Below are 96,073 nucleotides of genomic sequence, written 5' to 3'. Positions count from 1 at the left end.
GTCAAGGGTTCGGTTCCCGCCCGCACCGACGTTCCCGACACCGACTTCGACGCCTGCGGCAAGAAGGGCATCGCCGATCTGAAGGCGGCCAATGAAGGCGGCACGCTGTTCGGTTCGCTCGCCCAGGGTTATGGCGCGCCTCCGGCCATCGCCAATGCCTATAAGGACGTCGTCTCGAAGTTCGTCCACGGCCAGATCAAGAGCTCCGACGAAGCCGTCACCCAGCTCGTCCAGGCGATCGACGACGCCCGCTGAGACCACGGTCGATGACACTGCTTCCCCGCGTCGTCGCGGGGAAGCATCAGACCCGCGACCATGCGGGCCTGACGATGCAGGGGAGGAGATGAGGTACCATGAGCACAGTTGCGACCACCGATCCGGTTCTGACGCCGCGGCAATCGACGCGCGTCTCGCTGAGGGGCCGGCTGCAGGATGCGCTGCCGAAGATCGTGTTGGCGCCGAGCTTCGTCATCACCCTCATCTTCGTCTACGGCTTCATCGTCTGGACGGCCTATCTCTCCTTCACCAATTCCAAGACCTTTCCCTCCTATGAACTGACCGGCGCACGCGCCTATCAGCGGCTGTGGCGCTGGACCTTCGAGAGCGATCCGCCGTCCTCCTGGTATACGTCGATCACCAACATGGCGATCTTCGGCTTCCTCTATGTCGGCATCTGTTTGGCACTCGGCCTGCTGCTCGCCATCCTGCTCGACCAGAAGATCCGCGGCGAGGGGTTGCTGCGGCCGATCTTCCTCTATCCGATGGCGCTCTCCTTCATCGTCACCGGCGTTGCCTGGAAGTGGTTCCTCGATCCCGGCCTCGGGCTCGAGCAGACCCTGCACCACTTCGGCTGGACGAGCTTCCACTTCGACTGGATCAAGAACAAGGACTTCGTCATCTACACCGTCGTCATCGCCGGTGTCTGGCAGGCCTCGGGCTTCGTCATGGCGATGTTCCTGGCCGGTCTTCGCGGCATCGACGGCGAGATCATGAAGGCCGCCCAGATCGACGGCGCTTCGCCCTTCCAGCTCTACCGGCGCATCGTCATTCCGCTGCTGCGGCCGATCTTCCTGTCGGTCTTCATCGTGCTCGCCCATATGGCGATCAAATCCTACGACCTCGTGGTGGCGCTGACCTCGGGCGGGCCGGGCGGTTCGGCCTGGCTGCCGTCGAACTTCATGTATGAATATACCTTCAAGCGCAACGAGATGGCCGTCGGCTCGGCCAGCGCCATCATCATGCTGATGACGATCTCGGCGATCATCGTGCCCTATCTCTATTCCGAACTGAAGGAGAAGGCCCGATGAGCAGCCTCACCTCTTCCATCGGCACGTCCTCATCGACATCGGCAGCGGCTGCGGCAGCCGAAGGTGTCGCGCGTGGCAACAGCGCCCGCTTGATCGGCCGCATCGTCATCTACGGCCTGCTTGTCATCTTCGCCATCCTCTACCTGATGCCGCTCTTCGTCATGCTGACGACCTCGTTCAAGACCATGGACGAGATCCAGGGCGGCAACATGCTGGCGCTGCCGCAGGCGCCGACCTTCGATCCCTGGGTCAAGGCCTGGGGCGAGGCCTGCGTCGGGCTGACCTGCGCCGGCATCAAGGGTTACTTCTGGAACTCGATCAAGATGGTGGTGCCGGCCGTGGCGATCTCCACCATCATGGGCGCGCTCAACGGTTATATCCTGACCAAATGGCGCTTTCCCGGCCATACGCTGGTGTTCGGCCTGATGCTGTTTGCCTGCTTCATCCCGTTCCAGTCGGTGCTCTTGCCGATGGCGACGATCCTCGGCTCGCTCGGCCGCTTCGGCATGACGCTGCAGAACGCCACCGGCTGGAACTTCGGCTTCGGCAATTCGACGGTCAATCTGGTCTTCGTTCATGTCGTCTACGGGCTCGGCTTCACCACGCTGTTCTTCCGCAATTTCTACGAGGCCTTCCCGACCGAGCTGGTGCGCGCCGCCCAGGTCGACGGCGCCAGCTTCTTCCAGATCTTCCGCCGCATCATGCTGCCGAACTCGCTGCCGATCATCGTCGTCACCGTCATCTACCAGTTCACCAATATCTGGAACGACTTCCTGTTTGCCTCTGCTTACGCCGGCACCGGTGACTCCATGCCGATGACGGTGGCGCTGAACAATGTCGTCAACACCTCGACCGGGGTGGTCGAATACAATGTCAACATGGCGGCGGCGATGATCGCGGCCGTTCCGACGCTCATCGTCTATATCCTCGCCGGCCGCTACTTCGTGCGCGGTCTGATGGCGGGCGCAGTCAAAGGGTAAGTCATGGCCTTCCTGGAAATCTCCGGTCTCAGAAAGCGCTTCGGCGCCGTCGACATCCTCAAGGGCATCGATCTCGAACTCGAAAAGGGTGGCTTCCTCGTGCTGGTCGGTCCGTCCGGCTGCGGCAAGTCGACCCTGCTCAACACCATTGCCGGGCTTGAGACGATCACATCAGGCGATATCAGGATCGACGGCCGCGACATCAGCGGCCTGCATCCCTCCAAGCGCGACATCGCCATGGTGTTCCAGTCCTATGCGCTCTATCCGAACATGACGGTGGCCGGCAACATCGCCTTCGGCATGGAGATCCGCGGCGTTCCGAAGGAGGAGCGGGCCAAGGCGATCAGCCAAGTCTCCGACATGCTGCAGATCGGCCATCTGCTCGACCGCAAGCCTTCGCAGCTCTCCGGCGGCCAGCGCCAGCGCGTCGCCATGGGCCGGGCCCTGGTGCGCAATCCGCAGGTCTTCCTGTTCGACGAGCCGCTCTCCAATCTCGATGCCAAGCTGCGTGTCGACATGCGCACCGAGATCAAGCGGCTGCATCAGCGCATGGGCACCACCTTCGTCTATGTCACCCACGACCAGATCGAGGCGATGACGCTGGCGACCAAGATCGCCGTGCTGAAGGACGGGGTGCTGCAGCAGTTCGGCACGCCGGCCGAGATTTATAACAGCCCGGCCAATCTCTTCGTCGCCGACTTCATGGGATCGCCGGCGATGAACCTGCTCAACGCCACCGTCGAGAACGGCGCGGGCGGGCTGGAGGTCTCGCTCGAGCGGGCCAATAGCGCTCCCCTCAGATTGCCCGTCATGGCAGGCAATGACGGCCTGACCCGCTATACCGGCAAGCCGGTGATCTTCGGCATTCGCCCCGAGGCCTTGACCGATCCCGACGGCGCCGACCGCAAGGCGCGTTCGCTCACCGAAGGCGACTGCCTGATCGAGGTCGTCGAACCGGCCGGCTCCGACACCTTCGCCGTCACCAAGCTCGGCGGCAAGTCCGTCGTCGCCCGACTGCGCGCCGATGCCGGCATCGCGCCCGGACAAAGCACACGCCTTGCCTTCAATCTCGACAAGGCCGTGTTCTTCGATCCCGAAAGCCAGGTGCGGATCGTGTGACGGCCAGGTGCTGATATGAGCAGTTCCCCAGACATCGTCATCATCGGTTCCGGCATCGGCGGCTCCACGGTCGCCGCCGGCCTGGCTGCATCGAGCGCTGAGATATTGATCCTCGAAGCCGGCGATCATATCGCCGATCTTCCCGTCAATCGTGACCAGCGCGCCATCTTCCAGCGCGGGCATTTTCGCCCGAGGGAAACCTGGTACGAGGCAGACGGCAAGGGCTTCAATCCCGGCAACTACTACAATGTCGGCGGCAATTCGAAATTCTATGGCGCCGTCTTGTCGCGCTATCGCAGGGAGGATTTCGACGTCATCCGACATCGCGAGGGCGTGTCGCCGGCCTGGCCGTTTCCCTATGAGGAGCTGGAGCCGTGGTATTCGAAGGCGGAGCTGATGTATCAGGTTCGCGGCAGCCTCGGCGACGATCCCACCGAACCGTACCACTCGGCTGATTACGCCTACCCGCCCGTTCCTGACGAGGCGCCGATCGCCGATATCAGGGCGCGCCTCAAGCAGAAAGGCCTGCATCCGTCTTCGTTGCCACTTGGCCTCGACCTTGACGCCTGGCTCTCCAAGGCGCGCACACCCTGGGATGCGCATCCGAACGCCCGCGACGGCAAGATGGATGCCGAGACAGCAGCGCTTGCGCTGGCGCTGAAACATCAAAACGTCAGGCTCGAAACCAATGCGCGTGTGACAAGGCTCGACACGGGGGCGGGGAGCAGGATCGACCGCGTCACCTATGTCAAGAATGGGCAGACGCTGACGGTTTCGCCTGAGATTGTCATCCTTTCGGCGGGCGCCGTCCAGTCGTCGGTGCTTCTGCTGCGTTCGAAAAACGACCGCTTCCCCAGAGGCCTGGCGAATTCCTCCGATCAGGTGGGCCGCAACTTCATGAACCACAATGCCTCCGCCGTCATCGGCGTTTCGCCAGGGTTCCGGAACACCGCCATCTACCAGAAGACGTTTGCCTTCAACGACTTCTATCTCTCCGACGGGGAGGGAGGGCCGCCGCTCGGCAACGTGCAGCTCCTCGGCCGCATCTCCGAAAAAGTCCTCAAGGGCTCTCTGCCGCAGGCGCCGGAATGGCTGTTACGCTTCATCACGAGCCATGCCATCGACTTCTATGCGATGAGCGAGGATGTTCCCAATCCCGAAAGCCGCGTCATGGTCGATGGAGACCGGATCGTTCTCCAATGGCAACGAACTAACTGGGATGCGCATCTGGCACTGGTCGCCAGGCTGAAGGCGATCCTGAAGTCGATCGGATTTCCGATCGTGCTGTCGAGGCCCTTCGACAAGCGCACGCCCTCCCATCAATGCGGAACGGTCCGCATCGGAAACGACCCCGCGACGGCGCCGCTCGATCTCTACTGCCGTTCCTATGATCACGAGAATCTCTTCGTCGTCGACGCCGGTTTCCTGCCGACGTCGGCTGCGGTCAATCCCGCACTCACCGTCGCCAGCCAGGCGCTGAGGGTCGCGGACCACATCGCATCGAAAGACTTGCAGGCGTCAACGGATCCATTGGCGTGCGCCGGACCCAAATAGGACAGTAAGATGGCATTCGACTATATCATCACCGGTGCAGGTCCCGCGGGCTGCGTCTTGGCAAGCCGGCTGAGCGAGGATCCCGATATCAGCGTCCTCCTGCTCGAGGCGGGCGGCGGTGACTGGAATCCTCTTTTTCACATGCCCGCCGGCTTTGCCAAGATGACCAAGGGCGTGGCGAGTTGGGGATGGCAAACCGTTCCCCAGAAGCACATGAACGGCCGGGTGCTTCGTTATACCCAGGCAAAGGTCATCGGTGGCGGCTCGTCGATCAACGCTCAGCTCTATACGCGCGGAAATGCTGCCGATTATGACCTCTGGGCCAGTGAAGACGGCTGTGAAGGCTGGGATTACCGTTCGATCCTGCCGTATTTTAAGCGCGCCGAGGACAACCAGCGCTTCGCCGACGACTATCACGCCTATGGCGGTCCGCTGGGGGTCTCGATGCCGGCGGCAGCGCTGCCGATCTGCGATGCCGATATCCGCGCAGGGCAGGAGCTCGGCATTCCCTATAATCATGATTTCAACGGTCGCCAGCAGGCGGGCGTCGGATTTTATCAGCTGACGCAGCGCAATCGCCGCCGCTCCTCGGCATCGCTCGCCTATCTCTCGCCGATCAGGGACCGGAGGAACCTGACGGTCCGGACGGGCGCGCGTGTCGCGCGGATCGTCGTCGAGGGAGGCCGCGCGACAGGCGTCGAGATCGCCACCGCGCGCGGCTTGGAGATCGTGCGCGCCGAACGCGAAGTCCTGATCTCATCGGGTGCGATCGGATCGCCGAAGCTCCTTCTGCAGTCCGGCATCGGGCCGGCCGACCATCTCAAATCGGTGGGCGTCAAGGTGCTCCACGATTTGCCTGGTGTCGGCGGCAACCTGCAGGATCACCTGGATCTGTTCGTTATCGCCGAATGCACCGGCGATCACACCTATGACGGCGTCGCCAAGCTGCACCGCACGCTTTGGGCGGGGCTTCAATATGTCCTGTTCCGCACCGGTCCTGTGGCGTCGTCGCTCTTCGAGACCGGTGGCTTCTGGTACGCCGATCCCGGTGCACGGTCTCCCGATATTCAGTTCCATCTCGGCCTGGGATCGGGCATCGAGGCCGGCGTCGAGCGACTGAAAAACGCGGGCGTGACGCTCAATTCCGCCTATCTGCATCCGCGCTCCCGCGGGACGGTCCGCCTGGGATCGTCAGACCCGGTTGCCGCACCCTTGATTGATCCCAACTACTGGTCCGATCCGCACGACCGGAGGATGTCCCTGGAGGGGCTCAAGATCGCCCGCGAAATCATGCAGCAGGCGGCGCTGAAACCCTATGTCATGGCCGAAAGGCTTCCCGGGCCGAAGGTCATGACCGATGAGCAGTTGTTCGACTATGGCTGCGCCAATGCCAAAACCGACCATCATCCTGTGGGCACCTGCAAGATGGGAACGGGGCCAGACGCGGTTGTCGGACTGGATCTCAAGGTCCATGGCCTCGAAGGCCTCCGGGTCTGCGATTCCTCGGTCATGCCTCGCGTACCCTCCTGCAATACCAACGCGCCGACGATCATGGTCGGCGAAAAGGGATCGGATCTCATTCGGGGGCTGCCCGCACTGCCGGCGGCGATCTTCGCCTATGAACGCAATGATGCGAGGCCCCGGGCCCGTGCCGACATCCGCTAAGGAGCAAGACAATGTCTGAAGTGAGAGTTGCAGTGCTTGGCGCCTCGGGCTGGATGGGAAAGGTCCACACCATGGCCTATCAGACCTTTCCGCATTTCTTCGGCGTGTCGGACGGAACGGCGCGGATCGTGGCGCTTGTCGACGGCAACCCTGACGCAGCCGCGGATATCGGCAACAGGGCGCCGGGCGCCAGGATCTATCAGGATTGGAAACTGGCGGTCGCCGATCCCGAGGTCGATCTGATCGATATCTGCCTGCCTGACCATCTTCACTATCCTGTAGCCAAGGCGGCATTGCTGGCAGGCAAACATGTCTATTGCGAGAAGCCGCTGGCCAACACTGCAGGGGAAGCACGGGAACTGGCCGAGATCGCCAGAGAGAAGGGTGTGATTACCCGTGTCGGACATGCCTTTCCCCGCAATCCGGTCCATGATCTGGCCAAAGACATCATAGAATCCGGCGAAATCGGCGAGATCAAGCTGTTTCGCGGCTGCCAGCACGTCGACATGTATGGCGATCCCACAGCTCCTTTCATGTGGCGCGCCGACGGCAAGCTGGCGCCGACGGGGATCGTCGGCGATACTGGTTCGCACATCTTCAGCTTCATGGATTTCCTGGTCGGCCGCGTCAGTTCGCTGATCGCCGACAATCTGATCGTCACGCCGCGCCGGCCCGTCGTCGAAGGCCTTGCCTATGGCGAAGAGGTGAAACTGACGGGCAACGAGGCCTGGGCTGATATCACCAACCCCGACGCCACGAACCTCTTATGCCGGTTCGAGAATGGCGCCGGCGGGATCGTCGATTTCAGCCGTGTCGCGACCGGCCGAAAGTTCATGCAGACCTACGAGGTCTATGGAACCAAAGGCAGCATCGCCTATAGCTATGACGAGATAAACCGGCTGCGCTTCTACTCCAACGACGACCGCACGGGGCGGCGCGGCTTCCGGGAGATCGATGTGGGGCCGGAAAACGCCACCTTCCGGGCATTCCTTCCTCTGCCGAATTTCGGCATAGGCTACAACGAAAGCAAGATCATCGAGGCGGCGGAGGTGATCCGCTCGATCGTTGCAAACAGGCCGATGTGGCCGACATTCGATACGGGCCATCACATCTGCCAGATCGTCGACGCATGTATGGAGTCCTCCCGGCTGAAGCGCTGGGTCGACATCCCGCTGGGCTGAACGTCGATGACCACAGCTGTCCCGCAGGAAATTCTCGACGCGCTGACCGATGTCGACATGCCCAGGCTTCCGCCCGAAGCTGGCCCTTCGGAAGCGGTTCGGCTTGCCGGCATCGAGGTGCCGGTCTATCGCGCCGGTTGCGTCGTCGTCGGATCGGGTGCCGCGGGTCTGCGTGCGGCGGTGGAAATGAAGCGGCGCGGCGACGACGTCGTCATCATGAGCCAAAGCGCCTGGGGCGGAACCTCGGCCTGCTCGGGATCCGACAAGCAGACCCTGCACACGGCCAACACCGCCGATCAGGGCGACAATTACAAGGCGATGGCCCGCGCTATCCGTAGCGGCGGCGCGATGGATGAGGACACCGCCTATGTCGAGGCGGTCGGCTCGTCCCGGATGATGGCGTCGCTGCAGTTCCTCGGTCTGCCGCTGCCTCAGGATCCGCTCGGGGGAACGCTGAGATACCAGACCGACCATGACGAGGTCGGCCGCGCCACCAGCTGCGGTCCGCGCACCTCACGCCTGATGGTCAAGGTGCTGGCCGAAGAGGCGATCCGGCTCGCCGTGCCGTTCTACAACCAGACGACCGCGGTGAAGATCCTCACCGAAGGCGAGGGGGCAGACCGCCATGTGGTCGGCATACTCGCCATGCGCGCCGGCGGCCGCACCGAAGAGAACCCGCTGGGCATCGCGCTGTACGCGAGCGATGTGATCGTGCTCGCGGCCGGCGGGCCGGGCGAGCTGTACCGCGACAGCGTGTATCCCAACGGCTGCTTCGGCTCTCTCGGACTGGCGCTCGAGGCCGGCGTCGAACTGGTGAACCTGACGGAAAGCCAGTTCGGCATCGGAACGCGCAGGGAAGGCTTCCCGTGGAATCTGTCGGGCACTTACGTCCAGGCGATTCCGCATATCTATTCGGTCGACGCCGATGGCGTCGAACACCACTTCCTGGCGCAATATTACCGCAGCACGCAGGAACTGGCCTCGAACGTCTTTCGCAAAGGCTATCAATGGCCGTTTCATGCGACCCGCATGCTCGATTTCGGTTCAAGCCTGGTGGATCTCGCTATATCAAGCGAAACCGCCGCCGGGCGGCGGGTCTTCATGGACTTCAATCGCAATCCGCTGCCGGTGCCGGGCGACCTGCCGTTCAGCCTGGAAAGACTGGATGAAGACGTCCGCCTCTATCTCGGCAAGGCCGGTGCCGATGAGGAGATGCCGATCGACCGGTTGAAGCACATGAACCCGCTCGCGATCGAGCTTTACCGCCGCTACAAGATCGACATTGCCGCTGAACCGCTGGCATTTGCCGTCAACAATCAGCACATGAACGGCGGCATCATGGTCGATACCTGGGGCCGCAGCAATCTCGCAGGCTGTTACGCCGTCGGAGAAGCGGCCGGCACGCATGGCGTGACGAGGCCGGGTGGTGCTGCGCTCAATGCCGGGCAGGTGTTCGGCACCCGCGCGGCCGAGCATATCAGCGCGAGCGGCAGGGCGAAGCGGGCCTCTACGGACGATATGTCAGGCATCGCAGAGGCAGGTATCGCCGATCTTCTTTCTGCCCTTCGAGCCGAGAGCCCGCTCACCGTCAAATCAATCCGCGCGGAGGTGCAGGCGCGGATGAGCGACAAGGCCGGCATTATCTGCAATCGGCAGAGCGTTGCTCAGGCCTTGATCGAAGCGCGCAAACTGAATGCCGATATTCGCGCCGAGGGCGTCGCCTATGACCGCACAGCCGAGGCGATCCGGGGCATGCAATGGCGGCAGATGGCGCTCGCCTCGGAAGCCGTGCTCAGCGCGCTCGACTACTTCATTCGCAAGGGCGGCGGCAGCCGCGGCGCGCGCGCAATATGTGATGCAGAGGGCGAATCCCTGCCGCTGGCGAGCGCAGGTCCGTTGGAGGAATATCGTTTCCGCAGAGAACGCGAAGCCGATCGGGACGAGCAGATCGTCGTTCGGCTCGAGGGCGACAAGATCAGGCTGTCGAGGCGTGCAAACCGCACCTTCGATGAAAGCGCCAGATCCTTCTTCGAGCGGGATTGGCCGGCTTGGCTGACCGGCCGCATCTATGATCTCACCGCCGATGACTGAGGCCGCCGCCCGCGGATAGCAACTCTGCCGATCAATCGGGATTGGCAACCGGAGGCGGAACCCGGACGCGCTCGGTATCGTCGGAGCCTTCGGCGATGGCTTCCTCGCTTTTCCGCACCCGCCTTGGCGGATCCTTTCCTTCGAGAGGCTTCGGCGACAACTGGTCGTCGGCCTCGATTTCGTCGGTGTTCAGGTAGTTCTTGCTCTCGTCCATTGGCGCGCTTCCCTTTGACAGGAAACTCCCGGCGATATGGCGAGGTTCCCTCGCTCCTGTTCCCCGGCTCATAGCTCGGCTCCAGCTTCGGAAACGTCGAGTTCGATCATGACGGGCGCATGGTCGCTCGTATGTTCCCAGGCTCGCGGCTTTCTCCGGACAGTTGCCGATCGAAGCCATGGTGAGACGGCCGGACTGAGCAGGAAGTGGTCGATCCGCAGTCCTGCGTCACGCTCGAAGCTGTTTCGCCAATATTTCCAGAAGGTGTAGACGCGTTCTCCCGGATGCAGATGTCTGACGGCGTCGGTCCAGCCCTGGGCGACGAGATCGGCATAGGCCTTGCGGACCTCAGGCCGGAAAAGGGCGTCGTCCAGCCAGCGCTCCGGCTTGTAGACATCGATCTCCGTCGGCATGACGTTGAAGTCACCGGCGAGGATCGCCGGCACCTCGAGTTCGAGGAGTTCGGCGGCGTAGTCGTGCAGGCGGCGGAACCAGCGGAGCTTGTAGTCGAACTTGGCACTCGGGAACGGATTGCCGTTCGGCAGATACAGACATCCGATCACGAAGCCGTCGATGACGGCTTCGATATACCGGCTGTGGGTATCGCCAGGATCGCCGGGAAGACCGCGCCGCGTCAGGATCGGTGTCTTGCCCTTCGCCAGGATGGCAACCCCGTTCCAGGATTTCTGTCCGTGCCAGACGGCGCCGTAACCGGCCCGCTCGATCTCCTTTCGCGGAAACCCGGTATCGTCGGTCTTCAGTTCCTGGAGGCAGGCCATATCGGGGGCGTCCTCCTTCAGCCAGCGCAACAGAATGGCCAATCGTCCATTGATCCCGTTGACGTTGTAGGTCGCGATTTTCACGGGACTGCCGCAAGTCGAGGCCGGCTCCTCAACGTGTCGCACCGAAGACGAAGGCGATGGCGGCGACGATTGCGACTGAGGTCAGCGGCTGCCGGCGTATTCTGTCCTCGACCTCCTGGGCGAAGCTGCGCGCTTCCGCTTTTGCCAGCCGGGCTGTTCCGGAGGCCAGCTCCGAAGCCGACTCCGCGATCCGGCCGGTGTCTTTCCGAAGTGCGCGCATGTCCTTGCGATCACCATCCGATCCTTCGGAGGAGCCGATGGTTTCGCCGGTCGAGCGCAGGGCTCGATCGACGAGCGGAAATTCCTCGTCCAGCCTGGTCGGGTCGGGTTCCCGCTGTACACGCTCAGCCGCCTCGACGTCGCTGCGGCCGGCAGGAATTGAGGTGTGGGTGGCCGACACCGGGTCGGAGGCCGGAAACGTATCCTCGATTGCTTGAGTGAGATCGCCTCTTCGCCCCCGCTTCCGCTGCTCGGCCTGCTCTTTTCGCAGGGACTGGACGGCGGGGGATTCGTTCGGGTTTGCCATTGCCGTTTCCTCTCGTTGTTCTTGGACAATCAAATCGGCGACAAGGAAAGAAGTTCCAGAAAAATGCGTCATCGCTCTATGCGGCAGGCTCGCGACGAGGAGAGGCGAAGCTTCCGAATGGCGCGCCGCGCTGGCGCTGGCCCCGGCAATCGGCAGACCGGACCAAAGTCCTGCCTGAGCTAGTACCTAGGTCCCGTTGCATTCTGCCTTCGGAACAGCGAAAATTGTCTGGCGTCTATATTGCAGAGATAACGGCGCAGTAAGGGTGAACGAGGTTATGGCATGAGTTTTTCGAAACGCGATTTTCTGAGGTTGGGCGGCGGCGCGGCCGTTGCTCTCTTCGCTGTCGCATCACCGCTGACCTTGAACCTCGACGGCCCCCTTCCTGTTCTGGCGGCAGGATGCGCGCAGGCAAAAGACGGCAATAACGGCAATGGAAATGGTAGCGGTAACGGCAATGGGGGAGGGAACGGCAACGGCGGCGGCAACGGAAACGGCGGCGGCGGCAACGGAAACGGCGGCGGCAATGGTGGCGGCAATGGCAACGGTGGCGGCAGCGGCAGTAGCAGCTCGGGAAATGGGAATTCCAGCAGCAGATCCTCTTCCTCTTCTACGGGATCGTCAGGAGGGTCGGTGGCAAGCGCGACGGAAGCTTCCGACGGCTCGATCGACGTCCGGCACACGAACGGCATTACCGAAACCTTGCGAAGTGGCCGCTACGTCATGAAGGACGGGAAGGGCCGTACGATCATAAGCAGGCAGGCGACGGCAAGCGATGCCCGCCGCCTAAGCCGCTACCTTCGCTGAAACATCAGCCATACAGCCGACGATATCCTATTCCAAATGCCTGTCGCCGGGACATGTGAGCGGTTTTAAAGCATGTCGCGCAAAAGTGTGCAGCGGTTTTGCGCGAACGACATGCGTAAAACAAAGACCTAAAGCGCGACGAGCGAATCTGAAAGATCGCGACGCGCTTTAGTGCCGTTCGCGCCATTGGAGAGCCGCTTCCGTCCTGTTCGAGACGCCGAGCTTGCTCAGAATCTGCGTCATATGGTGCTTCACGGTTTTTTCCTGCAGGTTGAGACGCAAGCCGATATGCTTGTTCGACAGACCTTGCGAGACGAGATCCATCACCTCGCGCTCCCGTGGCGTCAGACTGTTTTTGTCAGGCGCGCCGCCATTCAGCGAACTCTCCATGACTTTCGTCGACATTGTCGGAGAGATATAGCGTGATCCGCTCAACACCGTCTGGATGGCTTCGGCGAGGCCGCGCGAGCCGACACCTTTGAGAACATAGCCCATCGCGCCCCGCTGCAAGGCCCCGAGCAGCGTGTCCAATTCCTCGGATACCGTCAACATCAGCACCTTTGTCGTCGGGCTGCGCATCAGCACTTCACCGATCGCCGACAGTCCGCCGCCGGGCATCGAGACATCGAGCAGCATGATGTCGGGGCGGCTGGTCGCAGCGATCATCGCCGCATCATCGCTGCTTGCGCCTTCGCCGACGACGGAAAAGCCAGTGATTTCCGACAGGCTGCGCGTGACGCCTTCGCGAAAAAGCGGGTGGTCGTCAATGACCCCGATGGTGATGGATGTCATCTCTAGTCTCCCACGTCCATAGGCTCGAATGTCATGGTCACCGTCGTCCCTCCTTCGCCTGTCTTGACGTCGAACGAGCCTCCCAGACTGTCGACGCGTTCGCGAAGTCCCACCAGGCCGAGGCTCGTCGGCCTCACCTCGCTCGGGTCGAAGCCATCGCCGCGGTCGCTGACCTCGACATGAACGTGACCATTGTGCGAGACGGCTCTGACCGCCTGTTGAACGCCGCCGCCGTGACGATAGGCGTTGTTCAAGGCTTCCTGAACGAAGCGGTAAATGCAGATCTTTACGGCAGGAGCAAGTTCAGGTCCATCATCGTCGATGATCGTCTCGACACGGGTTTCGGTCTTGTGCTGATGCGCTTCGACCACCCGCGTGACGATCTCGGTGATCGAGGACTTCTCGATCTGCGGGAGCACCAGCCCGCTGCAGATATTGCGGATCTCGGTCATCGCCTCGGCAAGGCTCGAGCGTATCCAGGCGAGCTCCTTTTCGCGCGCCTCGGGATGGGTCGAGGCGTTGATCAACATATCGCTGTCCAGCCGCAGTGAGGCATAGGCAATGTGCTGGGCCGGACCATCGTGCAGATCGGCGCCGATGCTGCGCAGATATGTTTCGTTCAGCGCCGCCGCGCGCTGCGAGGCGCGCTGCAGCCGCCGCTGCAGCCCGCGGTTTTCCGCCAGCAGCGCAGAGAGATCCTCGACCCGTTCTTTGAGATCCCTGCGTTGCGCTTCTATCGTGCGGCTAACCCGGAACACCAGGACGGAGAGAACGAGGAAAAAGATTGCCGTCAGAGCGGCGACGGCGGCCCAGCTGCGGAGCCTGGCATGGGCCAGACTGTCGCTCAGTCCTTCCGCCGTTTCGTAGAATTCGATGACGGCGACCGCCTGTCCGGACCATGGCTGGAGCACCGGATTGTATATTTCCATCAGCGGCTTGCCGAGCGCCCGCTCCTTGTCGCTTTCAGGATCGTCGGCGATTTCGTAGCGGGCGACGAGGGACCCTGCGAAGGCTTTCTCAAGCTTGTCGTTGACCGGAAACGTCCTGCCTACCAGCTCCTTCTCGTTCGAATAGAGGATGGTGCCGTCGCTTCGCCACAGCTTGAACGAAACAAGGCGCCTGCCGAGCGCCCCCTGACCCAGCGTCTCGTCCAGAGCCTGAGCGCTGCCTTCGTCCAGCAATGACGCCTTCTGCATGTCGGGAAGCAGCGGCGCGACGACGCTGTCCACATAGAGCGCCGTCGCAGCGCCGGAATTGTGGATGACCGCTTCCTCTATGAGGTGGGTCACGAGAATGCCGACCAGGAACATGGCGGCGATCGATATGAGCCCGCCCGCGATGAAGAATTGGGAGGCGAGTGAGCGGGCATTCCAGCGGCGAAGCCAATTCATTTTGATACCGGTCAGAGTCTTGCCGACTAACCTATCGCTTCCTCGAAATTTTTCCAGACAGCATCAGGGCAGATCCCGGGTATCGAAGATTTCCGCGCCTCTTATGCTTTTGGTCAACTGCAGCGTATCGCCCGACATGGCTGCGCCGAAGACGTAGAGAAGGGCGGCAAGAACGACGACAAGGGCGATGACGCACACGTTGCAGGCGCCATTCACTCGTGATCTGTTGCTCTGGGTCATGTCAGGATCTCCTTCGTTCCCCTGAAACGGCACGGCCCGGTGCGCGTTCCACCCTCGGGACTTCGGTCCGAGGAGAGCCTGGGACCTAGGTCCGACGCCGTAGACGTCGGCGGTTTCCGTCATATTTGAGGGGTGAGTGGTTCGGAGCTTTGGAGATTTGCCAGTGACGATTTCTGCCGAGATCAAGGATAATGCCAACGCCGCCTTCACCGGTCCATCCTTTGATGAAGGTGTCGCCGACCTTTACCAGGCCCTTCTCGTGCCGATCCTTTTCGAGCCCTATGCGGCGGAGATGGCGATCCTCGCCGACCGATCGAAACCCGACAGCGTTCTCGAGGTTGCTGCCGGGACGGGCGCCTTGACGCGTGCTCTGCGCGCGACGCTCGATCCGCCGACGGAGATCGTTGCCACCGACCTCAGCCAGGCGATGATCGACGTCGGCGCGCCATCGGTGACGCTGTCGCGGACTCACTGGATGCACGCCGATGCACAAAATCTGCCGTTTGCGCCCGAAATGTTCGATCTCGTCATCTGCCAGTTCGGCGCAATGTTCTTTCCCGACAAGGTGAGGGCCTATGCAGAGGCTGAAAGAGTGCTGCGCAGCAAAGGCCGTTTTCTGTTCTCGACCTGGGATTCAATCCTGGTCAACGATTTCGCACGATGTGTGGACGAATGTCTGGCCAGCCTCTTCCCGTCGGATCCTCCGGATTTTCTAAGGCGCTTGCCATATTCCTACTTCGATCCCGGTCCGATCAAGGCGCAGATGGCTTCGGCGGGATTTCAGGCGGTGACCTGCGATCGGCTCGAGTTGACATCGGTTGCTGCCAGCGCACACAGTGTTGCAGCCGCCTTTTGCCGGGGTACGCTGCTCCGGGGAGAGATTGAGTGGCGGGCGCCGGAGCGCATGTCCGAGATTGTCGAGGCGGTGGCCGAGCGCGTGGAAGCGCGGCACGGAGCTTCTCCCAGCGGCAGGATGAGCGCGCTGGTGGTTGCCGGTCGCGCTGCGTAATCGCCTTCGGCGAAAGCCGATGCGCCAATCGCGCAATTCCTACAATCATCATACTATTTTATAATCATTCTTAAGGTGAATGTGCTTCACTCGTGCCAAGGCCGAGGGAATAGCATTCATGTCGACAATATTTAGAATTCTGATCGCAGCACTGATCCTGCTGCCGACAGCCGCCTATGCGACTGCCGACGACTGGCGGGTCGTCAAAGCGACGGATCAAGTCAAGTATACCGTCGACAGGACGAACTGGGTGGATCTGCGCGCCGGCGAGGTGGTCCCCAACCGGGCATGGGTCTCGACCGGCCCGCGCGGGCGCGTCCAGCTTGCCAGAGGGGTGGAGAGCATCACCTTCCAGCCAAATACGCTTGCCGCCATCGCCACCAACGAATCCGCTGCCATGAAGACGCAGATCTACCAGCAGGTCGGCTCGCTGGACCTTGAAATCGAGAAGCGAAGCCAGCCTCATACGGCTGTCCAGACGCCCTATCTCGCGGCCGTCGTCAAAGGAACGATCTTTCACGTGACGGTCGGCAGGGCGAAAGCATCCGTCTCGGTGGATCGCGGCCTGGTCGAGGTCACCTCCTTCGCCAGCGGCCAGCGCTCGAACGTGGCGCCGGGTCAGAGCGCTGCTGTCGACAAGAAGGCCGGCATGACGGTGGCAGGCCGGCTGTCCAAGCCCGAGATCACCTCCGTTGCGCCGTCGGTCGCCCCGATCCCTGCTGTCGGCACCACGACACTCGCCGGCGCTACCGAAGCGGCGGAGACCAAGAACACCTCTGCGGCGACAAGCAAGAGCACCAGTTCCAGCGCGAGCAGCGATGATGATGACAGCGCAAACACCAGGAGCAACGGCAATTCCGGCAACGGCAATAACGGCAATGGCAACGGCAATTCCGGTGGCAACAGTGGCGGAAACGGCAATTCCGGTGGCAACGGCAACAGCGGCGGAAACGGCAATGGCAACGGTCATTCCGATGACAGCGGTAACAATGGGAACGGCAACGGCAACGGTCATTCCAATGACAGCGGTAACAACGGGAATGGCAACGGCGGCGGCAATGGAAGCGGAAACAGCGGCAAGGGCGACAACAACGGCGGTGGCAACGGTAACGGCAATTCCGGCGATCACGGCAAGGGCAAGGATAAGTGAGAGATAGCAAGGCGGCTGGAGATTATCTCTCCAACGGCATCAGCACGATCACGGTTCGGTTTTTGCTGATCGCCGTGATGCTGGCGCTGCCGATATTCGGCTCCAGCCTCGGCCTCCTGCAGGCAATCGACAACAGCCTTTTCGCCAAGCGCTTCCAATGGGCGCCTCGCACCGCCACCGGCAATATCGTCTTCGTTGCGATCGACAAACATTCCCTCGACGCCGTTGGAACCTGGCCCTGGCCACGGAGCATCTACGCGACATTGCTCGACAAGCTGGTCGCCTCCGGTGTCAAGGACGTCTTTCTCGACGTCGATTTCAGCGCGTTCTCCAGCACTGAGGAGGACGAGCGTCTTGCCGCGGCGCTTGCCAGATCCGGAGGAGGGGTCCTTTTGCCGGTGTTCCGGCAGCAGGAGAAGGCGGCGTCCTCCGAGACGGCGGTGACGAGGCCGATCCCGCAGTTCCTTCAGAATGCATGGCCCGCATTCGCCAATGTCGCGATGGATGCGGACGGGATCGTCCGCCGTTTCGATCTGGGAAGCCAGCTCGACGGAAGCCCCACCCAGTCCGCCGCATCGGCCCTCGGCGGGATCGGCAGCAGTTCCGGTTCCTTGCCGATCGATTTCTCGATAAGGCCCGATACCGTCCCGACATTCTCGTTATCAGACGTGCTGAATGGGGCTGTGCCGGCCGAGGCGATCAGAGACCGTTCGGTCGTGGTCGGAGCGTCTGCGGCCGAGCTCAAGGATATTTTCGCCGTTCCCGTCTACGGCGCTATTTCAGGCCCGCTCATTCACGTGCTTGCGGCAGAGACGCTGCTGCAGAACCGCTTCCTCAGAATGGTCGATCAGGCTCCGCTGGAGCTCGTGTTTGCGATCTTGCTGATCGTCGGCGTGATCTGCAGCCGTTCGGCCGGCATGATCACGATCATGGCAGTCGGACTGCTCATCGTTCTCATCGGCGAGATAGGCGCATTTCTGCTGCAGTCGCGGGACGGAATCCTTGTCGGAACGGCCGGGCCGTGGTTGACGCTGCTCTTCGCATGGATGCTCGCGTTCAACGAACGCGTCGACCTCGGCCGAATGCTTGTCGCCATCGCCAATACCGAGGCCCGAAACACCCGGCGCCTGATGAGACGGATCATCGCCGACAGTTCGGACGGTGTCGTTGCATTCGATAGCAATTTGAGGATCGTCGAGGCGAGCGAATCCGCAAAGACCGTATTGCGAGCCGGGATCGGCGCCTCGCTTCTCGGCAGCACCGATGCCGCCATCATCGACACCGTGCGCAGGCTGGTTTCTGAGCACGATGCCGAACCGGGCAAGGTGCACACCGCTCTCGTCGACTTCGCCGGCACCGGAGCTTCGCAGGCTACCCATTACGAAGCGTCCGTCACGATTTCGCCGATCGAACAGCCGGATGCGCGCCCGGCCGTGGCGCGGTCGCGGTTTGCGGGTTGCCTGATCATACGAGACATTACCGCACGTTATGATTACGAAGAGCGGCTCAAGAAGCTGTCCGAACTGGACGAACTCACCGGGCTGCTCAATCGCCGGGAATTCGCGTCCCGACTGGCAGCCCTCCAGGGCGGGGCCTTCGTCTCGGTGCTGGATATCGAGCGTTTCTCATCGCTTTGCGCCACGCTGGGGCGCGACGTCGGCGACGAACTGCTGCAAGCCGTGGCGGCGAGGCTGGGCAATGCATTCGCCGGTGATCTGCTGGCAAAACTGGACGGCGACCATTTTGGCATCGCCATTGCCGCGACGGATGCAATGCCGATCGAAGATTTCGCCGATGGTCTTCTGGCCCTGTTCGAAGAGCCTGTTCACCTCGGCGGTGCCGCCGTGCCGATCTCGGTCCACCTCGGAATAGCCCGCTCAAGTGATGCCGCACCCGGCGCGATCTTGAATGCCGCTGAATCGGCGCTCGATGCAGCGAAGGCCGGGCAAGGCCGGCGATGGTGCTCCTTCGATCCGTCTACCGCCGTTCGCCAGGCGCGGTCGCGCCGGCTGGAGCGGGACATGCGCGCCGCTCTTCAAAACCGGCAGTTCTTCCTGCTGTTCCAGCCGCAGGTCGATTTTACCAGCGGGCGCCTTGTCGGCGCGGAAGCCTTGATCCGATGGAACCATCCCGAATTCGGCCTGATATCTCCGGCCGAGTTCATCCCGATCGCCGAATCCTCTGGTCTGATCTGTGATATCGGCCGCTGGACGCTGTTCGAGGCTTGCACCGAAGCTGCTGCCTGGCCTGGTGAATTCGGTGTCGCCGTCAACGTCTCGGCACTTCAATTCGAGCAGTCCGACATCGAGGCCGATGTGAGGGAGGCCTTGTCCAGCAGCGGGCTTCCTTCCTCCAGGCTGTGCCTCGAATTGACGGAATCCGCCTTCCTCGACCAGGGCGGCGACGTGATCGCAAAGATGCGTGCGCTTCGCCAAACGGGAATCGTCATTGCCTTGGACGACTTCGGCACCGGCTACTCGTCGATGAACTACCTTGTCGATCTTCCTCTCGACAAGCTCAAGATCGACCAGTCCTTCGTCCGGCGAATGTACGGAAATCCGGCGGTGTTGGAAATCGTGCGGGCGATCATTTCACTTGCGCACGGCTTGAATCTGCAGGTGGTCGCCGAAGGTGTCGAGACCGAACTGGAAGCCGAAGCGCTGCATCGGCTCGGATGCGAGACGGGGCAAGGCTATCTCTTCGGGAGGCCGCAAGAGGCTCCTCGCATGCTTTCCAGTTGGAATGTTGAAAAACGTCTATCCGCCGAGGTCTGACGGCTCGCTGGATTTGCGCTGAAGCGGCGCAGCTCCGACGGAAAGTTCGCCCATCGCCCGGATGACGTGCTGCTCGATTTCGCAACAGGTCTCGTCATATTCCCGCACCATATACGAATTGGGCCGCCGCCTTCGAATGGCGTCGCGCGCTTCGACTGCCATCTGGTAGGCCTCGAAGAGCTCGAGCTGCCACGGGTCGCGCGCTTCCATGATCAGCGTCCGCATCTGCGGCAGACGCATGGCCAGGCGCCTGCGTCCAGCTTCCCGGCGATTGGATCGTGCCATCCCATTCATTCTCCTGCCTGCGCCTGCTTGTGCAGGGTCTTTCGATGCTGAAATAGCGCCGGCAACGGTGATTGAAATGCGTTTAGGACCAAAGGCCGGGGTCCGTCGGACTGAGGTCTGGGGCGTGGAACGACCTTGCCTGTAACCAGTTGGTTTGACAGCGGTCACCAAGGCCGCGCCTCAAACACAAGGAGGAGAAAATGCTCTCTAGGCTAATTGTAAGCGCAGCAGCCGTGACGCTGATATCAGGCGTCGCATTCGCCCAGTCCTCGACCGTCAATGGTGCGGCAGGCGGGGCGGTCACCGGGGCGATCGTCGGCGGGCCTGTTGGCGCTGCTGTCGGCGGCGTCGCCGGCGCAGTCGTCGGCACGGCAATCGATCCGCCGCCGCAAAAGGTCGTCACCTACGTCCGCGAGGCTCCGGCGCCGTCCGCCCGCGTGGTCGTGAAGGAAAAGATCGTTGTCGGCCAACCGCTGCCGGAAACGGTTGTCGTAACGCCTATTCCGGATGATCCGACCTATGCCTACGCAGTGGTCAATGACCAACGCGTCATCGTCGAACCGTCGTCACGCAAGGTAATCCAGGTCATCAAGTGACCTGATCCTCCACGCGGCTCCTGCCGCGTTTTCCTTCCTGAGATCACTGCTCAGAGTTTGATACCAGCTGCACGAGGGCCGGCAACGTCGTCGTGCGGCTAAAGCAGAAATCATCATGAAAACCAAGACAGGCGCCGAGGAGAGGAACATGATCTATTCCGAAGAGAAATCCGGTGGTCTTGCCGTGCCCGTGATCGCCATCCTGCTGGCCATCGCCGGCATTCTCGCCGCGCTCGTCGCCACCGCCGGCCAGCATAGCAGCGCCGGTCGCGTCTGGCTCCCCCCGGCTCAACAGCAGGGGTCGGGAAAATGAACGCCCTTGCATCCACAGCCTTCGGCATTGTCAGCTCGGTCGGCGTCTGCATCGCCGCCGCATTCGTCGCCTCCCACGTCGTGGCGAATTCCGAGCCTCACGGCCTCCGGGACCTTGCAGGCCCCGATCTCTGGACGACGGAGCCGGTGAAAGTCGATCCGCGGCAGCAGGAGTATGAACGGATTGCGCCTCTCTATTCCAGCTATGTCACCGAGGCGCCGGTCATCGTAACGGCAAAGACGAAGCCCGCCGGCCTATCGACCGCACTTCAGACACCACAGCCGAAATTTTCGGCCGAGCACCTTGCCTGGTGCACGCAGCACTATCGCTCCTTCGATCCGTCGACCAACAGTTATCGATCCTATAGCGGCGAAATCCGTACCTGCTCTTCGCCATACGAGTCGGATCTCGCCGTGAATGCTCAGGCGGCAGCCTGGTGCGCCGCTCGCTACAGGTCGTATCGACCGGAAGACAACACCTATCAACCATGGGACGGGCCGCGGCGCAGCTGCGAAACACCGCTCGTCATCGCTGGGAATAATTGACTTAGCCGATGTCTGACACTGCGCTGAGTTGCAGTCAGACCAAAGTCCGTATTACAAACGCTGCGGTTGTGGTATCTGGTTGCGTTGGGTCGGAGAGCAGGGGATGGCGACGGCGCTGATAACCGAAATTCAACGGGCGCAGACAAGGCTGCGGTTCTTGAGCAGGACCGAGCGGGGAGTGCTGATCGTTCGCATTCTCCGCGAGTTGAAGACGCATCGGCAGGAGGTTCTCGGCAATGTGCCGGCCGACCGCTGCGTCTGGATCGACAGGCTCATCGCATCCGTTTCCTCGACGATATCGGAAATCGTCAACATGCAGGATGTCGAGTTCAATCGTGTCCTGAGCGAATTCGAAAAGCTAATGGCGACGCTCCAGAACATTTCGCATCCGGAGAAGTTGCCGAGAACCATTCACTAAGACGCGTTTGCTCCTGCGATCTCGTCGTGGCCGTGCCTCAGTGATCGTGCCGACTGCCGCAGCGGAAACCGTTTCCGTTGCGAGAGCGTTCTCCTTCGATGATCGAAACGAAATCCCCGGCTGATCACGGTGAGCCGCCGCCCGGTGAAGATGACCCGAAGCCCGGCGCCGACATTGCCTTCCCTTACGACAGGATGACCGTCGAACAGTTCCGAAGGCGCTTTCCCCGTGCCCGCTGGAACGACGACCGCAAGGCCTGGTTCGTTCCCGGCCGGACCGCGTCCCGCCGCATCGGACGATGGCTTGCCGAGCTGGAGGCCGAGGCCGACGCCCATGCGGATGCGAAGGGACGCGACGCCTTCGTCTTCGATCCGATCGACAGTCCCTATCTTCAACTCGGCAAGGCAGGCTTTCGAATCCGTACCCCCTATTCGAAGACGGTCGTCGACGAGCTGCGCGAGGTGCCATTCTCCCGCTGGGACGGCGATCTCCGGATATGGCACGTCCCCTTCCGATCCTATGAAGATCTGAGGCGCCGCTGGCCCGATATCGAAGCGGCCGCCCGCAGAAACGAGCCGGAGGAGAGGCGGCGGCGGGCCGAGGAGCGCAAGGGGAGTGAAGAGGACATCCGCAGCAGGCTCCGCTCCGCGGAACGAAAGCGCCGTCGTTACCCGCTTCTCAGCCACGATTTGCCGCCGATCGGGCGGCCGGTCGCCATCACCTACGGGATCGTCGTCTTTACCGAGATATCAGGCGAACTGGTCGCCCCGGACGTCGTTGCCGACGTCTATCCTGATGTGACCGAGGATCACTTCTGGGGATATTGGCGGCGGCCGACACTCGAAGAACTCGTCCGCACCTGGCCTGCGAAGATGTCTCCAGATGGCGACAAAGCGTGGTGGCTGCCGACGATCGCGGAACTGAGGCCAGCTCGCCGAACGGCACGATCGCGCGAAGCCAGGAAGCGCGCAAAGACGCCGTGACCGAGGCACTCCTGCCCAGTGGAACAAGTTGCGTCGCCAGCCATTTGTCGTCCATGAAAAAAGCTCTGCCGATGTCGTTGCTCGTTTTCACCATTTCTGTTGGCGGTGCCGCCGCGCAGGGGCTTAAACCTGATATCATCAACGCGGCTTCGATCGCCTCCATCGGGACAGAAAAACCTGCGCCCGCAGATCCGGATCCGGCGGTCGTCCGCCTTCAGGTCCTGCTCGACCGTGCCGGCGCATCTCCGGGCGTGATCGATGGCCTCTCCGGCGACAACGTCAATAAGGCCGTGGCCGGTTTCGAGGCGATGAACAAGCTTCCCGTCGATGGCAGGGTGGATCCGGACGTTGCCTCCCGCCTGGAAGATAATGCCCCTGTTGTCGAGAGCTACGTCGTCTCGGCAGAGGACGCCAAGGATCTCGTCGACAGGATCCCCGAGGACTATGGCGAGAAGGCAAAGATGCAGAGTCTCGGCTATACCAGCGTTGCGGAGAAGCTGTCCGAGCGCTTCCACATGGGCATCGATCTCGTCAACGCGCTCAACCCGGCTTCGCAATTTGCGCCCGGCGATACGGTGTGGGTGGTGAACCCCGATCTTCCGAGGCAAGGAAAGGTCAAGAGGATCGAGGCTGACCGAAAGGCGGGGCAGGTGCTGGCCTATGCCGAGGACGGAACGCTGCTTGCCGTCTATCCCGCGACGATCGGAAGCCAGGACAATCCGGCGCCGTCGGGAAAACACAAGGTCAAGGGCGTCGCGAAAATGCCGGTCTACCGATATGACCCGAAGCTGAACTTCAAGCAGGGCAAGAACGATCACGTCCTGACCATTCCGAAAGGACCGAACGGCCCGGTCGGCACCGTCTGGATCGACTTGACCGAGCCGACCTACGGAATCCACGGGACACCCGAGCCGAAGCTCATCGACAAGGTCGGCTCGCATGGATGCGTGCGGCTGACCAACTGGGACGCCGAAGAGTTGGCCGGCATGGTCAGGCCGGGTGTGCTGGTGGATTTCGTCAATCGAAGTGCCGCCGCTCCGAAATGAGGGTTGCGGCGGACATCTCCGCTTCTCGTCAGGGGATCACGACGCTTTGGCTTCGAAAGCAGGCGCGAAATCACCGAGCGATTTGGCCTTGAGGATCGTGCCCTCGATATCCTGCTCCACGATCGCCTCCAGATCGGCGAAGCTGTCGATGACGTAGTAGATCGGCTGGAGGATATCGATCCGGTAGGGGGTTCGGAGCACGCTCAGGAGATCGAACGCGCGAAATTCGCAGGCCGTGCCTTCCATGGCCGCCTTGGCTTCGCTGGGCGAGGAGACGATGCCGGCGCCGAAGCAGCGGCGGCCGTCAGGCGTGTTGATCAACCCGAATTCGACGGTGAACCAGAAAATCCGGAACAGGTGCCAGGAATAACCCTTGCCGAGCCGCACGGCGGTTTCGCCGAAATGGCGGACGAAATTGGCGTAGCTCTGGTTGGTCAACAGCGGGCAGTGGCCGAAGACCTCGTGGAACAGATCCGGCTCCTCGATATAGTCGATATGCTCGCGGCGGCGCAGGAAGGTCGCCAGCGGGAATTTGCCTTGCGACAGAAGTTCATAAAAGCGTGAGGGTGGAATGAGCGCCGGCACGCCTTCGACGCCGAAGCCGGTGGTTTCGTTCAGGCGCCTGTTCACATCGAGAAGCTGAGGCACCTTGTCCGGCCTGAGGCCCAGCAGTTTGACACCGTCGAGATATTCGCGGCAGGCCGTATCGGCCAGGATCTTCATCTGCCGCCGATAGAGTTCACCCCAGATCGCATCTTCATCAGGGCTATAATCATAGAGGCCGTCCGGGCCGGGCAGTTTGGCGGTGTAGCTGCTTTCTTTGACCATCTGCTGATCCTCCCAGTGATGGATTGGTTTTTCCGATTATCCGCCATATCAAGAGGATTTTCTTTTCTTTCGTGCCGGCTATTGCCATAGTGATGGCAAATATTCCCGAATGTGATGCCGAAAATGAAAGAACCTGGGAATTTCCAGCGCACCCTTCTGAAGCTCGTCCAGGCCGATGGCAGCCTGTCGCTGGCGGACCTCGCGGAAAAGGCGGGCATGTCGCAGAGTTCGGCCTGGCGGAAGATCCAGGAACTGGAAGCCGACGGCGTCATCCGCAAGCGGGTGACGCTGCTCGATCCCGGCAAACTCGATCTCAAACTCTGCGTGATTGCCCACGTGACGCTGGAGGATCACCACGAAGAGGCAGTCGCCTCTTTCGCTTCCGTTGTGCTGGCCCAGCCGGAGATCATGGAGTGCTACGCCTTATCAGGCGCCTTCGACTATATGCTGAAGATCCGGGCGAGGGACGTCGAAAGCTACGAGGCCTTCATGACCCGCCACCTCATGCGCAACCCGCATGTGCGCACTGTTGTCTCGAGCTTCGTGCTGCGTGAGTTGAAATTCTCGACCGAGTTGCCGCTCTGATCCAGATACTCGCAATATCACCTTGTGCTGTCGCCATGCCCATGACCCGGCATGAGCACCGGAAAGCCTTCGAATGTCTTCAGCGTGTCGAGCACGATCGACGTCTTCACGTGCTGCACCGACTCGTGCGGCAAGAGAACGTCGTTGACGAATTTCGAAAGGTCGGCGAGCCCGCGGGTCGCCACCGTCAGGTGATAATCCATTTCGCCGGTAAGAGCATAGGCCTCGAGAACTTCCGGTAGCCCGTTGATCAGTTGCGAAAATCGGCGGGCATTGTCTCTGTTGTGGGTGGCAAGCGTCACGGAAATCACCACCAGCATATCAAGCCCGAGCTTTTCCCGGTCGAGGTGAGCGCGGTAGCTGCGGATATAGCCTTCGGCTTCCAGTCGCGTCCGCCGGCGCGAGCATTGCGACGGCGAAAGTGCGATCCGCTCGCCCAATTCGTTGTTCGTCAGCCGGCCGTCCTTCTGAAGTTCCTGGAGCAGGCGCAAATCCAATTTATCAAGCGGTTCATCCATTGCGCAAAATCTCCAAAACACTCACGGATCGTGCGTAATCTCTTCCTGATAGATGAAGAATGCAAGAACTTTGCATGGGTTTTGGGCCATAGTTTGCATAGAAAATGCAATCTCCTCTGGAGGAAAGACAATGGGCCCGTTTCCGCATGATGCGCCGCCGTCGGAAATCACCGCCGACAATCCGGCCGGCACCGATGGCTTCGAATTCGTCGAATTCGCGCATCCCGAACCCGAGAAACTCAGCGAACTTTTCACACGCATGGGCTACGTCGCCGTCGCCAGGCACAAGACGAAGGACATCACCGTCTGGCGCCAGGGCGATATCAACTATGTCGTCAACGCCGAACCGGGCAGTCATGCCGCCCGTTTCGTCGAAAAACACGGTCCCTGCGCCGCATCGATGGCCTGGCGCGTCGTCGATGCCAGACACGCTTTCGACCACGCCGTGTCGAAAGGCGCTGTTGCCTATGAAGGCGACGACAAGATGCTCGATGTTCCGGCCATCGCAGGCATCGGCGGCTCGCTGCTTTATTTCGTCGAGACCTATGGCGCCAAGGGATCGGCTTACGATGCCGAGTTCGATTGGCTGGGCGAGCGCAATCCGCGTCCCGAGGGGATCGGCTTTTATTATCTCGACCATCTCACCCACAATGTCTTCCGCGGCAATATGGACAAGTGGTGGGATTTCTACCGCAACCTGTTCAATTTCAAGCAGATCCACTTCTTCGATATTGACGGGCGCATCACCGGTCTGGTGAGCCGCGCCATCACCTCGCCCTGCGGCAAGATCCGCATTCCGCTGAATGAATCGAAGGACGACACCAGCCAGATCGAGGAATATCTGAAGAAGTACCGGGGCGAGGGCATTCAGCACATCGCCGTCGGAACGGAAGAAATCTACGAAGCGACCGACCGGCTTGCCGCTAACGGCTTGCGCTTCATGCCGGGGCCTCCCGCGACCTATTACGACATGTCCTATGAACGTGTGAACGGCCATAGCGAACCGATCGAGCGCATGAAGAAGCACGGCATCCTCATCGATGGGGAAGGCGTGGTGAATGGCGGCATGACGAAAATCCTGCTGCAGATCTTCTCCAAGACCGTCATCGGCCCGATCTTCTTCGAATTCATCCAGCGCAAGGGCGACGAGGGCTTCGGCGAAGGCAATTTCCGGGCTCTGTTCGAGTCGATCGAGGCCGATCAGATCAAGCGTGGTGTCATCGGCACGGCAGCGGAGTAAACTCTGCGCGTTGCAGAGTTCTCGGGGAGGAGTTGAGCATGGACCAGACATCGATCCAGGCTGCCGACGCGGAAGCGGCGACGGCAGGCAGGCTGAAATATATGCCGGGCTTCGGCAACGACTTCGAGACGGAGTCGCTGCCGGGCGCCTTGCCGCAGGGCCAGAACAGCCCGCAGAAATGCAATTACGGGCTTTATGCCGAGCAGCTATCCGGCTCGCCCTTCACCGCGCCGCGCGGCACGAATGAACGGTCCTGGCTCTATCGCATTCGCCCGAGCGTACGTCACACGCGCCGCTTTTTGAACGCATCCTATCCGCTCTGGAAAACGGCGCCCTGCCTGGACGAACATTCGCTGCCGCTCGGCCAGCTCCGCTGGGATCCGCTGCCTGCTCCCACTGAGAAGCTGAATTTTCTGCAAGGGGTGAGGACGATCACCACGGCAGGCGATGCCAAGACCCAGGTCGGCATGTCGGCGCATGCCTACGTCTTCAACGAAGACATGGTCGACGATTACTTCTTCAATGCCGACGGTGAGCTGCTGATCGTGCCGCAGCTCGGCGCCATCAGAGTGTTTACCGAAATGGGCATCATGGATGTCGAGCCGCTGGAAATCTGCCTCATCCCCCGCGGCATGATGTTCAAGATTCAGAAGAGCGGCGAGCAGACGGTCTGGCGTGGCTATATCTGCGAGAATTATGGCGCCAAATTCACCCTGCCGGATCGCGGGCCGATCGGCGCTAATTGCCTGGCGAACCCGCGCGACTTCAAGACACCGGTCGCCGCTTTCGAGGACAAGGAAACACCCTGCCGCGTGCATGTGAAATGGTGCGGTAAATTCTATGTCACGGAAATCGGCCATTCGCCGCTGGATGTGGTTGCCTGGCATGGCAACTACGCGCCCTACAAATATGATTTGCGGACATTTTCACCGGTGGGCGCCATCAGCTTCGATCATCCCGACCCGTCGATCTTTTCGGTGCTGACCGCCCCCACTGAAGATGCCGGCACGGCAAATGTCGATTTCGTGATCTTTCCGCCGCGCTGGCTGGTCGCCGACCACACCTTCCGTCCGCCCTGGTATCACCGCAACATCATGAGCGAGTTCATGGGGCTGATCCATGGCCAGTACGACGCCAAGGAGGAGGGCTTCGTGCCCGGTGGCATGAGCCTGCACAACATGATGCTGCCCCACGGGCCGGATGCGCTCGCCTTCGAAAAGGCATCCAATGCCGAACTGAAGCCGGTGAAGCTCGATCATACCATGGCCTTCATGTTCGAGACCCGCTACCCGCAGCAACTGACGAAATACGCAGCCGAGCTCGAAACGCTGCAGGAGGATTACCTGGAATGCTGGGATGGCCTGGAGCGCAAATTCGACGGCACCCCCGGCATCAAATGAAGATCGGCTCCTCCGGCACGGGAATTCGGACATGAAACTTGCGACCTTGAAGGACTCTACCCGGGACGGCCGGCTCGTCGTCGTTTCCCGCGATCTGACCCGCTGTTCGGAGGTCGGCCACATCGCCCGCACCCTGCAGGCCGCGCTCGACGACTGGGAGCATGTGGCGCCGAGACTGGCATTGATTGCCGAAGGCATCGAGACTGGGGCTCAGCCGACGATCCGCTTTCACGAACATGACGCCGCATCGCCTTTGCCGCGAGCCTATCAATGGGCTGATGGTTCTGCCTACGTCAACCACGTCGAACTGGTGCGCAGGGCGCGCGGAGCCGAGATGCCGGCAAGCTTCTGGACCGATCCGCTGATGTATCAAGGCGGCTCGGACGGGTTCCTTGCGCCGCGAGAGCCGATCGTCGTGGCGGATGAGGCCTATGGGATCGACATGGAGGGCGAGGTCGCCGTCATCACCGGCGACGTCGCCATGGGGGCAAGCCCGGAAGCTGCCCGCGGCGCCATCCGGCTGCTGATGCTCGTCAACGACGTGTCGCTGCGCGGCCTGATCCCGGAGGAACTGGCGAAAGGCTTTGGTTTCTTCCAGTCCAAGCCGGCCTCGGCATTCTCGCCGGTCGCGGTGACGCCGGATGAACTCGAAGACGCCTGGGATGGCGGCAAGCTGCATCTGCCGCTGCTGGTGAGCTTGAACGGCAGACCGTTCGGCAAGCCGAATGCCGGCATCGACATGACCTTCGATTTCGGCCAGCTGATCGCCCATGCCGCCAAAACGCGGCATCTGGCGGCCGGAACGATCATCGGCTCCGGCACTGTTTCCAACAAGCTCGATGGCGGCCCCGGCAAGCCGGTGGGAGAGGGAGGAGACGGTTATTCCTGCATTGCCGAATTGAGGATGATCGAGGCGATCGAGAGCGGAGCGCCGAAGACCCCTTTCATGAGGTTTGGCGATCAGGTCCGCATCGAGATGAAGAATCATGCCGGCCATTCGATCTTCGGGGCGATCGAGCAGACGGTCGGAAAATACGAGGGAGCCGAGCCGCGATGAACGAGGTGGTTCTCTACGATTACTGGCGATCATCGGCGAGCTACCGCGTCCGCATCGCGCTCAATCTCCTGGGCCTCGACTATCGGACCGTGCCGATCAACCTGTTGGACGGCGCGCACAGAATGCCGGACTATCTCGCGCTCAACCCGCAGGGGCTCGTGCCGACCCTGGTGATCGATGGGAAAACACTGACGCAGTCGCTTGCCATCATCGAATACCTGGCCGAGCTTCGCCCGGAATGCGGATTGCTGCCGTCCGATAGCGCCGATCGCCAGAAAGTCCGCGCCCTGGCCTATGCGGTCGCCATGGACATCCATCCGATCTGCAATCTGCATGTCGTCTCGCATCTCATGACACTGACGGAAAAGGTCGATGCCCGCGAGGAATGGATGCAGCATTTCATCGGTGACGGGCTTCGCCGAGTGGAGGCCATGATCGGCGAGGCCGACGGAAAGTTCAGCTTTGGCGACAGGCCTGCGATGGCCGACCTCTGCCTTGTTCCCCAGCTCTACAATGCGCGCCGCTGGGGCGTGGATATGACCGCTTTCAGCCGCATCACCGACATCGACGCCAGATGCGCCGAACTCCCCGCCTTTCAGGCGGCGCATCCCGACCGCGTGAAGCCGTAGAAACTACGCGTCCCGCCACGAAGAGAATATCGCAGCCTGGCCCAACAGCTTGCCCGCTTCATCGATGAGCTGCCAGACGGTGAAGTTGTCGACCCAGAAACGGCGGCGCGATTTCGCGACCCTGACACCGCGGCCATTATCGACAAAACCATCACGCGTGACGGCATCGAGCAGCCGCTGGCGCTCGGCGCGATCGGGCTGCTCGGCCGAAAGCCGCGACGGCAGCGTGATGAATTCATCCCAGCTATATTCGAAGCAGTTCTGCGCTGTGCGGTTGGCGTAGATGAAGCGCGGATCCGGCTCGGTATTGTGAGCAAGCACGACGAAAGGCGCATCGTTATAGAGCCAGTCCAGTCCTTGCCCGTCCTGGACAAGATGACGGCCGGTGATGCGCAGGTAGCTTCCGGTGAGGAGGAAGAAGAAATCGGCATCGCTCCTCAGATCGAGGGCGTGATTGTCATAGGCAAAAGTCACGAACTGCCTCACGGGTCAAATACTTCGATGCAGGCGACATAATCGATAATCATTGCATCGGTCTACAGCGCCCGCCGCGTCAGAATTGATAGGACCGATTTCGAGCATATCTGTCGGCATTTCGCCGGCGCATTCCGACTGTGCGGACAGGAACGTCGCGGCTCCCGAGAGGAACCGGCATTTACCGTGTCTCATCACTTCTGATTGTGCCGCTTGCCAGAAGATCGCCCCTTGTGCATTGATCGGATGCTGTTGGGGTAGGGTGAAATATTCTCGTCAAAGCTGTTGATCTTCCACTTGTGATCGCCATCGGCCTGGGTCGCATTGAAGCGGGCTAACGCCAAGAACTCGGTGATCGGCCTGGCAACAAGTGAGCAAGATATGCTGCGAGTGACGACAGGAGAAATATGTGCTCGAAGGCTGGAGAAGAATGCGCAAATCCGTCTCGTTGATATCGATGCTATTAGCGTTCATCGCCTTGGCAGGAGAGGCGCATGCGGCCATTTCCTACCAGCGCCTGGATGGCGCGCCGGGAGAGCGCGGCCTGGTGATAAAGGGCGTGTTTGAATTCTCCGACGATCCGGCGCAGCTTGTCGACGAATACAAGCAGTCCCAAGCGGACTACATCAGCTTTGACTCGCCCGGCGGGAACGTCGTCACCGCGATCAGCTTCGGCCGTGCCATCCGTGCGCTGAATGCAAGAACGCTCCAGATCAGAGCCATGGAATGTGCATCGGCTTGCGCCTTCGCCTTCGTCGGTGGCGTCGAAAGGTTCGCCGAGCCGGGCTCCATCGGTGTGCATCGGGTTTCCCTCGATATGCCCATGGACAACACATTGGCAGTCTCGACTGTTCAATTGCTGACCGGCGAGATCATCGGCTATCTCACCGACATGGGGGTAAGCCCCAATCTGCTGCAGCTCAGCCTGTCGATCGACAGCACCGATATACGCTATCTCACCGCTGCGGAAATGCGGGACTGGAACATCAACACGCCCGAGGATATGCCCTCGGCACAGGAAAGCGCGTCGCCCCCGGCAGGCGCCGCACCGCAGGAGAGCGCAGCACCCGCCGACATTCCGTCAGACCCCGACGATTCCGAGGAGGCGGGCGCACCTGAACCCGGCGACCTGACCACGGAGGCGGTGGATTTCGCAAACCGATACAATGACGAATGGTCGAAAGACAGTGCCTCGGCGTTGGCCTTTATGACGGGCGTCTATGCCGACGAGGTCTCCTTCTTCGGAAACGCGGTCGATAAAGACGCCGTCCTGAAGGAAAAGGCAGCCTTCGCCCAACGCTGGCCGGAGCGCATCTACAGCGTCAAACCCGGCTCCGTGACTGCGAACTGTGCCGGAAAATGCGAAATGTCGGGAATTGTCGAGTGGTTTGCCCGAAACAAGGACACGGGTAAGACGTCCGTCGGGATGGCGGAATTCTCCTACGTGTGGAACACGGCCTCCCTGCAGATCGAGTCCGAGACCGGAAAGGTGCTCGCCACGGACAAGGAAGCCAAGGCGCCGGATCGGTTGACCGATCAGTGGGTAGGGCTGGACGACATCTGCCGCGGTAGCACCGATCGCGATGGCATCGCGACACAGCGGGCCTGCAAAAGGCGCGACGAACTCGGTCCGCTGCTCAATCGCCTCGACTGGTGTTATGGCCATGAGGGCGAAGCGGGAATGGACTGGGAATGGCACAAATGCGATGCCAACTCCCGGAGGTATGCAGAGTAAATATTGCCGGTCCCGCAGGCAGTGACCGCAGGTGCTGCAGTCTGCCCGAGGGAAAGAGCGGGCGGTCAGTGACTGCTTCAAAGCAAAGGAATCTGGCTAGCAGCCGTCAAGCACCTTGATCATCGAGACCAGGGTCTTGCCATACACATAGGTGGTCTGGACATCGGCGCGGCCCTTGCAGCGACGGCCGTCATTGGTGGCGTATTCGTAGGAAACCCGGACGTTGTCATTACCGCGCAGCGCCGTGCCGGTGAGCTTGAGCGGCTGCGCCATCGCGCCGTAGAAGGCGTGGATCGACGCCTCGTTGAAAGGGCCTTTGCCGCGCTTTTCCGGAATGACCAGAGCCGAGGCGGTTTCACCATCGGCTGCGGCGAGCGCGGAGTAAAAGGCCGTCACCGCGCCCATCGGATCGTGCGGAAACGTCTTGCCCGCCTCCGACGCCGGATCAGGTCCGTCCTCGTCAATCGCGTCGTAGGTGATGCCCACGGCCTGCGCCTTGGCGGCCGTCAGCCACGCGATGCCTTCCGGCGGTGCCGACGTCACATAGGCGATGGCGGTGTCGGACAATCCCAGCTGGTTGAGGTAGGCTCCGACCAGTGCATTGGCGACGCCGCTCTCGCTGGCCTTGCCGTCTACCACGCGATAGGCGGCATGGAAGCCGATATTGGATTCGGGCTGAAGAAACCGCTGCGACCCGGCAAGCCAGGTGAGGGCGCAAGCCGACGCGCACAAGGTCCCCGGCGGGGTGGCCGTGGCAAAGCCTCGAAGGCGGATGGCGCGCCCGATCTCGATCCCGGCTTTAAGATCCCCGCCCTCGCTGTTCAGAAAAACAAGGGCCTTGCTGGAGGCCGCGGCCAGGTTTCTGAAGACGATTTCGTCACCGTCGTTCAGGATGCCCGTGACCGAGATCAGGTCGGTGTCGCCCTCCAACGGCTCTCGCGTAATCTCCGCCGCAGACAGAGGAAATGCGCATAGAAACAACAATCCTGCCGCGATGTAACGCATCGATTCGCCTCGCCTTTGCGACGGTTATTGAACATTGCGAGGAATGTTTTGCAAGTCGGATCGGGGCGGGCGGCCAAGGTGCACTTTGCCAACTCCTGGAGTGGCGGATCGAAGGGCCGGATAGAGCGGGAGCGCCAAACTCGACGCAAAACTGCTCTCACGTTCCTTCGCGCCGATCCTGATCTGCTATACATCGGATGTCGGCCTTCTTTTCAACGTGACGCGATAAAGCATGTCAGAGGACGAGCATTTCCAGGACGGTGTCGTCTTGTCGGGATCCGTTAATCCCGAGAAGCCCGCTGAGCGCTATAAACTCGGCCTCTGCCTTTCGGGCGGTGGCTATCGGGCCATGCTTTTCCACGCGGGATCGCTTGCCAGGCTCAACGAGGCCGGTCTTCTGGCGAAGCTCGATATGATCTCGTCGGTATCGGGCGGATCTATAGCGTCCGGCCTGCTCGCGCATATTTGGCCACGGCTGGTCTTCGAGAACGAGGTCGCCGTCAACTTCACGACCGAATATGTCGATCGCATTCTGGCCTTCAGCCAGATATTCGCCGATGGGCCGAGCTTTCTGAAGGGCGTGTTCAATCCATTTTCGAGCGCGGCGCAGGAGGCCGCGAAGCTCTATGAGCGGCATCTGTTCGATGGGAGATCGCCAAGCCTGAGCGATCTTCCGAGCTCGCCCTGGTTCGTATTTTGCGCCAGCAATCTCAGCACCGGTTCGCTCTTCCGCATGTCCAACCGCTATATCGCGGATTACAGGATCGGCTTGTCGTTTCATCCGGCACTTTCGCTCGCGACCGCGGTTGCCGCTTCGGCGGCATTTCCGCCCGTGCTGTCGCCGCTGCGATTGGACCTGTCACAGTTTTCCTGGAAAAGGGAAAAGCTCGACAATACCGTTGGCGAACCGGTCGCTCCAGGCCGGGCTATATTGAGCGATGGCGGCGTCTACGACAATCACGGCATCGAGCCGGCGCTGAAACGCTGCGACTGCCTGCTTGTCAGCGATGCCGGCGCGCCCTGGTGCTCCTCGACTGGCGGATACTGGAACTATCTCTCCCAGCTCAAGCGCGTTCTCGATACGACCGATAACCAGGTGCGGTCTTTGCGGCGCCGAGACCTGATCGGCGGCTTCAAGGCAGCAAAACAGGCCGACATGCTCGGCCTCGACGATCTCGCGAAAGCGGCGCTGCGTGCAAGAACCCATGGCGTCTACTGGTCGATCGACAGCAAGGACGCCGACCTCAAGCCATACGCCTCTTACACGCTCCCGCCGTCATCGGTCGTTCCCTCTAAGGTCGGCACCTATCTCCATTTCCTCGGCGTGAAGGAGACCGAGCATCTGACGAACTGGGGTCACTACGCCTGTGACGCGATGCTCAACCGGTTCTATCAATCGCCCTTGGCACCATCATCCGGCCCGCCGCTGGCCGCAGGCGCCGTGAAGCCGTCCTGGACGGCGGGGGCGAGCAAGCGCATATTCGACATTCTGCCCTTTTGACAATGGCCGGAGGTACCGGCCAAGGAGTGATCGAAGGCGGAACTCTGACGGGGTGAGGGAAGCGGCTGCCGGGCGTGTAGCATCCACCATATAGGGAAGAGATGCCCGCAATGGGTTACCTGTAGAACCGATCCCAATTCGTTGACGAAAACGGGTTCTCCGCCCACGTCGGCGCTGTCGAACCATTCTGCCGTGGACGGCCCGTTCGGACCGGCGCGGGAATCGGGACCGTGCACTAGGTCCACCCAATTCAAACCGGGAAGTGCCGTTGTTATCCCAATGATCGTGGGGTTATGAACCGCTCGAGATAACCGGTGCCCACCGCAAACTCGTCCCATCCGTTGAGATCGAGGTCGATGACGGCGAGTCCCGCCGTCGGGAACTTTTCCCGAATGCGTGTCACGGCATCGGCATCGCCGTCCGCCACGATAAGCGAGGCCGCATTCTCCATGCCGGGATTGTGGCCGACGATGAGCAGCGTGTGGATGCCAGGTTCGACGGCCCGGATCACATCGAGAATGCGCTCGGCCGGCACCTCGTAGATATCCGCCGCCTCGCGCTCGGAGAGCTTTTTCGAAAAGGCCCTGCGGACGAGCTTCCAGGTTTCCTGCGCCCGGTGGGCCGGCGAGACGAGGGCGAGATCGGGGATCAGTTTTTCGCGCACCATATACGTGCCGATGGCGGATGCCGCCTTGCGCCCGCGATCCGCCAATGGCCGTTCACGGTCGGCCACACCGTCGGGCCAGGCGGATTTGGCGTGGCGCAGAAGGATAAGGCGGTGTTTCGGCAGCATGGGGTTCAGCTTCATTTTATCGCGAGGCCGATGTCGTCGGTTAGAGCTTCGTTGCGTGTTGACTCATGGAGCATTAAGGGCCTCCGATACAGCTGCAAACTAGCCGGATGTCACTTGGAGGTCAGTCGTCTCGTCCTATCTTTGCGAAACTTGAGCATCCCGCGGATTTCGGCGTGACGGTTTTCAATCGAGCCTGGAACGTGTCTTGTCCGAAATCGAATTAAGCTCGACCTCGCAGACGAAACTCTGGACGCCGTCCTGAGTTCCGATCTGGCAGGAGAACCGCAGCAGGTCTTCGAGCAGGCATCAACCCGTTTCGATACCCCAGATTGCAGGCTGATGCAGCTATTCGCTGCGAATTCGGAAAACGGGCACCGTCCGGGCACTTTTAGTGCCCGGACGGTTGGCCATTTCTTCTGACGGAAATGGCCAATTTCAGAGGCTTTTGGCCAGAACTAGCTTCGATTTCTCAACAGACACTGAAGAACCGCAAGCCCGCTCAGCTGCACCCGCTCGTAGCACCACACGTGTCGCACTTCTCGCAAGTGCCGTTCCGCACCATCGTGAAGTTCTGGCATTCCGAGCACATGTTGCCCGTGTACCCCTGCATGATCGAGCGCTGGCGGCGTTCGGCTTCGACCTTCTTGGCTTCGGTCTTGGCCGTTGCCGCGTCGGCTGCCGCCTTGTCGGAGAAGAGGGCAGTGGCGTCGCTGGTGATTTCCTCGCTGACCTCTTCGGCGATCTCTTCGGCCAATTCCTTGGCGCGCTCCTCGTAATCGCGCTTGAAGGCGACGATCTCGGAGGTGGAGACGGCAACCGTCGGCTCCAGCTTGCGGGCCGCGGCACCTGCAAAGGCGGTCACGGTGCCGGTCGAAGCGGCGCGGGCAGGCGCTGCGGTGGCAGTACCCTTGGGTTCGCCCGCCTGGCGTTCGCCGCCGGTGCCGGAGACCAGCGTCGGCTTGTAGCCGCGGGTCCAGCCGGTGGAGAGCAGGTTGGTCTTGCCCTCCTGGATGCCCTTGCCGAGTGCCGTGTTCGAGAAGTCCGATGTGTCGACATGCGCGAGGTCATGGCGGCCGAGATAGGAGACGGCAAGCTCGCGGAAGACATAGTCGAGGATCGACGTGGCGTTCTTGATGGCATCATTGCCGATGACCATGCCGGCCGGCTCGAACTTGGTGAAAGTGAAGGCCTCGACATATTCCTCGAGCGGCACGCCATATTGCAGGCCGAGCGAGATGGCGATGGCGAAGTTGTTCATCATCGCACGGAAGGCAGCGCCTTCCTTGTGCATGTCGATGAAGATCTCGCCGAGGCGGCCATCGCCGAATTCGCCGGTCCTGAGATAGACCTTGTGTCCGCCGACGGCAGCCTTCTGGGTGTATCCCTGGCGGCGGTTCGGCAGCTTCTCCCGTTCGCGCGAAACCCGTTCGATCACCCGCTCGATGATCTTCTCGGTGATGGTGACGGCCTGGGCGGCGACCGGCGCCTGCAGCAGTTCTTCCAGCGCTTCCTCGTCGTTCTCATCCTCGATCAGCGAGGCGTTGAGCGGCTGCGACAGCTTGGAGCCGTCGCGATAGAGCGCATTGGCCTTGAGGCCGAGCTTCCAGGAGAGCAGGTAGGCGTTCTTGCAATCCTCGACGGTTGCCTCGTTCGGCATGTTGATCGTCTTGGAAATCGCACCCGAGATGAAGGGCTGGGCAGCCGCCATCATGCGGATATGGCTTTCGACGGAGAGGTAGCGCTTGCCGATCTTGCCGCAAGGATTGGCGCAATCGAAGACCGGCAGATGCTCGGCCTTGAGGAAGGGCGCGCCTTCCAGCGTCATCGCACCGCAGACATGGATGTTGGCGGCTTCGATGTCCTTCTTCGAGAAGCCCATATGGTCGAGCAGGCTGAAGCTCATGTCGGCAAGCTGTTCGTCGGAAACCTTCAGCGTGTCCTTGAGGAAATCGGCGCCGAGCGTCCACTGGTTGAAGACGAACTTGATGTCGAAGGCGCTCTTCAGCGCGGCGTTGACAGCTTCCACCTTCTCGTCGGTCAGGCCCTTGGCCTTCAGCGTCGAAGGGTTGATCGCCGGCGCCTGGTTCAGATTGCCGTGGCCGACGGCATAGGCCTCGATCTCGGCAATCTGGCTTTCCGAGTAGCCGAGCGTGCGCAGCGCGTCCGGCACGGCGCGGTTGATGATCTTGAAGTAGCCGCCGCCGGCGAGCTTCTTGAACTTGACGAGAGCGAAGTCGGGCTCGATGCCGGTCGTGTCGCAATCCATGACGAGACCGATCGTGCCGGTGGGCGCGATGACCGAGACCTGGGCATTGCGGTAGCCGTGCTGTTCGCCAAGCTCGAGCGCCTTGTCCCAGGCCGATTTGGCGTGGGCGACGAGATCCTGGTCCGGGTTTTCCGAATGGATCAGCGCGACCGGATTGATCGACAGGGCCTCATAGCCGGAGGTTTCGCCATGAGCGGCGCGGCGATGGTTGCGAATGACCCTGAGCATGCTGTCGCGGTTCGGCGCAAAGTTCGGGAAAGGCCCGAGTTCGGCAGCCATTTCGGCCGAGGTCGCATAGCAGATGCCGGTCATGATCGCGGTCAGCGAACCGGCAATGGCGCGGGCTTCGGCAGAGTCGTAGGGAATGCCCGACGACATCAGCAGACCGCCGATATTGGCGTAGCCGAGGCCGAGCGTGCGATATTCGTAGGAGAGTTCGGCAATGCGCTTCGACGGGAACTGCGCCATCATCACCGAGACTTCGAGCACGACGGTCCACAGGCGCACCGCATGTTCGTAATCGGCGATATTGATGCGCTTGGTGGCCTTGTCCTTGAACTGCAGAAGGTTCAGCGAGGCAAGGTTGCAGGCCGTGTCGTCGAGGAACATGTATTCCGAGCACGGGTTGGAGCCGCGGATCGGGCCGCCGGCCGGCGAGGTGTGCCAGTCGTTCATCGTCGTGTTGAAGTGGATGCCCGGATCGGCAGACGCCCAGGCGGCGTAGGAAATGGTTTCCCAGAGATCGCGCGCCTTCAGCGTCTTCATCACCCGGCCGTCCTTGCGGGCGGTCAGGTTCCATTCGCCGTCATTTTCGACGGCGCGCAGGAAGTCGTCCTTGATCGAGACGGAGTTGTTGGAGTTCTGGCCGGATACCGTGAGGTAGGCTTCCGAATCCCAGTCCGTGTCGTAGGTCTTGAATTCGAGATCCTTGTAGCCCTGGCGGGCGAACTGGATGACGCGCTGGACGTAGTTTTCCGGAACCTGGTCCTTCTTGGCAGCGCGGATTTCGCGCTTCAGGGCAGGGTTCTTGGCCGGGTCGAAGCAATCGCCGTTATCGCCGCCTTCGCAATTGAAGCAGGCCTTCATGATCGCCTTCAGGTGCCGGGCGACGATCTTCGAGCCGGTGACGAGGGCCGCGACCTTCTGCTCTTCCTTGACCTTCCAGTTGATGTATTCCTCGATATCCGGATGGTCGATATCGACGACCACCATCTTGGCGGCGCGGCGCGTCGTGCCGCCCGATTTGATGGCGCCGGCGGCGCGGTCGCCGATCTTCAGGAAGCTCATCAAGCCGGAGGAACGGCCGCCGCCGGAAAGCTTTTCGCCTTCGCCGCGCAGCATGGAGAAGTTGGAGCCGGTGCCGGAGCCGTATTTGAACAGGCGCGCTTCACGCACCCAGAGATCCATGATGCCGCCTTCGTTGACGAGGTCGTCCTCGACCGACTGGATGAAGCAGGCATGCGGCTGCGGGTGTTCGTAGGCCGACTTGGACTTGGTCAGCTTGCCGGTGAAGGGGTCGACATAGAAATGGCCCTGGCCGGGACCGTCGATGCCGTAGGCCCAGTGCAGGCCGGTGTTGAACCACTGCGGCGAGTTCGGCGCGACGCGCTGGGTGGCGAGCATATAGGCAAGCTCGTCCTTGAAGGCGGCAGCATCTTCTTCCGAAGAGAAGTAGCCGCCCTTCCAGCCCCAATAGGTCCAGGTGCCGGCGAGACGGTCGAAGACCTGGCGCGCATCGATTTCGGAGCCGGTCTGTTCGTCCTTGGGCAGGGTCTTCAGCGCTGCATCGTCGGGAACGGAGCGCCACAGGAAGGAAGGAACGTCGTTTTCCTCAACCTTCTTCAGCCGGGTGGGGACGCCGGCCTTGCGGAAATACTTCTGCGCCAGAACGTCGGTCGCGACCTGGGAGAACTGCGCGGGAACGTCGATATTCTCGAGGCGGAACACGATCGAACCATCGGGGTTCTTGATCTCGCTCGTCGCCTTGCGGAATTCGATATCCGCATAGGCGCCTTGGCCGGCCTTCGTGAAACGACGTTCGATGCGCATGGTCTTGACCTCGTGTTGGCGCCCAGTCCCCACGACCGGGGCGCAAAATTCCTATCCGGCGGCACATTGTCGTCGTGCAGCCAGTCTCGTTTCCGTATTGTCACAGGGGTGTCATCCGGAGATGTCCTTCCTGTATCTTGTGGTGATGGTGGCTGCAAACGCTAAATATAGTATTAACAGCTTATTATCGCCAGTCCCGACGTCACTTTTTTGGAGGCTGAAAATCGCGCAGAAATCCTGTCAGGCCTGATACCGTTTCCGGTCCATCACCCTGATTCTGCGTCCAATTTTTCAAAAGGAAACCGGGCTCGTTACCTCCGGTCCTGCCGCCGCCGCAACATCAGTAACAATAAAGTTTGAAACAGGTGATTCCGTCAAGGGCTGGATCTTAATTGATTGCTAACCACAACATCTTGTGGATGCGCCTGTGGAGATTGGGGAAAGCCGGGGAGCCCTGAAATTACAATGGCTTGCGGGCGTTGTCGGCTAAGGAAAGTGCTGGAATGGCAAAAAAGCGCCCTGCGGCAAATCTTGTGATGGCATTTCGGCCGTAAATGCGCATGGCGATTCGTCTGCGTGCAAGCGGCCCTCAGAGCGCATCGATGGCGATGGTGACAGTGGCGACGCCGATCGGCTTCTCCTCTTCGTCGAGGACGACGAAGCTCGCCTGCGTTTCGAGCATCTGGGTGGTCTCGTTGCGTTCGGCCCGGTCGATGAAGATCTCGCGGGAACCGTTCGCGAAGGTTTTGAGGTATTTCTCCTCGTCGCCCTGCCAGTAGTCGGTGGTAATGGTGCTTTGCCCGACGTTCAGCCCGTGACTGTCGGTCACGAAAAATTCGACGATCGCGCCCTGTGAGGCATCCTGCCTGGTTTTCAGATAGTGCGACACGGATTTGTCGAGCAGCAGCTTGACCATGGACAGATGGTGGCGATCGATCTCCGACCGGTAGGTCTCGTCGAGCACCCGCATATCCATCTCGCTGACATCGCCGAATTCTACGTTCTGCTCGGCAATGGCTTTGAGCACCAGCGGCGTCTCCACCATCGGCCGCACCTGTCGCTCGACATAATCGCGCACGAGGGGGATGTAGGCAGGCTCGGCAAAACCGGGTGTGAGGGGAAACAGAAACGCCGCCAGCCCGATGGTCGCAGTCGTTCCTCTATGCCCCCACCGCGCCATCTTGTTTTCCTTTTACCGCATCGTTGCGCTGCACGCTTTGAGCGCAGCTTGGCACGATTCGCACGCTGCCGAGTCTATAAGCAAAAGGTAAAATAGATGTGCGGATCCCGATAGCGGATTCGGGAACCCCCGCCGACAAAATCTGAAACAATTTCAAGTAGTAAATACGAAGCTCGCGCGCTCTGATCGGTGGCGGTCAGCCGGCGCCCTTGGCGATCGGTTCCTGGTAGGTGAAGCCCATGTCCCAAGGGAAGTAGATCCAGGTATCCTGGCTCACTTCGGTGACGAAGGTATCGATCGTGGGAACACCTTTCGGCTTGGCATAGACGCAGGCGAAATGCGCCCGCGGCAGCATGGTGCGCACCTGGACCGCTGTCTTGCCGGTGTCGGTCAGGTCGTCGACGACGAGCACGCCTTCGCCGCCATTTTCCTGAAGTTCGGGCGCTATTCCCTTGAGCAGCATCATGTCGCCCTGGTTCACATAGTCATGATAGGAAGCGACGCAGACGGTCTCGATCAGCCGGATGTTCAGTTCGCGCGAGATGATCGCGGCCGGGACGAGGCCGCCGCGGGTGATGCAGACGATCGCCTTGAAGGTCTGACCGAGGCCGGCAAGCCGCCAGGCAAGGGCGCGCGCATCGCGGTGGAACTGATCCCAGGAAACGGGAAAGGCTTTATCGGGAAGGGACATCGGGCTGCTCCGCGGCATGAAAAAACAACACGCCGTTTGCCGGCGACCGGACGCGCTTAAGGCGGCGATTGGCAAAACGCAAATCCCACGAACTGCCTGCGCGAGATCGCGAGCTGCATAGCGCGAGATCGCGAGCTGTGCCGAGGCTCGAAGCTGTCATCGGTCGCCGCAATTAACGGAATTTGCCGGCAAAAGGCAAGCGCCGATAATGATGGCAAGACGGTCAACCCGACAGCAACGTCAGCGCCGTCATCGATTGCAGCAAGCTCTTGGTCGTGCCGCCGAAAATCATCTGCCAGAGCCAGGAATGCGGATGGGCGCCCATGACGAGAAGATCGATGCTGCTATCGGAAAGCCGGTTCTCGATGACATGCGAGGCGTTCTTGTCCACGCTTCTGGCCGTCGCAAGCGTCGTCTTCACGCCATGGCGGGCCAGTGTGGCGGCGATCTCGGCGCCTGATGTCAGCGGCGATTGCAGCGCCGTGTCGGCCGGATCGACGGAAAAGATTTCCACTTCCTCGGCCGCCTTCAGGATCGGCAGCGCGTCGAAGGTGGCGCGCGCCGCCTCTTTCGAGCCGTTCCAGGCAATCAGCACTCGCCTGATCGGCTTCGGCTGGCGGAGGATATAGGGAATGACCAGCACCGGCCGGCCGGTTTCGAAGAGGAAGCTTTCGACGTCGACATGGCTGTCGGAAGATCTGGCCGGGTCGGCCTGCGAAGCGATCAACAGATCGGCGCTGCGCGCGCTATCGATCAACGGTGCGGCGCCGTAGCCGATGGATGTGGCAAAGCTGCGCCATTCGGAGGAGACGCCCGCTGCATCCGCTTTGGCGCGAAAGATCCGCTCCACCGCGATCGTTTCGCCATGCGCCATGTCCTGCAGCGCCTGCACGGCAACGGGATCGGGAATTTCCATCGGCGCCACCAGCGGCACGGCGGAGATGGTTTCGGCATGCAGGCCGATCACATGCGCGCTGCTTTCGGCGGCCATGGCAAAGGCGAAATCGGCGACAGCGCCGCTATTGTCCGTTGTATCGAGGATGGCGAGAATGGTTTTGTAAGACATATCAATTCTCCTTGCGCTGAAATGGCAGGCGCGAGGGAAGGAATGCGCCGGAGCGTTCTCCTGTTCCTTGACCGACATCAAGGATGGCCGCCAGCTCCGGCATTGTCCTCAAGCCTCGGCGGAATGGTTTTCGGCGATGTCTTTCCTTTGGCGGATGGCCTCGATCATTGCATGCACCTCGGCGCCGGCCGCATCGATTGCCGCCTGCGAGCGGCCGCGCACGACGATCTCGGTCGAGAATTTCTGGCCGACATAGCGGGGGTACGAACCGATGCTGGTGTCCGGATGGGCTTTCTGGATCGTGGTCAGGGGCGTGCCGATCTCGCCTTCGCCGTAAGGGCAGGCGATGGCGAGCGAGAGCACCGGCGTGCCGGTGCGAAGCGTCGGCAGCACATTGTCGACCATCGCCTGGAAAACCTGCGGCACGCCGGCCATGACATGGACGTTGCCGATGATGAAGCCGGGCGCGGTCGAGACCGGATTGGCGATATGGGCGGCACCGCGCGGCATGCGCGCCATGCGCTGGCGCGCCTCGGTGAACTCCATCTCGCGGCGCTTGTACATATCGGCAAGCAGCACCATCGCCGCTTCGTCATATTCGCAGGGCACGCCGAACGCCTTGGAAATGGCATCGGCGGTGATGTCGTCATGCGTCGGTCCGATGCCGCCTGAGGTGAAGACGTAATCGTATCTGCTGCGAAGTGCGTTCAGCGCCTCGACGATTGCCTCCTCGTCGTCGGCGACGATGCGCACCTCCTTGAGGTCGATGCCGGACAGGGTGAGCAGATCGGCGAGGTGGCCGATATTCTTATCCTTGGTGCGGCCGGAAAGAAGTTCGTCGCCGATGGCGAGCATGGCGGCGGTGACGACGATGGCATGGCTCATGGGATGTTCCGTGATGTGAGGCTGGTGAATAGGTAGCGCCCTTCGGCGGCTTTGCAAACAGCCGGCCGATGTCGCTGAAGCTGAAATGGAAGACGCAAGTGAATTTTCGTCTATAGGCGTTGAACACTGAGTTCCCGGGGGCAGGGCTTTGTTCGACCCTGGGCGCTGATACAACTTCGTCCCGGTCACGAAATTCAACCAGCGCACTCAGGAGACAAGAAGATGGCGAAGGTTCTCGTCCTTTATTATTCGGCTTACGGCCATATCGAAACCATGGCCTATGCTGTCGCCGAAGGCGCGAAGTCGGCCGGCGCCGAGGTTACCGTCAAGCGCGTGCCGGAACTGGTGCCCGAAGACGTTGCCAAGGCTTCCTACTACAAGATCGACCAGGCGGCTGCGATCGCCACCGTCGACGAACTGGCCGATTATGACGCCATCATCGTCGGCGCCGGCACCCGCTTCGGCACGGTTGCTTCGCAGATGCGCAATTTCTGGGATCAGACGGGCGGCCTCTGGTTCGCCGGCAAGCTCGTCGGCAAGATCGGTTCGGTGTTCACCTCTTCGGCGACCCAGCACGGCGGCCAGGAATCGACCATCCTCGGCTTCATCCCCACCTTCCTGCACCAGGGCATGGTCGTCGCCGGGCTGCCTTATGCCTTCCAGGGACAGATGGGCACCGAAGAAGTCAAGGGCGGCTCGCCTTACGGCGCCTCCACCATCACCAACGGCGACGGCTCGCGCCAGCCTTCGGAGATCGAGCTGGAAGGCGCGAAATACCAGGGCGCCCATGTCGCCCGGCTCGCCGCCAAGCTCGCCTGATCGTTGACGCGGGCATGATGAGGTGCGGCGGGCGCAAGCTTGCCGCGCCTTTTAGTACACTTGACAAATGGAGCAGCGAACATTGTCGAACCAGTCCGCCTTCGTTCCTCACGGAACTACGGCGCGACAGCCTTCGCTCTGTGAGCATCGGCTCGCCGAGCCGAAGCTCACAGAGCGAAGGCTGGTGCGGACGGCGGGGGTCGAACCCGCAAAGCCGAGGCCGAGGGATTTTCTTACCAGCTACGGCTTTCGCCGCCGCCTTCCGGCGTTTGTGGTCTGGACTATACCTTCACCTTAGCGTTGCCTTAGGTGCTGCCCGTCTAGTCTCTACACCTTCCCTTTGCAGGGCTTGGCTCGGGATTGCCATCTGACAGGTTTCCCCGACTTTGAGCAGTTCTACATCCGGCGTTTCCGCCGGCGCACTCAATTTGCTTTAAGTCCCTTGTGTCTACCGATTCCACCACGTCCGCGTGGTTCTTCCTGCTAACAAACAGAGACGGTATTCTCAACCGATATTCAGGGGTTGTGGTGCGATTCCGCTGCAAAGTTTGGAGGGTCCCGTCGCGCCTGGCCACCGTTTCAGAAAGCGAATGCGCATCACGCAGTTGCAAATTGACATTGTTGCCACGCAAGGTCAGGATAGTTTGATTGCGAAAAATATTTCATGCAAGTTGATGTGGAAATCCTAACAAACTCCTGGGGCACACAAGCTTGCTGAATGGGGGGAACGTTGGGACAAAGTGCCGGCAAGCGTAGTGTTTGTGATTTCTACTATTACAATACGTGCGCTTCACTTCTCATGAAAACGCCGGCACGTATGGTGGCTTAAAGGGCAAATGGTTTTTGTTCTGAAGACCTTCGGTAGATTGCAGCTCGTCGACGAGGACGGGAACGATGTCGCGTTTCCCGAGAAAGGCCTCTTGCTGCTTGCCTATTTGTTCACAACCGATCAGGGATCGGCGGATCGAACGACGCTGGCTCGTTTTCTGTGGGGAGAAGCCGACAGGGACGTTGCACTGTCGACTTTGCGCAAGGTCATTTCGAGAATGAAGGCCCGTCAGATCGATCTCGGGGTCGACATCCTCTCGTCGCAGGGCAACATGCTCACTCTTGAGCGGGGTTCTCTGTCTTCCGACATTCTGCTGTCCGACGAGGAGGACGGGGTCGAGCCGTTCTCCCGGCTGAAACAGTTGGTGAAGCTGCTGAACCTGCCCTTTCTGGGAGCGGTTCAAAGCCATAGCCGTCAGTTTCATCGCTGGCTCGCCGAGCGCGAAAATTACCATGTCGAGCTTCTCGCCAATACTTTGAGAACAGCGTCGCGATTGGCCCAGTCGCAAAAGGAATCCGACCTTCTGAGGAAGGCCGCGGTTATCCTGTTTCGGACCGAGCCGAAGGATCCGGAAACGCTGCAATTGCTGATCGGGATCTTCAAGGCGGAAGAGGAAGTCGAATCCGTTCGGAGCTATTTTGAACAACGGCGCAATTCGAGTTTGAGAGGCATCGCCGCGGGCAGCGCAGCCGATGCCGGTGGCGCAAAACCCCTCAGTCCGGCCTCCGGGTCGTCAAAGGCGAAACGCGAGGCGGCTCTCCCGCTTGAGCCCGAGGATATCCGGATTGCCATACCCCGCCTGGTGCTGCTTCCCCCGAGGAATCAATCCGTTCGCCCCCAAGCCGGTTTTCTCGCCGCATCCTTGGTGGAGGATATCACGATCGGATTTTGCGTCTTCAACAGCCTGGAGGTCATAGCCCCGTATTCGGCGGTTCAAATCGGTCACCATGTGGAGACGCAGAAGGCCTTCTTCGAACGGCATCGCGTCAACTATATCCTCGACACCCGGATCAGCAATTCCGGCGATGAAGTGACCCTGTTCGCCCAGCTGATCTTTTTCGATCAGAATCAAATTGTCTGGGCCGAAAGGTTCAGCCTCGATCGTATGGATCTCGCCAGAGACAGAAGAGTGGTTGCCCGGCAGATCGCTCTCTCCGTCTCCGGCGAAATCGAGCGCCATGAGGCGTTGCGCGAAGATCTGAACCCGGCCGCTTACCACCGATATCTTGTCGGCCGGCGGCACCTGGCGCGCCTCACACTTCCGAACCTGCGGCGCGCCCGCAAGGAAATGAAAGCCGCGCTCGGCGAAAGCCCCGATTTCGCGCCGGCGCTGAGTTCGATGGCGCGGACCTACTCCAAGGAATGGTTGTTGACGGCCCGGGGCGATATCGATCTTTTGCAACTGGCGGAGACGTTTGCCAAGCAGGCCACCGACATGCGCTCGGATTTCGCCGACGGCTATCGCGAGCGCGGTGTCGCCAAACTGTTGCAGGGTGCGTTCGATGAAAGCGCCGAAGCAATGGAAGTGGCCGAAAGCCTTGCGCCCCACTATGCCGACGTGATCGCCGATTATGCCGACACCTTGGTTCATTGTTCGCTCCCCGCCATGGCCCTGCGAAAGATCGAGCGGGCAATTGAGCTGAACCCGCTCGGTCCCGACACTTATTTCTGGACGGCTGCGGGAGCAAACTATGCCCTCGGCGAATTCGAAGCTTCGCTGGACTATATCGGGCAGATGGCCGATCCCAATTTGGCCGACAGACTGTCTGCTGCAAATTGGGCCATGTTAGGCCATCCGGACAAGGCGCGGATCTTCGTCAGAAGGTTTCGTGAAGGCAATCCGGACTTCGATGTGGACAAGTGGTTGTCTGCAGTTCCAAGTAAAGAGCAGTGGCATAAAGATCTTTATCGTGAAGGCCTGAAGAAAGCTGGATTTTAAACATCAATCGTTAGAAAGGGAAAGACATGGCTACAGTTGTTGTTATTAGTGTTGAAGGTCAAGACGGGCTCTGGGTCGCTGATCTGGACGCCGGCACCGTATTGCCGCTGCCGGCCCCCAAGGCGGGCGGCCTGAAAGCGGTCACCGATCTTCGCGCCACCGGTGCGACGGTGACAAAGGGCGTGAACGTGGCTGTCACCGTTCAGTCGGCCGAGGCGGCATTCTCGGGTCATTATGACGGCTAATCGTGGATGATTGCGGTGTTATAGCGAGGCGACGGCGAGCGGGGGGAAGCGACCTGCTCGCCGTCGCGCGTCAAGCGGGCGCTGCATTGATATGATCACAGTCGTTTCTCGGTGCCGCTCAAATGTACCGGGCTCTCGGCGATAATCTATCGGCCTGGTGACACGGGGTTCGATACCGTTCGCCCGCTCCATCCTTCATATTCCTGTTTGAATATGCTGTATATTGTGTGTAAAAGCGCGTTATTGATTGACAATGACATTTTTGGTGCAAGGATTGCGCCGCGGCGGTTGAGTAAGTGTTGTCTTGTGGGAGTAAGACGATGGTTTACGATTGGAGTGGGGCGAAGGTTCGGCGCATCCGGATCTTCAAGACCAGTGTCGCGCTTGTTCTTGGAACAGCGCTGGCCGCGATACCTCTGTTCTTCTGGGCCGTGCAGTTGCGTGGTTTCTGACCTGAAGGAATAATCAGCGTTCTGCGAAAGGAACGGTGCTTGGCGCCTTGCTCTCGCGCCACCTGTTGATCACCCAGCCGGCCAGCAGTCCGAGGGCGGCGCCTACGGCCTTGACGCCGGCATCATGCAGGCGCGGATGACGTGTCGGCGCAAAATACTGCAAATATTCGATGGCCACCGAGCCGGCGATCAGCAGCATGGCCACCAGTTTCCACTGTTTCGGATAGGCGAGCGCAAAGGCGAGGCCGAGTAGAACATAGGCGCCAGCGCGGTCGGTATCGACCGTCGTGACCGTTTCCGGCCTCAGCCCGATCGGCGAAACCGTGACGAAGAGGATGAAGGTGAGCAGCAGCCAGGCGAGCGGTCTTGCGTATTTGATGATCATCATTGCTTCATATAATGGCTGACATTTTCATTGACAGTTAAAATCAGTTCATGTGCCGCCAATTTTGCGGTTGGCTTAAGAGAGCCTTTAGAGCAATTCCAGGAAAAGTGCGAAGCGGTTTTCCCAGGCAAAGCGCGAAGCGCTTTTGCCGGGAATTGCGTAACAACAAAAAATTAGAGCGGTTCAGCGCTTCCGTGAAAACCTGAACCGCTCTAGCAAACAGGGTCGGCGGCGAACCGGAAATGGCCGAAGCAGGCTTTCTTTTGCCGGCCGGCCTGTGCCATAGCGGCGCTGTAATCATGAGAATGGATCACGCCCGTGACGAAACTTGATGTCGAAAACGCCGAAGAGGCGATGCGCAGCCTCTTTCCGGCAACGCCGCTGCAGCTGAACGATCATCTCTCGGCGCGCTACGGCGCCGATATCTGGCTGAAGCGCGAAGATCTGTCGCCGGTGCGCTCCTACAAGATCCGCGGCGCCTTCAATTTCTTCCGCAAGGCGATCGGTCAGGGCGCCGCCGGCAAGACCTTCGTCTGCGCCTCGGCCGGCAATCACGCCCAGGGCTTTGCCTTCGTCTGCCGCCATTTCGGCGTGCCGGGCGTCGTCTTCATGCCGGTGACGACGCCGCAGCAGAAGATCGACAAGACCCGCATGTTCGGCGCTGAATTCATCACCATCCGCCTTTTCGGCGACTTCTTCGACCAGTGCTACCAGGCCGCGCGCGACCATGTCGAGGCAATCGGCGGCGTCATGGTGCCGCCCTTCGATCACGCCGACATCATCGAGGGCCAGGCGACCGTCGCTGCCGAAATCATGCAGCAACTGCCGGAAGGAACGGTGCCAGACTTGGTCGTCCTGCCGGTCGGCGGCGGCGGACTTGCCGCCGGCATTACCGGTTATCTCGACGGCACCGTGCCGAAATCGGCCTTCGTCTTCACCGAGCCGGCTGGCGCGCCGAGTCTCAGGCGCAGCATCGAGGCGGGCAGGGTGACGACGCTTGCCAAGGTCGACAATTTCGTCGACGGCGCCGCCGTCGCCCGCATCGGCGACCTGAATTTTGCGGCTCTTTGCGATTTTCCGGCCGAACAGGTGCATCTGATGCCGGAGAATGCCATCTGCGTCACCATCCAGGAGATGCTGAACGTCGAAGGCGTCGTGCTCGAGCCGGCCGGCGCCCTGTCGCTGACGGCGATCGCCGCGATGGATAGACAGGCGATCCGCGGCAAGACCATTGTCGCCGTGGTTTCCGGCGGCAATTTCGATTTCGAGCGCCTGCCTGACGTAAAGGAAAGAGCCATGCGTTACGCAGGGCTGAAGAAATACTTCATCCTGCGGCTTGCCCAGCGCCCTGGGGCGCTCCGGGATTTCCTCAATCTGCTCGGACCCGACGACGATATCGCCCGCTTCGAATATCTGAAGAAATCGGCGCGCAACTTCGGCTCGATCCTGATCGGTATCGAAACCAAGGCGCCGGAGAATTTCGCCCGGTTGATCGGAAATTTCGAAGCTGCCGGTATGGGTTACGAGGATATCACCGAAAACGAGATCCTCGCCAACCTGATCATTTGACTTGGCGATAACAGCACCATCGTGCTAAAGGCGGAACATGGCTTCGTTCATCTCAAATCTCTTTTCGATGTTCTCCGGCGGCGGCAAACCCGCCGCGGAAGCGGCAGGTCCCTCCGGCGAGCCGCAGCTTTACGGCGATTGCACGATCTATGCGGAGCCTCGTAAAGAAGGCAGCCAATATCGCCTTGCCGGCCGCATCGAAAAGAAGGTCGGCGACGAGGTTCTGGTGCGCAATTTCATTCGCGCCGATCTGTTTTCCTCGTCCGACGATGCGCTCGAATGCACGGTGCGCAAGGCACAGCAGATCATCGATCAGCATGGTCCGTCACTCTTCGGTGACGGCGAGAAGCTTCGTCAGGTCTGAAATCGAGATCCGCCGGGTCAGCACTTGATGCCGGCCACGATTATTCTTGTTTTTCAATCCTGTGACCCGGGTGCATCGAGAGTGACCGGGATTTCGCTCACGCAATCTTAAAGGATTGGAGTGAAAGGTATCGCCTGCAGGATTTGCGGGACACTCTCGTGTTTGACTTTTTCGGACGATCGACCAAAGGCATAGCCGCGCCGGCAGAATACCGGGGGCGGACATCCTTCGCTGAGCTGCCGTGATGGAGACGCTCAACCTCGTTCTCTTTGCCGTCGAAGCCGTCGCCTATTTCGCGCTGATGGTGACGCTTCTGCATTTCCGTCATCGGCTCGGCCTCGGGGTTTTCCTGACCGCGCTCGGCGTCATGCATTTCATGGAGACCTATCTGGCGGCGGTCTTCTATGTCTCGCTGCCGTTTGGGGATGTATCGCCGGGTTCATCCGTCTTCTTCTCCGGCAAGCTGATGATGATCCTGATGCTTTACCTGCAGGAGGATGCCGCGACGGTGCGCCAGCCGATCTATGGCCTGTTCCTCGGCAACCTGCTCACGGTCGGCATCGCCTGGGTGCTGCAGTTGCACCTTCCGCTGCAGATGTCGGCCGACCACACGCCAGACGTCGATTTTCTCAAGGAGATGGGCTGGCTGATGGTCTGGGGCACGGCGCTGCTCTATGTCGATTCGCTCGGCATCATCCTGCTTTACGAAAAGCTCGGCGATTTCTTCCGCCGGCGCGTCGTCCTGCGTTTCCTGATTTCGGGATTCGTGCTGCTGACGTTCGACCAGATCGGCTTCTTCGCCGCGCTGCATTATTTCCTGGATGTGCCGGTTGCGGCATTCTGGGCCGGATGGAAGGCGAAAATGCTTGCCGTCTGTCTCTATGCCGTGATGTTCGCAATCTATGAATATCGTATCCGCCGGACCGGGGCGCCCATATCGGCACGCTCGATCAGCGACGTCTTCGGTGACCTGACATTCCGTGAGCGCTACAACGATCTTCTGGAGCGCACCGGCCGCGATATGCTGACCGGTGTCTATGATCGCACGCGCATGGAGCTGGAAGCGCCTTTGATGCTGAGTGAAGCGCTGAGGCAGGGACTGTTCACCACCATCCTCATTCTCGACGCCGATCACTTCAAGGATGTCAATGACGGCTACGGTCATCTTCAGGGCGACGAGGTGCTGAAGGCGATCGCCGCCCGTTTGGGCACGACATTGCGCTCGAGCGACCGCGTCTTCCGCTTCGGCGGCGAGGAATTCGTGGCCGTCTGTCCGGGCACCGACCACGAGGAGGGTCTGCTGCTTGCCGAGCGCTTGCGCTGGACGATCGAGACCAGCGTCAGGACGCCGGATGACAGGCCGGTCACGGTCAGCATCGGCGTCGCCACTGCCGACGAGGACGGCGCCGATTTTACCGCCGTGCTGACGGCTGCCGACGGCAGGCTCTATGCGGCAAAGAAGAGCGGCCGCAACTGCGTCGTCGGCCGTTCCGGTGTGACGAAACTTAGCTAAAGCATGTCGCGCAAAGTGTGCAGCGGTTTTGACAGGCTAAAAAACAAGAGCTGAAGCGAGAAGAGCGCATCTGACCGATCACGACGCGCTTTAGCGCGGCTTAATAATCTTCTTCGTCGTCTCGGCGGCGGGTTTGAGCGGTCGGAGTCCTCAGCATGAAACCCTCGGGCCGCTTGTCATTCCTGTGATCGCTGACGCGAATTTGCACGATCATGCCAAGCGCGGCTATGACGGTAAGGACACCGGTAACGAGGGTTTGGTGTTCTAGCACAAGGGCTTCCCAGTCAATTCGTCCCAGAAGCGGGATTGCGACGCAAGCAGCGGCGAAGGCTCCCAATTTCCAGATCCAGGGTACACTCACCAACTTTTTGTCCACCCGATATCCGATTCAACTCGGCAATATTCATCCACAGATTGCATAAACCAAGGCAAGATACAAGTCTTCAGGCGAGGGCGGACGGATTCTGCACAGGAAGTTCGACATCCGATGCTAAGCTTCGATACGTCGCCGCCCTCGGAGAACAGGGACTGGCGGCCATCGGCCGGTCACGAAGCCTCTCTTGCCGAGCGGACCAAATTTTTTTCCCTCTTTGCGCGTGTCGTTGGCCTCAGAATTCCGTGGTCGGCGACGGTTCGTCCGGTCGCGCGCTTTGCGGACGTGACGGAGCGAGCTTGCAGGACCATCGGTCGGGGCAGAGCGAGGCGGGCGTTGAGGATGTTGTATAAACAACAACATATCTCTACGGATATTCGTGTTTTCAATGGTTTACGGAAATCATAAAAACGGCTTGTTCGTCAAATGCAAACGTGATCTCCATTGCCTCGACGGATGAGCTTTCTGCGAGGGGCGTGGAGACATGAGTGATACGGCTGTGCGAACGAAGGTCGATGGCGGCGAATTTGCCGTTTTGTGCATCGGAGGATTTCTTCTTTCGATCGCCTATGGCGTGACTTTTCTGATCCCGGTGCTGGTCGGGCAGCGGGGCGGCAACGAGGCGCTCGCCGGCCTGATCATCTCGGCGGCGACGGTCAGCACCGTCATTCTGGTCATCCTGTCCGGCCACATCGCCGATGCCATCGGCTCGGCCCGAGCGGTGGCGCTTTCCGGGCTGTTTCTGGCGGCATCCGGACTGGGATTCGCCATCGTCCCCGCAGCCGGGCTGAGCCTGATGACTGTCGGTTTCGTTCTCGGCATCGGCTGGGGCACCTTTTACGCGCTTGGGCCCATCCTGGTCGCGGCGATCACCGAACCCGAGCATCGGATTCGGTTCTTTGCCCTGCTATCGGGATCGATGATGTCGGGCATCGGCGCCGGACCGATCATTGGCCGAATTGCCACCGGCTGGTCCATGCCGATCGAGACGGCCTTCGCCTTTGCGTTCCTGTCCAGTCTCGCCGGCGGCGCGCTTTACTTTTATCTGCATCTGCGGCTGACCAATGCCGGCAAGATTTTGCCGCATGTCAACAAGATCTCCTTTGCCGCAGCCCGTCAGGTGATTGCTTCGCCGGCGATCTATTCCATCGCCATGGTCGGAATCGGCGGCGCGATTTTCGGCGGGCTTTCCAGCTTTCAGACGAGCTATGCCAAGGCACACGGCTTCGACTATTCGCTGTTCTTCATCGGTTTCATGTCCGCCGCCATCCTGAGCCGGCTGTTCGTGGCGGGATATGTGGTCAAGAAGGATCCATTCTATTCGCTTCTGGTGCTGACGAGCCTGACGCTGGCATCCATCCTGCTGTTCCTGGTGGTGACGTCCAGTCAGCTGGCCTATCTCGGAGCCGCGGCGATGCTCGGCCTCGGCTATGGGCTGACCTATTCCGTCATCAATGGGCTGGCCGCAAATGAGGCGCCCAAGGGGCTTATGCCGCAATCGCTTCTCTTGTTCTCGCTGTCCTATTTCATCGGCGTCTTCGGCTTCCCGCTGATCGCCGGCAATCTGATCGTTTCCTCCGGCGTTCAGGCGATGCTCTGTGTCTTGCTCCTGCTTGCCGGCCTGAATTCAGCAATCGTCCTGTTTCGTATTGCCCACCGTGCGACGATCGGCAAAGCGTCCTTCGCGGAGAAATAGGAAGCCTTCGGCGACTGACCGAAACCTGGAGCAAGATGGAGACCCGGGCAACTCTGGCATTGCCCGGGTCCGATTTGCTTAGGCGGTGCGGAAGGTCTTGGCGCCGGACGGCGCACTTGTCATGCCGCCGTCGACGGTGATCTCGATGCCGGTGACATTGGCGGAATCGTCCGACGCCAGATAGAGCGCCGCCTTGGCGATTTCGTCGGCTTCGCTCATGCGACCGAGCGGGCTCAGACCGCCCATGCGAGCTTCGAGCGCCGACATCGCATCTTCTGTCGGTGCCATCGGCGACCAGATCGGTGTCTTCGTGCCGCCTGGAGTCACCTGGTTGACGCGGATGCCGCGCGGCGCGAGTTCCGACGCCATATTGCGCGTCATCGCGCGCACCGCGGCCTTGGTGGCCGCATAGGCCGACCAGCCGGGAGCGCCGAGCACGGCATGCACCGAGCCGTTGAGGATCACCGAGCCGCTGTCGTTGAGATGCGGCAGGGCCGATTGCACGGTGAAGAACACTGCCGTCAGATTGGTGCTGATGATCCGATTGAACTGCTCCGGCGACGTGTCACCGAGCGGTGTCGCGCCGCCGATGCCGGCATTGGCGAAGACGATGTCGAACTTGCCCACCTTTGCGGCAGCTTCCGCAAAGGCCTCCTCGATGGCGGCGGCATCGGTGACATCGACCTTCAGCGCCAGCACGCCGGCCCCAAGCGCCTTTTCGGCGGCGGCAAGCGTTTCCGGGTTGCGGCCGGTGATCACTACCTTGGCACCCTCATCGATGAACACCTTGGCGGTTGCAAGACCGATACCGCTGTTGCCGCCGGTGATCAGAGCGACCTTGTTTCTTAGACGCATGATGCATGCTCCTCTTGGAAATGACAACGATCTGGATTATGATCGTTATCTATAAGGATTATGATTGTAATCCATGCAAGTCAAGACGTAATGCGGGGAGAATCCGATGGGGCGTTCGCAACTGGAAAAACAGAAGACGCACGAGAAGATCGTCGAGACCGCGTCGAAGCGGCTGCGCGAGGAGGGGCTTGACGGTATCGGCGTCGCCGACCTGATGAAGGAAGCCGGGCTGACTGTCGGCGGCTTCTACAAGCACTTCGCCTCCCGCGATGATCTTGTCGCCGAGGCGGTCCAGTTCGCCTTCGATTCATGGAGACGCGGGCTTGAGGCCGAAGGAGTGAACCCGGCCGAGATGACCGCGGCCGATATCGCCGATCGTTATGTCAGCGCCTATCATCGCGACAATCCCGGCGAAGGCTGCCCTTTTGCCGCGCTGACCTCGGATCTGTCCCGCAGCGGCGAGAAGGCGCGGGCGATCGCGACGGCCGGGCTGAGGCGTAATTTCGAAGCTTTGGCAAGCAAGGCCGCGGGAGCGGAGGAAGGCGAAAGGCGGCGCAAGGCGATCACGGCCTTCGCCATGATGGCAGGCGGCGTCGGCCTTGCCAGGATCTCTGCCGATGCGGATCTGTCGGCCGAAATCCTCGCGACAGTCCGGGATTTTGTCGCCGGCATCGACAAATGACAAACGGCCGGCGAATGCCGGCCGCTGCACTACAGTAAGCGTTGAGAGCCGATCAGGCAGCCAGCGCGATTTCCTGAACGCGCGACTTGGCGGCGTCGATGGCCTTTTCGGCAGCTTCCGGACCGAAGGCCAGGCCTTCGACATAGATGGTCTCGATATCGGTGATGCCGAGGAAGCCGAGAACGGACTTCAGGTACGGCACGGCATGGTTCAACGGAGCCGCCGGTCCCTGCGAGTAGACGCCGCCGGAGGTAAGTACGACGTAAACCTTCTTGCCGGTCACCAGGCCGACCGGGCCGGTTTCCGTGTACTTGAAGGTCACGCCGGCGCGGGCGACGTTGTCGATCCAGGTCTTCAGCGAGGAATAGATGTTGAAGTTGATGAGACCGGTGCTGATGACGATCGTGTCGGCGGCAAACAGTTCGGCGACGAGTTCGTCGGAGGTTTTGATGGCAGCGATTTCTTCGGCTGTGCGGTCTTCCGCCGGCTTGCGGATCGCGCCGGTGAACAGGTCATCGATATGCGGCAACGGGCTGGCGGCGAGGTCGCGGCGGACGACGACGCTGCCCGGCTTCTGGCTCTTCAGCTTTTCGGCGAGATCGGCAGCGATCGGCGTCGAGAGCGAATCGGCACGCGGGCTGGACGTCAGGAGAAGGATGGACGACATGATGCATTTCCTTTCGAATTGGATTTGACGGCCCGTTGCTGGGAGGTGAGCCTCGGTGTCGAGAGGGAAAATAGGTCTGGCCTGCTATCGAAAAAACGGTGATAATGTCGATCGAAACTATCGATGGAATGGATGGAAGATGCTTCCGAACCCGACTCTTGATCAATTGCAGGTATTTCTGACCGTTGCCGAGACCGGCAGCTTTTCGGCCGCTTCACGGGCGCTGAACCGCGCCCAGTCGGTCGTCAGCTATACGATCGCCAATCTGGAAGCCCAGCTTGAAATGCCGCTTTTCGAGCGCTCCGGCGCTCGCCAGCCGAAGCTGACGGAGGCTGGCAAGGCAATGCTGGAGGATGCGCGGCGTATCCTCGGCGACCTGCAGGTCATGCGGGCGCGCGTCAAGAGCCTGAAGGAAGGGCTCGAAGCCGAGGTTTCCGTCGCCATCAGTGTCATGGTGCCGTCGAAGGCGGTGGTGGATGTGCTCCACGAATTCCGCGAGATGTTCCCCTCCGTTTCGTTGAACCTCAACGTCGGCGAGTTGGGCGTAGTCATGGATCTGGTCTTGAGCGGCAAGGCGACGATCGGGATCGGCGGCGCAGTGATGAAGCAGGACGATTCGGTCGTCACCGAGCGGATCGGTCACTCCTTCATGATGCCGGTCGCCGCGCGCAACCATCCGTTAGGTGGAATCGACCGGCCGCTGACGCTCGGTGACGTGCGCGAGGAAGTGCAGCTCGTCGTCACCGATGCATCGGGCCGGACGAAGGGGCGGGATTTCAACGTTCTGTCTTACAAGACATGGCGCGTCAGCGATATTGCAACGAAGCATCAGCTCATCAAGGCCGGCCTTGGCTGGGGCGGCCTTCCGGCGTCCCTGATCCATGACGATCTCCTGAGCGGCGCGCTCGTCCATCTCGATCTGGATGCCTATGAGCAGGGAGAATATGCCATCTATTCGATGCGCCGCCTCGCCAACCCGCCGGGGCCGGCCGCCACCTGGATGATCGACGCATTCCGCTCGCGGCTTAGCCATTGCCCGAACCAGGCGGATTTCCACGCCCGGATCGCCGAATTGCGTGAACCCGCAATCCCGCTTGCGGCCGAATGAGGAAGGCGCGAGTGCGCCTTCCTCGAAATTTCCTTGCCCTTAGAGGACGAGCCTGAACTTCGAGAAGCCGTCGGCGCCGTCGCCGGCATCCTCGATCTTGACGCTCTTGACTGCCGCGAGGAACTGCTTTGCCTTCGGGCCGCTTTCGAAGGTGGCCGTCGTGCCCGGCAGCGGCTTGAAGGTCCAGTTCGCATCGGCGGACGGATTGATCGTGCCCTGGTCGTGGACATAGCGGACGATGACGTCACGGTTGGTGTCCGGCGCCTGGAAGATCACCTTGTCCGCCGCGATCTCCGGGAAACTGCCGCCGCCGCCAGCGCGGTAATTGTTGGTGACGACGACGAATTTCTGGGCGGGATCGATCGGCTTGCCGCCGAAGGCGAGGTTCTGGATGCGGTTGGCATCCGGATTGATCGCCTTGCCGGAGGAATCATATTTCGGCGGCTGCGACAGGTCGATCTGGTAGGTCACGCCGTCGATGACGTCGAAATTGTAGGATGGGAAGTCGTTGTTGAGCAGCGGCGCATCCTTCGAGCCGGCCTCGATATGATTGAACATGCCAGCCGACATTTCCAGCCAGTTCTTCACCTGAGCACCGGTGATCGCAACAGCTTGCACCGTGTTCGGATAGAGATAGAGGTCGGCGACGTTCTTGATGGCGATGTCACCGGCCGGAACGTCGGTATAGTAGTCGGCGCCGCCGCGGCCGCCGGCCTTGAAGGGTGCCGCCGCCGACAGCACCGGCAGATCCTTGAACGCGGTATCGGCGAGCATCTGCTTGATGTACCAGGTCTGGGCCTGGCTGACGACCTGCACGGAGGGATCGTCGGCGACGAGCGCGAAGTAGGAATAGAGCGGTGCTGAGGTCTTGCCGACGGGCGTGCGGACATAGGTGAGCGTCGCCTCGTGTTCGGCCTTTGCCGCCTCGACCACTTCCTTCTTGTCGGCGTAGTCGGCAACCACCTTCTTCTTGTCGTCACGATGGTAGATCGGCCGTGCTTCCGAGGTGAAGTCGACGATCTTCCAGCTGTTGCCGTCCTTTTCGAGCAGCAGGTCGATGAGGCCGAGATGGGAACCCCAGAAGCCGGCCATGACAGCGGGCTTGCCATGCAGCGTGCCCTTGACGGGATCTGCATTGGCGATGCCGTCCCAGCTCTTCGGGCCGGGGAAGACGAGATGCTGATGGCCGGTGAAGATCGCGTCGATCCCCTCGACGGCGGCGAGATGCAGCGAGGCGTTTTCCATCTTTTCGGACGGCGCGGCTCCGTCGATGCCGGAATGGGACAGCGCGATGACGATATCGGCGCCGGCTTCCTTCATCGCCGGAATCCAGGCCTTGGCGGCCTCGACGATGTCGCGCGTCTGTGCCTTGCCTTCGAGGTTCTTGATATCCCAAAGCATGATCTGCGGCGGCACGAAGCCGATGAAGCCGATCTTGACCGGGCTCTCCTTGCCGGAGCCGTCCTTGATCTGCTTTTCCACGATGACGTAGGGCTTGAAGAAGAGATCGTCCTGCTTCGGATCGGAAGCAAGCTGGCCCTTGGTAAGGTTGGCGCAGACGAAGGGGAAGTTCGCACCTGATAGAACCTTGAACATGAAGTCGAGGCCGTAGTTGAATTCGTGATTGCCGAGCGTTCCCACTGTATAGCCGAGCGTGTTCATCGCCTTGATCACGGGATGGACGTCGCCGTCCTTCATGCCGTGCTGATAGGCCATGTAGTCGCCCATCGGATTGCCCTGCAGCACGTCGCCATTGTCGATCAGCAGCGAATTGACGGCCTCGGCGCGGATATTGTCGATGATCGTCCCGGTGCGGGAAAGACCCATCGTGTCGTTTGGCTTGTCGGCATAATAGTCATAGGGAAAGACGTTGACGTGAATATCCGTCGTTTCCATCAGCCGGAGATGCGCCTGGTTGGCGCTGGCGCGCGCGCTGAAAGGGTGCAGCAGCACCAGGGCGGAGGTGGCGGCAAGCCCGCCGAGCAGCGAACGGCGGCTCATGACGCCAACGTCGAAAATGGAAGACATGTGAACTCTCCTTCAAAAACATCGTCCGGCCCGTCAGAATTAGGACGATTTGGCGAGGAGTACACTGCGAAAATGACAGGACGGCAAAACAATCAGCGGCAAAGGCGCAATGGTTTTGAAACGCAACTTTTAGTAAAGTCGTTCGACTGGAACTCGCGGGGAGGGCACGAGCAGGTTCGTCATCGCAGAGGGGCAAAGATGTCGGCCCCATCGCGCCCCGAGTGGTCGGCAAGGCGCAGGCACTTTAGGGCGATGTGGTAAAGCTGCTGGCGACGGCGGCAAATCTGGAAACTTCATCGCCTGCGGGCGGCACCGGCACCAACCGCAGTTCCTGGACGATCTCAGCCGTTCCCGGCGCAGAAGCGATGCGGCTTTACGATTTCAGCGTCGGCGCCGCCGAATGAGGTGGGCGGTCGCTGCTGGTCGCGGCTCTCAGCTGACGTACCGCCAGCACCGGCCGTATTTCCTTATGGAAAAAGCGGAAATAGGAGGAGACCTGTGCCCGAGCATTCGAATTCACGTCGAACTGCACGCCGATGCGGCCATTGTGCTTCCAGCGGATGATGCCTTCGAGCAGTCCGATATTTTCGGCTTCGATGCGCACCTTGCTGCCGGAAGCGGCATGGAGCGGCGTCTTCGTCTCCAGGGCGGCGCCAGTCACCGACAGGTTGAGAATGCGGACATCTATTTCGCTGTTCAGATATTTGACGCTGCCGAAGACACGGCAGTTCTGCCGGTCGGCCTTCCGCGCCGTGATTTTCAAGTTGCGGGTCATACTGTCTCCCTTGGATACAGAAAGAGAGCATAGCGTCCGAAAATTGAAATGGTTTTAGTGGCTTGGCTAAAATTGCACTGAAACGATCATATAAGCGATTCAGCATTTTCTAGATCTGTTTCACGCGCCGGCGTGACAAGCAAACCGCTGCACTCGCCATCCCACATTCATTCAGGGCAGGCTCAGCTTCGCCATGCGCCCGCCATCGATGGTCCAGACCTGACCGGTGACGAAGCCGGCTTCCGGCGAGGCAAGCCAGGCGACCAGTGACGCCACTTCTTCCGGCCTTCCTGTCCGTCCGACGGGATGGATGCGGCCGATCGCTCGGCGGAAGGCCTGCGGGTCCGGCATGCTCTCGATGAAATCCACGTTGAGGTCGGTATCGATCCAGCCGGGGGCAACCGCATTGCAGCGGATGCCCTCGGCTCCGTGATCGATCGCGATTGCCCGCGTCAGGCCGTGAAGACCGGCCTTGGACGCACAATAGGCCGCATGTTTCGGGTTCGATCCCAGACCCTCGATCGAGCCGATATTGACGATGGCGCCCGTCGACGCTCTGAGATGCGGCAGGGCGGCCTTGATCAGCATGAAGGGCGTGGTGAGATTGACGGCGATGTTCCGCTCCCAATCCGCCAGCGTCATGTCCTCGGCGAGAGCTTCCTGCATCATGCCCGCATTGTTGACGAGCACATCGAGCCGCCCGGATGGCTGTCCCGCGCCCAACGTCTTAGGAGCCTATTCGACGCGCAGTACTCCAGCGGCGGACGCCCTGCGTCCCACCACATGTTCACGCCAGACGGTGAAGATGCCGGCCCCGACCACGATGACCGAGCCAACGATCATGTTGAAGCTCAGCGTTTCTCCGTAGATCGTCACGCCGATGATCGAGGCATAGACAAGCGACAGATAGGTCAGCGGCTGGACGGCGGCGGCATCGAGAATATCGTAGGCGCGGATCAGGAAATAATGGCTGGAAATGCTGGTCATGCAGACGAGCGCCATCCAGCCCCAGTCGCCCGGCGACATCCAGCTCCAGTAGAATGGCCCGATCAGCGTCATCGTCACGCCGCCGACGACGCCGGTATAAAAGAAGCTCGTCATCGACGAATCGTCGCGGCTGACGAGGCGGGTGGCGATGACGTAGAAGGCGAAGTTGAAGCAGGAGGCGACGGCGATAAGCAGCTTCACATCGAAAAATTCGCCTTCCGGCTTCAGGATCAGCAGTACCCCGAAAAGTCCGGCGCCGATCGCCGCCCACCGCCGCCACCCGACCCGCTCGCCGAGGATCGGCATCGCCAGCAGTGCGATCAGGATCGGCGTCGCGGAAAAAATCGCCTGTGAACGGGCAAGGCCGATCACGGCAAAACAGGTGATGGCCAGAACCACCTGGACCGCAAGCAGTACGCCGCGCGTCACCTGCAGGAAGGGGCGTTTGGTGCGGGCCGTCGCCTTGAGGCCGCCGCGCATCTTCGAGGCGAGGACGATGGTGAAAAGCGCGAAAGCCCAGTAGCGGATCATCGTCACGAAGATCGGCGGATAGGCGGATGCCAGGTGTTTGGAGATGGCGTCCTGCAGCGAAAAGATGGTGAGCGCCAGCAGGGCGAAAATATAGCCTGGGGTTTTCGATGTCATGATTTGCCAATGAGCGGGAAACGCCCGCGCGCATGAAAAGTCTGGGCAGGCTTTCGGCAAATATGCAAGGCCTCAAAGCCCGACATTCGGCTTGTCGATGATTTCTCTGAGCGCGAAGCTCGAATTGATTTTGACGACATGGGGCAGGGCCGAAAGCCAGTCGCGGTGGATCCGCTCGTAATCTTCGAGATCGCGGGCGGCGACCCTCAGAATATAGTCGTATTCGCCCGACATCAGATAACAGACGAGCACGTTGGGGCAGAGCTTCACCGCCGCCTCGAATTCCGCCAGCGTCTTGGCAAACTGGCCGGAGAGCGAGATATGCACGATAGCGATCATCTTGTAGTCGAGCGCCTTGTGCGAAAGCCGCGCATGGTAGCCGTCGATGACGCCGCTTCTTTCCAGGATGTCGAGCCGGCGCGAACAGGCCGAAGGCGACAGTCCGATCCTCTCGGCAAGCTCGGCATTGGTGATCCGGGCATTGGCCTGCAATGCCTTGAGAATCGCAAGATCGATGGTATCGAGATCGGCCATTCGAAGAACCTTCGAAGAAAGTGGAAAAGAACACAATAATCGCCGAAAAATCGCCTCTCGGCAAATCGTCTTTGCAAGGACATTTCGCGGCCTTGGTGGTTGGATTCATCCTCTGAGGAGATCCCGCGATTGCGGAGATGACAGGAGAGGAACGCCCATGCGTGTCGGTTGCCCGAAGGAAATCAAGAATCATGAATATCGCGTCGGTCTGACGCCGGCTTCGGTGCGCGAATATGTCGCCCACGGCCACGAAGTCTGGGTGGAGACCAAGGCGGGCGCCGGCATCGGCGCCGATGACGCCGCCTATGCCGCGGCTGGCGCGAAGATCGCCGCCTCCGCGAGGGATATTTTCGAAAAGTGCGACATGATCGTCAAGGTGAAGGAGCCGCAGCCTTCCGAATGGGCGCAGCTTCGCGACGGTCAGCTACTCTACACCTATCTGCATCTGGCGCCCGATCCCGAACAGACCAAGGGGCTGATCGCCTCCGGTGTTACCGCGATCGCCTATGAAACGGTGACCGACGAGCGCGGCGGCCTGCCGCTGCTGGCGCCGATGTCCGAAGTCGCCGGCCGCCTGTCGATCCAGGCGGGAGCAACCGCCCTGCAGAAGGCCAATGGCGGCCTCGGTATCCTGCTCGGCGGCGTGCCGGGTGTGCTCCCGGCCAAGGTCACCGTGATCGGCGGCGGTGTCGTCGGCCTGCACGCGGCCCGGATGGCTGCCGGTCTCGGCGCCGATGTCAGCATCCTCGACAGGTCGCTGCCGCGCCTGCGCCAGCTCGACGATATTTTCGCTGGCCGCATCCACACCCGCTATTCCAGCATCCAGGCGCTGGAGGAGGAGGTCTTCTCGGCCGATCTGATTATCGGCGCCGTGCTGATCCCCGGTGCCGCGGCACCCAAGCTCGTCACCCGCGAGATGCTGTCCGGCATGAAGAAGGGCGCCGTCATCGTCGACGTCGCCATCGACCAGGGCGGCTGCTTCGAGACCTCACATGCGACCACCCATTCCGATCCGACCTACGAGGTCGATGGCGTGGTGCATTACTGCGTCGCCAACATGCCGGGCGCAGTCCCCGTCACCTCGGCGCATGCGCTGAACAATGCGACGCTGGTCCACGGTCTGGCGCTTGCTGACCGAGGCCTGCGCGCCATTGCCGAAGACAAGCATCTGAGGAACGGCCTCAACGTGCACAAGGGCCGCATCACCAACAAGCCGGTCGCCGAGGCACTCGGCTATGAGGCCTTCGCACCGGAAAGCGTGCTGAACGTAGCGTAAGCTTCCTGACTCTAGGTCAACCAAAGGCGCCGGTCTCCACAGAGGCCGGCGCTTTTACCTTGTTGATCCGGCACTGAAAGCAGTTGTTGCGCGCCGAGCGCACATGCACATAGGCGATGTCAGGCCGCGCCAGCAGCTTTTCCCCATAGGATGCAATATCGCCGATGAGGGTTACGGCACCGGTGCCATAGACGATGCGGTTGTCCTCGTTGTAGCCTCGGACGATGAAATCGGGGCTCATCGCCAGCACCGGCGGCTGGATCTCCTCGGCGGCGTAGCGCCGGCAGGGCTGTTTGTGCAGGAAAATCGGCCCGGTCTCGGCATAGGGCTGCAGCGCCGGGAAGGGCCGGTAGGCGAAAACCAAGAACTCCTCGCCCTCTTCGATATTCTGCAGGCAATGGCGGCAAGGATTGCCGTCGCCGTCTGATATCATCGTCTCGGGCAGGTTGTCATAGGCATCACGGCCACCGTTCCAGAGGGCTTCGGCATCGGCGGTCGGCATGGCGGCAAAACGAATGGCGGTCATGGAAATCTCCTTTGTGATCGCCATGAAATTGCACCCGAGCCTCCGCTCAAGCCACCCGTTTCTTGCGCCTGAGAGAAGCGAAGCTATTCTTCGTGAGACGCTGCACGGCGAAAGGAGGGAGGTGGCGGAACTGAAGGAGCAGTCGGGCCGCACGCTCGATTTCGAGCGCCACAATGATCCGCGCCGCCCAAGCAGCCTGACGCAGCGCTCGCCGCCTCTTGCTGCGTCGGGAAAGAACCCGTCAGCTTTTCCGCGCCAGCTCCAGCAACTCCTTGTCGCTCAGCGGCCGGACGATGCCGGTGCCAGTGGATACCGGAGAGAAGCCATACATCTGGTAGAGCTGCAGCGCGCGCGGGTGGTCGAGATTGTTCGTCGTGGTGGTGACCCGCTTCGGGTTGAGTGACCAGATGGCGTAGAGCGCCTGCAGCAGGAACCATTTGCCGATGCCGAGGCCGAGCGCGTGTTCGATCAGGCCGAAATGGCTGAGCTCGATCGTATCCTCGTCCTCGCAGAAATATTCGTAGAAGCCGGCAGGCGCGCCGTTGACATAGAGGACGCTGATATTGTTGCGCTTGTCGTTCAGCGTCCCCGCAAGCTGCTCATCGCTCATGCGCAGCCGGTCCACCCATTGCCAGCGCGCGCCCACCTGCCGGTAGAGGTAGCGGTAGAAGGGCAGCGGGATCTCAGGCGTGCGCATGATCGCCGTCTGAATATTGACGGGCACCGGCATGCTCGCCTTCGGCGGCGCCGTCATTTCCAGCCGAGTGATGTGGGCTTTGAGCGAAGCGGGCGTCTTTCCCATGGCGATCAGGCTTTAACAGGCGTCGGCGGGCCGGTGACGATGGGCGTATCCTCACGGCTGCCCCATTCGCTCCATGAGCCGTCATAGAGCTTGTTGTCGTGATGGCCGAGCGATTCCAGCGCCAGCGTGATGATCGCGGCTGTTATGCCTGAGCCGCAGGAGGTGACGACGGGCTTCGAAAGATCGATGCCGGCATCCTCGATCGTCCGGCGGAGTTCGGGCAGCGATTTGAACCGGCCCTGATTGGCGAAGACGCCGGAGGGCAGGCTGCGGGCGCCGGGCATATGGCCCGAGCGCATGCCGGCGCGCGGTTCGGGTTCGGCGGCGGCGAAGCGGCCGGCGCTGCGGGCGTCGGCGATCTGCATCGCGCCACTCGAAACGATGTCGCGCATGCGGTCGAGCGTCACCACGCGGCTCTCGTCGAAGTCAGGCGTGAAGGTCGCCGGCGCAAAGTTGGGTGCTGTGGTTTCGAGCGGGCGGCCTTCGGCCCTCCAGCCGTCGAGTCCCCCGTCGAGCACGAAGACATTCTTTGCCCCCATTACCCGGAACAGCCACCAGACGCGCGGCGAGGCGAACAGGCCGATGCCGTCATAGACGACGATGCGGTCGTTCTCGCTGATGCCGAGCTTGCCGACCTCAGCGGCGAAATAATCGGGCGAGGGGATCGTGTGGGGCAGCGAGGTCGAATGGTCGGCGATCTTGTCCTGGTCGAAACGGATGGCGCCGGGAATATGGCCGGCGGCATATTCGGCGTCGGCATCGCGCTTCTGCGCCGGCAGATAGAAGGAGGCATCCAGTACGCGCAGATCCGGTTTCCCGAGCTCGGCCTGCAGCCAATCGGCCGAGACGACGAAACGGCTCTTGGTCTCACTCATTATGCTCTCCCTTGATGGTCAGGCTTCGTCGCCGGGCGTACCGAATCGGATGCGGAAGCGCCGATTTTCTTTGCCCTTCTTTTCGATCTTGGCGATATGGATCTGGCCGACTTCCTGTGTCTCCGAGACATGTGTGCCGCCGCAGGGCTGGCTGTCAATCGAGGAGTTCTCGCCGATGCAGACTAGGCTGACGCGCCCGAGCCCGATCGGCGGGCGCACGTTCTTCGATTTGACGATATCGGGATTGGCCGCAAGCTCGTCGTCGGTAATCCATTGCAGATAGACCGGATGATTCTCTGCGACCAGTTCCATCAGCCTGGCCGTTACCGCGTCCTTGTCGATCGTCTCGGTCATGTCGAAATCGACGCGGCTTTCCTCCTCGCCGACGGCAGCCCCGGTGATCGGATAGGAGCAGACGACGGACAGCAGGTGGCAGGCCGTGTGCATGCGCATCAGCCTGTAGCGGCGCTGCCAGTCGACATGCAGCACCAGCTTTTCGCCGACATCGGGCCGCGGCTCGTTTTCGAGCGGCACATGGATGACGATATCCTTGCTCGGGCCGTGCTTCGTCTGGCCGAGCGCGATTTTGGTGCCGTCGGCCCGTTCAAGCGCTCCGGTATCGCCCGGCTGGCCGCCTGATGTCGCATAGAAACAGGTCTGGTCCAGTTCGATGCCCCCGTCTTCGTGAACGGCGGTGACGATCGCCTCGCATGTCGAGAGATAGAAGTCGTCACGATAGAGGGCATTGACGGGCATGGGGTCTCACGCGGGTTCGTAGGGAACGTCTATCTCGGACGATTTGGCCATCCAGCCCGGAACGGGCAGTCCCTTCGAGGTCAGGAAATCCGGATTGAAGAGCTTCGACTGATAGCGGTTGCCGTAGTCGCAGAGGATCGTCACCACCGTGTGACCGGGGCCGAGATCCCGGGCGAGTTTGACCGCACCGGCAATGTTGATCGCCGTCGAGCCGCCGAGGCACAGGCCTTCGTTTTCGACGAGGTCGAAAAGATAGGGAAGCGCCTCGGCATCGGAGACCCGATAGGAGAAATCAGGCGTGAAACCTTCGAGATTGGCGGTGATGCGGCCCTGGCCGATGCCCTCGGTGATCGAGGATCCCTCGGATTTCAACGTGCCGTTCTGGTAGAATTCATAAAGGGCGGCGCCGTCGGGATCGGTGATGCCGATCTTGACGTCCGCATTGAAAGCCTTGAGGCCGGCGGCGACACCGGCCAGCGTCCCGCCGGAGCCGACGGAGCAGATGAAGCCGTCGACCTTGCCGTCGGTATCCCTCCAGATTTCCCGAGCGGTCGTTTCGATGTGCGCCTGGCGGTTGGCGACGTTGTCGAACTGGTTTGCCCAGATCGCCCCGTTCGGCTCGGTCTTCGCCAGCTGCTCGGCAAGCCGCCCGGAGACCTTCACATAATTGTTCGGGTTCTTGTAGGGAACGGCGGGCACTTCGACGAGTTCGGCGCCGAGCAGTTTCAGCGCGTCCTTCTTTTCCTGGCTCTGCGTTTCCGGGATGACGATGACGGTGCGGTAGCCGAGCGCCTTGGCGACCAGGGTCAGCCCGATGCCGGTATTGCCGGCCGTGCCTTCGACGATGACGCCGCCGGGCCGAAGCAGGCCCTTCCGCTCCGCGTCGCGGATGATGTAGAGCGCGGCGCGATCCTTCACCGACTGGCCGGGGTTCAGGAACTCCGCCTTGCCGAGAATGGTGCAGCCGGTCGCAGCCGAAGCGCCCTTGAGTTTGATCAGGGGCGTGTTGCCGATGGCTTCGAGGACGGAAGGGTGGAAGGTCATGGAATCTGCCTCTATTCGAACTCTTACTTTAGGAACGGTCTTTTCCCTTCACAAGGCTGAGTTGGCAAGAAATGCTATTCCACGCCTCTGTCGGACACGATAAAATTTGGCCTTCTCCCCCGAAATGACGCATGGCTGACGATCCCGCCCTTGGTGGGGGTGATCCGAAGATTGACTTTCCCCGTACGGATGACGACAAAGCGAAAACGGAGCGCGGCAACGGGGCGTGACCGAAATCGACATGGTTCACGAGCAGATCGACACGATCGATGCATTGATGGCGCATTATGTCGCCGGCTCCTTGCCCGAGCCGGCGCGTGTGCTGGTGCGGTCCCATCTCGAAATGAAACCGGATAATCGCAGCCTGGTGAACAGCCTCGAATTGCTCGCCGGGGAGGCGCTCGAAAGCGCGCCTGTAGCCGCCATTGCCGACCGCGACCGGCGGCTTGCGGCGATCTTTTCCTCCGCCTCTCCGATCTCGGCGCCGGCGGCCAGGCGGCGGGTAAACACGCTGTTCCCCCAGGCGTTGCGCGATCTTGTCGGCTTCGAAGCCGAGGATGTGCCCTGGCGCACGCGGTTGCCGGGCTTCAAGGAATATTGCCTCGACATGGACGGCTGCGAGGTCAACCTGATGTGGATCCGCCCGGGCCGGGCCTTGCCGGCGCATACCCACAAGGGCATGGAACTGATCCTCATCCTCGACGGCGCCTTCAACGATGAACGCGGCCGTTTCGGCCCCGGCGACATCTCCATTGCCGACGAGACGGTCGACCACCGGCCGGTCGCCGAGAAGGACAGGCCTTGCATCGCCTTTGCCGTTTCGGACGGGCCGGTCAGGCTGACGGGATCCTTTCGTCAGATGATCGGCGATCTGATCGGCTGAAAGCAGCCACAATGGTGTGATAGGACCATAAATCCGGGAGGAGCAGAGAAACTTCCGGACCTGTTTTCGTGTTGGCAAGGCAGAGCAGGAGGAACATGTCATGCATGATTTCATCGCCCGTCCCGAACATGGAGTCGTCTGGATCACCGGGGCAAGCTCGGGTATCGGCCGGGCGCTTGCGCTGAAGCTCGCGGCCGAAGGATACAAGGTCGCGGTTACCGCCAGAAGTCACGAAAAGCTGGTCGAATTGCAGGCCGAGGCCCGCGGACTTTCCGGCAGCATCGTCGTTCTCGACGGCGACGTCACCGATGCCGAGGACATGGAACATGTCATGGCCTCCATCGAATACGAACACGGCACTCTCGCCATGGCGATCCTCAATGCCGGCGTCTATCTGCCTGTTCAGGCCGAAGAGCTGAACCGCGCCGATTTCGACAAAAGCTTCGCCGTCAATCTTTCCGGCGTCGTCAACTGCCTGCTGCCGGCGATCGGCCATATGAAGGCGAAAGGGCAGGGGCAGATCGCCATCGTCTCCTGCGCCACCGGTTATGGCGGCCTGCCGACGGGTGCAGCCTATGGCGCCACCAAGGCGGCGCTGATCAACATGGCCGAAAGCCTGAAATTCGATCTCGACAAGATCGGCATCCGCATCCAGCTCGTCAGCCCGGGGTTCGTCGATACGCCGGCGGCTGGCAAGAACGCCTTTCCGATGACGGCAGTGGTATCGGTCGAGGAGGCGGCCCGGCAGATTGCCGCCGGGCTGAAATCGCAGGCCTTCGAGATCAGCTTCCCCCGGCGTTTCACCACCATGCTGAAACTCGCGCGACTGCTTCCCTATGGCGCTTATTTCCCGCTGATGAGCCGCGTCACCGGCTGGCGCGAGCGGCCGCCATCGGCCGGTCACCATCCGGCGACACCGCATCCGGCGGAATGATCAGCGGCGCGAGAATACGACCTGGCGCACATCGATATTGCGGGCGCGGAAGCCGGCTTCGCAATAGAACAGATAGAATTCCCAGAGCCGTTTGAAACGCTCGTCGAAGCCCATCGGGCGGATGCGTTCCCAGACCGACCAGAAGCGCTCGCGCCATTCGGCCAGCGTCCGGGCATAGTCGAGCCCGAAGCTGAAGTCTCTGACCAGTGACAAATCGACCTTGCCGGCGAGTTCGGCCAGGTGATTGCGCGTCGGCAGCATGCCGCCGGGAAAGACATATTTCTGGATGAAGTCGGGATTGCTGCGATACTGGTCGAAGGACTCGGGTTTGATCGTGATGATCTGCAGGCCGGCCTTGCCGCCGGGTTTCAGGCATTGCCGGAGCTTGGAGAAATAGGACGGCCAGTATTTCTCGCCGACCGCTTCGAACATTTCGATCGAGACGATCCGGTCGTAGAGCCCGGTCTCGTCGCGGTAATCCTGGAAACGGAATTCGACGCGATCGTCGAGACCGGCCTTGTGGATGCGCTCCTGCGCAAATGCAAGCTGTTCGCGGCTGATTGTCAGGCCCGTCACCTTGCAGTTCAATTCGCCGGCGGCGAATTCGGCAAAACCGCCCCAGCCGCAGCCGATTTCCAGCACGTGATCCCCGGGCCCGATGCCGGTCGCTTCGGCGAGCGCGCGATATTTGGCGTTCTGCGCCGATTGCAGGTCGTTGGCCCCTGTGGAGTAGAGAGCTGAGGAATAGGTCATGCTCGGATCGAGCCATTGCCTGTAGAAATCATTGCCGAGATCGTAATGGGCCGAGATGTTGCGCTTCGAGCCCGTCATGGTATTGGCGTTCATCCAGTGGCGCACACGCTCGAAGAGGCGGCCGATACCGCTTTTGCCATGCGCATAGCTGAACGCGGCCTCGCCGTTGACGAGGAAGAGTTCGAGGAAGGCGGTGGTATCGGGACTGTCCCAGTCGCCGTCCATATAGGTCTCGGCGACCCCGATCGTGCCGCTCGTCAGCGCCCGATAGGCAAGGTTCCAGTTGTGCAGGCTGAGCGCCGCCTTTGGCCCGGCCTTCTGGCCCTCGACCAGCAGCCTGCGGCCATCGGGGAGAGTAACGGCGAGCGAACCGTGCTGCATGTGCAGAAGCCCGCGCAGCGCCAGCTTTGCCTTGAAGGGCAGGCCCTTCACCATGCGGGACATGTTTTCGGCCGTCAGCGTCACCGCATCGCGAGCCAGCAAATTCCAGTCCTGCGCCTTGCTCATCTCTCCTCCTCCAACATTCTTGCCGGTTAGGGACGACGAAGCACCTGATAATACACACGGCCCCCCGGCCATTACATCGAAGGCTACTGCATTATTGCTCAAATCGGAACCGATTTAAGATAAGACTATAGAAGCAGTTCAATGTGTTTCGGCGTCTTTGCGCGGATGAAAAGACCGGACCCGCCGAAGCCGATAACGGGTCTGGCGCGGTGCGGGCCGAAATGCATTCACAGGCTATCCCATTGCCTTGTAGGCGGCGAGCGCCCGGTTGCGCGCATTCGCATGGTCGACGATCGGTTTCGGATAGGTTTGGCCAAGCGTGATGCCGGCCTCGTCGAGCATGCTCTTCGGCGCCTCGAACGGCCGGTGGATGTATTTCGCCCCGAGTTCTCGAAGCTCCGGCACATGCGCTTTGACATAGTCGCCTTCGGGATCGAAGGTCTGGCCCTGCAGCACCGGGTTGAAGATCCGGAAGAACGGTGAGGCATCGGCGCCCGAACCCGCCACCCATTGCCAGCTTGCCGCATTGTTGGCGGGATCGGCATCGACTAGCGTATCGCGAAACCAGGCTTCGCCCCGGCGCCAGTCGATCATCAGATCCTTGATGAGGAAGGAGGCGACGATCATCCGCACGCGATTGTGCATCCAGCCGTGGCGCCAGAGTTGGCGCATGCCGGCATCGACGATCGGATAGCCGGTCACACCCCGGCGCCAAGCCTCGAAATCGTCATCGCCATTGCGCCATTCGAAGCCATCGAAACGAGCGTTCCAATTGTCCGAAGCGAGACGCGGGAAATGGAACAGCAGGTGATAGGAGAATTCGCGCCAGGCGATCTCCTTGCGGAAATGCACGATGTCGGCCGTCGGCACCCGTTTCGACAGACCGCGCGTCGCGTCCCAGATGCGGGCAGGGGAGATCTCGCCAAGCGCCAGATGCGGCGACAGCATCGATGTCGCCGGCTTCGCCGGATAGTCGCGGTTTTCCTTATAGCCGTCGAGTCTGTCTTCGACGAAGGAACGGAGCTTTTCCCGCGCGCCTTGTTCGCCCGGCGTCCAGAGGTCACCAAAATCCTTTGCCCAGTCCGGCTTCGTCGGCAGCAGTTTCCAGCTCTCCAGCCTTTCCGATTTCGCAAGCTGCGCTGCCAGCCGCAGTTTTAGCGGCGCCTCCAGCGGCGGCTCCGGTTCGCCGGCGCCCTCCAGCGCGCGCCAGAACGGCGTATAGACGCGATAGGGGGTGCCGCTGCCGGTCATCAGCCGGGAGGGTTCGTGCAGCAACTGGCCGCCGAAGCTTCTCACCTCGATCGCCTGCTTTTCCAATTCGCGGCTGATACGGATGTCGATGGCAGCGCCGGATGGATCGTAACGCCGGTTCCAGAAAACGGCTTCGGCGCCGCTCTCCCGGATGAGGGCGTCAAGCACCTCGAGCGCCTCGCCGCTGGCAAGCATCAGCCGTCCTTGCCGCTTGCGGAGCGACCCGTCGAGCGCTTCCAGCGAATGATGCAGCCACCACGCCTGCGCCGCACCGAGCGCACCGGTGTGTGCCGCGGGCTCTTTGATATAGAGAGGGATGATCGGCCGCCCGGAGAGAGCGGCTGCCTTGAGCGCCTGGTTGTCATCAAGGCGCAAATCCTTGCGAAACCACAGAATGACCGGTTTTGCCGCGTCCTTTGCCAATGAGACCGTTCCCTGCTGTTCTTTCAGGCTGCTACGGATGGACGCAAAGTCCGGATCAAAAGTTTCGTCCGGGGAAAACGTTTCATCGCCTGCTACATGAAAAAGGCCGGCGTGAACCGGCCTTTTTCAAGCGTGGCGCACTTTTGCGCGACATGCTTTGAAGCGAAGACTGCCTGTCAGTTGTCGTATTCGCGGCAGGCTTCGCTGATCGAGGCGCCGCTTTCGCCGCCGCGTGTGTCGACGCCCGATCTCTGCTGCGGCATGCCAGGGCATTCCATCGTCTGCGGTTGACCGATGCTCTGTGTCGTCATCGGATCGACCGGAGCGACGCGCACCGGATACATGCCGTTGTCACTGTTGGTGTAATCGGATGAATAGTTACCCGAACTCGGATCGGTCGAGCCGCCGTTGGTAGGCCCGATCGGATCGGGGTTCGACTGGGCAAAGGCCGACGATGCCATGCCGATCGCCAGCAGCGAAGCGGCGATAAGGGATTTGGTCATGAGGATATCCTCCTTTGATTTTCACATTGGATGACCCTGGTGTAACCGCCTGCGGGAATCATTGTTCCGAAAGTTGTAGAAAAACTGCCGGTACGATGCGGCGTTGTCGCCATGGTTACGCATAAACCTTAACCGCCGAAGCCGCTGGATCACGGCTGCCGCCTGCCTTAGTGGCGTGGTGAAGCGCTAAAAATCAGCAGCATGAGGCCGCTATGTTCGTTTCCCCGCGCGAGGCCGCAGATCTCGTCCTCCAGATTGCCCTTGCACTCGCCCTGACGGCAGGCGGGATGGCGATCGCGTCCTCCGCCATGGGCGGCGAGAAGGCCGGTATAGCAGCGATCGACGTCAGCCGCCCCTCGTTGTGGCCAGCCGTTCCGACCCGCGTCGACCCGACGACGCAGGCCTATCTGCGCGCCGACGTTGCCGCCGAGCTGGAACTCGCCGGCGGCCGCGATGCACCGTGCCACGACCAGATCGGCCTGCGCCTCGCCTGCGATCTGATCGCCACCGGCAGCACAGCTTTTTAGATGACGGTCTCAGCGCGTCAGCGCGAGCGGCCGGTGGCCGATAGCGGCACGGGCAGGATCGTCGACGCCTTGATGTCCTTCAGTACGAACATCGTATGCATCTCCTTGATGCCGGGCAGGCGGCGGATCACCGTCATGGCAAATTCCGCATAGTTGTCGAGATCGGTTGCGACCACCTGCAGCAGGAAGTCGGCTTCGCCGGCGACGGAATAACAGGCGATGACCGCCTCCAGTTCTCCGACCTCGCGCTCGAAACGCTCGGCCTCGTCATGGGAATGCGTATCGATCTGCACGCGCACGAAGGCGAGGACGCCGAGGCCGACGGCGCGTCGATCGACGAGCGCCTGATAGCCGCGGATGACGCCGGCTTCCTCCAGCCGTTTCACTCTGCGCCAGCAGGGCGAAGTCGACATTCCCACGCGTTCCGCCAGCTCCTGGTTGGTCAGCCGCCCCTCGCTCTGCAGCGCCTTCAATATGCGGATATCTCCCGGCTCGAATTCCATCATCGGCAAGTCCTTTCGAATTTTATCAATGAAAGGGTAGATCCTACCAAAATCGCGGGCGGGACGACAGGAATAGGCAGGATATTTCCCTGGCCTTCGATAGGGTGAGGAGATCGAACCAGGAAGGGAGACGAGGGATGACGGGTGAGGACTGGCGTGTCGCGGTGATCGTCGAGCCGGGGCTGCCGGCCGGCGAACTTGCCAATACAGTTGCCGTGCTGTCGATCGGGCTCGGCGCTGCGGCCCCCGCGCTTGCCGGTGCGCGGCTGAGCGATCAGGCAGGCCGGATATTTCATGTCAGCGCCAACAAGCCGGTTCCGGTGCTGCAGGCGGCAGCCGCGGATCTGAGATCGCTGTTACTGAAGGCATTGCCGGCGCCCGACGGAGCCCTGGTCGTGCCGTTCCCGCGTTTTGCCCGCGCCCTGCACGTCTATGCCGATTACCAGGCTTCGATGCCGGGACGCGACCTGTCTTCGGAACCCATCGACGGCGTCGGGCTCGCCGGTCCGACGAAGTGGATCCGCTCGCTGACGGGCTCGCTGAAGCTGCTGCGCTGATGCATGTCGCCAATTGGAGACATGACGGGTATCTCCCGGCGAGAGCTTGCAAAAGCCAATCATTTGCCGTTTGATCCATCGATAGCGGCAACCATCCGAGACTCTTCCTCAAAAGGATCCGCCTTTGTTCCTGCCGATGCTCCGCGGCTTCGAGAAGCCTTATGCCGCCTTCCTGTTCGATATGGACGGCACCATCCTCAATTCGATCCGTGCCGCCGAGCGTGTATGGAGCGACTGGGCAAAGCGTCAAGGGCTCGATGTCGCCGCCTTTTTGCCGAAGATGCATGGATCGCGCGGCGTCGACACCATCGCCCGGCTGAACCTGCCGGGCGTCGACCCGGAACATGAGGCCAGGCTGGTAACCGAGGCTGAAATCGCCGATGTCGGCGATGTCGTAGCCATTCCGGGTGCTGCAGCATTCCTGAGTACGCTGCCGCCGGATCGCTGGGCGATCGTCACCTCTTCGCCGCTGCGTCTTGCCCATCGGCGGCTGGAGGCGGCAGGCCTGCCGCTGCCGAAATTCATGGTGACGGCGGAGGATGTGAAGGTCGGAAAACCCGATCCGCAATGTTATATTCTGGGCGCCGAACGGCTCGGCGTCGGCACGCGGGATTGCCTGGTATTCGAGGATGTCGCTGCCGGCATCACCGCTGGTGAGGCGGCCGGCGCCGATGTCATGGTCGTCACGGCAACCCATCACCAGAAGATGGAAACCTCGCATCCGACCCTCTCATCCTATGACGAGATTTCGGTCCGCATCTCCGCCGACCGCAGAATGCTGATCGTCCCCGCCGCGGCCTGACATCGGCCGTCGGCGGTTGCTTGCTTTGCGTATTCACTCGGCGGCGGCTGCCAGACAGCGATCGATGATCCTGCCGATTTCGCTGCGGCAGGAGCCGCAATTGGTTCCGGCACTCGTTTCCTTGCCGACCGCCTCGACGCTGTGGCATCCGCCGCGCACGGCGGCAGCGATCTGATTGACCCCGACACTGAAGCAGGAACAGACGGTGGCGCCCGGATCCGGCCTTCCGGCGCCGGGACGCCCGGCGACGAGCGCAAAGCGTTTCCTGAGATCGCCATGCGAGGTGGTAAGCTGCGAGATCGCCCAGTTGCGCGCGACGGCAACCGGCTCGCGGGCGAGGAACAGTGCGGCGAGCAGGGTCTCGCCGTCGAAAAAGGCGAGCCTCAGGTCGCCGGATTGCCGGTCGGCATAACCGAGCGGCTCGACCTCGTCCGGAATGGCGAAAACCGCACGGCACCAGGCGGTCCAGTCTTCGACCGCCTCGGTGAAGGCAAGCTCCAGCCGCCAGCCGCCATCGGCTTTCGCCAGCGCCCAGTAGCCGGCGTCGGGCGTAGCAGGTTTTACGGCAGAGACGGCGAAGCCGTAATGCGTGGCGCGGAAGGAGCGAATGGCGACGGCGACGTTCTTCGAGGCGGGCTGACCGGAAAAGGGGTCGGTGATCGGCGCGACTACCGCATCGATCCGCGCCTTTGCCGCGAACTGGTCGTTCCAGTGCATCGGCGCGAAGATGCCGCCGCGCGCCTGGCGATCGGTCACCAGCGCCCGGACGATCGCCTTGCCGTGAGGGCTGTCGATCTCGACGAGACCCGCGCTCGAGATGCCGGTCTCGATCGCATCGCGCGGATGGATTTCCGCAAAGGGTTCGGCGATATGGGCGGAAAGCCGGGCGCTCTTTCCCGTCCGCGTCATCGTGTGCCACTGGTCGCGGATGCGTCCGGTATTCAGCGTGAAGGGGAAGTCGGCATTGGTGCGGTTGGTTTCGGGCGGCTCGACCGCGACGAAGCGTGCCTTGCCGTCGGCATGGTAGAAACCGCCATCGGCGAAGAAGCGGGTGACGCCGGGTTCTGTCCCTGCCGCTTGCGGCCACTGAAACGGCGAGAGCGCGTCATAGGCGTCACCGGTCATGCCGGCGCGGGCGCCGATGTCGAAATCGCGGCTGCCGTTATTTTCGAAAGCGGAAAGGGCGGCGTGTTCGGCGAAGATTTCCGCCGGCGTGTCGAAATCGAAAGCGGCGGCAAAGCCCATGCGGCGTCCGACCTCCGCAAGCTGCCACCAGTCGGCCCTTGCATCGCCAGGGAGCCCGAGAAATGGCCGCTGTCTGGAAATGCGCCGTTCGGAATTGGTGACGGTGCCGTCTTTTTCGCCCCAGCCGAGCGAGGGCAGAAGCACCTCGGCGTGCCGGGCCGTATCCGTCTCTTTGAGGATGTCCGAGACGACGACGAAAGGACAGGCCGCGATCGCGCTTTCGACGCTGTCGGCATCCGGCATCGAGACGACGGGATTGGTGGCCATGATCCAGAGCGCCTTGATGCGGCCGTCGGCCACGGCGCGGAACATGTCGACCGCCTTCAGGCCGGGTTTTGCGGCGATGACGGGCGATTCCCAGAAGCGCTGCACGCGATCGCGATCATCAGGGTTCTCGATCGCCATATGGGCGGCGAGCATATTGGCGAGACCGCCGACCTCGCGCCCGCCCATGGCGTTCGGCTGGCCGGTCAGCGAGAACGGCCCCATGCCCGGACGGCCGATGCGGCCGGTCGCCAGATGACAGTTGAGGATGGCATTGACCTTGTCGGTGCCGGAGGAGGATTGATTGACGCCCTGGCTGTAGCAGGTCACGACTTTCTCGGTCGTCTCGAACAGCCGGAAGAATTCCCGGATTTGCATGGCCGGCAGGCCGGTCCGCTCCAGGAGATCGTTGATATCGAGTGCTGCGGCGGCCGCAAAGGCGCCGGCGAAACCTTCGGTGTGCGAGGCGATATAATTCTGGTCGATCGCCGGGCTTGTCGCGAGATGAGCAAGCAGTCCCATGAACAGCGCCACGTCGCCGTCCGGGCGGATTGCCAGATGCAGGTCGGCGATGTCGCATGTCATCGTCCGGCGCGGGTCGATGACGACGATCCGCATGTTGGGCCGCGCTGCCTTTGCGGCAGCCAGCCGCTGGTAGATGACGGGATGGCACCAGGCGAGGTTGGAGCCTGTGAGCACCACGAGGTCGGCGAGTTCGATATCCTCATAGGTTCCGGGCACCGTATCGGCGCCGAAGGCGCGGCGATGACCGGCGACCGACGAGGACATGCAGAGCCTCGAATTGGTGTCGATATTGGCCGAGCCGATGAAACCCTTCATCAGCTTGTTGGCGATGTAATAGTCTTCGGTCAGCAACTGGCCTGAGACGTAGAAGGCAACGGCGTCAGGCCCGTGTTCGGCGATCGTTTCGGAAAAGCGCCGGGCGACGAGATCGAGCGCCTCGTCCCAGCCGCTGCGTGCGCCTGCGATTTCCGGATAGAGAAGCCGGCCGTCGAGATCGATCGTTTCGGCCAGCGCCGAACCCTTCGAGCAGAGCCGCCCGAAATTCGACGGATGCTCCGGGTCACCCTTGACGCTGACGGCGCCTGCCTCGTCGACTGTCGCGATGACACCGCAGCCGACGCCGCAATAGGGGCAGGTGGTCTTGACCTCAGCCGCCATTATTCAGCCGCCATCAGGAGGCTTTCGAGGGCGATGAACAGGGCGCCGTCGTCGTTGCGAACCGGTATGGTCCGCACCTCGCCCTGGTCGGCGCCGAGCGCCTTGCCGGTTTCGAGAGAGATCACCCAGTTGTGCAGCGGGCAGGTCACGGCTTTGGCATGCACGATACCCTGGGAGAGCGGCCCGCCCTTGTGCGGGCAGTGATCCTCGATGGCGAAGACCTCGTTTTCGGCGGTGCGGAAGACGGCGATCTTGCCCTGCGGCGTCTTCACGCAGCGTGCACCACGTAAGGGAATGTCGGAGATGTCGCCGATCGGATGCCAGTTTTCGTTGGGCCAGGTCATATCAATCTCCTTACTCGGCTGCCTGCGGATAGCCGATCGTCGCCATCGGTTTGAACTCATGCTTGTCCTTGCCGGAGACACGCTCCGACCAGGGATCGACCTGGGCAAATTTCTGGCTGAAGACGAAGCGCTCGTAATAGGCCGTGCGCTTCTCGGCATCACCCATGATCTGGCGGCGGATTTCCTCCAGGCCGACGCGCTTGGCCCATTTGTAGATGCGCTCGAGATAGCGGGCCTGCTCGCGGTACATTTGCGTCAGCGCCACGATATGCTCCAGCGCCTCGTCCTCGGTCTTCACCAGGCCGAGCACCTCGGTGCCCTTGATGTCGAGACCGGCGGCACCGGCGAAATGGATCTCGAAACCGGAATCCACGCAGATCACGCCGATATCCTTGCAGGTTGCTTCCGCGCAGTTGCGCGGGCAGCCGGACACGGCGAGTTTCAGCTTGGCCGGCGTCCAGGAGCCCCACATGAATTTCTCGATGCGAATGCCGAGACCGGTGGAATCCTGCGTGCCGAAGCGGCACCAGTCCGAGCCGACGCAGGTCTTCACCGTGCGCAGGCCCTTGGCATAGGCCTGGCCGGAGACGAAGCCGGCCTTGCCGAGATCGGCCCAGACGGCGGGCAGATCTTCCTTCTCGATGCCGAGCAGGTCGATACGCTGGCCGCCGGTCACCTTGACCATCGGGATCTCGAACTTATCGACGACATCGGCGATGGCGCGCAGCTCGTTCGAATTGGTGACGCCGCCCCACATGCGCGGCACGACCGAATAGGTGCCGTCCTTCTGGATATTGGCGTGGACGCGCTCATTGATGAAACGCGACTGATAATCGTCGGCATATTCGTCCGGCCAGTCGCAGACCAGGTAATAGTTGAGCGCCGGCCGACACTTGGCGCAGCCGCAGGAGGTTTTCCATTCGAGTTCCTGCATGACGGCAGGGATGCTCTTCAGGCCCTTGGCCTTGATCAGGCGGCGAACATCGTCATGGCCAAGCTCGGTGCAGGTGCACATCGGCTGCACGGCGGCCGGATTGTAGCTGTCGCCGAGCGTCAGCGCCATGAGTTGCTCGACGAGACCGGTGCAGGAGCCGCACGAGGCGGATGCCTTCGTATGGGCGCGCACGTCGTCGAGCGACGTCAGCCCCTTCGACGTGATCGTCGAGGTGATTTTACCCTTGCATACGCCGTTGCAGCCACAGATCTCCGCGTCATCCGGCAAGGCTGCAACGGCCGCCATAGGGTCCAGCGGCGACCCTCCCTGATAGGCCTGTCCGAAGATCAGCGTCTCGCGCATCTCCGAAATATCGGTCGCTTTCTTTTTCAGGTCGTTGAACCAGGCGCCATCGGCGGTTTCGCCGTAAAGCACGGTGCCGATGATCTTGTTGTCCTTCAGCACCAGACGCTTGTAGACGCCGGCGCTGGCATCGCGCAGCACGATCTCCTCGCGATCGTCGCCGTCGGCGAAATCGCCGAGCGAATAGAGTTCGATGCCGGTGACCTTGAGTTTGGTCGGCGTGTCGGCGTGAACGAAAGCCGGCGTGCGATCGTCGCTAAGATGTGCTGCGGCGATCCGGGCCATTTCATAGAGCGGCGCAACGAGGCCGTAGACCATGCCGCCCACCTCGGCGCATTCGCCGAGCGCGAAGATATCGCCGTCCGAGGTCTGCATGCCGGCATCGACGACGATGCCGCGATTGACCGCCAGGCCTGCGTCCTTCGCCAGGCCGACACTCGGACGTATGCCGACGGCCATCACGACGAGGGTTGCCGGGATGATGCGGCCGTCGTCGAGCTCGATGCCCTCGACCTTGCCGTTGCCGATAATCGCTTTGGTATTGGCCTTGCAGATGACCTTGATGCCGCGTTCCTCGACCGCCTTCTGCAGGAGATAACCGGCGGCAGGATCGAGCTGGCGCTCCATCAGCGTCGGCATGACGTGCAGGACGGTGACGTCCATGCCGCGCTGGGCAAGACCGGCCGCCGCTTCCAGACCGAGCAGGCCGCCGCCGATGACGACAGCCTTTTCGCGCGACTGGGCGGCAAGCAGCATGGCCTGCACGTCGTCGAGATCGCGATAGGTGATGACGCCGGGCAGATCCTTGCCGGGAACCGGGATGATGAAGGGCACCGAACCGGTTGCGATCACCAGCTTGTCGTAGCTTTCGGTGACGCCGTGGTCTGACGTGACGGTCTTGGCTTCACGATCGATGTTGACGATCTTGTGGCCCTTGTAGAGCATGATGCCGTGTTTGATATACCAGCCGTCACCGTGAATGATGATCTGCTCGTAGTCCTTCTCGCCCGAGAGAACCGGCGACAGCATGATGCGGTCGTAATTGACGCGCGGCTCGGCATTGAAGATCGTGACTTCATAGCGTCCGGGCGCCCGCTCGAAGAGGTGCTCCAGCATGCGCCCGGGCGCCATGCCATTGCCGATGATGACGAGTTTTTCGGTCATATTTGAAGGTCCTTGGATCAGGTTGCAGCCACGGGCGTCGAGTGGCCCTGGCGCGACAGTTGCTTTACGGACAGGTGCATCCAGACGAGCGAGATCGCGACGATCGCGAAAAGCAGCAGGAAGCAGCTGGACCAAAGGCCGGTCATGTCCTTGAGAAGGCCGAAGGCGATCGGCAGGATGAAGCCGCCGAGACCGCCCATCATCCCGACGATGCCGCCGACGGCGCCGACGCTTTCGGGATAGTAGGCCGGTATGTGCTTGAAGACGGCTGCCTTGCCGAGGCTCATGAAGAAGCCAAGCACGAAGATGACGACGATAAAGATGACAGGCGTAATTGTCGTAGCCGGCAGAGACAGGATGAGGGTGGCCACCGCGGAGACGGCCAGCATCGCATACATCACGCTGCGCGCGCCCTTCTTGTCCGACAGCACGCCGCCGAAGGCCCGGAAGATGCTGCCCGGGATGGAGTAGGCGGCTGCGACCATGCCGGCGGTTTCCAGGTTGAAACCGTAGACGCCGACCAGATAGCGCGGCAGCCACAGCGACAGGGCGACGAAGCCTCCGAAGGCGAAGAAATAGTAGAGCGAGAAGCGCCAGACCTGGATATTCTGCAGCGGCGCGAATTCCTGGGCGAGGCTCTTGGAGGCGACGCCGCGCTCGCGGCGAAGGCGGAAGGCCGGATCATCTGTCGTGGTGAACCAGAAGACGATGGCCATCAGCGCCAGACAGACGGCCCAGATTTCGGCAACCGCCTGCCAGCCCCAGGCGAGCAGAACGAAGGGGGCGGCGAATTTGGTCACGGCCGCGCCGACATTGCCGGCGCCGAAGATACCAAGTGCGGTTCCCTGCTTCTCCGCCGGGAAGAAAGGCGAGACATAGGCGACGCCGACTGCAAACGAGCCGCCGGCAAGCCCGACGCCGAGGCCGGCGATCAGCATCTGCGTATAGGTATGGGCGTAGGACAGCAGAAAGGTCGCCACTGCGGCGGCAAGCATCGTCAGCGTGTAAACGAGACGGCCGCCATAACGTCCCGTCCAGATGCCGAGCACGATGCGCACGAGCGAACCTGTGAGAACCGGGGTGCCGACCAGCAAGCCGAACTCGGCCTCATTCAGGTTGAGCTCCTGCTTGATGCGGATGCCGATGATCGCAAAGATCGTCCAGACGGCGAAACAGAGGGTGAAGGCGACCGTGGAGATCCACAGTGCTTTGGCTGGTTCGCCGGCGGACATGGGCGGCACTTTCTCGATGACAGACATGGCTTCTCCGTGGCCCGACAAGGTCGCGCCGATCCATCGCTGGGGGTTAAAAACAAAAAGCCGCTGGTCAGGCTGCGCATGCACGAGGTGCGCGAAATATCCTGATCAGCGGCTTTGCTGGGGGCGCCCGCCGTTGGACGCCGAATTCATGTCACTGAGACCTGCGTCTTCGATCCGAAGCCGGATGTCTCTGCCTTCTGCGAGCGCCTATCGCGCGCTCGTTCTGCGCTGATCGCCGTTGATCGGTGCACTAATAGCCTTGCAAGCTGTGTGCCAGTTTGGCTTAATTTGTTTAAGTTATTGAATATGAAGTATATTTTTAGAAATTCGCAGCCTGCTTGTTTTTCGACCTGCCAAAAAACGTGCAAATATTTTGTGCTGATTTCGTGAGGTGAACGCGGATCGTTGCTGGCGTTTTGGGCAGGCCGGTATGATCAGACGTCGTCGCCCGAGGCAAAGGGCAGGGCGCTTCTGACGGCGAAGCCTGCAATATACTCCGGCAGCCGCGTCGGATCGAAGACGTGGCCATCCATGAAGCGGTCGCCCTCGTCACTGCCCTCGATGCGGATATCGGCATCCTCGGGTGCGCTGGCGTCACCGAGCGCCGCGCGATAGAGATCCGGCCGGTACGCGCAGGCAGCGGCCCGCGCCTTGTTGAGGCTGGCTTCGGCCTGTCCCCAGCGGATCATCTGGCTGTAGATCCACAGCGCATGGCTTGGCCTGGGATAGTTGGCGAAGCCGGAATGAAACTTGAAATAATCGGCAATGATGCGCCGGTTGCCGCTGCCATCGAGGCTGAATTCGCCAGCAAGCACGCGGCGAATGATGTCGACAGGGGCGGCGATGTAGCGGGGATCGGCGAGGGCGGCGGCCAGCGCGTCGTGATTGTCAGGCAGGTCGCACCAGCGGGCTGCTGCGTCCAGCGCTAGGATCAGCCGGGAAACGGTCTCCGGATGGCTTTCCGCCCAATCCGGCCGCATGCCGATCACCTTTTCCGGGGCCGACGGCCAGATATCCTGTTTGGCGGCGACGATCCGGCCGAGGCCACGCTCCGAAGCGACCATGTTCCATGGCGCGCCGACGCAAAAACCGTCGATCGCCCCGGCCGCCAGTGCGTCCGACGTCATCGGCGGCGGTACGACGACGAGCCTGACGTCCTGGTCGGGATCGATGCCGCCGGCCGCCAGCCAGTAGCGGAATTCGTAATTATGCGATGAGAAGGGATAGGTGACCCCGAAGGTCGGCAGCGGCTCGCCGCGCGCCTTCATCGAAGCGATCGTTTTTGAAAGGGCATGGGCGTTATCCAGCGCGCTTGCCGTTTCCGGCAATCCGGCCTCATTGCGCATCCGTTCGAAGAGCCGCGTCGATAGGGTGATCGCATTGCCGCCGCGCCCCAGCGAAAACGGCGTGATCGTCGGCGAAGGATTGGAGCCGAGACCGAGCATGGAGGCGACCGGCATCGGCGACAGCATGTGGGCGACATCGAACTGGCGGAATGCCAGGCGGTCGCGCACATTCGCCCAGGAGACGTCCTTGACGAGATCGAGCGTCAGGCCTTCCTTCTCAGCGAAGCCGAATTCGGCCGCTGCGATCAGCACCGATGCGTCGACGAGCGGAATGAAGCCGGCGCGCAGCACTTTCGGCCCTTCGTTGTTGATAAACGCGGGCAGGGGCAGCCTGCCCTGGGAACTGGCGGTGTTCGTCATCATATCCACTCCGGTTTCCTCCGGAAATTGAGGAGGCCCGCCGTCACATCAAAAGTCCCGCGGCGGTGACAACGCTCTGGGCGATTTCCGACATCTTCTTTTTTTCGTTCATCGCCGTCTGGCGCAACAGGGCGAAGGCCTCTTCCTCGGACAGTCCGCGCATCTTCATGAGTATGCCCTTGGCGCGCTCGATGAGCTTGCGTTCCTCGAGCGCCGAGCGGGCATCGGCAAGTTCCCGCCGCAGCCGGCTGAAGGCGTTGAAGCGGCTGACGGCCATGTCGAGGATCGGTTTGACCCGTTCCTTCTTCAATCCGTCGACGATATAGGCCGAGACGCCGGCATCGACCGCAGCCTCGATCGAGGCTGTGTCGGAGCGATCGACGAACATGGCGATCGGCCGGCTGACCGTGCGCGTCAGCTGGAACAGATGCTCCATCATGTCGCGGTTGGGGTTTTCGATATCGATGATGATTACATCGGGCATCAGTGTTTCGATGGTTCGCGCGATGCCGTTGACCTCATGCACCACGGTGACGCGCGCATGCCCTGCCTCGCGCAGCCCTTCTTCGATGATCGAGGCGCGAATGGCATTTTCGTCGATGACCAGAATCGTCAGATCGAGATGCGTCATTGCTATATTCATGACGCACTGCAGCAATTTTGGCAAGCGCGCCCGCCTGAAAAGTGTGCATAAATGGATATGCACAAAAAATGATCAAACTGCCGCTTTCGGGCGCAGTATAGTCATACGCATTCTAAGCCCATCCAAGGCTGACGTCGATACTGTCGTCTTTTCATGAGGCTGCTTCCGGAAGTAGTCGGTCGAGACGGTGGAGGCTGCCTGAGCGAGGGCGGTAGTTGCACCTGCTTTTGACCCTTTCATTGTGCGCCGGCGGGAAAAAATAATGCGGCGACGGGCCGGAAATCGAAAGAGCATGCCTTCGGTTATCGTGATATATAACTTAAGTAAAATCCTGGGATGGGAAGCTGTTACCGTGTGCGGGCGCGATCCTGATCATCGTAATCTCGCGACCGCTTCCGGCGGACGGATTCCATACCCTCGATTTGAGATGTGCGACATTTAACACAAGGCTTTGGAGGGCCGACCATGAGCTTGCGTATCAACGATATTGCCCCCGATTTTACTGCCGACACCACGCAGGGACCGATCAGCTTCCATGACTGGATCGGCAATGGCTGGGCGGTTCTGTTCTCGCATCCGAAGAACTTCACGCCCGTCTGCACCACCGAGCTCGGCGCCATGGCCGGCCTGGCGGGCGAATTTTCCAAGCGTGGCGCCAAAATCATCGGCATCTCCGTCGATCCTGTGGAAAGCCATGCCAAGTGGAAGGGCGACATCAAGACGGCCACCGGCTTCGACGTCGAATATCCGCTGATCGGCGACAAGGATCTCAAGGTCGCCAAGCTCTACGACATGCTGCCGGCCGGCGCTGGCGAGAGCTCGGAAGGCCGCACGCCTGCCGACAACGCGACGGTGCGTTCGGTTTTCATCATCGGCCCCGACAAGAAGATCAAGCTGATCCTGACCTACCCGATGACGACCGGCCGGAATTTCAACGAGATCCTGCGCGCCATCGATTCCATCCAACTGACGGCAAAACACCAGGTGGCGACGCCGGCGAACTGGAACCAGGGCGAGGACGTCATCATCACCGCCGCGGTGTCCAACGAAGACGCGATCACGCGTTTCGGCTCCTTCGATACGGTGCTGCCCTATCTCAGGAAGACGAAGCAGCCGTCGGCCTGATCGCTGCTGTGAAGCCCCCTCCCGAAGCCGCCGTGGCCATTGGCCCGGCGGCCTTTTTTGTGATCAGGGCTATTCAGGTTTCGCTGGCGCATCCAGCAACTGGACCAGAACGCCATTGCTTCCTCTGAGTTCGGTGAAATCGAGAAATGTGTGAGGGCCGTAAACATCGTCCCACGTTGTCAGCGAATTGCCATTTAGGCTGGTTCGTCTGGAGCCGCTCTGGCTCAGGTGGAGTGTTCTGACCATGTCATCAAAAAATGCGCGTTTATCCTGTGTATTTGATGCCACTCCGCAGTTTGTGGCGTTGATAGCGGGACCGCTGATCTTCTCGAGAAGCAAGCTGAAGCGACCAGTGGTGAGAGTTCCTTCAAAGACTTCGACATGACGCGTAATGTCTGCAGTCTGCTTTTCCGTCTTATCCGTTGACTTCCGCATGGACATCGCCTGCGCTGTGGCGCTGATACGTTCAAAGTTTTCGGGCTCAAGCGTGCACATCACCTGAAACGTATTGATGACCGCATCGTCATGATTCGCTAAAGGACCCGTTGCCGTGACGTGTTCGGTGTTTGCTGCAAAAGCTGAAACGGCGTGAATGGTGCCCAGCAGTATTACGCCCATAGCGATCTTAGTCACACGCATGTTTGGTCTCCACTCTGGCGGCCCAGGCGTCTAATAGCTCGCCGTCGGCTGCGAGCGCTTTTTCGCATGAAAGACGAAAATTGGAAACCTCAGACCGTCCGCGCCAAATGGGGAAGCGTCGCGCCATGATTGATGGTATCTAGAAATCCAGCGTCGCGATGGAAGTCGAACCTGCCGAGATCCGATGATAGGGCGAAAGCGTCAGTCCGACATGGAGAGAAGCCCGGCGAAGGCGCTGCTTTCGCTCTGTTTTCTGTTTTGCGCGATAGGCATGCCGAAGGCCCAACCGGAAGAGAGTGCCGCTGAGCCTGCCTGCCTTTATTCTGGGCCGTCGGCGGCGGGACCGGATGAGACGCTCTGCATCCGCAAGGACAGTTTCAATCGCGATCTCTGCGTCGCGATCGAGCATTTCGCCAGCGCCAATCAACTGCCGCCGGATTATTTCGCCCGTCTCATCTGGCGCGAGAGCACCTTTCGCCCCGATGCGGTCAGCTTCAAGGGAGCGCAGGGGATTGCACAGTTCATGCCCGGAACGGCGAAAATGCGCGGCCTCGAAGACAGCTATCAGGTGTTGGAAGCGCTCAGGAAATCGGCGCAATATCTCGATGAATTGCGCAATCGTTTCGGCAATCTCGGTCTTGCCGCCGCCGCCTATAATGCCGGCGAAAACGGCCTTGCCTCTTATCTAAAGTCAGGCAGGTTACCTTACGAGACGCGGGGCTATGTCCTGGCGATCACCGCCCATACGGTCGAGGAATGGAAGGATAATCCGCCGGAAAATGCGGCAGCCCCGCTCGACAAGGACAAGTCCTTTCTCGATGGCTGCGTGGCGCTTGCCGAACGGCGGACGTTGAAGGACGCGCCCTGGCGCCCGGAGGGCGATTGGGCTCCCTGGGGCGTGCAGCTTGCGGCGAATGCGGATGTCGCGGTGACCCGGCGCCTGTTTCTCGATGCCGTGCAGGATCTGCCTGCGCCGCTCAATGCCGAGCAGCCGCTGATCCTGCGGCAGCGCGATCGCAGCTTCGGCTTTCGCCCGCGATATGCTGCCCGCATCGGTCGGCAGACGCGCATGGAAGCCAATAATCTCTGCAACCAGATCCGCAAGCATGGCGGCACCTGCCTTGTTTTCAAAAATCCATAGCCGCCCGGCTTGCCCATTCTCGGTGAAAAGTCTGCTTGCAGGATCGCAGCACGTCGCAGCATAGTCGGCGCGGTCATGCCAAAAGGAGGAACGACAATGCGGGTTTTGGTCATCGGAGCAACGGGCCATGTCGGCACCTACCTCGTTCCCCGTCTGGTGGAAGCGGGCCACGAGGTCGTGACCATCAGCCGCGGCGCGGCAAAGCCCTATACTGCAAACCATGCCTGGGCTTTCGTCGATCAGCGCCAGATGGATCGGGCCGAGATGGAGCAGACTGGCGAATTCGGCCCGGCCGTGCGGGCAGTGAAAGCCGATATCGTCATCGACATGATCTGCTTCACTTTGGAAAGTGCCGAGCAGTTGGTGACGGCCCTGTCCGGGCATGTCGGCCACTTCCTGCATACAGGCACGATCTGGACCCATGGCTACCCCAGTGCCGTGCCAACCTTGGAAGAAGCACCGAAGTCTCCTTTCGGTGACTATGGTATTCAGAAGGCCGCGATCGAAACCTGGCTGCTGCAACAGGCAAGACTTCGCGGATTTCCGGCAACCATCATCCATCCCGGCCACATTGTCGGCCAAGGCTGGGCGCCGCTCAACCCTGCCGGCAATTTCAATCTGCAGGTCTTTTCGACCCTTGCCCATGGTCAAGCCCTGGCTTTGCCCAATTTCGGTCTGGAGACCGTCCATCACGTCCATGCCGACGATGTGGCGGCGATGTTCATGGATGCGATCGCCAATTGGAATGCCTCGATCGGCGAAAGTTTCCACGCGGTTTCGGAGCAGGCGCTGACGCTACGCGGTTATGCGGAAGCCATGTCGCAGTGGTTCGGGCGGCAGCCGAACCTCACTTTTGCGCCGTTCGACGCCTGGGCCAAAGGCCAGACGGCCGAAGATGCGGAGGCGACATGGGAGCATATCGCCCGCAGCCCGAATTGCTCGATCGCCAAAGCCAGACACCTGCTTGGATATGCCCCGAGATACACCTCGCTGCAGGCGGTGCAGGAGGCGGTGGGATGGCTGGTCGGGCAGGGGCGGATCGAGACCTGATCCGCCACTTTAACGGATCAGGATCGCCCTGAAATCATTGACGTTGGTGCCGGTCGGACCGGTTTCGAAGAGGTCACCGACGCTCGCAAAGCCCGAATAGCTGTCATTGCCGTCGAGCAGCCGACGCGGATCGAGGCCGGCGGCGCGCAGGCGCCTCACCGTGCCGCCATCGGCAAAGGCGCCGGCATTGTCTTCGGAGCCGTCGATGCCGTCGGTGTCGGCCGCCAAGACATGAATGCCCTCCTGTCCGTCGATCGCAAGCGCCATGGCAAGCGCGAATTCACCGTTGCGCCCGCCCTTGCCGCCCTTGGCTCTCAGCGTCACCGTCGTCTCGCCGCCGGAAAGGACGACGACCGGTTTGGAAAACGGTCTGTTCCGGCCCAACACCTCGCGGGCGATTGCCGCATGTACCAGCGCCACGTCGCGCGATTCTCCTTCGATCGCATCCGAGAGGATGGCGGCCTCGATCCCTTGCGATTTTGCCAGGGCGGCGGCAGCCTCCAGCGATACGCCGGCCGAGGCGATGACGTGGTGCGCATGCCGTAAGAAGACCGGATCGTCCGGCCGCGGTGCGTCGGCCTTCGGCGAATTCAGATGGTCGAGTGCCGCCTGCGGCAGCTTGAGCCCGTATTGCCGGACGATCTCCAGCGCTTCGTGCCGTGTCGAACCATCCGGCACAGTCGGCCCGGAGGCGACATGGGCGGGGTTGTCGCCGGGAATGTCGGAGACGATCAGGCTGACGACCCTTGCTCCGGTCGCTGCCGCAAGTCTTCCGCCCTTGATGGTGGAGAGATGTTTGCGCACCACATTCATTGCCGAGATCGGCGCGCCCGAGGCAAGCAGCATTTCGTTGAGTGCAATCTCGTCTTCGAGGGTCAACCCCTCCGGTGGGGCAGGCAGCAGGGCCGAGCCGCCGCCGCAGATCAGCGCGATCACCAGATCGTCTTCCGTCAGTCCGTTCACCGTCTCCATCAGCCGTTTCGCCGCGGCAAATCCTGCCGCATCGGGAACAGGATGGGCGGCCTCGATGATCTCGATGTCGCGCGTTTCGCAGCCATAGCCGTAGCGTGTGACCACCAGGCCCTCGAGCGGTCCGTCCCAGACGCTTTCGAGCGCCCGCGCCATCTGTGCCGCGCCCTTGCCGGCGCCGATCACCACGGTTCGTCCCTTCGGCCTGTCAGGCAGGTTCGCCTTGATGCCGGTCAGCGGGTCGGCGGCGCGAACCGCCGCGTCGAACAGGCTTTTCAGGAAATCGCGGGGAGCGGATATCGTCATGAGTGTCTCTGCCTGGAGTGTCGATCGTGATGCGGACTGTGCTCATCGGCGCGCCGGCGTCAAGGTCGAAGGCGCGGCGGCGTGACGGCCGCGGACTGCAAATTTTGCTTCGTCGAAAGGAAGGGATACGACGGATAGAAAGCATTAACCATAGTCCCGTAGACAACGAACAGGATCAAAGGAACCCGTGTTCGATGGCTACTGAAATGACCGGCCGCCCCGTCGCCCCTCGTGAAGGTGTGGTGATTGCTTTTCCCTCCGGAACCGGAACCGCCAATATCGAGCGCTGCGCCCGTGAGCTCGGCCGGCGGCACGGCACCGAGGCGATAGAATTCTGGAGGGCCGAATGCCGCAGGATTGCCGATCAGCTTCTGGCAGCCGGGATGCCGGAGAGTGATGTCGGCGAGCGGGTGCTGCAGTTTCAGCAGGATGTTCAGATCGAACTCGTCCTCAGCCATCAAAACGGCCCGCTGCCGAAGTCTCAGAACCGATAGCGGCAATTCGCCGATTACCGCAACAGCCCGGCGGAGCGCAGGGCGTCTTCGATGACCTTCTGAATGCCGCCGCGGTTTTTAGCCGTGGTGAATGGACCCGCGGCGTTTTCCGGTTGCGCAACAGAGAGTTTTGCGTCGCTGCGCTTTTCAAACGAGGGAACGAGACCCCAGGACCTGGCAATTTCGACGGTCGAGGAAATTCCGACGTCAAGCATGAAGGGGCCGCTTGTCCCATAGCCGGTGGCGACATCGAGCGGCGTGCCGTGATCCATACCGGCAATCTTATAGAGCTCGATCACCTCGACACCGTGCGCATTGGTCCAGACCCTTCGTTGATGCCGTCCGATATCGTCGACGCGCGACGGTAATGCATCGACGCCGTGGACATGTCTCCATTGCTCGACGATCGCATTCGCATTGGATGGCAGGACGGTTCTGTCTGCGCTTCCCTGCCAGAGCGACAATGTCGGCCAGGGACCTTTGTGGCCTGAAGCGTTTCTCAACCGTAACTGAAGTTCTCCGGCGGTCGGGCCGCCGTGGCCGCGCATTCGGTCGAAGGCCTCGGGAATGGTCGCAGCGCTGGCATAGGGCAGGCCTGCAATGATCGCGCCGCCGGCAAAAACCTCCGGATAGGTGGCAAGCATCGCGGCGGCCATGGCGCCGCCGGCCGAAAGGCCGGTGACGAAAACGCGCCTGATGTCGATATCGTATTCCCCCACGACCTTTGCGATCATCTGGCGAATGGAAAAGACCTCGCCGTGATCCCGGCGGATATCCTCCGGGTTAAACCAGTTGAAGCAGAGGTTGGGATTGTTTGCCCTTCGCTGCTCGGGAAACAGCAGCGCAAAACCATATTCCTCGGCCAACCCGGACCACCCCGATCCGATATCATAGCCGGCGGCAGACTGCGTGCAGCCGTGCAGGACGACGACCAGGGCCGCGTTTTTCCCGCGCTTCGACGGCAGATAGGTATAGCCGCCCAAAGCACCCGGGTTTGTGCCGAATGTGTCCAGGGCGACGAGATTGAGATTTTCCTGCGGGGGGCGGGGGCGAAGCGTTCCTCGCAGCGCGGCAAGGCGTGCGAGCGTGTCTGACATGGATCTCATCAAAGTCTCCGCCAATCAGCAGCCGGGATGGCGGTGATGCTCAACTAAACGCGTCAGCCGGAAGAAAGTTGCTGCGCTGCACAATATTTTCCAGCGTGCCCCGCACTTCTGGTGCACACATAGCACAAACCCGCGTTTGCGCGGGTTTTAGAGCATGTCGCGCCAAAGTGTGCAGCGGTTTTGCGGCAACGACATGCGGAAAACAAAGATCTAAAGCGCGAAGAGCGAATCTGAAAGATCGCGACGCGCTTTAGACGACGACACGTAATAGCCGGTTGTCAGCGCCGGGACGTAACGAGGAGATCTTCCTCTTCGTCGCGTTGCGATCCGCCAAATGCGGCGGCGGCAGAGGCGATGAAAGCCCCGATCAGAAGGGACAACGAGCCGAGCAGGGCTGTGGTGGAGGCGGCCTTGCGTGCCTCATCGGCCGCTTTCTGGGCGGCGACCTTGGCATCGTCGATACGCTTCAGCACCGTATCGACGCGCGTGCGTGCATCGGCGTCGGAAAGGCCGGTCCGGGAAGCGACGATGGTGGCAAGATAGGCCTTGTCATCATCGGGGATCCTGCCCTCGGCGGCGCCGTTGAGCAGGATGCGGGAGACCTCGGATGTTGCCGCGGCATCATTGGATGTCGCCGCCGCGCGAGCCTGATCAGGGCGCAGCAAGGCGTCGGTAAAATAGGACGTGGAGAGATCCACGGGCGAGGTTGCCGACGATGCTGCTGCCGTACCGGCGGCAGTGGCAGTCGACCCGACGGCCTGTGCGGCCGAACCCGCGGCTTGTGCACCCGCGCCGGCGAGCGAAGTCAGCGACGATGCAAGAAAGCCGGCAACGAAGACTGTCGCCAAAGCCCAGCTTAAGAACCCATGCGCGGTGTCGCGGAAGAAAACCTCGTCGGTGTGGACGGCTGCCCACTTCGTCCGCAACCGGCCGGTGATATAACCGCCGAGCGCCGAAGAGAGCCATTGCACGAGAACAAGCCAGATCGCCGCCGTCACGCCGATTGTCCCGAGCGAACTGCTCTGCCCCGACCAGGGCGACACCATCGTCAGCCCGAGGCCGGATCCGAGAAGCAAAAGGATCAGGGTCACGCCGACCGCAGCGGCGGCACCTCCGAAGATAGGCCCCCATGTCATCGCCGATTTGGAGGATTCGACCGGAATGGCAATCTCTCCGGAACCTGTCATTGAAACCGACATGATCCGTTCCTATCGCATAAACAGAGCAAGAAGAATGATGATAGGCAGTGGAACACCGAGCAGCCAAAGTAAAATACCGCGACCCATGAGAGACCTCCTGTCAGGGCTGACGTTACGTTGTTGATGCCCCTCAACTTTTAACCACGGCGTTTGTTCCCGGCCGGCTTGGCCTTGGCAGGAGGACTTTCCAAACGCCAGCCGATGCGAGATTTCAGTCAATCGCGCGGCAGCTTTTCCAGCAGCAGCAGATTGTCGCGGTTGCCACATTCTCGGCATTTGAGGCGCTTGGCCAGTCCGGCGAGAGACAGGTCAAAGCCGCAGCGCCGGGCAATGCTCCGCCGCTCGAGAGGTGTTTGGTGACCGCACCCGCCGCAACGGGCGTGGATGACGAACCACTGCGGCAAGGTCGCCAGGGTTTGCTTTTCCTCGAGGCCATAGCCCCCAGGGGGCGTAAGCTCGATACTGCGGCGATGTTTCATGACCGTTGGTAAGCCGCTCGCGATCCCGCCGTCGGACTGCGCCCTGTCATCTCTTCCGTAAGGGCAAGCTGAAGCCGCAAGTGACGGCAATCCAGCAGCAATGTCGTGATGGCGGCACGCACGTTCCCGTTGTGAAAGGCGACAACCGCGTCGATCTCTTCCCTCAGCGCTTCTTCTGCCAGTGTCTCGGCGATTTGCGGACGCACGATCTCGATCTCTTTCGGAGTTATCCAAATGCAGGTTTTCAGATTGGCGGCCGCTTCGCCGATGTTCTTATTATGTTCTCGGTAGCGAGCGAGTCAAGAGCGAGATATTCCGCGCAGCCCATCCCGTTGTCGACCGGTGAATCGGGCGATAGGACGGCTGACGACCCGAAGGATCGGCGATCGCACAGAATATGGACGGAAAATCTTGCGCTTCGGTGCTGACGCCGACCGCGGAGAGTACATATATGTTTTCAGGCAGGGTGCTCCGGACGGAAATGAATTCGGGAAAATTCTCCTGTCATTTCCCGGTGGGAGGGGCACCGATCGTCTTAGTCACAGCCTGAATTGGAGAAGCATCGATGAACGGACTACGGGCATTTCTAGCAGCCGGAGCCATCAGTCTTGCCGCCATTGCCTCGGCCTGCTCGACCGCGCCGAATTCATACGGTTCGGCATCGGGATATCAACCTGGAGATTCGATGAACCCGGCCTGCGCGGATGGATTTCGTCCCGGCGACGGCCGTTCGTGCAGCTACTAGAGTGGTCGGCTGAGCCGGTGCGGCTTCATCGGGCCAGCTGAGCGCCATACCGAGAGGTGGCTGACGCTATTTGGGTGTCGATGTATATGTTCGTGGAAGGAGCCCGGTATCCGCACTCCAGTGATCAAGACAGAACGGCCACGTGATCTCGTGGCAGCGGCGTGACGTCAATCTGCCGCCCGACCCCATTCTTAAGTTAATGGCGGTCGCGTCCTGCGGCTGTCTGTATACCATCAAACCGGCAACGCAAAGATGGCCGATCAGAACGGCAATTGTCCGCGATACGAGAACATGCGGCTAGACAACCTGCGCCGCTCTCTGACGAGTTCCGATGCGAGATTAAGATGCGGCCGGCACCAGTTCATCCGTGGTCACCACAACGCCAGCAGCGCGCCGGCCAGTCGTCCTTCAAGCATCGTTCATCGGAGGTTAATCCTCATTAACCCAGAATCCTGACCTGAAAGGATGCACCGATGAAGATAGTTTTTTTCTCACTTGCAGCCATGGTCTTGTCTGCATCTTTCGCCCTGCCGCTAAACGCCACGCCGATCGTCGTGCCGAAAGCGGTTGCGACACACGCCGCCGACGTCGAGCAGGTCAAAGACCGACGCCACGGTAATGGACATGCGTATGGCCACTGGAAGAAAAGCCGGTACGCTTACCGCGATTGCCGGTACTACGGCTCGTGCTATCGTCCGCGGTATTACGGTCATCGCGACTATTACGGCTATCGCGACGATTACCCCTATCGTCGTCGGTCAGGTGTGACCGTGTATTGGGATTTTTAGTCGCCAGCGCTCCGGCCCCTTGAAGCCGCCGGTCGGACCTCACGAACCACCACAGCAGCCCGTCGAATGACCAACTCGGCGAGCGGGTTGAATCCGGCGCCTGAACAAAGAAAAAGGTCGGGGCGAATGCTCGCGCCGACCCTTCTTTGATTGCATCCGCACGGTGCCAGTACATCCGTGGTCACCAGCAAAAGCTATCCGGTAGATTGAATTTATCCGCCTCGTAAAGTTTCGCAAGGATTAGGGAGTGCTGATTTAGGGCTAGGCGAGGCGCGCGCCAACCTGTTCGTCGCCTCACCTGCCGGCGGCTTTTCCGTTTTTCGCCCTTATAGCAAAGAGGGTAAATGAACAGCACCTCCATCCACCCGAAAGAAACGCGTGCGCCATCCGGGCGCACCGACTTCGTTCAGAGATGACTATATGGCTTGAGGTAAAACTGCGCTGGCGGATCGAGGATATGTTATCCAACGGGCATTAAAAGTCGGGAGGAAAAGCGCGGAAGTAAGTGTCTGTTTTCAGATTTCTCAACAAAAACAGACACTTATTTCAAATGTGGCTCCCCGGGCCGGATTCGAACCGGCGACCTGTCGATTAACAGTCGAATGCTCTACCGCTGAGCTACCAGGGATCACTGCTTGGCGCGGTGTGAGTGGGCTAATACAAATGCTTTCCCGATTTGCCAAGCAGTTTTTTCAAAAAAATGAAATGAACTTGTATTTGGAAGGGCTGTGCCCATCTCTGGGGAATGACGAATGGCAATGAACGCGAAGAGACGAGGGGCGGTGATAGGCCCGGGAAGCGGGCACGGCGCTTCGGTATCGATCACGCCAGTGGCAGGCTTATGCTCGGCGCCTTTAGCATCGGCATGCCGCGCTCGCGCATCGCGCGGATGGCGATCGGCGTGGCCCTCATTTTTTGCGGGTTCCTGGGCTTCCTGCCGATCTTGGGCTTCTGGATGCTGCCGCTCGGCTTCCTTGTACTTTCGCACGATCTGCCTGTCGCCCGCCGGCTTCGGCGGCGGCTGGCGGTCTGGTGGCACAGGCGTCGGAAACCGGCAGGCTGACAACCACCCGGCAATAAGTTCATTGAACGGGCGCCTTTGGCTTTCGTGGTTTATGGAATGTGAAATGCGAAAAATGCGTCACAATGGTCCAGGTGAGGAAATGAAGGCATTTTTTGTTATCGGGCTGTCAGCGGCGACGATTCTTTCCGGCGTTCCCGCCGCCGCCCAAGCCGTCGATAGCGGCGGTTTCGACGCCCGCGGCATTTGCCGCCGTCCCGAAGGCTGCGTGGTCGACCACGGCCAAGGCGGCAGCTATAACGGGCCTCGCAACTATCGCAATTTCAACGGCCGCAACGAGCGCGATGGCGGGAGCGACCGCAACCGGGACGACCGCCGCTATCGCAATCAGAACAGAACGGACAATTTCGACGCTGCATCCAGCCGCATTGCCGCCCTGTGATTGAGCCGGCCTAATTCGATCTGATGTCGCTTTCCTCGAAAACGCCGCCATGGTCCGGATCAAGGCTGGTCGCCATCAACAGGCTGCAAGCGGCAAGGATGAGGACGAGCTTCATGGCGTAGGATAGGGAAACCGCATGTCGGCCGCGCGATGCGACGCGGGAAGGCGCAACATAATAGTTGTAGTAGAAGTGCGGATCGCTCGTTTCCAACAGGTTCTGGTAGACGTGCGGCGGAATGTCCGCATGTTTCACCGGCGGAGAACCCGGGAACTTTACATGGAGATCGCGGCTCTCGGCATCGTATGCCGCACGTGCGTGCTTCGATT

95 protein-coding genes, 1 tRNA gene and 2 pseudogenes (1 of these 98 only partly in view) are annotated in these 96,073 nt (G+C 61.1%); 51 read left to right on the top strand and 47 right to left on the bottom strand.

All coding sequences use genetic code 11. The features are described 5' to 3' along the window. The 8 genes and pseudogenes from GGD57_RS23440 to GGD57_RS23405 form a co-directional block, all read left to right on the top strand. Positions 1-255, top strand: a pseudogene (locus GGD57_RS23440) (sugar ABC transporter substrate-binding protein); the annotation flags it as partial. Positions 256-353: 98 nt separating this feature from the next. After that, positions 354-1,307, top strand: coding sequence for a carbohydrate ABC transporter permease (locus GGD57_RS23435; RefSeq protein ID WP_184472636.1), 954 nt, complete (start codon positions 354-356; stop codon positions 1,305-1,307). Beyond that, the gene (locus GGD57_RS23430; protein ID WP_184472635.1) at positions 1,304-2,287 is read left to right on the top strand and encodes a carbohydrate ABC transporter permease; all 984 of its coding nucleotides are present in this window, start codon (positions 1,304-1,306) and stop codon (positions 2,285-2,287) included. The genes GGD57_RS23435 and GGD57_RS23430 overlap by 4 nt, the downstream gene beginning before the upstream one ends. Before the next feature lie 3 nt (positions 2,288-2,290). Further along, positions 2,291-3,406, top strand: coding sequence for an ABC transporter ATP-binding protein (locus tag GGD57_RS23425; protein WP_184472371.1), 1,116 nt, complete (start codon positions 2,291-2,293; stop codon positions 3,404-3,406). Positions 3,407-3,421: 15 nt separating this feature from the next. Then, complete coding sequence (locus tag GGD57_RS23420; RefSeq protein ID WP_184472634.1) at positions 3,422-4,960, top strand: GMC oxidoreductase; 1,539 nt, start codon at positions 3,422-3,424, stop codon at positions 4,958-4,960. 9 nt (positions 4,961-4,969) lie between these two features. Then, positions 4,970-6,625 carry a GMC family oxidoreductase gene (locus GGD57_RS23415; RefSeq protein WP_184472633.1) on the top strand — a complete coding sequence of 552 codons (1,656 nt, stop codon included), beginning with the start codon at positions 4,970-4,972 and terminating at the stop codon, positions 6,623-6,625. Between the two features lie 11 nt (positions 6,626-6,636). Next, entirely contained in the window at positions 6,637-7,806 is a 1,170-nt protein-coding gene (locus GGD57_RS23410) for a Gfo/Idh/MocA family protein (RefSeq protein WP_184472632.1), read from the top strand. A gap of 6 nt (positions 7,807-7,812) precedes the next feature. Next, on the top strand, positions 7,813-9,897 hold the full coding sequence (locus GGD57_RS23405) for an FAD-dependent oxidoreductase (protein ID WP_184472631.1): 2,085 nt from the start codon (positions 7,813-7,815) through the stop codon (positions 9,895-9,897). 31 nt (positions 9,898-9,928) lie between these two features. Here GGD57_RS23405 and GGD57_RS23400 read toward each other — a convergent pair whose 3' ends face one another. The 3 genes from GGD57_RS23400 to GGD57_RS23390 all read right to left on the bottom strand — a co-directional run bounded on the left by GGD57_RS23400 (position 9,929) and on the right by GGD57_RS23390 (position 11,500). Next, the gene (locus GGD57_RS23400) at positions 9,929-10,111 is read right to left on the bottom strand and encodes a hypothetical protein (RefSeq protein ID WP_184472630.1); all 183 of its coding nucleotides are present in this window, start codon (positions 10,109-10,111) and stop codon (positions 9,929-9,931) included. A 68-nt stretch (positions 10,112-10,179) separates the two neighbouring features. Continuing rightward, positions 10,180-10,974: an exodeoxyribonuclease III gene (gene xth, locus GGD57_RS23395; RefSeq protein WP_184472629.1), complete on the bottom strand. Its 795-nt coding sequence runs from the start codon at positions 10,972-10,974 to the stop codon at positions 10,180-10,182. Between the two features lie 28 nt (positions 10,975-11,002). Then, positions 11,003-11,500, bottom strand: a complete 498-nt coding sequence (locus GGD57_RS23390; RefSeq protein ID WP_184472628.1) for a hypothetical protein — start codon at positions 11,498-11,500, stop codon at positions 11,003-11,005. 282 nt (positions 11,501-11,782) lie between these two features. Here GGD57_RS23390 and GGD57_RS23385 point away from each other — a divergent pair, with 282 nt between their 5' ends. Continuing rightward, positions 11,783-12,307, top strand: a complete 525-nt coding sequence (locus GGD57_RS23385; protein WP_184472627.1) for a hypothetical protein — start codon at positions 11,783-11,785, stop codon at positions 12,305-12,307. Between the two features lie 168 nt (positions 12,308-12,475). Here the strand turns inward: GGD57_RS23385 and GGD57_RS23380 are convergent, their stop codons facing one another. The 3 genes from GGD57_RS23380 to GGD57_RS23370 all read right to left on the bottom strand — a co-directional run bounded on the left by GGD57_RS23380 (position 12,476) and on the right by GGD57_RS23370 (position 14,730). Beyond that, positions 12,476-13,099: a LuxR C-terminal-related transcriptional regulator gene (locus GGD57_RS23380; protein ID WP_184472626.1), complete on the bottom strand. Its 624-nt coding sequence runs from the start codon at positions 13,097-13,099 to the stop codon at positions 12,476-12,478. Positions 13,100-13,101: 2 nt separating this feature from the next. Further along, positions 13,102-14,490, bottom strand: coding sequence for a sensor histidine kinase (locus GGD57_RS23375; RefSeq protein WP_184472625.1), 1,389 nt, complete (start codon positions 14,488-14,490; stop codon positions 13,102-13,104). 63 nt (positions 14,491-14,553) lie between these two features. Beyond that, entirely contained in the window at positions 14,554-14,730 is a 177-nt protein-coding gene (locus tag GGD57_RS23370; protein ID WP_184472624.1) for a hypothetical protein, read from the bottom strand. 163 nt (positions 14,731-14,893) lie between these two features. Between GGD57_RS23370 and GGD57_RS23365 the strand changes: the two genes are divergently transcribed. From GGD57_RS23365 to GGD57_RS23355, 3 genes are all read left to right on the top strand, one after another. Beyond that, entirely contained in the window at positions 14,894-15,739 is an 846-nt protein-coding gene (locus GGD57_RS23365; RefSeq protein WP_184472623.1) for a methyltransferase domain-containing protein, read from the top strand. A 118-nt stretch (positions 15,740-15,857) separates the two neighbouring features. After that, positions 15,858-16,889 (top strand): FecR domain-containing protein, encoded by a 1,032-nt coding sequence (locus tag GGD57_RS23360; protein ID WP_184472622.1) that lies wholly within the window; start codon positions 15,858-15,860, stop codon positions 16,887-16,889. Next, the gene (locus GGD57_RS23355; RefSeq protein ID WP_184472621.1) at positions 16,886-19,663 is read left to right on the top strand and encodes an EAL domain-containing protein; all 2,778 of its coding nucleotides are present in this window, start codon (positions 16,886-16,888) and stop codon (positions 19,661-19,663) included. Before GGD57_RS23360 ends, GGD57_RS23355 begins: the two co-directional genes overlap by 4 nt. Here GGD57_RS23355 and GGD57_RS23350 read toward each other — a convergent pair. Continuing rightward, complete coding sequence (locus tag GGD57_RS23350; RefSeq protein WP_184472620.1) at positions 19,646-19,948, bottom strand: hypothetical protein; 303 nt, start codon at positions 19,946-19,948, stop codon at positions 19,646-19,648. The two genes, GGD57_RS23355 and GGD57_RS23350, sit on opposite strands and share 18 nt — an antisense overlap. A 200-nt stretch (positions 19,949-20,148) precedes the next feature. Between GGD57_RS23350 and GGD57_RS23345 the strand changes: the two genes are divergently transcribed. The 6 genes from GGD57_RS23345 to GGD57_RS23320 all read left to right on the top strand — a co-directional run bounded on the left by GGD57_RS23345 (position 20,149) and on the right by GGD57_RS23320 (position 23,849). After that, positions 20,149-20,544 carry a DUF1236 domain-containing protein gene (locus GGD57_RS23345; RefSeq protein WP_184472619.1) on the top strand — a complete coding sequence of 132 codons (396 nt, stop codon included), beginning with the start codon at positions 20,149-20,151 and terminating at the stop codon, positions 20,542-20,544. A gap of 115 nt (positions 20,545-20,659) precedes the next feature. Further along, positions 20,660-20,857, top strand: coding sequence for a hypothetical protein (locus tag GGD57_RS23340; protein WP_184472641.1), 198 nt, complete (start codon positions 20,660-20,662; stop codon positions 20,855-20,857). After that, a complete protein-coding gene (locus GGD57_RS23335; protein ID WP_184472618.1) occupies positions 20,854-21,402 on the top strand; it encodes a BA14K family protein in 549 nt (182 codons plus the stop codon). The genes GGD57_RS23340 and GGD57_RS23335 overlap by 4 nt, the downstream gene beginning before the upstream one ends. Before the next feature lie 103 nt (positions 21,403-21,505). After that, positions 21,506-21,820 carry a hypothetical protein gene (locus tag GGD57_RS23330; RefSeq protein ID WP_184472617.1) on the top strand — a complete coding sequence of 105 codons (315 nt, stop codon included), beginning with the start codon at positions 21,506-21,508 and terminating at the stop codon, positions 21,818-21,820. Between the two features lie 98 nt (positions 21,821-21,918). Then, positions 21,919-22,803 (top strand): hypothetical protein, encoded by an 885-nt coding sequence (locus tag GGD57_RS23325; RefSeq protein ID WP_184472616.1) that lies wholly within the window; start codon positions 21,919-21,921, stop codon positions 22,801-22,803. 44 nt (positions 22,804-22,847) lie between these two features. Continuing rightward, complete coding sequence (locus tag GGD57_RS23320; RefSeq protein WP_184472640.1) at positions 22,848-23,849, top strand: L,D-transpeptidase family protein; 1,002 nt, start codon at positions 22,848-22,850, stop codon at positions 23,847-23,849. A 36-nt stretch (positions 23,850-23,885) separates the two neighbouring features. On the opposite strand, the gene GGD57_RS23315 is transcribed toward GGD57_RS23320, so the two are convergent. After that, the gene (locus GGD57_RS23315) at positions 23,886-24,677 is read right to left on the bottom strand and encodes a phenylalanine 4-monooxygenase (protein WP_184472615.1); all 792 of its coding nucleotides are present in this window, start codon (positions 24,675-24,677) and stop codon (positions 23,886-23,888) included. Between the two features lie 123 nt (positions 24,678-24,800). Between GGD57_RS23315 and GGD57_RS23310 the strand changes: the two genes are divergently transcribed. Continuing rightward, positions 24,801-25,262 (top strand): Lrp/AsnC family transcriptional regulator, encoded by a 462-nt coding sequence (locus tag GGD57_RS23310; protein ID WP_184472614.1) that lies wholly within the window; start codon positions 24,801-24,803, stop codon positions 25,260-25,262. A 17-nt stretch (positions 25,263-25,279) separates the two neighbouring features. Here GGD57_RS23310 and GGD57_RS23305 read toward each other — a convergent pair whose 3' ends face one another. After that, positions 25,280-25,780 carry an Lrp/AsnC family transcriptional regulator gene (locus GGD57_RS23305; RefSeq protein ID WP_184472613.1) on the bottom strand — a complete coding sequence of 167 codons (501 nt, stop codon included), beginning with the start codon at positions 25,778-25,780 and terminating at the stop codon, positions 25,280-25,282. Positions 25,781-25,910: 130 nt separating this feature from the next. Between GGD57_RS23305 and hppD the strand changes: the two genes are divergently transcribed. The 4 genes from hppD to maiA are packed head-to-tail and all read left to right on the top strand — an operon-like array spanning position 25,911 to position 30,106. Beyond that, positions 25,911-27,020, top strand: a complete 1,110-nt coding sequence (hppD, locus tag GGD57_RS23300) for a 4-hydroxyphenylpyruvate dioxygenase (RefSeq protein WP_184472612.1) — start codon at positions 25,911-25,913, stop codon at positions 27,018-27,020. 38 nt (positions 27,021-27,058) lie between these two features. Next, entirely contained in the window at positions 27,059-28,420 is a 1,362-nt protein-coding gene (gene hmgA / locus GGD57_RS23295) for a homogentisate 1,2-dioxygenase (RefSeq protein WP_184472611.1), read from the top strand. A 31-nt stretch (positions 28,421-28,451) separates the two neighbouring features. Then, positions 28,452-29,477: a fumarylacetoacetate hydrolase family protein gene (locus GGD57_RS23290; RefSeq protein ID WP_184472610.1), complete on the top strand. Its 1,026-nt coding sequence runs from the start codon at positions 28,452-28,454 to the stop codon at positions 29,475-29,477. Beyond that, on the top strand, positions 29,474-30,106 hold the full coding sequence (gene maiA / locus GGD57_RS23285; protein ID WP_184472609.1) for a maleylacetoacetate isomerase: 633 nt from the start codon (positions 29,474-29,476) through the stop codon (positions 30,104-30,106). Before GGD57_RS23290 ends, maiA begins: the two co-directional genes overlap by 4 nt. A gap of 3 nt (positions 30,107-30,109) precedes the next feature. Here maiA and GGD57_RS23280 read toward each other — a convergent pair whose 3' ends face one another. Further along, positions 30,110-30,580, bottom strand: coding sequence for an MEKHLA domain-containing protein (locus GGD57_RS23280; RefSeq protein ID WP_184472608.1), 471 nt, complete (start codon positions 30,578-30,580; stop codon positions 30,110-30,112). Positions 30,581-30,989: 409 nt separating this feature from the next. On the opposite strand from GGD57_RS23280, the gene GGD57_RS23275 reads away from it, so the two are divergent. Next, a complete protein-coding gene (locus GGD57_RS23275) occupies positions 30,990-32,315 on the top strand; it encodes a hypothetical protein (RefSeq protein WP_184472607.1) in 1,326 nt (441 codons plus the stop codon). Positions 32,316-32,411: 96 nt separating this feature from the next. On the opposite strand, the gene GGD57_RS23270 is transcribed toward GGD57_RS23275, so the two are convergent. Further along, a complete protein-coding gene (locus tag GGD57_RS23270; RefSeq protein WP_184472606.1) occupies positions 32,412-33,320 on the bottom strand; it encodes a hypothetical protein in 909 nt (302 codons plus the stop codon). A gap of 232 nt (positions 33,321-33,552) precedes the next feature. On the opposite strand from GGD57_RS23270, the gene GGD57_RS23265 reads away from it, so the two are divergent. Continuing rightward, positions 33,553-34,821 (top strand): patatin-like phospholipase family protein, encoded by a 1,269-nt coding sequence (locus tag GGD57_RS23265; RefSeq protein ID WP_184472605.1) that lies wholly within the window; start codon positions 33,553-33,555, stop codon positions 34,819-34,821. A gap of 271 nt (positions 34,822-35,092) precedes the next feature. Here the strand turns inward: GGD57_RS23265 and GGD57_RS23260 are convergent, their stop codons facing one another. The 6 genes from GGD57_RS23260 to GGD57_RS23235 form a co-directional block, all read right to left on the bottom strand. Then, positions 35,093-35,629, bottom strand: coding sequence for a SixA phosphatase family protein (locus GGD57_RS23260; protein ID WP_184472604.1), 537 nt, complete (start codon positions 35,627-35,629; stop codon positions 35,093-35,095). Between the two features lie 484 nt (positions 35,630-36,113). Beyond that, positions 36,114-39,929: a vitamin B12-dependent ribonucleotide reductase gene (locus GGD57_RS23255; RefSeq protein ID WP_184472603.1), complete on the bottom strand. Its 3,816-nt coding sequence runs from the start codon at positions 39,927-39,929 to the stop codon at positions 36,114-36,116. 589 nt (positions 39,930-40,518) lie between these two features. Further along, on the bottom strand, positions 40,519-41,109 hold the full coding sequence (locus tag GGD57_RS23250; RefSeq protein ID WP_184472602.1) for a hypothetical protein: 591 nt from the start codon (positions 41,107-41,109) through the stop codon (positions 40,519-40,521). Positions 41,110-41,305: 196 nt separating this feature from the next. Then, on the bottom strand, positions 41,306-41,800 hold the full coding sequence (gene gpt / locus GGD57_RS23245) for a xanthine phosphoribosyltransferase (RefSeq protein WP_184472601.1): 495 nt from the start codon (positions 41,798-41,800) through the stop codon (positions 41,306-41,308). A gap of 223 nt (positions 41,801-42,023) precedes the next feature. Further along, positions 42,024-42,866 (bottom strand): universal stress protein, encoded by an 843-nt coding sequence (locus GGD57_RS23240; protein ID WP_184472600.1) that lies wholly within the window; start codon positions 42,864-42,866, stop codon positions 42,024-42,026. A 108-nt stretch (positions 42,867-42,974) separates the two neighbouring features. Beyond that, entirely contained in the window at positions 42,975-43,751 is a 777-nt protein-coding gene (locus tag GGD57_RS23235) for a competence/damage-inducible protein A (protein ID WP_184472599.1), read from the bottom strand. 222 nt (positions 43,752-43,973) lie between these two features. Here GGD57_RS23235 and wrbA point away from each other — a divergent pair, with 222 nt between their 5' ends. From wrbA to GGD57_RS29420, 4 genes are all read left to right on the top strand, one after another. Continuing rightward, positions 43,974-44,570, top strand: a complete 597-nt coding sequence (gene wrbA, locus GGD57_RS23230; protein WP_184472598.1) for an NAD(P)H:quinone oxidoreductase type IV — start codon at positions 43,974-43,976, stop codon at positions 44,568-44,570. 836 nt (positions 44,571-45,406) lie between these two features. Further along, the gene (locus tag GGD57_RS23225) at positions 45,407-47,338 is read left to right on the top strand and encodes a hypothetical protein (protein WP_184472597.1); all 1,932 of its coding nucleotides are present in this window, start codon (positions 45,407-45,409) and stop codon (positions 47,336-47,338) included. 26 nt (positions 47,339-47,364) lie between these two features. Beyond that, positions 47,365-47,583, top strand: a complete 219-nt coding sequence (locus GGD57_RS23220; RefSeq protein ID WP_184472596.1) for a hypothetical protein — start codon at positions 47,365-47,367, stop codon at positions 47,581-47,583. 320 nt (positions 47,584-47,903) lie between these two features. Further along, positions 47,904-48,035, top strand: a complete 132-nt coding sequence (locus tag GGD57_RS29420; protein WP_010067628.1) for a hypothetical protein — start codon at positions 47,904-47,906, stop codon at positions 48,033-48,035. A gap of 13 nt (positions 48,036-48,048) precedes the next feature. On the opposite strand, the gene GGD57_RS23215 is transcribed toward GGD57_RS29420, so the two are convergent. Then, on the bottom strand, positions 48,049-48,423 hold the full coding sequence (locus GGD57_RS23215) for a VanZ family protein (protein ID WP_184472595.1): 375 nt from the start codon (positions 48,421-48,423) through the stop codon (positions 48,049-48,051). Between the two features lie 315 nt (positions 48,424-48,738). On the opposite strand from GGD57_RS23215, the gene ilvA reads away from it, so the two are divergent. The 4 genes from ilvA to GGD57_RS23195 all read left to right on the top strand — a co-directional run bounded on the left by ilvA (position 48,739) and on the right by GGD57_RS23195 (position 53,935). Next, positions 48,739-49,989: a threonine ammonia-lyase gene (gene ilvA / locus GGD57_RS23210; protein ID WP_184472594.1), complete on the top strand. Its 1,251-nt coding sequence runs from the start codon at positions 48,739-48,741 to the stop codon at positions 49,987-49,989. A gap of 37 nt (positions 49,990-50,026) precedes the next feature. Further along, on the top strand, positions 50,027-50,353 hold the full coding sequence (locus GGD57_RS23205; RefSeq protein ID WP_184472593.1) for an HlyU family transcriptional regulator: 327 nt from the start codon (positions 50,027-50,029) through the stop codon (positions 50,351-50,353). A 241-nt stretch (positions 50,354-50,594) separates the two neighbouring features. Beyond that, positions 50,595-51,866 carry a diguanylate cyclase gene (locus GGD57_RS23200; protein WP_184472592.1) on the top strand — a complete coding sequence of 424 codons (1,272 nt, stop codon included), beginning with the start codon at positions 50,595-50,597 and terminating at the stop codon, positions 51,864-51,866. Between the two features lie 857 nt (positions 51,867-52,723). Beyond that, complete coding sequence (locus GGD57_RS23195) at positions 52,724-53,935, top strand: MFS transporter (RefSeq protein ID WP_184472591.1); 1,212 nt, start codon at positions 52,724-52,726, stop codon at positions 53,933-53,935. 78 nt (positions 53,936-54,013) lie between these two features. On the opposite strand, the gene GGD57_RS23190 is transcribed toward GGD57_RS23195, so the two are convergent. Further along, on the bottom strand, positions 54,014-54,790 hold the full coding sequence (locus GGD57_RS23190) for an SDR family oxidoreductase (protein WP_184472590.1): 777 nt from the start codon (positions 54,788-54,790) through the stop codon (positions 54,014-54,016). A gap of 106 nt (positions 54,791-54,896) precedes the next feature. Here GGD57_RS23190 and GGD57_RS23185 point away from each other — a divergent pair, with 106 nt between their 5' ends. Then, positions 54,897-55,472 carry a TetR/AcrR family transcriptional regulator gene (locus GGD57_RS23185; protein ID WP_184472589.1) on the top strand — a complete coding sequence of 192 codons (576 nt, stop codon included), beginning with the start codon at positions 54,897-54,899 and terminating at the stop codon, positions 55,470-55,472. Positions 55,473-55,524: 52 nt separating this feature from the next. Here GGD57_RS23185 and GGD57_RS23180 read toward each other — a convergent pair whose 3' ends face one another. Next, the gene (locus GGD57_RS23180; RefSeq protein ID WP_184472588.1) at positions 55,525-56,139 is read right to left on the bottom strand and encodes an FMN-dependent NADH-azoreductase; all 615 of its coding nucleotides are present in this window, start codon (positions 56,137-56,139) and stop codon (positions 55,525-55,527) included. A 139-nt stretch (positions 56,140-56,278) separates the two neighbouring features. Here GGD57_RS23180 and GGD57_RS23175 point away from each other — a divergent pair, with 139 nt between their 5' ends. After that, positions 56,279-57,247, top strand: a complete 969-nt coding sequence (locus GGD57_RS23175) for a LysR family transcriptional regulator (RefSeq protein ID WP_184472587.1) — start codon at positions 56,279-56,281, stop codon at positions 57,245-57,247. 39 nt (positions 57,248-57,286) lie between these two features. Here GGD57_RS23175 and GGD57_RS23170 read toward each other — a convergent pair whose 3' ends face one another. Next, positions 57,287-59,275 (bottom strand): bifunctional 2',3'-cyclic-nucleotide 2'-phosphodiesterase/3'-nucleotidase, encoded by a 1,989-nt coding sequence (locus tag GGD57_RS23170; protein WP_184472586.1) that lies wholly within the window; start codon positions 59,273-59,275, stop codon positions 57,287-57,289. Positions 59,276-59,529: 254 nt separating this feature from the next. Here GGD57_RS23170 and GGD57_RS23165 point away from each other — a divergent pair, with 254 nt between their 5' ends. Continuing rightward, complete coding sequence (locus tag GGD57_RS23165) at positions 59,530-59,679, top strand: hypothetical protein (RefSeq protein WP_184472585.1); 150 nt, start codon at positions 59,530-59,532, stop codon at positions 59,677-59,679. On the opposite strand, the gene GGD57_RS23160 is transcribed toward GGD57_RS23165, so the two are convergent. The 4 genes from GGD57_RS23160 to GGD57_RS23145 all read right to left on the bottom strand — a co-directional run bounded on the left by GGD57_RS23160 (position 59,649) and on the right by GGD57_RS23145 (position 62,216). Beyond that, complete coding sequence (locus GGD57_RS23160) at positions 59,649-60,050, bottom strand: PilZ domain-containing protein (RefSeq protein WP_184472584.1); 402 nt, start codon at positions 60,048-60,050, stop codon at positions 59,649-59,651. The two genes, GGD57_RS23165 and GGD57_RS23160, sit on opposite strands and share 31 nt — an antisense overlap. A 171-nt stretch (positions 60,051-60,221) precedes the next feature. Then, positions 60,222-60,773: an SDR family NAD(P)-dependent oxidoreductase gene (locus tag GGD57_RS23155; RefSeq protein ID WP_246713723.1), complete on the bottom strand. Its 552-nt coding sequence runs from the start codon at positions 60,771-60,773 to the stop codon at positions 60,222-60,224. Between the two features lie 12 nt (positions 60,774-60,785). After that, positions 60,786-61,682 carry a DMT family transporter gene (locus GGD57_RS23150; protein ID WP_184472583.1) on the bottom strand — a complete coding sequence of 299 codons (897 nt, stop codon included), beginning with the start codon at positions 61,680-61,682 and terminating at the stop codon, positions 60,786-60,788. A gap of 72 nt (positions 61,683-61,754) precedes the next feature. Next, positions 61,755-62,216 (bottom strand): Lrp/AsnC family transcriptional regulator, encoded by a 462-nt coding sequence (locus GGD57_RS23145; protein ID WP_003573658.1) that lies wholly within the window; start codon positions 62,214-62,216, stop codon positions 61,755-61,757. 157 nt (positions 62,217-62,373) lie between these two features. On the opposite strand from GGD57_RS23145, the gene ald reads away from it, so the two are divergent. Next, positions 62,374-63,492, top strand: a complete 1,119-nt coding sequence (gene ald, locus GGD57_RS23140) for an alanine dehydrogenase (RefSeq protein ID WP_184472582.1) — start codon at positions 62,374-62,376, stop codon at positions 63,490-63,492. A 16-nt stretch (positions 63,493-63,508) separates the two neighbouring features. Here the strand turns inward: ald and GGD57_RS23135 are convergent, their stop codons facing one another. Then, complete coding sequence (locus GGD57_RS23135; protein ID WP_184472581.1) at positions 63,509-64,018, bottom strand: DUF1203 domain-containing protein; 510 nt, start codon at positions 64,016-64,018, stop codon at positions 63,509-63,511. Between GGD57_RS23135 and GGD57_RS29545 the strand changes: the two are divergent. Then, positions 64,017-64,226 (top strand): annotated as a pseudogene (locus tag GGD57_RS29545) (hypothetical protein); the annotation flags it as partial. The gene GGD57_RS23135 and the pseudogene GGD57_RS29545 overlap by 2 nt on opposite strands. 33 nt (positions 64,227-64,259) lie before the next feature. Here GGD57_RS29545 and GGD57_RS23130 read toward each other — a convergent pair. The 4 genes from GGD57_RS23130 to GGD57_RS23115 are packed head-to-tail and all read right to left on the bottom strand — an operon-like array spanning position 64,260 to position 67,495. Then, positions 64,260-64,820: a GNAT family N-acetyltransferase gene (locus GGD57_RS23130; protein WP_184472580.1), complete on the bottom strand. Its 561-nt coding sequence runs from the start codon at positions 64,818-64,820 to the stop codon at positions 64,260-64,262. Between the two features lie 5 nt (positions 64,821-64,825). After that, positions 64,826-65,695: a 3-mercaptopyruvate sulfurtransferase gene (gene sseA / locus GGD57_RS23125; RefSeq protein ID WP_184472579.1), complete on the bottom strand. Its 870-nt coding sequence runs from the start codon at positions 65,693-65,695 to the stop codon at positions 64,826-64,828. 18 nt (positions 65,696-65,713) lie between these two features. Then, positions 65,714-66,451, bottom strand: a complete 738-nt coding sequence (locus GGD57_RS23120; protein ID WP_184472578.1) for an alanyl-tRNA editing protein — start codon at positions 66,449-66,451, stop codon at positions 65,714-65,716. A gap of 6 nt (positions 66,452-66,457) precedes the next feature. Further along, positions 66,458-67,495, bottom strand: a complete 1,038-nt coding sequence (locus GGD57_RS23115; RefSeq protein WP_184472577.1) for a cysteine synthase A — start codon at positions 67,493-67,495, stop codon at positions 66,458-66,460. 226 nt (positions 67,496-67,721) lie between these two features. On the opposite strand from GGD57_RS23115, the gene GGD57_RS23110 reads away from it, so the two are divergent. Then, entirely contained in the window at positions 67,722-68,378 is a 657-nt protein-coding gene (locus tag GGD57_RS23110; RefSeq protein ID WP_184472576.1) for a ChrR family anti-sigma-E factor, read from the top strand. Positions 68,379-68,478: 100 nt separating this feature from the next. Beyond that, positions 68,479-69,312: an SDR family NAD(P)-dependent oxidoreductase gene (locus GGD57_RS23105; RefSeq protein ID WP_184472575.1), complete on the top strand. Its 834-nt coding sequence runs from the start codon at positions 68,479-68,481 to the stop codon at positions 69,310-69,312. Here the strand turns inward: GGD57_RS23105 and GGD57_RS23100 are convergent, their stop codons facing one another. The 3 genes from GGD57_RS23100 to GGD57_RS23090 all read right to left on the bottom strand — a co-directional run bounded on the left by GGD57_RS23100 (position 69,313) and on the right by GGD57_RS23090 (position 72,749). Further along, the gene (locus GGD57_RS23100) at positions 69,313-70,572 is read right to left on the bottom strand and encodes an SAM-dependent methyltransferase (protein WP_184472574.1); all 1,260 of its coding nucleotides are present in this window, start codon (positions 70,570-70,572) and stop codon (positions 69,313-69,315) included. A gap of 234 nt (positions 70,573-70,806) precedes the next feature. Further along, a complete protein-coding gene (locus GGD57_RS23095) occupies positions 70,807-72,246 on the bottom strand; it encodes a cryptochrome/photolyase family protein (RefSeq protein ID WP_184472573.1) in 1,440 nt (479 codons plus the stop codon). Between the two features lie 176 nt (positions 72,247-72,422). After that, positions 72,423-72,749 carry a hypothetical protein gene (locus tag GGD57_RS23090; RefSeq protein WP_085736989.1) on the bottom strand — a complete coding sequence of 109 codons (327 nt, stop codon included), beginning with the start codon at positions 72,747-72,749 and terminating at the stop codon, positions 72,423-72,425. Between the two features lie 212 nt (positions 72,750-72,961). Between GGD57_RS23090 and GGD57_RS23085 the strand changes: the two genes are divergently transcribed. Then, positions 72,962-73,276: a hypothetical protein gene (locus tag GGD57_RS23085; RefSeq protein WP_184472572.1), complete on the top strand. Its 315-nt coding sequence runs from the start codon at positions 72,962-72,964 to the stop codon at positions 73,274-73,276. 17 nt (positions 73,277-73,293) lie between these two features. Here GGD57_RS23085 and GGD57_RS23080 read toward each other — a convergent pair whose 3' ends face one another. Then, positions 73,294-73,779: an Lrp/AsnC family transcriptional regulator gene (locus GGD57_RS23080; RefSeq protein WP_184472639.1), complete on the bottom strand. Its 486-nt coding sequence runs from the start codon at positions 73,777-73,779 to the stop codon at positions 73,294-73,296. Positions 73,780-73,916: 137 nt separating this feature from the next. On the opposite strand from GGD57_RS23080, the gene GGD57_RS23075 reads away from it, so the two are divergent. Beyond that, the gene (locus GGD57_RS23075; protein WP_184472571.1) at positions 73,917-74,336 is read left to right on the top strand and encodes a DUF2000 domain-containing protein; all 420 of its coding nucleotides are present in this window, start codon (positions 73,917-73,919) and stop codon (positions 74,334-74,336) included. Between the two features lie 124 nt (positions 74,337-74,460). Further along, entirely contained in the window at positions 74,461-75,138 is a 678-nt protein-coding gene (locus GGD57_RS23070) for an HAD family hydrolase (protein WP_184472570.1), read from the top strand. A 33-nt stretch (positions 75,139-75,171) separates the two neighbouring features. Here GGD57_RS23070 and GGD57_RS23065 read toward each other — a convergent pair whose 3' ends face one another. From GGD57_RS23065 to GGD57_RS23040, 6 genes are all read right to left on the bottom strand, one after another. Beyond that, positions 75,172-77,829, bottom strand: coding sequence for a nitrate reductase (locus GGD57_RS23065; protein WP_184472569.1), 2,658 nt, complete (start codon positions 77,827-77,829; stop codon positions 75,172-75,174). Further along, complete coding sequence (nirD, locus tag GGD57_RS23060) at positions 77,829-78,173, bottom strand: nitrite reductase small subunit NirD (RefSeq protein ID WP_184472568.1); 345 nt, start codon at positions 78,171-78,173, stop codon at positions 77,829-77,831. Before nirD ends, GGD57_RS23065 begins: the two co-directional genes overlap by 1 nt. Positions 78,174-78,183: 10 nt before the next feature. Further along, positions 78,184-80,634: a nitrite reductase large subunit NirB gene (gene nirB / locus GGD57_RS23055; protein WP_184472567.1), complete on the bottom strand. Its 2,451-nt coding sequence runs from the start codon at positions 80,632-80,634 to the stop codon at positions 78,184-78,186. A 17-nt stretch (positions 80,635-80,651) separates the two neighbouring features. Beyond that, on the bottom strand, positions 80,652-81,893 hold the full coding sequence (locus tag GGD57_RS23050; protein ID WP_184472566.1) for an MFS transporter: 1,242 nt from the start codon (positions 81,891-81,893) through the stop codon (positions 80,652-80,654). 434 nt (positions 81,894-82,327) lie between these two features. Beyond that, positions 82,328-83,608 (bottom strand): ABC transporter substrate-binding protein, encoded by a 1,281-nt coding sequence (locus tag GGD57_RS23045; protein ID WP_184472565.1) that lies wholly within the window; start codon positions 83,606-83,608, stop codon positions 82,328-82,330. Between the two features lie 34 nt (positions 83,609-83,642). Next, a complete protein-coding gene (locus GGD57_RS23040) occupies positions 83,643-84,230 on the bottom strand; it encodes an ANTAR domain-containing response regulator (RefSeq protein WP_064838202.1) in 588 nt (195 codons plus the stop codon). A gap of 477 nt (positions 84,231-84,707) precedes the next feature. On the opposite strand from GGD57_RS23040, the gene GGD57_RS23035 reads away from it, so the two are divergent. Further along, complete coding sequence (locus GGD57_RS23035; RefSeq protein WP_004672227.1) at positions 84,708-85,367, top strand: peroxiredoxin; 660 nt, start codon at positions 84,708-84,710, stop codon at positions 85,365-85,367. 69 nt (positions 85,368-85,436) lie between these two features. Here the strand turns inward: GGD57_RS23035 and GGD57_RS23030 are convergent, their stop codons facing one another. After that, the gene (locus GGD57_RS23030) at positions 85,437-86,006 is read right to left on the bottom strand and encodes a hypothetical protein (RefSeq protein WP_184472564.1); all 570 of its coding nucleotides are present in this window, start codon (positions 86,004-86,006) and stop codon (positions 85,437-85,439) included. A 184-nt stretch (positions 86,007-86,190) separates the two neighbouring features. On the opposite strand from GGD57_RS23030, the gene GGD57_RS23025 reads away from it, so the two are divergent. Together GGD57_RS23025 and GGD57_RS23020 are read left to right on the top strand one after the other, a co-directional pair. Then, positions 86,191-87,147, top strand: coding sequence for a lytic transglycosylase domain-containing protein (locus GGD57_RS23025; protein ID WP_184472563.1), 957 nt, complete (start codon positions 86,191-86,193; stop codon positions 87,145-87,147). A gap of 96 nt (positions 87,148-87,243) precedes the next feature. Next, positions 87,244-88,197, top strand: a complete 954-nt coding sequence (locus GGD57_RS23020) for an NAD-dependent epimerase/dehydratase family protein (protein ID WP_184472562.1) — start codon at positions 87,244-87,246, stop codon at positions 88,195-88,197. A gap of 9 nt (positions 88,198-88,206) precedes the next feature. Here GGD57_RS23020 and GGD57_RS23015 read toward each other — a convergent pair whose 3' ends face one another. Continuing rightward, positions 88,207-89,472, bottom strand: a complete 1,266-nt coding sequence (locus GGD57_RS23015) for a glycerate kinase type-2 family protein (RefSeq protein WP_184472561.1) — start codon at positions 89,470-89,472, stop codon at positions 88,207-88,209. A 194-nt stretch (positions 89,473-89,666) separates the two neighbouring features. Here GGD57_RS23015 and GGD57_RS23010 point away from each other — a divergent pair, with 194 nt between their 5' ends. After that, the gene (locus tag GGD57_RS23010; RefSeq protein ID WP_184472560.1) at positions 89,667-89,966 is read left to right on the top strand and encodes a DUF6074 family protein; all 300 of its coding nucleotides are present in this window, start codon (positions 89,667-89,669) and stop codon (positions 89,964-89,966) included. A gap of 14 nt (positions 89,967-89,980) precedes the next feature. Here the strand turns inward: GGD57_RS23010 and GGD57_RS23005 are convergent, their stop codons facing one another. From GGD57_RS23005 to GGD57_RS22995, 3 genes are all read right to left on the bottom strand, one after another. Further along, positions 89,981-91,072, bottom strand: coding sequence for an extracellular catalytic domain type 1 short-chain-length polyhydroxyalkanoate depolymerase (locus tag GGD57_RS23005; protein WP_184472559.1), 1,092 nt, complete (start codon positions 91,070-91,072; stop codon positions 89,981-89,983). A 278-nt stretch (positions 91,073-91,350) separates the two neighbouring features. Then, entirely contained in the window at positions 91,351-92,271 is a 921-nt protein-coding gene (locus GGD57_RS23000) for a hypothetical protein (protein WP_184472558.1), read from the bottom strand. Positions 92,272-92,486: 215 nt separating this feature from the next. Continuing rightward, positions 92,487-92,750, bottom strand: a complete 264-nt coding sequence (locus GGD57_RS22995) for a hypothetical protein (RefSeq protein WP_184472557.1) — start codon at positions 92,748-92,750, stop codon at positions 92,487-92,489. Between the two features lie 565 nt (positions 92,751-93,315). Between GGD57_RS22995 and GGD57_RS29305 the strand changes: the two genes are divergently transcribed. Together GGD57_RS29305 and GGD57_RS22990 are read left to right on the top strand one after the other, a co-directional pair. After that, on the top strand, positions 93,316-93,495 hold the full coding sequence (locus GGD57_RS29305; RefSeq protein ID WP_085737005.1) for a hypothetical protein: 180 nt from the start codon (positions 93,316-93,318) through the stop codon (positions 93,493-93,495). Positions 93,496-93,968: 473 nt separating this feature from the next. Further along, the gene (locus GGD57_RS22990) at positions 93,969-94,283 is read left to right on the top strand and encodes a hypothetical protein (protein WP_184472556.1); all 315 of its coding nucleotides are present in this window, start codon (positions 93,969-93,971) and stop codon (positions 94,281-94,283) included. Between the two features lie 553 nt (positions 94,284-94,836). Here GGD57_RS22990 and GGD57_RS22985 read toward each other — a convergent pair. After that, a tRNA-Asn gene (locus GGD57_RS22985) sits at positions 94,837-94,911 on the bottom strand. Between the two features lie 117 nt (positions 94,912-95,028). Here GGD57_RS22985 and GGD57_RS29300 point away from each other — a divergent pair. After that, on the top strand, positions 95,029-95,346 hold the full coding sequence (locus tag GGD57_RS29300; protein ID WP_246713722.1) for a hypothetical protein: 318 nt from the start codon (positions 95,029-95,031) through the stop codon (positions 95,344-95,346). A 100-nt stretch (positions 95,347-95,446) separates the two neighbouring features. Further along, on the top strand, positions 95,447-95,746 hold the full coding sequence (locus GGD57_RS22975) for a hypothetical protein (RefSeq protein ID WP_184472638.1): 300 nt from the start codon (positions 95,447-95,449) through the stop codon (positions 95,744-95,746). Positions 95,747-95,756: 10 nt separating this feature from the next. On the opposite strand, the gene GGD57_RS22970 is transcribed toward GGD57_RS22975, so the two are convergent. Next, on the bottom strand, positions 95,757-96,073 hold the 3' portion of the coding sequence (locus GGD57_RS22970; RefSeq protein WP_184472554.1) for a KTSC domain-containing protein. Its footprint extends 19 nt past the window's final position; 317 of the gene's 336 nt are visible here — the last part of the coding sequence; the start codon falls outside the window, past its right edge — the gene reads right to left on this strand; the stop codon is at positions 95,757-95,759.

Origin of the sequence: Rhizobium esperanzae, from assembly GCF_014197615.1 — a bacterium.
Classification (GTDB): Bacteria; Pseudomonadota; Alphaproteobacteria; order Rhizobiales; family Rhizobiaceae; genus Rhizobium; species Rhizobium esperanzae_A.
Note: the sequence above shows the minus strand (reverse complement) of the source record. Positions and strands in the feature narration are given on the sequence as shown.

Coding starts and splice junctions, on each gene's coding strand:
- GGD57_RS23435 (WP_184472636.1), top strand. CDS start 354: ATGAGCACAGTTGCGACCACCGATCCGGTTCTGACGCCGCGGCAATCG.
- GGD57_RS23430 (WP_184472635.1), top strand. CDS start 1,304: ATGAGCAGCCTCACCTCTTCCATCGGCACGTCCTCATCGACATCGGCA.
- GGD57_RS23425 (WP_184472371.1), top strand. CDS start 2,291: ATGGCCTTCCTGGAAATCTCCGGTCTCAGAAAGCGCTTCGGCGCCGTC.
- GGD57_RS23420 (WP_184472634.1), top strand. CDS start 3,422: ATGAGCAGTTCCCCAGACATCGTCATCATCGGTTCCGGCATCGGCGGC.
- GGD57_RS23415 (WP_184472633.1), top strand. CDS start 4,970: ATGGCATTCGACTATATCATCACCGGTGCAGGTCCCGCGGGCTGCGTC.
- GGD57_RS23410 (WP_184472632.1), top strand. CDS start 6,637: ATGTCTGAAGTGAGAGTTGCAGTGCTTGGCGCCTCGGGCTGGATGGGA.
- GGD57_RS23405 (WP_184472631.1), top strand. CDS start 7,813: ATGACCACAGCTGTCCCGCAGGAAATTCTCGACGCGCTGACCGATGTC.
- GGD57_RS23400 (WP_184472630.1), bottom strand. CDS start 10,111: ATGGACGAGAGCAAGAACTACCTGAACACCGACGAAATCGAGGCCGAC.
- GGD57_RS23390 (WP_184472628.1), bottom strand. CDS start 11,500: ATGGCAAACCCGAACGAATCCCCCGCCGTCCAGTCCCTGCGAAAAGAG.
- GGD57_RS23385 (WP_184472627.1), top strand. CDS start 11,783: ATGAGTTTTTCGAAACGCGATTTTCTGAGGTTGGGCGGCGGCGCGGCC.
- GGD57_RS23380 (WP_184472626.1), bottom strand. CDS start 13,099: ATGACATCCATCACCATCGGGGTCATTGACGACCACCCGCTTTTTCGC.
- GGD57_RS23375 (WP_184472625.1), bottom strand. CDS start 14,490: ATGAATTGGCTTCGCCGCTGGAATGCCCGCTCACTCGCCTCCCAATTC.
- GGD57_RS23370 (WP_184472624.1), bottom strand. CDS start 14,730: ATGACCCAGAGCAACAGATCACGAGTGAATGGCGCCTGCAACGTGTGC.
- GGD57_RS23360 (WP_184472622.1), top strand. CDS start 15,858: ATGTCGACAATATTTAGAATTCTGATCGCAGCACTGATCCTGCTGCCG.
- GGD57_RS23350 (WP_184472620.1), bottom strand. CDS start 19,948: ATGGCACGATCCAATCGCCGGGAAGCTGGACGCAGGCGCCTGGCCATG.
- GGD57_RS23345 (WP_184472619.1), top strand. CDS start 20,149: ATGCTCTCTAGGCTAATTGTAAGCGCAGCAGCCGTGACGCTGATATCA.
- GGD57_RS23340 (WP_184472641.1), top strand. CDS start 20,660: ATGAAAACCAAGACAGGCGCCGAGGAGAGGAACATGATCTATTCCGAA.
- GGD57_RS23335 (WP_184472618.1), top strand. CDS start 20,854: ATGAACGCCCTTGCATCCACAGCCTTCGGCATTGTCAGCTCGGTCGGC.
- GGD57_RS23330 (WP_184472617.1), top strand. CDS start 21,506: ATGGCGACGGCGCTGATAACCGAAATTCAACGGGCGCAGACAAGGCTG.
- GGD57_RS23325 (WP_184472616.1), top strand. CDS start 21,919: ATGATCGAAACGAAATCCCCGGCTGATCACGGTGAGCCGCCGCCCGGT.
- GGD57_RS23315 (WP_184472615.1), bottom strand. CDS start 24,677: ATGGTCAAAGAAAGCAGCTACACCGCCAAACTGCCCGGCCCGGACGGC.
- GGD57_RS23310 (WP_184472614.1), top strand. CDS start 24,801: ATGAAAGAACCTGGGAATTTCCAGCGCACCCTTCTGAAGCTCGTCCAG.
- GGD57_RS23305 (WP_184472613.1), bottom strand. CDS start 25,780: ATGGATGAACCGCTTGATAAATTGGATTTGCGCCTGCTCCAGGAACTT.
- hppD (WP_184472612.1), top strand. CDS start 25,911: ATGGGCCCGTTTCCGCATGATGCGCCGCCGTCGGAAATCACCGCCGAC.
- hmgA (WP_184472611.1), top strand. CDS start 27,059: ATGGACCAGACATCGATCCAGGCTGCCGACGCGGAAGCGGCGACGGCA.
- GGD57_RS23290 (WP_184472610.1), top strand. CDS start 28,452: ATGAAACTTGCGACCTTGAAGGACTCTACCCGGGACGGCCGGCTCGTC.
- maiA (WP_184472609.1), top strand. CDS start 29,474: ATGAACGAGGTGGTTCTCTACGATTACTGGCGATCATCGGCGAGCTAC.
- GGD57_RS23270 (WP_184472606.1), bottom strand. CDS start 33,320: ATGCGTTACATCGCGGCAGGATTGTTGTTTCTATGCGCATTTCCTCTG.
- GGD57_RS23265 (WP_184472605.1), top strand. CDS start 33,553: ATGTCAGAGGACGAGCATTTCCAGGACGGTGTCGTCTTGTCGGGATCC.
- GGD57_RS23260 (WP_184472604.1), bottom strand. CDS start 35,629: ATGAAGCTGAACCCCATGCTGCCGAAACACCGCCTTATCCTTCTGCGC.
- GGD57_RS23255 (WP_184472603.1), bottom strand. CDS start 39,929: ATGCGCATCGAACGTCGTTTCACGAAGGCCGGCCAAGGCGCCTATGCG.
- GGD57_RS23250 (WP_184472602.1), bottom strand. CDS start 41,109: ATGGCGCGGTGGGGGCATAGAGGAACGACTGCGACCATCGGGCTGGCG.
- gpt (WP_184472601.1), bottom strand. CDS start 41,800: ATGTCCCTTCCCGATAAAGCCTTTCCCGTTTCCTGGGATCAGTTCCAC.
- GGD57_RS23240 (WP_184472600.1), bottom strand. CDS start 42,866: ATGTCTTACAAAACCATTCTCGCCATCCTCGATACAACGGACAATAGC.
- GGD57_RS23235 (WP_184472599.1), bottom strand. CDS start 43,751: ATGAGCCATGCCATCGTCGTCACCGCCGCCATGCTCGCCATCGGCGAC.
- wrbA (WP_184472598.1), top strand. CDS start 43,974: ATGGCGAAGGTTCTCGTCCTTTATTATTCGGCTTACGGCCATATCGAA.
- GGD57_RS23225 (WP_184472597.1), top strand. CDS start 45,407: ATGGTTTTTGTTCTGAAGACCTTCGGTAGATTGCAGCTCGTCGACGAG.
- GGD57_RS23220 (WP_184472596.1), top strand. CDS start 47,365: ATGGCTACAGTTGTTGTTATTAGTGTTGAAGGTCAAGACGGGCTCTGG.
- GGD57_RS29420 (WP_010067628.1), top strand. CDS start 47,904: ATGGTTTACGATTGGAGTGGGGCGAAGGTTCGGCGCATCCGGATCTTC.
- GGD57_RS23215 (WP_184472595.1), bottom strand. CDS start 48,423: ATGATGATCATCAAATACGCAAGACCGCTCGCCTGGCTGCTGCTCACC.
- GGD57_RS23205 (WP_184472593.1), top strand. CDS start 50,027: ATGGCTTCGTTCATCTCAAATCTCTTTTCGATGTTCTCCGGCGGCGGC.
- GGD57_RS23195 (WP_184472591.1), top strand. CDS start 52,724: ATGAGTGATACGGCTGTGCGAACGAAGGTCGATGGCGGCGAATTTGCC.
- GGD57_RS23190 (WP_184472590.1), bottom strand. CDS start 54,790: ATGCGTCTAAGAAACAAGGTCGCTCTGATCACCGGCGGCAACAGCGGT.
- GGD57_RS23185 (WP_184472589.1), top strand. CDS start 54,897: ATGGGGCGTTCGCAACTGGAAAAACAGAAGACGCACGAGAAGATCGTC.
- GGD57_RS23180 (WP_184472588.1), bottom strand. CDS start 56,139: ATGTCGTCCATCCTTCTCCTGACGTCCAGCCCGCGTGCCGATTCGCTC.
- GGD57_RS23175 (WP_184472587.1), top strand. CDS start 56,279: ATGCTTCCGAACCCGACTCTTGATCAATTGCAGGTATTTCTGACCGTT.
- GGD57_RS23170 (WP_184472586.1), bottom strand. CDS start 59,275: ATGTCTTCCATTTTCGACGTTGGCGTCATGAGCCGCCGTTCGCTGCTC.
- GGD57_RS23160 (WP_184472584.1), bottom strand. CDS start 60,050: ATGACCCGCAACTTGAAAATCACGGCGCGGAAGGCCGACCGGCAGAAC.
- GGD57_RS23150 (WP_184472583.1), bottom strand. CDS start 61,682: ATGACATCGAAAACCCCAGGCTATATTTTCGCCCTGCTGGCGCTCACC.
- GGD57_RS23145 (WP_003573658.1), bottom strand. CDS start 62,216: ATGGCCGATCTCGATACCATCGATCTTGCGATTCTCAAGGCATTGCAG.
- ald (WP_184472582.1), top strand. CDS start 62,374: ATGCGTGTCGGTTGCCCGAAGGAAATCAAGAATCATGAATATCGCGTC.
- GGD57_RS23135 (WP_184472581.1), bottom strand. CDS start 64,018: ATGACCGCCATTCGTTTTGCCGCCATGCCGACCGCCGATGCCGAAGCC.
- GGD57_RS23130 (WP_184472580.1), bottom strand. CDS start 64,820: ATGGGAAAGACGCCCGCTTCGCTCAAAGCCCACATCACTCGGCTGGAA.
- sseA (WP_184472579.1), bottom strand. CDS start 65,695: ATGAGTGAGACCAAGAGCCGTTTCGTCGTCTCGGCCGATTGGCTGCAG.
- GGD57_RS23120 (WP_184472578.1), bottom strand. CDS start 66,451: ATGCCCGTCAATGCCCTCTATCGTGACGACTTCTATCTCTCGACATGC.
- GGD57_RS23115 (WP_184472577.1), bottom strand. CDS start 67,495: ATGACCTTCCACCCTTCCGTCCTCGAAGCCATCGGCAACACGCCCCTG.
- GGD57_RS23105 (WP_184472575.1), top strand. CDS start 68,479: ATGCATGATTTCATCGCCCGTCCCGAACATGGAGTCGTCTGGATCACC.
- GGD57_RS23100 (WP_184472574.1), bottom strand. CDS start 70,572: ATGAGCAAGGCGCAGGACTGGAATTTGCTGGCTCGCGATGCGGTGACG.
- GGD57_RS23090 (WP_085736989.1), bottom strand. CDS start 72,749: ATGACCAAATCCCTTATCGCCGCTTCGCTGCTGGCGATCGGCATGGCA.
- GGD57_RS23085 (WP_184472572.1), top strand. CDS start 72,962: ATGTTCGTTTCCCCGCGCGAGGCCGCAGATCTCGTCCTCCAGATTGCC.
- GGD57_RS23080 (WP_184472639.1), bottom strand. CDS start 73,779: ATGGAATTCGAGCCGGGAGATATCCGCATATTGAAGGCGCTGCAGAGC.
- GGD57_RS23075 (WP_184472571.1), top strand. CDS start 73,917: ATGACGGGTGAGGACTGGCGTGTCGCGGTGATCGTCGAGCCGGGGCTG.
- GGD57_RS23065 (WP_184472569.1), bottom strand. CDS start 77,829: ATGGCGGCTGAGGTCAAGACCACCTGCCCCTATTGCGGCGTCGGCTGC.
- nirD (WP_184472568.1), bottom strand. CDS start 78,173: ATGACCTGGCCCAACGAAAACTGGCATCCGATCGGCGACATCTCCGAC.
- nirB (WP_184472567.1), bottom strand. CDS start 80,634: ATGACCGAAAAACTCGTCATCATCGGCAATGGCATGGCGCCCGGGCGC.
- GGD57_RS23050 (WP_184472566.1), bottom strand. CDS start 81,893: ATGTCTGTCATCGAGAAAGTGCCGCCCATGTCCGCCGGCGAACCAGCC.
- GGD57_RS23040 (WP_064838202.1), bottom strand. CDS start 84,230: ATGACGCATCTCGATCTGACGATTCTGGTCATCGACGAAAATGCCATT.
- GGD57_RS23035 (WP_004672227.1), top strand. CDS start 84,708: ATGAGCTTGCGTATCAACGATATTGCCCCCGATTTTACTGCCGACACC.
- GGD57_RS23030 (WP_184472564.1), bottom strand. CDS start 86,006: ATGCGTGTGACTAAGATCGCTATGGGCGTAATACTGCTGGGCACCATT.
- GGD57_RS23025 (WP_184472563.1), top strand. CDS start 86,191: ATGATAGGGCGAAAGCGTCAGTCCGACATGGAGAGAAGCCCGGCGAAG.
- GGD57_RS23020 (WP_184472562.1), top strand. CDS start 87,244: ATGCGGGTTTTGGTCATCGGAGCAACGGGCCATGTCGGCACCTACCTC.
- GGD57_RS23015 (WP_184472561.1), bottom strand. CDS start 89,472: ATGACGATATCCGCTCCCCGCGATTTCCTGAAAAGCCTGTTCGACGCG.
- GGD57_RS23010 (WP_184472560.1), top strand. CDS start 89,667: ATGGCTACTGAAATGACCGGCCGCCCCGTCGCCCCTCGTGAAGGTGTG.
- GGD57_RS23005 (WP_184472559.1), bottom strand. CDS start 91,072: ATGAGATCCATGTCAGACACGCTCGCACGCCTTGCCGCGCTGCGAGGA.
- GGD57_RS23000 (WP_184472558.1), bottom strand. CDS start 92,271: ATGTCGGTTTCAATGACAGGTTCCGGAGAGATTGCCATTCCGGTCGAA.
- GGD57_RS22995 (WP_184472557.1), bottom strand. CDS start 92,750: ATGAAACATCGCCGCAGTATCGAGCTTACGCCCCCTGGGGGCTATGGC.
- GGD57_RS29305 (WP_085737005.1), top strand. CDS start 93,316: ATGAACGGACTACGGGCATTTCTAGCAGCCGGAGCCATCAGTCTTGCC.
- GGD57_RS22990 (WP_184472556.1), top strand. CDS start 93,969: ATGAAGATAGTTTTTTTCTCACTTGCAGCCATGGTCTTGTCTGCATCT.
- GGD57_RS29300 (WP_246713722.1), top strand. CDS start 95,029: ATGACGAATGGCAATGAACGCGAAGAGACGAGGGGCGGTGATAGGCCC.
- GGD57_RS22975 (WP_184472638.1), top strand. CDS start 95,447: ATGAAGGCATTTTTTGTTATCGGGCTGTCAGCGGCGACGATTCTTTCC.